The organism is Collimonas sp. PA-H2, assembly GCF_002564105.1.
GTDB lineage: Bacteria > Pseudomonadota > Gammaproteobacteria > Burkholderiales > Burkholderiaceae_D > Collimonas.
Genome location: NZ_PDBX01000001.1, coordinates 2,518,957 through 2,634,299, shown reverse-complemented (window position 1 = coordinate 2,634,299; position 115,343 = coordinate 2,518,957). Strand labels below are relative to the sequence as shown.

The following is a 115,343-nucleotide window of genomic DNA, read 5'->3' as shown; positions in this document are numbered from 1 at the left end:
CGAACGGCGGCTACAACCTGGCGGCGACCGGCAATCCGGCCAGCGCCGTCAACGCCTTGCGGCTGGAGACCTTGCGCCCCGCAGTGTCCAAGCTGAGTTCGCTCGATGCGACGGTTAGCGGCCCGCTGCTGGCCTTGCCCGCGGGCGATCTCGGCTTTGCCGCCGGCGCCCAGTTCCGCAAGGAATCCATCAATTCCGACACCTCCAGCGCCGTCCTCTCCGGCACCGAGCTGCGTCCTGCCATCGACATCATCAACGGCTCGCGCAACGTCACCGCGGCTTATGCGGAAATCAAGATTCCCGTGCTGAAGACCCTGGAAGCGAACGCCGCCGGCCGCGTCGATCACTACAGCGATTTCGGCACGGCGTTCTCGCCCAAGCTCAGCCTGCGCTTCCAGCCGACCGACTGGCTGCTGTTGCGCAGCACCGCCTCGCGCGGCTTCCGCGCGCCGTCGCTGCCTGAGATCACCAGCAGCAACGCGATCAGCTACGGCTCGGCGATCGATCCGCGCGATCCGGTCACACCCGGCAAGAGCGTCGGCTACACCGGCGTCTACCAGGCCAATCCCAAGCTGCAGCCGGAGCGTTCCAAGAACCTCGATTTTGGCGTGGTGCTGTCCCCCGCCAGGAACACCAGCCTGTCGCTCGACTACTATCATATCGAGCAGACCGGCATCATCGGTCCGGACGACGCCAGCTATATCTTGCTGAATGAAGCGCAGTTTCCGGGACGGGTCACGCGCGACGCCCAAGGCAAGCTGCTGACCATCAGCAACCAGTACCAGAATCAGAGCAGCCGCGTCACCTCCGGCCTGGATTTCGATGTGCGGCAGGTGATCCCAACCGCCAGCGCCGGCAAGTTCACCCTGCACGGCGGCTGGACCTACCTGCTCAATTTCCGCCAGCCGCGCGTGGCCGGCCAGCCGGCCATCGACGGCAGCGGCGTCAACACTTTCGGCGCGCTGCCGAAATGGCGCGGCACCACGGAACTGAACTGGGATTACCGCAATGTTTCTAGCACCCTGAGCTGGTACTACACCGGCGGCTACAAGATCGACCAGAACAGCCTGCAGGACGACTTCCCGGCCGCGGTCGCCCATAACAGCACTTTCGACTGGACCTTGAGCTACAAGGGCATCCGCGACCTGACGCTCAGGCTCGGCGTGCAAAACCTGTTCAACCAGAAACCATCATGGGATCCAAGCAGTCCTTACTTCGACATCACGCAGGGCGATCCGCGCGGCCGCTTCTTTACCGTCGGCGCCAATTACAAGTTCTTGTAACGGGTAGGCTGCGCCGATCACCTCAGATCCGGCGCGGCTGGCAACCCTGGCGCTCCCGCGGCTTGGCGCCGCGGGAGTCCCTCGCCTCAGGCACTACCCTCCCTCAAGATCAAGCCGGCATCCGCAAACTGTTCCAGTATTTCTGCCACCCGCGTGGTCGCCACGGTCGTGGTTGCCTCGGCGGCCTGATGACCGCGGAAAGATTTTTTCCGCGCGCTGACCCACTTCAGAACCTGGCGCGCGTCCGGCGCCAGCACGCTGCGCTCCTGCTTGCGGCCAGATTGGATCACCAGCACATCGTCCTGGCCGCTGCGGCCGGCGTCGACGCGGCAGGCGATCTGCGGATTGCGTTCAAACGAGGCAGTCAGGACGCCGCCCCAGTCGGCCAGCAAGTCGTCGGCCGACAGTTGCGCCACCGCCTCGCCGGCGGCTTCGATCAGATGCTGCAGGCGTTGCCGCTTTTGTTCATGGCCGGCAGTCGACGCCAGGCCGAAGGCCAGCTCGCGGCCGTCGTCATGCTTCAGCATCAAGTCCCTGATTTCATCCATCAGCAGATCGGTCCAGGACGGCGGATTGATGGTGAACAGCAGCGAGAGAGAAGGCTCGTGGTTGAGGGTGCAATGCCAGTAACCCGGATGCAGGTACACCAAGGTGCCGGGCCGGGCCTCGAAACGCCGGCAATTGGGCGGCATGCGGGTCGGGAACGGCTGGCGCGCATAGCGCTGCATATGCTCGTTGATCTCGGCGCCGGCCGACCAGCCGACATGCGGATTGACCAGATGCTTGTTTTCAGCGACGCACCATTGCTTGCTGCCGATCAGCTGGATGTTGATGGTGACGTTCGGATCGAAATGAAACCCTGAGCCCGTGCCTTTGGAAATGAAGGCTTCGAAATACACATCATCCTGGCGCAGGCCGAGGTCGCGCTCAAGCTTGCGCGCGATCGGTGCCAGCGCCGGCACGTGGTCCTCGACCTTGCTGAGGTAAAGCGTGTAGCCGCTTTCATAGAATGCCGGCAGTTGCCGCGCGCTGGCGTTGATCAGCGGGTTTTTGGTGTCGCGCGGGGCCCAGGCATCGGCCTCGCCGCGCCAGGCTTCCAGCAGCGCATCGATGCTGGCCAGCTCGGGGATAGCGGCGATTTCGGCAAAGCGCTGCGGCGAGCCGTGGCCAACATAGGGCTTCTTTTGCCAGTAGCGCGCCATGAAAGCATCCAGCGTCAGCGGATGGATCAGATCAGCCATTCCCAGCTTTTTCATCATCACTCCCGTCGATTCAGAGACCAGCCCCGAGCCTGACTGCTTTGCATAAAGACTAGACTTAATATTTCCATATTGCAATATAACTGGAGCGCCTACTGTCAAATTTGACAGTAGGCGCAGATTGGCGCTATCCGCGGCATGGCTTTCCGATAGAATAAATTTCCGCAAAGAAATTAAAAACAAGCTAGCCACACCGGTCCGCTGCCAGCGGCAATCGCTCTCCCACGGCCTCGCGCCACGTTCAGATAAGGATCTCAAGATGTTTATCGACGCTATCAAACATTCCCAGTACGGCCTGTTGACCCGCGCCATTTTCGGCCAGATCGCCACCATCACGCTGCACGACCACAGCCAGGCCACTGAAGCAGCATTGCTCAGCCTGATCCGTTCGCTGGCGCAGGCGGCCAAGGCATCGCCGGCCAAGGCCGGCCTGGTGGCGGCCTTCGATCCCAACTTGTGGGGCGGCTGGCACGACCGTGATATTCCGGTATCGCGCACGGTGCTGAACAACTCGCCCAAGCTGCGCGACAGCGGCGGCGACGTCCTGCTTTACCTGAAAGCCGATAACGCCGCGGCGGCCGCCCAACTGATGGAAAGCGTGCGCCCCGGGCTGGAAGCGCTGGCGGCGCAGATCGAGATCCTGGCGGTCGGCAAACGGCCGGACGGCAAGGTGATGGGCGGACGCTACCTGGACGGCATCACCAATCCAAACGATCCCGTCAGCCTGGCTGCCGACATCCTGGTCGACGGCGAATTCCAAGGCGCCTGCTACGGCTTCACGCAAAAATTCCTGTTCGAATGGAGCAGCATCGGCGACATGCTGCCCGATGCCCAGGACGCCATGCTGGGCCGCGATCCGGCCGGCGCCATCCTGCCGCAGCACGACCACAACGCCCATATCCGCCGTGTGCATGTACTGGACAGCAACGGCGACAATCTCAAGCTGCTGCGCCAGGCCTTGCCGTTCGGGGAACACGCGGGCAGCGCCGCGCGCGAGAAAGGCTTGATGTTCGTCGCCTTCTGCAATGCCCAGCCGCGCTTCGAAACCATCATCAAGCACATGATGGGCGAGCTGCCGGAGCGGCCGGCGGACCGCCTGATGAGCGTGGTGCAGGGTATCGCCGGCAGCTACTGGTATGTGCCGAATGCGCAGGAACTGAACGTGCCGGCGGCCGGCATCGACAATGTCCAGGAAGATCCGCACTGGCAGGTACGCAGCAAGAACGGTTACCTGTTCTACAACGGTCAGGACTATCTGCACCAGATGAGCGAAGGCAAGTACCTTGCCGGCGATCCGCCCAGCCCGCGCCTGCTGACCTTGCTGGGACGCGCGTTTTCACACTGGAACGACGGCTGGCTCAAGCGCAATCCTTTCCCGCGCCTGCCGCATCTGTCGGAACTGGTCAGCGAGGTGGAAGCGCCATCGCTGACTTCTTCAGTAGCGCTGCGCAAGGGGCTGGCCAATCACAAGACGCTGGCCGGACTGCTGTCCAGCCCGCAGTCCGATATCGCCCGCAACAACGGCTTGCTGCGCATCTATCCGGAAGAACTGCTGGTCGGCGTGATTCCCGATTTCACCCTCGGCCGCGGCAAGGAAGTGGTGCCCTACCTGAACCAGGATGAAACCGTGGCGGCCTGGCTCAAGGGTCAGCTCAACGAATGGTCGGCGATGGGCCACGTGGTGCCGCATTACCAGAAACTAGTGAGGCTGGGACTGAGCGGCCTGATCGCCGAGCTGAAGCGGCAGATGGAAGCGACTGCGCTGCTGCAGCAAGACAATCCCGGCGACAGCGCTTTGAAAGACCGGCTGGAATTCTATATTTCAGCCGCGCTGTCGCTGGAAGGCGTGCAGGAATACCTGGGCAACTGGGCTACCCTGGCAGAAACCGCCGCCAACGCCGCACAGCGCTCCGGCACTGAGGAAAACGCCGCCAATATGCGCGCCGTCGCCGCCCGCCTGCGCCGCCTGCGCACTGAGCCGCCGCTCAGTTTCCAGGATGGCGTGCAGCTGGTGTTTTCCTTCCATTGCTGCCTGCACCTGGTGGGCGAGCTGACCTCGCTGGGACGGCTGGACCAGATCCTGTGGCCCTTGCTGGAACGCGACAACATCGCTCCCGAGCGAGCCCAGGAAATCGTCGACTGCCTGTGGCTCAAGATCGGCGAGAATGCCTTCGTCAACCGCGGCCTGGTGACCGACTATGTCAACTACGGCACCACCGCCGTCTGCGGCTACGGCGGCAATTTCCCGCAGGGCGGCGGCATCAACCAGTGGGTGCAGCAGATCACGGTCGGCGGTTATATCGCCAATGACGATGCGACCCCGACCGGCGGCGTCAATCCGGTCACCATGCTGTGCCTGAAGGCAGCGCGACGGATTCCGGTCAACGCGCCGACGCTGTCGCTGCGTGTGTACGACGGCATTCCGGACGAGATCATGGACGAGGCCGCCAAATGCCTGCTGGCCGGCGGCGCCCATCCGATCCTGTACCAGGACGACCGCCTCTGCCAAGCACTGCATGCCTCCGGCAGCCAGGTGACGCTGCGCTGGTCGCGCGACTACGCAGCGGACGGCTGCTACGAGCCGATGCTGGCCGGCGCCACCGGTTTTTCCTTCAACAATGTGACGCCGATGACGGCGCTGGAGCAAACCCTGAATCAGGGCGCCTGCTACGGCGAGGCCGGCCCGGTCTACCTGCGCGGGCTGAAGCAGACCTTCCGCTCGCCGCCGGCAGCCGAGATCACCAGCTTCAAGATGCTGCAAGAGATCTTCCTGCAACAGCTGGAGTGGATCACTATCCAGAGCTATAACGTGATCCTGGGCGGCTTCGGCAATCTGTCCGGCATCTGCCCCAGCCCGCTGCTGTCGGCGCTGATCGAAGGCTGCGCCGAATCCGGGCGCGACCTGACCGCCGGCGGCGCCCGCTTCAACATGATCGCGCCGCTCTGCGTCGGCGTCTCCAACACCATCGATTCGCTGTATGCGATCCAGAAACTGGTGTTCGATCCCGCCACTGCCCTCACTACCTTGCCGGAACTGGTCGACTGCCTGATCAACGACTGGGGTTTCAACATGATCGAGCCCTATCAAAGCCAGCTGCTGGGCCCGGCCGACGCCGCAGAACGCGGCCGCCGCTACCAAGAGCTGCGCAACGCGGCGCTGGCGCTGCCCAAGTGGGGCAGCGGCGATGCCGAGGTCGACGCCCTCGGCGCCTGGGTGATGGACAACACCGTGCGCATCTGCGTCGATGTGATACGCAAGCCGCATCCGGCCTTGCAGCCGGTGCTGGATGGCATTGCCAGCACTTACGGCAGCGCCGAGTTCGTGATCACGCCTGGCATCGGCACCTTCGAAGGCTATGTCGGCGACGGCCTGCCCTGCGGCGCCTCGGCCGACGGCCGCCGCAACGGCATGCCGATCGCCTCCGACCTGTCGCCGGTGCCGGCGCCGCAAGACCTGCCGCCGGCGCCGGCTTTCCGCAACATCTACCAGGCGCTGAAAAGCTGGCGCGTCGACTCCATCGAATATGGCCTGTCGAACGCCTCGCCGGTCGACATGAACATCGAGGAGGATTTCCCGCTGCAACAGCTGCAGCGTTTTGTGAAGGCTTACGCACGCGGCGAAACCGGCTCCAACCTGATCACCCTCACCTGCGCCGACCTGGCGACCTACCAGGCGGCGGCGAACGATCCGGAGCGCTACAACCTGGTGCGGGTGCGCATGGGCGGCTGGACCGAGTTCTATGCCACCATGTTTCCCATGCATCAGGAACAGCATCAGCGCAGGCAGTATTTCACGCCAGGAGAGTAGCCGGCAGCGCAGGGCGGCCGCGCTATACAGCCGGCCGCCCCTGCCGTGCGCTTGCTTCGATACACGCCGAAGCATCTGACCAAGCCAGGCACGTATATTGTTCTCCAGCCCCTTGCCTGGAGAACAGCGATGATAAAGAACACTGGCGCAGTAAATTTTCGCGCCGGCGACGGCCAGCCGGCGCGCAAGATACTGGCTGCGACCAGCATCAGCTACGCCATCGTGCTGCTCGACGCCTCGGTCGTCAATGTCGGCCTGGAGCAGATCGGCGCCACGCTCAACAGCGGCGTCAGCGGGCTGCAATGGATCGTCAACGCCTACACCCTGAGCTTCGCCAGCTTTCTCATGACGGGCGGCACGCTGGGCGACCGCCTCGGCGCAAGAAACATCTACCTGGCCGGCCTCATGCTGTTCACGCTGGCGTCGGCGCTGTGCGGCTTCGCTCCCAGCCTCGGTACGCTGGCCTTGGCACGGGCGCTGCAGGGCATCGGCAGCGCCATGCTGGTGCCCTGCTCGCTGGCGCTGATCAACCAGGCTTATCCCGATCCGGCCCGGCGCGCCGCGGTGATCGGCATGTGGATGGGCTGCGGCGGCATCGCCATGGCTTCAGGCCCGCTGCTGGGCGGCCTGCTGATCCACGGCTTCGGCTGGCGCAGCATCTTTTTCGTCAACCTGCCGCTCGGTCTGACCGGCATCTGGCTGACCTGGCCGCTGCCGCGCGACCGGGCGCCAGGTGCGCGCCACTTCGACGTTGCCGGCCAGCTGGCGGCGATCGTCGCGCTCGGCAGCCTGATTGCGCTGCTAATCGAAGCGCCGGTGCTCGGCTGGCAATCCATGCCCATCGTCGCCGGCATTGCCCTCTGCGGCGTCGCTGGCCTGCTGTTCCTCAGGATCGAAACACGGCAGCCGCAGCCCATGCTGCCGCTATCGTTCTTCCGCAACGGGCTGTTCGCCGCTTCCGCGCTGGTCTCCATGGTCTCCGCCCTGGTCTTTTACGGCATGCTGTTCGCTTTCAGCCTCTACTATCAAAGGGTGTTGGGTTATGCGCCGCTGCAGACTGGCCTGGCGTTCCTGCCGATGACTGTCATGGTGGCGATCGGCGGCCTGGCTTCCAGCCGCCTGACCCGCTTGTCCGGTGCGCGCGCATCGATGTGCGCGGCGTTCTGCCTGTATGCCGTCGGCGCCGCCGGCATGCTTCTGCCTGAACCGGGCTCACCCTATTGGTTCGCCATCCTGCCAATGCTGGCGATCGGTCTGGCTTCCGGCTTCATCTCTCCCGCTGCTACCGCGCCGGCCATGGGCACGGTCGAGCAAAGCTGTGCGGGAATAGCGGCAGCCATGCTGAATTCAGCGCGGCAAACAGGGGCGGCATTGGGGGTAGCGATTTGCGGCGCCTTGCTGGCGACGCTGCAGCCGTTCGCGCATGCGCTGCACATCGTGCTTGGAATGGTCATCGTCATCGCGCTGGCGGCTGCGTTGCTATGGTGGTTTTCCACCAGGCCGTCAGCATGCTTGCCGCGCGTTCAGGCGCGATCGAAAACCGCGGCGCTGCGATAAGTGCGATTGCTCAATGATCGATGCGGGTGCCGGAAGCCGGACCAGCCTGCGCTTCCGGCATGCATCTGTAGCGTCGTTCATCCTGTGCCAGACGGACGACGGCTTGCTGCGGGTATCAAGCGGTATTGCCTACCGCGATGAAGCTAAAGTTGCGGTCGGTATACTTGCCGCCGCCATCGCCGGTCTGGACGCTGGCGCTGCCGCCCGACACCGACGGGAAGATCACATTGTCCAGCGTGCTTTCGCCGCTGCCAAAGCCCCATTGCGCGCCGGTGATGGCAGGATTGTTGGTGAACTGGCTCTTGAACAGAATCGAATAATTGCCGGTGCTTTCACGCTTCACGCTGAAACCGCCCGAGCTGCTGACGATCGTTCCATCTTTTTCAATACTGCCCCACAGTAGAAGTTGTGCCATCGCTATTACTCCTTTGAGATAAGTAGTTTTCCAATTGATCGGGAAACGAGAAATGCAGCACCGGCTCCGGCTTGAAATAATCATGGCGCTATTTGCAGCGCCACTATTTTGCGTCCCTGGGCCAGTCAGTTCAGACTAGTCTGCGCTACTCGTATCCGCAGCTGTGAATAGTGACAGGTGAAAAAGACAACATGGTTCTCAACACAGTCCCCGCCAAAATCTAAAAGCACATGCGCCTCGAATGAAACAATGATTTTTATCGGCTGCGACACATTTTCTTATGCGCTTTCAACAGTTATATAGTTGAAATGAATCTATCCCGGAAAGCGCGATTCCACTGCCGCCGACGGCAAGTCAGACGCCGCGGAACAACGGCTGACGGCGTTCGCTGAACGCTTCCAGTCCCTCGCTGAAATCGGCGCTGGCGCAAGCCTGCCGCCGCAGTTCCGCGATCTGTTCCATTGCCTGCACCGGCAGCGGCTGCATGTCTTCCATGATGCGTAACTGCTCCTTCACCGCGCGCACCGCCAGCGGCGCCTTGGCGGCGATGCCGTGCGCCATTTCCAGCGCCGTGGCTTGCAGCATAGTGCTGTCGGCCATGCGGTTGATGACGCCGAACTGCAGCGCGCGCTCGGCTGTCAACGGCAGCGCGCAAAAGAACATCTCCTTGAGCACATGGATGGGCAGGTTGTGGAAAAAGCGCAGCAGCCCGCTGGTGGTGTAAGGCAAGCCGATATTCGCCGGCGTCATGGAAAAGCGCGCGCTGCGGTCCGCCACCACCAGGTCGCAGCTCATCGCCAGGTCTACCGCGCCGCCCCACACCGAGCCCGACACCATGGCGATCACGACTCCCGGATAGGCGCGTATCGCGCGCAAGACGCGCTCCAGCGGCTTGCCGTAGGCGACAGGATCGCGGTCCAGCGCCAGTTCGCCGAGATCGTGGCCGGCGCTCCAGACTTCGCCTCCGACGCCGCTGCCCAGCAGCAGCACCGGCACGCGCTGTTCGGCCAGTTGCAGCAGGCGCTGTTCCAGCGCGTCCAGCAGATCGGCGCTGAGTGCGTGGCGGCGCGCCGGATTGCTGAAGACGATATGGCCGATCCGTTCTTCGATGATGCGGCTGGTGACCGTGACTGCGTTATCAGAAGGATTCATCACGCCACCTCCGCCAGCGCTTCCGAGGTCGCCGGCGCCGCCTCCTGATGCGCCGCCTTGGAGGCCAGCAGCGCGTCGATCGCAGCCTGCTCGAAGCCGGCTTCCCGCAGCACCTCCACGGTGTGCTGGCCGAGAGCGGGCGGCGGCCGCCGGCTGAGCGCAGGGCCTGCATCGGCGCCGTAGCTGGTCACCGGCGTCGCCACCTGCCGCAGCTCACCCAGGATTGGATGCTGCGTGCTTGCGACTAGCCGGCAATGCAATACCTGCGGATCGGCGAACACCTCGGCCAAGGTATTGATTGGTCCTGCCGGCAAGCCGGCGGCGGCGAACAACTCGCTCCATGCACGTTTGCTGCGCGTTTTCAGGCGCGTTTCGAGCAAGACCTTCAACTCGTCGCGATGGGCGACCCGCAGCTCGTTGCTGGCGAAGCGCGGATCGTCCGGCAGCGCCGGCAGTTCCAGCAGCTGGCACAGGCGCAGCCACATGTCGGCGGTGATCGGCGCCAGGTTGAGCGGGCCGTCGGCGGTTTCGAAGACGCCGTAGGGTGCAATCACGGAGTGGGCGTTGCCGCTGCGTTGCGGGATTTCACCCAGGCTAAGATAGCGCTGGCCATGCACGCTCAGCAAGCCGACCAGGCTGGCCAGCAGCGAGCTGCCGACATGCTGGCCGCGTCCTGTGCGCTGACGCTCCAGCAGCGCCGCCAGGATCGCCATGGCCAGCCACATGCCGGAGCTCATGTCGCCGATGGCGGTGCCGGTGCGGGTCGGATCGCCGTCGGCAAAGCCGGTCAGGCTCATCATGCCGGAATAGCCCTGGGCGATCTGGTCGAAGCCGGGCCAGCCGCTCAGCGGACCGTCGACGCCGAAGGCGTTGATGCTGCCCATCACCAGCCGCGAGTTGCGCGCGCTCAGCACTTCGTAGCCGAGCCCCATGGCGGCCATCGTGCCCGGCTTGAAATTCTCGATGACGACGTCGGCGCCATCGATCAGCCGCTGCAGCGCCGCCATCCCCTGCGCATTGCGCAGGTCGAGGCAGATGCCGCGCTTGTTGGCGTTGCAGGACAGATAGTAAGTGCTGACGCCGCGGTCGAACGGCCCCCAGCTGCGGCTCATGTCGCCGCACGGTCCCGACTCCACCTTGATCACGTCGGCGCCCATGTCGGCCAGCGCCATGGAACAGAATGGCCCTGACAGCGCACGGCTGAGGTCGACGATCTTGATACCTTGTAGTGCTTGCATCTGTTTCTCCAGTCAAGTAATGACAGCTATGACGGTTATTGCGGCAGGTGCTGGTCGCGGGTTTCCACCGCAAACGGCAGGATCAGCAAGCCGGCCACGAAAGCCGCCGCGGTCCAGGCCACCGGCAGGCCGAGCGAACCCTGCCACTGGATCGCCGCCGCCAGCAGGAAGTTGACGCCGGCGCCGAGGAAGCGGCCGATGGAAGCGTTGAAAGCAAACGCGGTGGCCCGTATCCGGGTCGGATACTGTTCCGGCAGCCACAATGAAAAGATCGCAAAATTGCCGCCGAAAAAACCCAGGAACAGCAGCGACACCATGAACAGCTTGAGACCGTCCGCCAGGTAAAACACCCAGCCGAAGGCGAATACGATGGAGAACGCCATGCCGGCGAAATAGATGCCCAGCGCCATCCGGCGGCCCAGCCGCTCGGCCAGCCAGGGCGCCGCCAGGCAGCCAAGTATGGTGGCGAACGACAGGATCGCCGCGCCGATCGAGGCCAGGTGCACGGAGCCGATATGATCGACGCCGGCGCGCGTCGCCAGCGTGACCACTGCGCTGGCTTCGTACACCGAGCCGGCCCACAAGCCGATCACCGCCACGCCGACCAGCGAAGCGCTGGTGATGGTGCGGCGCCGGAAGGCCGGCGCAAACAGCTCGCGGAAAGAACTGCGCACCACGCTCGCGCTGGCGGCCACCTTGCCATGCGCGGCCTTGCGCCATTGGCCCGGCTCTTTCACCCGCAGTACCGTGAAGATCGCCAGCAGCGCCGGCGCCAGGCCGCACAGGAACATGGCGCGCCAGCCGTAGGTGGCGCCTATCGTATAGTTGAGCCAGGCGGCGATGAAGAAGCCGACGTAGTAGCCGGTCTGCAGATAGCCGGCGCCCATCTTGCGGCGGTCCTCCGGCCAGCTTTCGGCGACATAGGTGCCGGCCAGCGCCCACTCGCCGCCGACGCCGATGCCAGCGATCAGGCGGAAGGCCGCCAGCTCCCAGACATTGTGGGCAAAGGCGGCGGCGCCGGTGAATACCGAATAGATCAGGATGCTGGCGGCGAGCGTCTTGACGCGGCCGAAGCGGTCGGCCAGCGGTCCCCAGATGAAAGACAAACCCCAACCGATCAGGAACAGCGCGAACAGGATGGAACCGTACATGCCGAGATTACCAGGGGTGGCGGCGATGCCCGAGGCCGGCAGCAGCTCGGTCAGCGCCGGGATCAGCACCAGCGCATAGATCACCGAATCGACGCCGTCCAGCACCCATCCTGAATATACCGCCCAGAAGCCGCCGATCTGCTCGCGGCTGAGAGGCGTGCGCCGCGGCTTGACGCCGGGCGCGGTTAATCCGATTGCCTTGTCCATGCTTGTCTCCTTGTCGGCCTGTAGCGGCCGTGGTGTTGCGGCTAAGACTGGTCGCCGTGCCGCTGGTTTTGTGGGACAAGTATAGAAAAACGGTCGATAATTTAAAAATATGTTATTCCGCTTGCTTCATAGGATTAACGTATAGGATGACGCTACAAGATCAACAGGCTGGAGGAGCTGGACATGGATTTGCGTCAATTGCGGTATTTCGTCAAAGTGGTTGAATGCGGCAACGTCACGCACGCCAGCGAGGCGCTGCATATCGCCCAGCCGGCGGTCAGCCAGCAGATGCGCAACCTGGAGCGCGACCTTGGCATGCAGCTATTGGAACGCAGCGTGCACGGCGTGGCGCCGACCGCCGCCGGCCTCACCCTTTACCGCCATGCGACCGGGCTGCTGCGGCAAGCCGACGGCACGCGCGAACTGCTGCGCCAGGATGCCGAATTCCCGCAAGGGAAAGTATCGGTGGGCATGCCGTCCAGCACCTCGCGGGTGCTGGCGATCCCGCTGGCGCGCATGGTGCGCGAACGCTTTCCCGGCATCGTGCTGGAATTGATCGAAGCCCCCAGCGCCGACCTCGGCGGCCTGATCGGCGGCGGCCGGGTCGAGCTGGCGGTGGTGGCCGACGCGGCCGAAACGCGCGGCGTGGCGGCGCAGCGGCTGATCAGCGAAGCCTTGCACCTGATCGCCTGGCCGGATTTCCCGCTGCCGGCGGCGCCGGTGCAGCTGGCTGATCTGGCGCGCATGCCGCTGATCTTGCCGAGCGCGCCGAACTCGATCCGCAGCCGCGTCGACTGGGCTTTGAGCGAGGCGGGTCTGGCGTCCGAAGTGCGTTTCGAGGCTAGTTCCACCGCGCTGCTGTTCGCTGCGGTCATCGCTCGCCTGGGCGTCACCATCCTGCCCTGGTCGGCCGCCCATGTCGAACTGGATGAGCACAAGTTGAAGCTGGCCGCGGTCGACCACCGGCTGTTTTCGCGCGAGCTGTCGCTGTGCTGGCACGATACCGAATTGCTCAGCAACGCCGTGCAAAAGGTCAAGGCCATCATTGTGGAATTGTTCGCCGTGCTGGGACAGCGCCGCGAGTGGCTGGCGGCCGGCCACGGCGGCTGAAGGCGCCGGCTTCACGCCGGCACAGGGTTTTATTCGAAGTCGGTCGCCGCCACGAACACCGCCAACAAGGCTTGCAGGCCCTGCAGGTCTTGCGGCCGGAAACGGTTCAGGCTGGGGCTGTCGATGTCGAACACGCCGTACAGTTTGCCATCCTTGATCACCGGAATCACGATCTCGGCATTCGACGCCGCATCGCAGGCAATATGCCCGGGGAAGGCATGCACATCCGGCACCAGCACCGCTTCACGGCTGACGGCTGCGGCGCCGCAGACGCCGCGGCCGAACTGGATGCGCGCACAGGCAACCTTGCCCTGGAACGGCCCGACCAGCAATTCCTGCTCGTCGCCGTGGCTGCTCGCCGCGCCGCGCGGCCGCACCCAGTAAAACCCGACCCAGTTCAGATCGGCGACGGTCTGGTAGACCAAGGCGGAGAACTGCGCCGCATTGGAGTTCTGGTCGCGTTCCTGGTCGAGGATGCTGGCGGCCTGACGCGCCAGTAGTGCGTAATCGACATCGATTTCTGCAGTGGTGGAAGTGAACATGGATATCCCGGAAAAATGTGCTGCAAGTTTACATGCAAACGGACATTTTCTTTTGCAGCGGCATAAACGCAAAACTTGCGTCGAACAGTATGCGATAAATATTGCCGCATAGACATTTTTTGCAAATATCAAGCTGGCAATAATGACAGCTTTATTTTTTTTGCGGCTCGCTATACTGGACAAACACTTAATATGTTGCCAATTTGTTCCAACCTGGACATTTTTGCTCAACATTTGCGCTCGAATATGCCGGCTGCAGCTTGTAGTCCGAATCAGATTGGGGAGTAGATCAAGTCATGGCAAGACAGGCTTACCCGGTTATCGAAGATACGCCGTCGAGACATGCAGCCGCTCTCGCACAGGCAATATCCAGCTTCATGGAAGATTGCGTCGCCGCGGCGATGCGCTGGGGATAGTCCCCATCTGACAACGCTGCCGGCGCCGCGCGATTACCCTGCAGCGCACCCGCTCTCAGCCCAGCCTGAGAGTCAGCAATCCTGATTATTCACCCTGTTGCAAGCGCTACGAATCCGTTCCGGCGCCGGGGCCCTGTTTTCTTTTTTTTCCGGAGAATTCCATGAGCAAGAGTTATCGAGTGGTGTGGAGCAAATCGCAGGGTGCGCTGGTGGTGGTGTCGGAGCTGGCCAAGTCCAACGGCAAGGGATCTGCCAGCCAGCTGGTATCCAGCGGGCCTGCGCTTGGCGCCGGAGCGCCGCAACGCTCGCGCCTGCCGGCGTTGCTGGGACTCGCCGCCGGCAGCCTGCTGGCCCTGCATGGCTCGGCAGCCTGGGCCACCTGCACGCCGGCCAACCCTGCCAACGGCGCCACGGTCACCTGCAGCGGCGCCGCGAATCTGCTGGCGCCCTCGTTCAGCAGCGCCGCCAATAACCTGACCGTCAATGTAAATAGCGGCGCCAGCTCAGGCGTACTGCTGGGCCTGCTGGGCACCGCGATGAACCTGACCGGCAACAACGTCACCTTGAATAACGGCGGCACCATCGACCCTTCGCTGCTCGGCGTCGGCAGCCTGCTCTCGACCGGCACCGTGATCGGCAACGCCGCCGCCAGCACCGTCAGCGTCAACAACAGCGGCACCATGAAAGGAACCGCCGGCCTGCTTGGCGTCAGCCTGCCAAACCTGAACGGCGTCGCCCTGGCGGTGCAGAACGGCACCGGCGGCGTCAGCAATCTTTCCAACAGCGGCAACATCGGCAGCACTCCTTTGCTAGGGGTCTCGGTGCTGTCGTCGGACGCGCCGGTGGTGGCCGCCTATGGCGGCGGCCAGGTCAATTTCGTCAATACCAGCAGCGGCGCCATCAACGGCCGCGTTGCGTTCGAGGCTTCTGGCACGCCCGGGACCGGCAACACCTTCATCAATGCCGGCGCCATCAACGGCAGCGTCTCGATGGGCGCCAGCAGTACGAATACCTTTACCGCGGTGACCGGTTCAACGGTCAGCGCAGGCGGCAGCCTCGGCCTCAATCTGCTCAGCGTCGTCGGCTTCAATCTCGGCTTCGCGGCGACCGGCACCATCGACGGCGGCGCCGGCGGCAACAACACCTTGCTGCTGCAAAATTCCGCCAGCGGCGCCGGCAGCGGCACTGGCGGCTCAGGCACGATCACCAGCGGCACCTATATCAACTTCCAGCACCTGGGCATGAACAGCGGCAGCTGGACCCTGAGCGGCGCGCAAACCTTCCAGGACGCCACCCTGAACGGCGGCCTGGCCATTTTCGACAACGCCGCATCTTTCGGCGCCGGTGCGATCTCGGCCAACGGCGGCGCCATCCAGGCCAGCGCCGGCGGACTCAATGTCGGCAACAGCATCGGTCTGCAGGCCGGCGGCCTGACCGTCCAGGGAGCCAACGGCCTCACCCTGTCGGGCCTCATCAGCGGCGCCGGCGGACTGACCAAGAACGATGCCGGCATATTGACGCTGAGCGGCGCCAATACCTATAGCGGCAACACCAGCCTGAACGGCGGCGGGTTGGTGCTGGGCAATGCCACGGCGCTCGGCAGCGGCACGCTGGCGGTGGGCGGCTCGGCGACACTGGACAGCAGCACCGGCCTGACTATCGGCAACAGCATTACGCTGGCCAGCGGCGCCAACCTGAGCCTGAGCGGCAGCAATAACCTGGGCTTGGGCGGCGCGATCTCCGGCGCCGGCGGCCTGGTGAAGAACGGCGCCGCGACCACTACCCTGACAGCAGCGAATACTTATACCGGCGGCACCTCGATCAACGCCGGCACGCTGGCCCTGGGCGCAGGCGGCAGCCTGGCAGCTACCGGCGCAGTCAATATCGCGGGCGCCGGCGCCGGTTTCGACATCTCCGCCGGCGGCAACCAGACCATCGGTTCGCTGGCCGGCGTGGCAGGCAGCACGGTGGCCTTGGGCGGCAACACACTGACTTTCGGCGATGCCGGCAACCAGACCTTTGGCGGCGTCATCGGCGGCAGCGGCGGCCTGGTCAAGCAAGGCACGGGCACTGAAACCCTGACCGGCGCCAATACCTTCACCGGCGGCGCGACCATCAATGCCGGCACGCTGGCCCTGGGCGCGGGCGGCAGCCTGGCGGCAACCGCGGCGGTGAATGTCGCCGGCGCCGGCGCCGGTTTTGACATCTCGGCCGCCGGCAATCAAACCATCGGCTCCCTCTCTGGCGTGGCAGGCAGTACGGTAGCGTTGGGCGCAAATACGTTGACCTTCGGCGACGCCGCCAATCATACTTTTGGCGGCGCCGTCGGCGGCAGCGGCGGCCTGGTCAAGCAAGGCACCGGCACTGAAACCCTGAGCGGCGCCAGCACCTTTAGCGGCGGCGCCACCATCAATGCCGGCACCTTGGCCCTGGGCGCAGGCGGCAGCCTGGCGCCGACGGTGGCGCTGAATGTCGCCGGCAGCGGCGCCGGCTTTGACATCTCCGCCGCAGGCAATCAAACCATCGGCTCCCTGGCCGGCGTGGCCGGCAGTAATGTCGCGTTGGGCGCGAACACGCTGACCTTTGGTGACGCGACCAATCAAACCTTTGGCGGCGCCGTCGGCGGCAGCGGCGGACTGGTCAAGCAAGGCGCTGGCACCGAAACCCTGAGCGGCGCCAACACCTTTACCGGCGGCGCCACCATCAATGCCGGCACACTGGCCCTGGGCGCAGGCGGCAGCCTGGCGCCGACCGTGGCGGTGAATGTCGCCGGAGCCGGAGCCGGCTTCAACATCTCCGCCGCAGGCAACCAGACCATCGGTTCGCTGGCCGGCGTGGCCGGTAGCACGGTGGCGCTGGGCGCAAACACATTGACCTTCGGCGACGCGACTAATCAAACCTTTGGCGGCGTGGTTGGCGGCAGCGGCGGCCTGGTCAAGCAAGGCACCGGCACTGAAACCCTGAGCGGCGCCAACACTTTCAGCGGCGGCGCCACCATCAATGCCGGTACCTTGGCTTTAGGCGCGGGCGGCAGCATGGCGCCAACGGTGGCGGTAAATGTCGCCGGCGCCGGCGCGGGATTTAACATCTCTGCCGGCGGCAACCAGACCATCGGTTCGCTGGCCGGCGTGGCAGGCAGCACGGTAGCGCTAGGCGCGAACACGCTGACCTTCGGCGACGCGAGCAATCAAACCTTTGGCGGCGCCGTCGGCGGCAGCGGTGGGCTGGTCAAGCAAGGCGCAGGCACCGAAACCCTGAGCGGCGCCAACACCTTTAGCGGCGGCGCCACCATCAATGCCGGCACCTTGGCCCTGGGCGCAGGCGGCAGCCTGGCAGCCAGCGGCGCGGTGAATATCGCCGGCGTCGGCGCCAGCTTTGACATCTCCGCCGGCGGCAATCAAACCATCGGCTCCCTGGCCGGCGTGGCCGGCAGCACGGTAGCACTAGGCGCGAACACATTGACCTTCGGCGACGCGACTAATCAAACATTTAGCGGCGTGGTTGGCGGCAGCGGCGGCCTGGTCAAGCAAGGCGCTGGCACCGAAACCCTGAGTGGCGCCAACACCTTTACCGGCGGCGCCACCATCAATGCTGGCAAGCTGGTGCTGGGTGCGGGCGGCAGCCTGGCGGCCAGCGGCGCAGTGAATGTTGCCGGCGCAGGCGCTGGTTTTGACATCTCTGCCGCAGGCAACCAGACCATCGGTTCGCTGACCGGCGTGGCCGGCAGCACGGTGGCGCTGGGCGCAAACACACTGACCTTCGGCGACGCGACTAATCAAACCTTCGGCGGCGTGGTCGGCGGCAGCGGTGGGCTGGTCAAGCAAGGCGCAGGCACCGAAACCCTGAGCGGCGCCAACACCTTTAGCGGCGGCGCTACAATCAATGCCGGCACCTTGGCTTTGGGCGCAGGCGGCAGCCTGGCAGCCAGCGGCGCGGTGAATATCGCCGGCCTCGGCGCCAGCTTTGACATCTCCGCCGGCGGCAATCAAACCATCGGCTCCCTGGCCGGCGTGGCCGGCAGCACGGTAGCGCTGGGCGCGAATGCATTGACCTTCGGCGACGCGACTAATCAAACCTTTGGCGGCGTGGTCGGCGGCAGCGGCGGCCTGGTCAAGCAAGGCACGGGAACGGAAACCCTGAGCGGCGCCAATACCTTCACCGGCGGCGCCACCATCAATGCCGGCCAGCTGGTGCTGGGCGCCGGCGGCAGCCTGGCAGCCAGCGGCGCAGTGAATCTTGCTGGCGCCAGAGCCGGCTTTGATATCTCCGCCGCAGGCAACCAGACCATAGGTTCGCTGGCCGGCGTGGCCGGCAGCACGGTGGCGCTGGGCGCGAACACATTGACCTTTGGCGACGCGACTAATCAAACCTTTGGCGGCGTGGTCGGCGGCAGCGGCGGCCTGGTCAAGCAAGGCACGGGCACCGAAACCTTGACCGGCGCCAGCACCTATAGCGGCGGCACGGCCCTCAACGCCGGCGCACTGGTGCTCGGCAACAACAGCGCCATCGGCAGCGGCGCCCTGACTGTCGGCGGCGCAGCGACGCTGGACAATAGCGTGCCGCTTACCTTGAACAATGCCGTAGTGCTAAATGCCGGCCTCACCATCGCCGGCAGCAACGACCTGACCCTGGGCAATGTCGTCTCTGGCAGCGGCAGCCTGACCAAGGATGGCGCCGCCAGCCTGACCCTGGCCAACGCCAACACCTACAGCGGCGGCACCATCCTCAACGGCGGCAGCATCATTGTCGGCAACAATGCGGCGCTGGGCAGCGGCAGCCTGGCGCTGAACGGCGGCTCGCTCAACCTGAACGGCTTCCAGGTGACCGTACCCGGCCTGAACGGCAACGGCAATATCGACCTCGGCAGCGGCGGCCTGACGGTGAACGGCGGCGGCGTCTATGGCGGCGTGATGTCGGACAGCGGCTCGCTGACCAAGGGCGGCAGCGATACCTTGACCCTGACCGGCGCCAACAACTATGGCGGCGGCACCACCATCAACGGCGGCACCCTGCAGATCGGCAATGGCGGCAGCACCGGCAGCCTGAGCGGCAATGTGATCGACAACGGCACCCTGAGCTTCAACCGTTCCGACGACACCACATTCGCCGGCGTCATCAGCGGCAGCGGCGGCGTCGTCAAGCTCGGTGCTGGCGTACTGGGACTGAGCAGCGTCAGCAGCTACAGCGGACCTACCGCGGTAAATAGCGGCACGCTAGCAGTCTCCGGCTCGATCGCCAATTCGACGGTGACCGTCAACAGCGGCGCCACGGTTCAGGGTCCGGGCACGATAGGCGGACTGGTGGTCAACAGCGGCGGCACCGCAGCCATCGCCAGCGTCGGCCAGCCTATCGGCAGCCTGACGGTGGCCGGCAACGCCGCTTTCAATCCGGGATCGACCTACCGGGTGCAGGCGACTGCGCAACAGGCCGACCTGATCAGCGTTGCCGGCAGCGCGAATCTGAGCGGCGGCACGGTGCAGGTTCTTGCCGCCACCGGCGACTACAAGCCGACCAACAACTACACCATCCTGACTGCCACCGGCGGCCTCAGCGGCAACTTTGCCGGCACCACCACCAACCTGGTGTTCCTGACGCCGAGCTTGCGCTACGACGCCAACAATGTGTTCCTGCAGCTGGCGCGCAACCAGGTCCAGTTCCCGCAGGTTGCCAACACGCCGAATCAGTTCAACGCGGCCGGCGCCGTCACCACGCTGGGCGGCGGCAACACGATCTATGACACCATCACCTCGCTCGACCCGGCCTCGGCGCGAGCGGCCTTCGACAGCCTGTCGGGCGAGATCTACGCCAGCGCCAATAGCGTCCTGATGGAAGACAGCCGCTATCTGCGCGATGCGGTGACGGCGCGCGCACGGCAGGGATCGGCGCCCCGTTCCGGCGTGCTGTCGGCGCTGGCTGGCGGCGGCGTGGCTAACTGCATCGCGGATAGCGCCACCCAGCCGAACAGCCAGCTGAATACCCAGGATGCCTGCAAGGACGAGCGCCGCAATGCCCAGGTGGTGTGGGGCCAGCTGTATGGCGCCAAGAGCAAGCTTGACGGCAAGGACGGCAGCGCCGATGTCGACCGCAGCGGCGGCGGCTTCATCATCGGCGCCGACACCCCCTTGAACGATCAATGGCGCGTCGGCGTGGCCGGCGGCATCGGCCACTCGTCGTTCGACACCAGCCGCGCCAACGGCTCGGCCTCGGTCGACAGCTACCACCTGGCGCTGTATGCCGGCGCGCAGTTCGGCGCGGTCGGGGTGCGCATGGGCGGGGCCTATACCCGCAACAAGGTCGACGCCGACCGCAGCATCGTGTTCCCGAGCTTTGCCGACAGCACCAAGGCCAGCTATCACGCCGACACCACCCAGGTGTTCGGCGAGGTCGGCTACGGTATCGCCGCCGGCCAGGTGGCGCTGGAACCGTTCGCCGGCCTGGCTTATGTCAACGTGCATGGCGACAGCTTCAGCGAAAGCGGTGGCCCGGCAGCACTGACCAGCAGCAGCCAAAGCCAGAAGGTGACATTCTCCACACTCGGATTGCGGGCCGGCAGCCGCCTTGGCGCCGCCAGCTCGACCGCGGCGGTATACGGCACGGTCGGCTGGCGCCATGCCTTCGGCGACGTTACGCCTGTCACACGGCTGGCTTTCAGCAGCAATGGCGCGACGGCGTTCAACGTCAGCGGCGTGCCGGTGGCGCGCGACAGCTTGCTGCTGGAGGCCGGAGTCGACGCCGATGTCAGTAAAAGCGTGACGCTGGGCCTGGGCTATTCCGGCCAGTTCGGCAACAAGGCAAGGGACAACGCCATCAAGGCTAACATCCTGTGGCGTTTCTGATCCGCCGCCGATAAGGCGCAGCTGCGACGCCAAGCCGCTACGGGCCGCGGCTCGCAGCGAGGCGGCAGACGCCGAATCGACAGCAGGAACCGCCCGACCGACACGCCCGGCGCCGCCATGGTCCGGGCGTTTTCCTTTCCATCTCGCACCAAGGAGTCCGTCACTCCCTGCCGCGCGAGACTGCACAGTACTGTCCGTTCATGCCGTCGCCGCACTTTTCTGCGAAAATGCCGCTCGGCTTAACTGGACCAGCTGTAAAAAAATACAGAATTTGCTGCAGCTCTTAAAGACACTCACGCGTAAGGTTGTAAATGTTGAAATATTTGTTTGTGCTTTCCTGCGCGCTCGGCCTGAGCGTATCCCATGCCACCGATATCAACGGCGCCGGCTCGACGGCAGCAGCTCCGCTCTACCTCAAATGGGACGCCGCCTACAACAAGAAAACCGGCAACAAGCTGGCCTATGAATTGATCGGCTCCTCCGCCGGCATCAAGAAAATTAAAGAAGGAACAACAGATTTCGGCGCCAGCGACGCACCGATGTCGGTGGCCGATTTAAAGAAATTCAACTTGCTGGATTTCCCCACCGTGATCTCGGGCGTAGTGCCGATCATTAACCTGCCAGGCGTCAAGGACGGCGAGCTGCGCCTGAGCGCGGAGGCGATCACGGGTATCTATCTGGGCAAGATAGATAAATGGAACGACGCCGTCATCGCCAGGGACAATCCGAAACTGACGCTGCCCAGCTTGCACATCGTGCCGCTGGCGCGCGCCGACGGTTCCGGCACCACCTATACCCTGACCGACTATTTCAGCGCCGTCAGTCCGGAATGGAAGCAGCAGTTCGGCCGCAATTTCAGCATCGCATGGCAGGCCGACATCAAGGCCGTGAAGGGCAGCAACGACTTGGTCGCCGCCTTGAAAAAGACGCCGGGCGCGATCGGTTACGCCGAATTTTCCTATGTCATCGAAAACAATCTCAACTATGCCCAGATGAAAAACCGCGACGGCCAATACGTGCGGCCGGACGCCAATTCCTTCAGCAGCGCGCTGGCCAACAGCAACTGGAAAACCACCGGCAACTTTGAAGAAATGCTGACCGACAAGCCGGGCTCAGGCAGCTGGCCGATCACCGGCGCCACCTATGTCTATGTCCCACGTGTCACCAGCAAACCGGAACAGACCAAGGCCGTGATCCAGTTCTTTACCTGGGCCTTCATGGAAGGCGACACGCTTGCCAGCAGCCTGGACTACGTGCGGCTGCCGGACAATGTGCAGGCGCGGGTGGTGCATGAAATGGCTAACGTGGTCGACGCCAAGGGCAAGCAGCTGTCCATGCCGGTGTTCCTGAAATAATCTGGCTGGCCGGCTGCACGCCAGGCCGCGCACGTTCACGATGAACGGTGCGCCGCGATGGCGATCCCGAGGCCGGTCAGGATTGCGCCGCCGGCCCGGTTGATGCGGCGCATGACCGCGGCGCGCCGGATCAGGTGGCGTAGCCGTATCGCGCAGGCCGCATACAGGCTATCGTTGATCAGGCCGATCACAGCCATGGTCGGTATCAGGATCAGCATCTGCGGCACATAGGGCGCATGCTTGTCGATGAACATCGGCAGGAACAGGACAAAAAAACCGATGCCCTTCGGATTGAGCCCGGTCACCACGAAGGCATGGCAAAATGCTTTCAGCGGGCTGACCTGCGCAGCCGACTGCGCGTCAGCCAGGCTTGCGGCATCCTGCCGCCACATGCGGATTCCCAGATAGATGAAGTAAGCGGCGCCGAGCAGCTTGAGGCCGCTGAAAACGACGGTCGAGGCAGTCAGCAGCACGCCCAGGCCGGCCATCGCCAGCGCCATGGCGCTCGCTCCACCCAAGGCGGAACCCAGCACCATGGCTGCCGCGATGCGCGGACCGAAACTGACGGCATGGGTAGCAATTAAAACAACGGTCGGTCCCGGAATCGCAATGACCAGCGCGGAAGCGGCGACGAAAGAAAGCCAGAGCGAAAGCGACATGACGATCCCCAAGGTTTGAACGGGCGGTGCAGCCGATTATAAGGCAATCCGGCGCGCCAGCTGCCTGTCTGAACAGCTATCGGGTGCGGCCGGCAGCCGCCAGGATCAGGTTGGCGATTTCCTCGGGATGCGACACCAGCGACAGGTGGCTGGAATCCAGCTCGACCGTGGTCGCATGCATGCGCTTTGCCAGGAAGCGTTCCAGATCGGGGGAGGTAGTCTGATCCTGCCTGGAAACGGCGTACCAGGATGGCTTTGTATGCCAGGCGGCGACGGTGGTGCGGCCGTTGAACAAGGTAGCAGCGATCGGCTGCTGGGTGGCATACAGCGCCAGCGCCTGTTCGCGCGGCAGGTCGCCGCCGAAGTATTTGAGGTAGGCGTCCTCGGTCAGGCTCACATAGCCGTCGTGGTCCTTGGCGCCGGCGCGCACCGGCATGGTCGGATATTTGGCGGCCAGGGCGCCGAAATCCTCGCCGGCGTCGGGCGCGCGCGCCGCCACGTACACCAGGGCGCTGACCTTCGGATCGTCGCCGGCCTCGCTGATCACGGTGCCGGCCCAGGAATGACCGACCAGCACGGTTGGCCCCTGCTGCAGGGCCAGCGCGCGGCGCGTCGCCGCCACGTCGTCGGCCAGCGAAGTCAGCGGATTCTGCACTGAGGTGACATTGAGGCCGGTAGCCTGCAGCCGCGGAATGACCTTGGCCCAGCTGGAGCCGTCGGCCCAGGCGCCGTGCACCAGCACCACGTTGACGGCAGGAAGCGGCGCCAGCGCTTGCGCCAGCGCCGGCGCGGACGCGAATATCCCCGCAGCCATGCCGAAGGCGATCAGGGTGAGCTTGAGATGGGTTTTCATTGGTTGGCCTTTGCAAGACTGGTCTTTACAGCACACCGGATGATGTCCTGGAATTTTGACGTCGGGCGAAGTCGCGGTTCGACTTCGCTGAACGCAAGTCTAGAACTGCAGCCGGGGCGATCGCGTGACACTCGCATGACAAATTCGTCATCAAGCAGCACCCGTCGCTCGGTCAGGGAAAACCAGATGGCGCCAAATTCAAGCCGGTTCCAGCATGCCGAATACCGACACCAGCGCCAGTATTGCCATGCCGAGGCAGATTTCGATCAGAGTGGAACGCCGGATCGAGGCGATGGCGGCTGGCGCAGCGCTCTTCATGCGCGGCACGAATACATAACGGTTCAGGATTGCCAGCCCCACCATCGCCGCCGTCAGCAGGATTTTCAGCGACAGCAGCAGCTGGTAAGGCGAGGACCAGTCGGTCGGCCAGCGGCCCAGCACCAGCATGGTGTTGATGGCGCCGCTAAGCAGGACGCCGGCGACCGCGACATGGCCGGCGTTGGAGAAGCGCCGCAGGGTAAGGCTGGCATCGCCGCGGGCGACAGGATCGGCCAGCAGCCGCAGACATAGCAGGACAGGCAGCAGCGAGCCGAGCCAGGCGCCGCCGCACAGCAGATGCACGGCATGATTCGCGCCGTGCAGGAAGCCGCGCATGCCCTGGTCCATGGCGGCATGTCCGCTCAGCGCCAGGCTGGCGAGCAGCACGCCGGAGCCGATGACGACGCCGCGCAGCCTGCCGGGCTGCCGCAGCATGCTGAGCGCCAGCAGCAGCAAAGCCGGCAACATGCGGAACAGCCAGGTCTGGCCGATAGCGGTGCGCAGCAGTTTCTGCAGCACGGCCGGATCGACGGCGGCTTGCCAGCTGCCGACGATCTCGCTGGCTTGCAGGGGCAGTCCGGCCAGTGCCGTCAGCAGCGCCAGCAGCGCCGCCACGCGCGTTATCAATGTCAGGCGGCGGTCGGTCTGCACACGCAGCCCGGGCGCCGCGATTTTCCACAGGAAGACACTGCTGCCGAAGACCAGCATCAGCGCCAGATAATGCAGCAGCCGGTTGCCTGCGACTACAGCATCCAGTGTCATCCAGGGCGGACCGTGAAACTGTAGCTGCCCTTGCTCTTGTGGCCGTCGCGCGAGAGCGCATGCCATGTCACCGTATAGACGCCGGGCGCCAGGCGGCTGCCGAGCGGGACTAGCAAGACCATATTGCTGTCCGACGCCAGCGTGGCGGCGCCGGTGGCGATGCTTTTGCCGGCGGCGTCGCTCACAGCCGCGCCGCTGAATGCAAGTTCAAGCGCTTCGGAAAACTCCAGCCTGAGCGAGCTCGGCGCGGTGGCGACGATGGCATCGTGCGCCGGCATTTCGGCCTTCAGGTGGGCGTGCGCAAAAGCGCTCTGCGCCATGGAAAAACTGAGGAGCGCTGCGATGGCAGCGCTCTTGCACGCGGAAGAAATAACTGACATAGACCACATCCTTGAAATAAAACATTGAAGGCGCCCGGCTATCCGCACGCATAGATGATCGCCGAACCAGCCGGAATATCCACGAATGATGCCAGTAATGACGCCAATAAGCGGATATTTACGCTGCCGTGCGTTCGTACTCCCAAATCGAATGTTAACAGACCCTAGAGCAAACCCAGCAGGGAAGCCTTGAGCGTGGCCGCCGCCCGGCTCTTGCATTCCAGCTTGCGGAAAGTGTTTTCCATATGGGTGCGTATGGTCGACGGGCTCACGCCGAGCTTGCGCGCCGCCTCCTTGTTGCTGTCGCCCTGGGCAATGCAGCGCAATACCTCCAGTTCGCGCGGCGACAGGATGCCGCCAGGCGCTTCTATGCTCGCCGCCAGACCCGCGCTCGGCGGCAGCGCGCTGTCCAGCACAGCCAGCACTCTTTGGTCGAAGCGGCCGAGCGCGGTCTGGCGCTGCAGGTGTTCGATGGCGGCGCCGGCGTTCAGCGCCGGACGCCATGGGCGCGGCGCCTGCAAGGCCAGCCAGCTGGCCGCCAGCGGCAGGATCCGGCACTCCAGCGGCGTGCTGGCGGAACGCGCTGCGCGGAAATAACCGGAGCCGTCCAGCCTTTCATAGACGGTGGAGGCAATCTCAGCCTCTTGCGCCAGCGATTTGACCTGGCTTGCCGCGCGCGCGGTCCAGTAGGGGCTCAGCCGCGCCTGTTCCCAGTCAGCCAGCGAGAATGGCGCCGGCCGGTTCCATACGGCATTCGGTATCGCCGCCCGGCCGAGGCCATGCAGCAACCCCGCCCGCCTGACCCTTGCCTGGGCGGCGGGCGTCATCTCCAGGCGTGCCGCCATGGTCGCGGCCAGCTGCGCCACGGCGCGCGAATAGCCGGTCAGCCAGGGCAGCTTGAGATCGATCGCATCGGCCACCAGCGACAGGCTCACTGGCACGGCGTCTGCATCCGCTTGCTCATCGGCGACCGTTTCTTCCTGCGTCTCCAGTTCCCTCAGCCAATCGGCGGCGGCCCGGCATAGCATATCGACCAGACAGCGCGGGTAGCTTGCATTGGCACGTTGCCGCAGCAGATCCAATGCGCCGGCCAAGCCATACTCACGGTTGAAAATCTCCAGGTCGCCGGCGAGCTTCACCAGCAGCACCGGCAACGGTATCGCATCGCCGGCCACGCCGGCGGGGAGGCCGCTGCCGTCCCAGCATTCAAAGATGCCGGCCAGCGCTTCGATCACCATGGGCGCCAGGCCGAGCGTGGCGGCGATCAGCACCGACACTTCGCAATGAATCGCGCTGATCTCGGCGATCCGGCGCTCGACCAGGTTGGGCGAAACCAGCAATTTGATGTCGTCCGGCCGCAAAGCGAGCATGGCGCTGCGGCCGCCGACGTCGTCGCTGATCAAGCGCGCTACTTCGGTGGCGTTGGCGCTGCAGCCGGCCCAGCGCAGCAGGGCGACCTGGCCGGCGCCGCGGCAGAAGGCCTCATCCGCGCCCAATTCCTGCGCCATGCGGCGGCTCAGCCATGCCACCCGTTTCGAATGGTCGACCGGCTGCCCCATGCTGAGGTCGCCCATGAACGCCAACACCTGCAAGGCATCGGCAGTGGCGATTGCGTCGTTGTTCAAATGTACCCCTGTCGCTCAAGCAATTCCGTACTATCCTGTCGCCATGGACGCCGCGCCATCGGATATCTGACCGATGTTCCCGGCACGGCGGGCCGAATATAGTGAAACTTATTCCATCTGCAAAAGGATAACAACATGTTCGGACTCACCACGCTAGGCCTGTTTCATACCGTAATCAGCCTGATTGCCGTCGCCGCCGCCCTGATCGCCTTTTTCAAATACAAAGAAATTTCCTGGAACAACGGACTAGGGAAAATCTACGTCATCGCCACCGTGGTCACCTGCCTGACTGGGTTCGGCATATTCCAGCATGGTGGGTTCGGCAAACCCCATGCGCTAGGAATCATCACCCTGCTGGCCCTGGCCATCGCCGCGCTGGCCGAACAAACCGCGTTGCTTGGACGCCTGGCGCGCTACGTTGCTGTAATCGGCTACTCCGCCACGGTCCTGTTCCATATGATACCGGCCATCACGGAAGCCTCGACCCGATTGCCGCTCGGGCATCCGCTGCTCGCCAATGCGGAAGATCCTGCCCTGAAAACAGCGACAGCGGTATTGCTGGCGCTGTTCCTGATCGGCGCCGCTTTGCAGGTGCGGCGTTTGCGCGCCAGCCGCTAACTTGTTGAATCGGTGGGATCGGCGCCGGCGGCAGGCAGTGCTACTCAAATAGAAGGTGGTGAGATAAAATTCTGCATCCCTTTCTATCTGGACCGCCATGCCGACGCGCCGAAAATTCCTGCAAAAAAGTTTATTCCTGGGCGCCGCCGGGCTGTTTTCCGGCGAACTGGCAATCGCCAAGTCCGCCGCTACCGGCAGCGCCGCGGCCGAGGCGGCCCCGATGGATCCGCCGCCGGACATCTTCGACGCCCAGCTGGTAGACATGGATTTCTGGCTCAAGCCGCGCGTGCTCGAAGTTTCGCGCCCGGCCAGCGGCGAATACGCCAAGCTGCTGTACTGGAAAGACGGTGAAGTGCAGGATTCCGCCTACCAGCAGTTGTGCCATCTGCTGCGCGACGTGCAAGCCAAGAAAACCGAAGCGATCGACCCCAAGCTGCTGGAAACGCTGTGGGGCACACAAGCCTTTATCGCCCGCTACGGCATGCTGCAGCCGCTGGAAATCCTGTCAGGATACCGTACCCCGGCGACCAACCAGGGCCTGATCGAAAGCGGCGTGCCGGCGGCGCGCAAGTCCTTGCATCTGGAAGGACGTGCAGCCGACATCCGCCTGGCGCAGCTCGAGCCTGACGTCCTCGGCGGCCTGATCCGCAGCTTCCGCCAGGGCGGCGTCGGCTTCTACTACCGGCCGGGCAAGCGCGGCGGCTGGATCCATGCCGATACCGGCCTGCAGCGCACCTGGAAGGGCTGATCGCCAAGGGCGGGCAGCTGCTGGCGCAACGCACCCCGGCCTAACGCCCGTCAACCCAGGCGCTTACCAGCCGCCGCCCAGCGCGCGGAAAGTCGCCACCACGGCCCGGCTGCTGCCGGTATGCGCGCGCGCCAGCTGGTCGCGCGCAGCCAGCAGCTGGCGGTCCTGTTCCAGCACTTCTGCCAGGCCGGTGGCGCCGCCCTTGTAGGCTTCTTCCGAAGAATCGCGGGCGCGCACATCGGCCGCCACTTCGCGCAGCACCTCCTGGCGCTCCGCTTCCAGCTCAGTCTGCATCACCAACGCATTCTCTACATCTTCGGTGGCGCGCAGCATTGCTTGCCGGTAGTGCGCGAGCGCTTCGGCGTTAGCGCCTTTGGCGCGCGCCACTTCGGCATCGACCCGGCCAAAATCGAACAAGCGCCAGCGCAGGCCCACCAGCGCCAGCGGCTGGAAGCTGGCGGCCGACGGCGTGGCGCTACTCAAGCTTTCAAACCCCAACAGGGCCGACAAAGAAAATTTCGGATAGTACTCGGCGATGGCGACGCCGATGCGGGCATTCGATGCCGCCAGCCGGCGTTCCGCCGCGATCACGTCGGGCCGGCGCCGCAGCAGCTGCTCCGGCTTGAGGCTTACCGCCAACGGCGGAATGCTAGCCTCCGTCAGCGGCGTGACCAGTTCGGCGGCATAGCTGCCCGGCGGCACGCCCATCAGCACGTCGAGCCGGTTGAGCTGGACCTCGCGCTCGGCCCGTAACGGCGGCAAGGTCGCCTTGACTTGCGCCAGGCGCGCCTCGGCCTGCGCCTGTTCGCGCTCGGTCGCCATGCCTTCCTTCAGGCGCAGCAAGACCAGCTCGAGCAAATCGCTGTCGGCCTTGAGTTCGGCTTCCGCCAATGTCATGCGGGTCTGTGCGCCGCGCACGCGGAAATAGGCGTCGGCTGCTTCCGCCGCGATTGTTACCCGCACTCCCATGTGATCTGCTTCCGCTGCCTGCGCCTCGGCGCTGTCGGCTTCCTGGCCGCGATGCAAGCCGCCGGCCAGGTCGGCCTCCCAGCTGGCTCCCACTCCCCCGCTATATAGGGTGGCGTCGCGCTGATAACCCGGATGCGGGCTGGCCAGCTTGCCCAATTCGCTTTGCAGGGACTGGCGCTGTTCAGCTATCTGCGCGTTGACGCTGCCGATGGGCAGCAGCGCGGCATTCGACAGGCGGGCGGAGGCACGCGCTTGCTCGACCCGCGCCAAGGCAGCGGCAAGGTCCAGATTCTGCGCCAGCACCCGTTCGATGATGTGCGTCAGGACCGGATCGTTGAAATAGGTCCACCAGACTTCCAGCGCCGGCGTCGGCACCGAAGCAGCGGTTGCCGGCGCCGCATGGCGGAAGGCTGGCGGCATGTCGGCTGCCGGCTTTACATAGTCCGGACCGGCGGCGCAAGCGGCCAGCGCCAGCGAGAAAGCCGTCGCCAGTAACGCGCCCGGCCGGCTTGATATCAATGCAACTGACTTGCTTGCCATCTTGTGCTCCTTCTATCTTTTTAAAAAAGCCTTGCGCAGTTACTTGCATAACGATAGTCACTAGTGTAAAGTGACTTTCATTATGAAAGCAAGTAATTTTTAAAAGTAGGAAAAACGCCAGCTGGCAGGCGTTGCAGGACAAAAATCTTTTCAAACTGTCTATGGATGACCTGCAAACGGCGTCTATCAATAAGGAGCAGCAGTCATGACGAATGCGATAAGCGAGCAAACAGGCAGTCCCGCGGCACCGGTAAAACAGCGCAAGCTGAGCGGCAGGACACGGTTGATCACTTGCGTTGCGCTGGTCGCCGGCCTCGGCGCGGCGGCCTATGGCTGGCACTGGTGGAACCATGGCCGCTTCATGGAAGGCACCGACGACGCTTATGTCGGCGGCGACATCACCGTGATCAGCCCCAAGGTGGCCGGCTATATCGTCTCGGCCGCCGTCAGCGACAACCAGGCGGTGCATGCCGGCGACTTGCTGGTCAAGCTGGACGACCGCGACTACCGCGCGGCGCTGGAAAAGGCGGAAGCCGCGGTAGCAGCGCAACAAGCGCTGCTAGCCAACCTGGATGCGACGCGCAACCTGCAGCAAGCGGTGATTGCGCAAACCCGCGCCGGCGTAGCGGCCAGCGGCGCCGAAACTTCGCGTTCGCGCAACGACCAGCAGCGCTACCAGAACCTGTCGGCCAAGGCTGCGGTCTCGCTGCAGAGCGCACAGCGCGCCGACGCCGACTACCAGCAGGCCTTGGCCAACGGCCATAAAGCGCAAGCGGTGCAGGTGGCGGCCGAGCGCGAACTGGATGTCATCGCCAGCCGCCGCCAGCAGGCGCTGGCGGCGCTGGCGCAAGCAACTGCCGAGCGCAACATCGCCAAACTCAATCTCGGCTATACCGAATTGCGCGCGCCTATCGACGGCGTCATCGGCAACCGCTACGCGCGTACCGGCTCTTACGCCGCAGTGGGCACTCACATGATGTCCATCGTGCCGGCCCGCGGCCTGTGGGTGGACGCCAATTTCAAGGAAAGCCAGCTGGCCCGTTTACGCCCCGGCCTGCCGGCTACCATCGAGGCCGATGTGTTGCCAGGCCGGCGCTTGCACGGCCATGTCGCCAGCATGGCGCCGGCTACCGGCGCACAGTTCAGCGTGCTGCCGCCGGAAAATGCGACCGGCAACTTTACCAAGATCGTGCAGCGGGTGCCGGTGCGTATCGTGCTGGATGACGCCGACGGCGTGCTAGGCATGCTGCGGCCAGGCTTGTCGGTGCTGGCCGAAGTCGACTCCCGCGCCACCCGCCGGTAGCAATCATGAACGCCATCACCGCACAGCCCCTCCACACGCCGCTACAGCTGACCCTGCCGGCCGACATGAGCATGACAGCCAAGATGTTCGCCTTCGCCAGCATGTGCGTCGGCATGTTCATCGCCTTGATCGATATCCAGATCGTCTCCGCCTCGCTGCGTGAGATCGGCGGCGGCTTGTCGGCCGGTGCCGACGAGGCGGTCTGGGTGCAGACCAGCTACCTGATCGCCGAGATCATCGTGATTCCCCTGTCAGGCTGGCTGTCGCGCGTGATGTCGACGCGCTGGCTGTTCTGCATCTCGGCCGCCGGCTTCACCCTGGCCAGCCTGCTCTGCGCCGTAGCCTGGAATATCCAGAGCATGATCCTGTTCCGCGCCTTGCAGGGTTTCCTCGGCGGTTCCATGATCCCGCTGGTGTTCACTACCGCATTTGCGTTTTTCAGCGGTTCGCAGCGCGTCATCGCCGCCGCCACCATCGGCGCCATCGCCTCGCTGTCGCCGACGCTGGGGCCGTCGGTCGGCGGCTGGATCACCGACAACTATTCCTGGCACTGGCTGTTCTTCATCAATGTCGTACCCGGCCTGTTCGTCACCCTGGCGGTGCCGGCCCTGGTCAAGATCGACCGCCCCGACTGGTCGCTGCTGCGCAATGCCGATTACCTGGGCATGGCGCTGATGGCCCTGTTCCTCGGCTGCCTGGAATACACGCTGGAAGAAGGACCGCGCCTGGACTGGCTGAGCGACCCGGTGATCTTCACGACCGCCTGGATTTCCGCCATCGCCAGCGTGCTGTTCGTCTGGCGCAGCCTCGCTTATGCCCATCCGGTGGTCGACCTGCGTGCGCTCAAGGACCGCAACTTCGCACTCGGCTGCTTCTTTTCCTTCATCACCGGGGTCGGGATTTTCGCCACCATCTACCTGACCCCGGTATTCCTGGGCCGAGTGCAGGGCTATAGTGCGCTGCAGATCGGCAAGGCGGTATTTTCCACCGGCGTGTTCCAGATCCTCTCGATCCCGCTGTACGCCTTCTGCGCCAACCGCATCGACCTGCGCTGGCTGATGATGTTCGGGCTGGCCTGCTTTACGCTGTCGATGTGGCAGTTCTCGCCGATCACGCACGACTGGAGCGGCGCCGAGCTGCTGCTGCCGCAAGCGCTGCGCGGCATCGGCCAGCAGTTCGCGGTGCCGCCCATCGTCACGCTGACGCTGGGCGGGCTGGCGATGGAGCGGCTGCGGCTGGCCTCCGGCCTGTTCAACCTGATGCGCAACCTGGGCGGCGCCATCGGCATCGCGGTCTGCGCCACCATTCTCAACGATCGCACCAACCTGCATTTCTACCGCCTGGCCGAACATCTGACGCGCAGCAACGACGCCACCAATGCCCTGCTGCAAAGCCCGAACGCTCAGCTGCTGGGCGAGGCCGGGGCGCTGCGGCAGCTGTGGAACTTGACTTACCGGGAAGCGCTGACGCTGACTTTCTCCGATACCTTCCTGGCGATCATGGTCTGTTTCATCATCGCCACCGCGATGGTGCCGCTGATGCGCAAGATAGCGCCGCCCAAGGCGCCGTCCGCCGATGCCCACTGATTTCAATGCTCTATTTGCACCAACCGCTATCCATCTTGCTGTTCATTATTTCAACTGACACAAAGGAAACCATCATGAAAATCAAAGACTCCGTCGCTTTCGTCACCGGCGCCAACCGCGGCCTCGGCCTGGCCCTGGTGCATGAACTACTGGCGCGCGGCGCCGCCAAGGTTTATGCCGGCGTGCGCGATCCGGCCAGCATCAAGCTGCCGGGCGTAGTCGCGGTCAAGCTCGACGTCACCAATGCCGAGCAGGTCGCCGCCGCGGCCGCCCAATGCGGCGACACCACGCTGTTGATCAACAATGCCGGCATCGCCAAGGCCTTCAGCTACCTCGATGCGGACGCCGTCGATCAGGCGCGCGCGATTTTCGAAGCCAATTTCTTCGGCATCATGCGCATGAGCCAAGCGTTCACCCCGTTGCTGGCGAAAAACGGCGGCGGCGCCATCGCCAACATCCTGTCGGTGGCCAGCTGGGTCAATTCGCCGGAGCTGTCGCTGTATGCGGCGTCGAAATCGGCGGCCTGGGGTTTCACCAACGGCTTGCGCACGCATCTGCGCGCGCAGGGAACCCAGGTCACGGGCCTGCACGTCGGCTTCATGGATACCGACATGACCCACGGCTTCGACTTCCCCAAGAGCAGCCCGCAGGATGTGGCGGCGCTGACCGTGGCCGGGATTGAGGCCGGACTGGAAGAGATACTGGCGGACGATATCACCCGCGCCGTCAAGCAAGGCCTGAGCAGCGGCATCTACCTGGCGCCGCTGGAGCGATAGGTAGCATCCCGGAAGTCGGCGCGGACGCCGGCCGTAGTTGCTATCATATTGAAAGTATTAAGCACACGGAGAGGAAAGCCATCATGCAACGCAAGAGTTTCAGCAATATGCAATGTCCCATCGCCCGCAGCCTGGAAAGGGTCGGCGAATGGTGGAGCATCCTGATCCTGCGCGACGCCTTCTATGGACTGACCCGCTTCGACGAATTCCAGAAAAGCCTGGAAATCGCCCCCAACATGCTGACCCGGCGCCTGAACGCGCTGGTGGAAGAAGGCTTGCTGGAACGGCATCTTTACTGCGAAAAACCGCCGCGCCATGAATACCTGCTGACCCAGCGCGGCCGCGATTTCCGTCCGGTGCTGCTGGCCCTGCTGGCCTGGGGCAACAAGCATTTCGCGCCGGAAGGCGAAAGCGTGATGTTGGTCGACGCCGACACCGGCGCCAGGGTCGAGCCGGTGCTGTACGACGGCGCCAGCGGCAAGCCTATCAGCGTGCAGCATGTGATGAGGGCCGGCCCGGCTGCCGGCGAAAGCATCAGGCAACGCGTCGCCCGCAAGACGGTAAAATAAAAAAAACAGCGGATTTGCCGCTTCCAGGATTGCCGCAGCGGCTGCTCGTAGTATATAAAGATGGCAACCAGATTCCATCTTGCGGCGAGGCTGAATGTGAATGCATCCTGTTTTAGTCCGGTTCCCTGTCAATTGCAATACCAGCGCGGCGACCAGCTGATGCCGCGCCATCGGCACGACGCCAGCTACCTGGCGCTGGTCCTCTCCGGCCGCTATGAGGAAGCCGGCGATCGCGGCCGCTTCCTGGTCGGCGCCGGCGACATCGTGGTGCACGGCGCCTTCGAGGCGCACCTGAACCGCTATATTTCCGCCAGCTCCCTGATATTGAATATTCCCTTGCATACCTGGCAGGAACCGGCGGCGCCGCGGATGCAGATCGCCGATCCGGACAGCGCAGCGCGGCTGGCCGAGCGCGACCCGCGCGAAGCGGTCGCATTCGTGCTCGCCAATATGCGCACCGCGTTGCTGCCCATGGCCGACTGGCCAGACCAGCTGGCCGCCGACCTGGCGCAGGATCCGCACCTGCGCCTGCAGAGCTGGGCGCAAGAACGCGGCCTGGCCGACGCCACCGTTTCGCGCGGCTTCCGCAAGGTGTTCGGAATCAGCCCTTCCGCCTATCGCGCCCAGTTGCGCGGACGGCTGGCCTGGCGCCGCATCGTCGCCGGCGAGCAATCCCTGCCCGACATCGCCATCGATTGCGGTTTTGCCGACCAGTCGCACATGACCCGCACGGTATGCGCCGTCACCGGCCGCTCGCCAGGCGCCTGGCGCAACGAGGTCAAATAGATACAAGACAGTTTCTGCGCCGCTGCGACATCATCTGGCCATGAAACCAAAAACTTCTCCGTTGGGACAGGCCCGCCGCCGCCACACCAGCATCAATGCCTTGATGCTGGCGTGCGCCGTGGCTTCAGCGACCTGCACAAGCGCTCTGCAAGCCGCAGAGAATCAGACCGCCCAGCCTGCCGCCTCCGGCGCGCAGCAAACGGCAGACGCCGCCAAGGTGCTGGCCGCCTATCGCAGCGCCGCCGGCGGCGCTGCCTGGCGCGGCAAGGCGACCTTGCAGGCGGTCTACGCCTACAGCGGCAACGACCTCAGCGGCACGGTGACTTCCGTCAGCGACGCCCGCCACGGCTTCTTCATCGACGCCTTCGACACCGATCCGACCAGCGGCGCCAATGGCTACGACGGCCAGCTGCCTTGGATGCGCGACCAATCCGGCGCGGTGACGCCGGAGCAAGGCGGCGACCGCATCCAGCTGGCCGTCAACGAAGCTTATCGGAACGCCAACAAATGGTGGCTGCCGGATCACGGCGGCGCCGCCATCAGCAGCCTTGGCGGCAAGCAGGATGGGGAGCGCAATTACACAGTGCTGAAGATAGTCCCCAAGGGCGGCAAACCGTTCGAGGCATGGTTCGACCAGCAATCGCATCTGCTGGCGCGGATCGTCGAAGTGCAGCTGTTCCTGACCATCACCATCAGCTATGCCGACTATCGCGCGGTCGACGGCGTCATGCTGGCCGGCAGCATCAAGACCGACAGCGGCACCGGCGGCCCGCCCGAGCTGCAGACGCTGACGCAAGCCAGCTTCCTGCCGGCGCGGCCGGCCAGCACGTACTCGCCGCCGTCCTGGTCGCGCAGCAATTTGAGCCTACCCGGCGACAGCACCACGATTCCGTTCGAGCTGCTCAACAACCATGTCTACGCCAAGGTCTTCATCAATGGCAAGGGGCCGTTCCGCTTCATCTTCGACACCGGCGGCCATAATATCCTGACGCCGGCGACCGCGGCGGCGCTAGACCTCCAGCCCAAGGGCGATGCGCAATCCGGCGGCGCCGGCGAAAAGACGGTCAGCACCGGCTATGTCAAGGTCGACAAGATACAGGTCGGCGCCATGACCATGAGCGATACGCCGGCCTTCGTGCTCAATTTCAGTTCGGCGAAAACCGAGGGTTTCGAGGAAGAAGGCATGATCGGCTTTGAAGTGTTCCGCCGCTTCGTCACCACCTTCGACTACGGCGCGCAAACCCTGACACTGACCGATCCCGCCAGCTTCTCGCCGGCCGAAGCAGGCCGGCCGGTGCCGTTCAAGTTTTACGATCACAGCGTACAGGTCATGGGCACGGTCGACGGCGTCCCCGGCCGCTTCAATATCGATACCGGTTCGCGTTCCGAAATCACCCTGACCAAACCCTTTGTCGATAAAAACAAATGGCGCGAAAGCCATCCGCACGGCGCGCTGGCGATCGACGGCTGGGGCGTGGGCGGACCATCGCGCTCGTACGTGGTGCGCGGCAAGGAACTGATTCTGGGCGATGTGCGCCAGGAAAACGTGATCAACAGCTTGGCCTTGCAGGACAAGGGCGCATTTTCCGACACCAACTACGAGGGCAACATCGGCAGCGGCTTCATGAAACGCTTCGTGGTTACCTTCGACTACAGCAATCAGATCATGTATCTGAAACCGCGCGCGGCGCCGGTGGCGGACAGCGCCGTGTTCGACCGTTCCGGCATGTGGATCAACGCCGGCGACCAGGCCTTCGATGTGGTCGACGTCACCCCGGGCGGGCCGGCCGCAGCTGCCGGCCTGCAGGTCGGCGACCGCATCGTCGCCGTCGACGGCGCAGCGGTCGCGTCTGCCGAACTGCCCACCTTCCGCAAGCGCCTGCGCATCGAGCCGGCCGGCAGCACGGTCAAGGTCTCGGTCTTGTCCGGCACGGAAAAGCGCGAACTGCAGATCACCCTGCGCGACCAGCTGTAAATCTGCGCGCCGATAGCGCCGGCAGCGTCACTGCTTCACGCCGGCCACAATCGGCGCTAAAGTGACGCTTTCGCATGTCCGCAAAGGAGCTGGGGATGGAATGGATTTACGAGCAGTCTGCGATCGACTGGAGCGCCTTGTCGCAGCTTTACCGGATCGCGCCGCTGGGCGACAAGGATCCGGCCGATCTGCGGCTGGCCTTCTCCAATAGCCGCTACAAATGCTTTGTCTTTGAACATGGCCAGCTGGTCGGTGTCGGCCGCGCGCTGGCCGACGGCGTCGACTGTTCCTATATCTGCGACGTCGCGGTGCATCCCGATTCCCAGGGAACGGGCCTGGGCAAGGCCATCATCACCCGCCTGCGCGATCTCTCCGCCGGCCACAAGAAGATCATCCTGTACGCGGTTCCCGGCAAGGAAGGCTTCTACAAAAAACTGGGATTCAAGCGCATGAGCACCGCCATGGCGATATTCAGGAACCAGGAAAGTGCGCTCAAGACCGGGCTGTTGAATGAATCGTGAGATGAATCCTGCGCTTGCATCGATTCCACATCAGCGGTTTTGAATGACAAAACCCTGCGCGGCTTTTTCCGGCGCCGAAGTTTTCGCATACTGAAGCCCTCACCACAACTTCCCGCGAGAACCTCATGTACCTGCTCAACATCAGCTATAGCCAGCCGCCCGCCGCCGTCCAGCCGCACATCCCAAGCCACAGCGCCTGGGTCAAACAGCATATCGACGACGGCAGTTTCCTGTTCGCCGGGCCCAAGAGCAGCAGCCTGGGCGGCGTGATACTGGCCAACGCCATGCCCAAGCCGGCCCTGCTGGCGTTGCTGGCCGAAGATTCCTACGTGCAGGCCGACCTAGCCGACTATCAGATCGTCGAGTTCGACTGCAAGATCGCTTCTCAGGAACTGGCAAGCCTGCTGGCGCCAGTGTAACTGTCCACTGGTTGCCGCCGCTGATTTGCGTTATCGTTTCCATTGGTATCGGCTGCAACCAGAACTTACTCCGGGAAACACATGATTCGATGGGCAATAATTGGCAGCGGCGGCATCGCCGAACGTTTCGCCTCTGACTTTCAATACCTACAAGGCGCACAGCTGGCCGGTGTATTTTCACGCCGGCTGGCATCGGCGCAGAATTTTGCGGCGCGCTTTCAGCTGGCGCACAGCTATGCCAGCCTGGATGAATTACTGGCGGCCGGTATCGACGCCGTGTACATCGCCACCCCACACATGGAGCACGCCTCCTACGCGATCGCCTGCCTGCAGGCCGGGTTGGCGGTGCTTTCGGAAAAACCAGCAGCGCCCAATTTACAGCAGCTGGAATCGGTGCTGGCAGTGGCCGAGCGGCAGCAGGTGCTGTTCATGGAAGCGATGAAGCCGGCCTTCTATCCGCTCTACCGGCAGATCAAGGCTCTGCTCGACGATGGCGCGATTGGCGAGGTCAATTTCGTCGACGCCGGTTTCTCTTACCTGTTCCATGACCGCGCGCACAAGGTATTCGACCCGGCCCAGGCCGGTGGCAGCCTGCTGGACGTGGCGATCTATCCTGTCTTCCTGGCCTGCGACCTGCTGGGCGCACCTTCCCAGGTGAAAGCTCTGCTGGACATCGGCGCCAGCGGCGTCGACGAAATGGCAACGCTCAGCTGCCGCCATGCGCGCGGCATGTCCAGCTTGTTTTCCGGCATGCGCAGCGCCAGCGACGGCCGCGCGCTGATCGGCGGCAGCAAGGGACATCTGCTGATCGAAGGCAAATGGTGGAATCCGTCCAGGGCGCTGCTGGTGCGCGAATCCGGCGCCAGCGAGAGACTGTCGGCCGAGTATCTGGGCGATGGCCTGTGCCATGAAGCCCAGCATTTCACCAATCTGCTGCGCGATAAAAAGATACGCAGCGAGATCATGAGCTTTGAACTGTCGCGCGCCATGATCGCGACACTGGACATGGCGCGCGCGGATGCCGGCTTGCGTTTTCCCTTCGAGTAGGAAGGCGTGCCGCCGGCAGCTTTCTCCGATGGGTGGATCAGCTGCCGCTATTGCTTGAAGCGGGCAGCCTCCTCCGAACCCTTGGTGGCATTGCCCGCGCTGTACGAGTGCGCCCCCACCCCAGCCAGTTTGCCATCCTGCACAATCAGATACTCATTGCGGATCGGCCGCCCTTCGAAATAACATTCCAGGATTTCCCGGGTGCCGGCGGCATAGCGCGCCTGCGCTGACAGGCTGGTGCCGGAGATGTGCGGCGTCATGCCGTGATGCGGCATCTTGCGCCAAGGATGGTCGGCCGGCGCCGGCTGCGGGAACCAGACATCGCCGGCATAGCCCGCCAGCTGGCCGCTTTCCAGCGCGGCGGCGATGGCGTCGCGGTCGCACAGCTTGCCGCGTGCGGTGTTGATCAGGTAAGCGCCGCGCTTGAATCCCGCCAGCGTCCTGGCGTTGATCATGTTTTCGGTTTCCGGGTGCAAAGGACAATTCAGGGTCACCACATCGCATACCTTGGTCAGGCTTTCCAGGCTGCCGTGATGTGTCACGTTCAGCTCTTTCTCAACCGACTCCGGCAGGCGGTGCCGGTCCATATAGTGCAGCTTGACGCCGAACGGCTTGAGCAGGCGCAGCACGCGCAGGCCGATGCGGCCGGCAGCGACCGTGCCGACATTCATGCCCTCCAGATCGTAGGAGCGCGCCACGCAATCGGCGATATTCCAGCCTCCCTTGATCACCCAGTTATAGGACTCGATGTAGTTGCGCACCAGCGACAAGGTCATCATCACCACGTGCTCGGCGACGCTGTTGCTGTTGCAATAGGTGACCTCGGCCACGGTGACGCCGCGCTCCATGGCGGCTTGCAGGTCAGTGTGGTCGGAGCCGATGCCGGCGGTGACGATCATCTTCAGCCTGGGCGCCTTGGCGATTCGCTCTGCGGTCATGTAGGCCGGCCAGAACGGCTGCGAAATGATGATTTCGGCGTCATGCAGTTCGCGCTCGAGGACGCTGCCGGCGCCGTCCTTGCTGGACGTGACTACCAACTGATGGCCTTGCGCCTCCAGGTATTTGCGCAAGCCCAGTTCGCCGGAGACACTGCCAAGCAAAGTGCCGGGCTGAAAATCGATCGCTTTCGGCGTCGGCAACGACTGGCCGTCCGGGTAACCATCCAGCTGCGGCAGATCGTCCCGCGCATATTTGCTTGGATAACCGCTTACCGGGTCGTCGTACAGTACACAAACAATCTTGGCCATGATTTTTTCCGTTTCTCTGTGAATTCGCGGCGCACGGTGCGCCGATCCTGGCAGCCGCTCGCTGCCTTGGAACGCAGTATCGAAAATTCACGGGGAGTCGGCTAATCGTTTGATCTGATGGAATGATCAGTTCAAGTTATCAGCGCCGCTCAGCAAATCAGCAATCGAGCAAGGCATCCACCCGCGCCTGCAGGTCGAGACCGCGGAAATTGGCGAGCGCGGCGTTGAGCAGCGGCGTCAAGGGTGTGCGGGCTAGCATGACCAGGCCGATCTCGCGCTGCAGTTCCGGCGTCAGCGGAATCGCGCTCAGTTCCTGGCGCATCTCCAGCAGGGTCAGGACGCTGTGCGGCACGATGCTGTAGAGGCCGGCGCAGCGCACATAGGAGTACAGAGCCATCATCGAATCGGTTTCGACTCGCGGTTGCACCTTCATGCCGGCGGCGGCGAAGGCGGCGTCGATGCCGTGCCGGCATTGCATGTTGCTGGTCAGCAGGCATAGCGGCAAGGCCGCCGCTTCTTCCCACGAGATGGCGCTGCGGCCGGCGAACAGGCTGTCGTCGCGCGCGATCAGCACATAGCGCTCGACGAACATCGGCACGGTGGCGAAATCCCTGAGGCGCTCGTCCTGCAGATAGCTGAGGCCGATATCCAGCTCGAAATTGCTGATCTGGCGCAGGATATCGGCCGCCGCCATGGTGTAGACGGCGTGGCGCATGCGTGGAAACTGCTGCAGGCAGCTCTCGGTCAGCAGCGGCACCAGCGGCAAGGTGGTCGGGATCGCGCCGAAGCGCAGCGTGCCGGCTGGATCGCGCTCGTTGGCGCCGGCTTCCTGGCGCAAGCCTTCGCAATCGGCCAGCACCCGGCGCGCCCAGGCCAGCACCCGCTCGCCATCCGGCGTAAAGCCTTCGAAGCGGCGGCCGCGCTGCACGATCGCCATTCCCAGTTCCTGCTCTATGCTGCGGATGGCGCCGGACAGCGCCGGCTGCGAAACATTGCAGGCCAGCGCGGCGCGGCCGAAATGCTTTTCGCGCTCCAGCGTGACCAGGTAAGTTAATTGGCGGATGAACATGGATTTGACCTGGAATTTCGTTATATACCATTGAATATAATGATATTCGCATAGTCCAGCTCGAAAACCGATGACGGCGGTCAACTATCACGGCAATGACATAGGGATTAGCAGCAGCGCATGAATGCCGTCCCGGCGCACAGGAGTATGATAAAACTCCCCTTTTCCAGGCTCCTGGCCTGGGACCCGATAGACAAACAAGGAGTTTGAAATGCTGACAAGCGCACGCAATGAATTCGCCGGCAAGGTCACCGCCATCCACGCCGGCGCGGTGAACGACGAAGTCGAGATCACGCTCGCCGGCGGCGACCGCATCGTTGCGGTGATCACCCGCGAAAGCACCAAGTACCTGGATCTGAAGAGCGGCTCGGAAGCGCTGGCCTTGGTCAAGGCGCCGTGGATCATCTTGTCGACGGTGGACGCCGGCATCAAGTTCTCCACCCGCAACCGGCTGGAAGGCACCGTCAAGACGGTCAAGCCGGGGGCAGTGAACACCGAAGTAGAAGTCAGCCTGAAGGGCGGCCTGACGCTGGCGGCCATCATCACCCAAGAGAGCGCGCAAAACCTCGGCCTGGCGGCTGGCAAGGCGGTGGTCGCGATTTTCAAGGCATCTCATGTGATCGTCGGCGTCAAGGCCTGATGACATAGGAATACGGCAGGCCGGGCTGGACCCGGCGGCCTTGTTTTTTAGCGGTTCAGGGTTTTGTCTTGCCGGATGACTTCATCGGCATTCCTGTGCGCCAGGCTGCGCTCGATCAGGCAGTACTTCCTGGCGTTTTCTCTTGCGATCGCCACCTTCAGATTATCGGCCTGCAGCGAGCAATCCAGCAGTATCGATTTTTTCCATTCCACGAAATCATCCGCCAGCTTTTGCCTGTCTGCGCCGGCCAATACCTGCGCGGCCGCCTGATGCGCATCGGCTACGGCCTTGTTCTGCGCGTCCAGTTCTGCAGCCAGGCAGGTCGACTTCGACTCATCGCTGCCAGCGGCGGCATAACAGGCTTTGAAACGGCTGGAGAAATCATGGCTGGCCGGCGCCGCGCTCGATAGCGCCGGTATCAGGATCAGTGCTGCAACTATGGCAAGGAAATGGCATTTCATGGCGGCGTCCGCTAGACCTGAAAAATCAAGGATAGCAGCAAACATGGCTGACCATGGGCGGCCCCGGCCGCGGCAGTCAGTTGCTGGCCGGCGCCGGCAGCGCGGTTCGCATTTCCGGGTTGGCCGGCAGCTCCACCGAAACCCGGCTTTCGCCCAGCACTTTGGTCTGCACTAGCTGGCCGCAGCGCAAGGCGACCGAATTGCTGCTCACTTTTTCCAGCAGCAGGTCGCCGTCGAAACTTTGCGCTTCGCTGACGGTGAGCGAACCGCGCCGGCCGTTGTTGAAGACGGCGATGCCGGCTTGCCGGTAGCCGCCCATCTCGACGCTGATCAGGCGCCATGAATCCAGGCGCTGCATGGAACAATTGCTATCGGTCCGGGCTGCGGCAGCGCTTACGGGCGCAGCCGCCACGGAAACCACGGTTTCTGAAGCGGCAGCTGCGCCGCTGGCCGGCAGCAGCGCTATCGGCGCTTGCGAGGACGAAGTAGGCATGGTCAGCCACACCAGCAGTGCGATGAACGCACAGCCGGCCATGCCCAGCCCTATCGCCACTTTTTTTTCATTCATGCTCTGGTCCGCAACTTGTCGCCGCCGTTGCCGCTCCGGCGGCGCCGCTCAAGGCACGGCGCCGGATCGGCTTGCCCTCTACTTTACCAACGCAGCACCGGCGGCCGCGTCAGGCCTTGCTGCCCTTCGGTGTAGCCTACCATCGACTGCATGAAGTTGCTGTCGCCGCCCAGCGTGATCTTCAGGTCGTACCAGCCGTTAGTGGTGCTGAACTGGATTGTCGTGCTCTGCTTCGGCGCCACCGTGATGGTCTGGCTGCTGACGCTGCCTGAGGTGATCCGGTCTAGCAGAGTGAACACCGCCGTATTGCTGGTGCCGCTATTGTCGAACAGGATGCTGACAGTCTGGCCGGCGCCGTTGTTGGTCAGCTGCACCTGCGGTTGCGGCTGACCCTGCCATGCGGTGCCGCTGAGATAGCCCTTGAAGCGGCGGTAGAACTGGTTCGGCGCCAGCATTTCCAGGTCGTAGTAGCCATTGCCGTAGCTGATCACATGCCAGTAGTCGCGCGCAGTGGCGTTGGCCGCCATGGTGTACATCCATGGGTTGTCGGTGCGATAGTTGTCCAGGTTGATCTGCAGCGGCGCAGGCTTGCTGCCGCCGTTGCTCCAGTTGGTCCAGATCTGCTTGTTGGCCAGGTCTTGCGTCAGCCAGCCGTTCAGTTGGTAAGGCTGCACGCGCAAGGCCTTTTGCCCGGCTTCATACGGCGGCATGACCGTGTTGGCTGCCGGCGGCGCCGGTTTCGGCAGGCTTTGCTGGCTGCTGGCCTGGGTTGCCAGCGCGGCGGTATTCGGCAGCACCGGGAAGGCGGCATTACTGGTGGTGAAATCGAAACAGGAAGTCAGGTCGCCGCAGATGTCGCGCCGCCACTGGCTGATGTTGGGACAGGTTACGCCGGTCCATTTTTCCAGGAACTGGATGGTCGAGGTGTGATCGAATACCTCGCTGGCGACCCAGCCGCCGCGGCTCCACGGCGAACAGACAATGGTCGGCACACGCGAACCGAGGCCGATCGGCACGCCGCTGACGAATTCGTTGGCGGTGCCGGTTGGCGGCGTTGGCGTGGTGACGTGATCGTAGAAGCCGCCATTTTCATCATAGGTGTAGATGAAAGCGGTCTTGGCCCACACTGCCGGATTCGAGGCCAGCGCCTGCAGGAACTGATTGACGTAATCGACGCCGACATTCGGCGAGCCGCTCGGATGTTCCGACTTGGCCGCCGGCGCGACGATCCAGGACACCGCCGGCAGGGTGTTGTTGGTGACATCGTTCTGGAAGTCCGCCAGCACCCGGGTCTGCACGCCATTGATATACAGGGGCGAATTGGTCGGCAGGTTCTGGAACTGCTTGAACCAGGCCAGCGCATTGTCGTCGTAGTTGTCGACTTCCTGGTAGGTGCGCCAGCTGATGCCGGCCGCCTGCAGCGCTTCCGGATAGGTCTGCCAGGTCAGCGAGCCGTAGGTGAAGCCGTTGGTGGTGGCCGGGCCGCCGTTCAGTCCCTGCGGGTCGATGGTGCCGCTCATCAGGTACAGGCGGTTCGGGTTGGTCGAGGTGCGCGCCGAGCAGAAATAGTTGTCGCACAGGGTGAAGGCATCCGCCAGCGCATAGTGATACGGCAGGTCGCTGCGCGTCATGTAGGTATGCGCATTCATGCCCTTGTTGGGAATCCACTTGTCGTTGCGGCCCTTGTTCCAGGCAGCGGTGCCGGTATTCAAATCATGCGGCACATCCGACAGCCACTGCGCCGAGGAAGTGCTGGAATTCAGGCGCCACGGCGTGTACAGGGCGCCGGTGCTGTCGGCCTGGCTGAAGACGTTGCGGGAGGTGCCCTGGATGGTAGCGGCGTGATCGTCGTTGAAACCGCGCGCGCCCTTGATGGTGCCGAAGTAATGATCGAAGGAGCGGTTCTCCTGGCAAAAAATGACGACGTGTCCGATCGAACCCAGCGTGCCGCTGACAGCGGGTGCAGCCAGCGCTTGCTGGACAGCCGGCGGCAACATGGTCGCCCCCATCGCTGCCATAGAACCTTTGAGAAATTTTCTACGACTTGAGTGCGCCATGTCATTTCCATATAGAAAGAAAAGCCTGACTCTATAGTCGCTGTATTACCGGCGCATGACCGCCAAGTTACCTGTCGATGACGCTTGATGAGGCAGAAAAAATCCTGGATGTGTACTGGAAATCGCGGCGTCGCGTGCATGACGTGGCCGACATTCGCGGCGCAAAAGCCAGTTCCATTTTTTCAACCGGCGTGTTAGCGCAACCATGATGAATGCGCCAGCTTACGGTTGTAAACGATGTGCCAGCCGGTGCGCGGCCAGATCTTGCTGAATCTTGCTGACTCTTGTTAACGTTCCGCGCCCAAAAAGTGAATTCGATTGTTTCTTGACTCATGATTCTGCCCCGATTAATGTGGAAGAAAGCCTGAATCATCATTGTCAGTATTACACCTGCAGGATCACGGATACGCGAACAAAAACGGATGTGAAGATGCAAAAGCGGAAACCCGGGCAACTGCAGCGGCCGGCGGAACGCACTTCTGGGCGCCGATAGCCAGGTAAGCCAAAGCAAGCGCATGAAGGGCGCAGCAGCGCGGGGAAATCCCCGGTTTAAGCAAGTCTTAAGCAAAGCCAAGTAGAATTACCCGGAATGAACGCTTGCCTCCTATGCCAGTCAAATTGCATAGCACGCCGGGCCTGGCCCGCAGGCGGCCATTATTGATAGCAAGGGCAGGAATATTATTGTTATTACTGTTTCCCGCCGCTCACGTAAGTAAGAACATCGAACTGAAGGTTATATGCGCCTAAAAAATAGTCTGCTTTGTATCTTGTTGGCAATCTCGACCGCAGCCCACGCGCTGGAGTCGGGCCCGCCACCGGTCCTGACGCCGTTGCAGCAGCAAGCGCAGGCGGCCCACCTGAGCGCGCAGTTCCTGACCCGCTTCCACTATAAGCCGGTGAAACTGGACGACGCGCTGGCGGAAAAAATCATCACCCGCTATGTCAAATCGCTGGATCCGGAAAAATTCTTTTTCATCCAAGCAGACATCGACCAGTTCACAGCCCAGACCAGCAAGCTCGACGACGCCATCTACAAAGAAGATCTGAGCATCCCTTTCAGCATTTTCAACCTGTATCAGCAGCGCATCGTCGATCGCCTGACCTATGCGCGTGAATTGCTGAAGCAGGGTTTCGATTTCAGCCAGAAGGAAGACTACGCCTTCGTGCGCGACAAGGAGCCATGGCCGAAAACCGAAGCCGAGAGCCGCGACCTGTGGCGCAAGCGGGTCAAGAACGACTGGCTGCGTCTGAAGCTGGCCGGCAAGAAGGACCCGGCGATACGCGATACGCTCAGCAAGCGCTACGAAAATTCGCTGGCGCGCGCCTATAAGTATAAGAGCGATGACGTGTTCCAGATCTTCATGAACGCATATGCGACATCGATCGAACCGCATACCGATTATCTCGGCACCACTGCGGCGGCGGATTTCGACATCGCCATGAAGCTGTCGCTGGTCGGCATCGGCGCCGTGCTGCAGGAGCGCGATGAGTACACTACTATCCGCGAGTTGGTGCCAGGCGGTCCGGCGCAGTTGTCCGGCAAGATCGCCGTCGGCGACCGCATCGTCGGCGTGGCGCAAGGCCCCCAGGGCGCCATGACCGAAGTGGTCGGCATGCGCATCGACGACGTCGTCAAGCTGATCCGCGGCGCCAAGGATACCGTGGTCAAGCTCGACATCCTGCCGGCCGATGCCGGTCCGGACGCCAAGCACAAGCTGCTGAGCCTGGTGCGCAACAAGATCAGCCTGGAACAGCAAGCCGCCAAGAAAACCATCCTCTCGGTAAAGAATGGCGACAGTACCCGCAAGGTCGGGGTGATCACCCTGCCGGCCTTCTATGAAGACTTCGATGCGCGCGGCAAGGGCGACAAGAATTACCGCAGCGCCAGCCGCGACGTGGCGGCGCTGCTGAACGAGCTGAAGAAGGAAAAGGTCGACAGCGTGCTGGTCGACCTGCGCAACAACGGCGGCGGCTCGCTGACTGAAGCGGTGGACCTGACCGGGCTGTTTGTCGGCAAGGGACCGATCGTGCAGCAACGCAATGCCCGCGGCGAAGTCAATGTCGAAGCCGACGATCGCTCCACGCCGGTGTGGAGCGGCCCGCTGGCGGTGCTGATCAACCGCGGTTCGGCCTCCGCCTCGGAGATTTTTGCGGCGGCGATCCAGGACTACGGGCGCGGCGTGATCATCGGTGAAGGTAGCTTCGGCAAAGGCACCGTGCAAACCATGGTCAACCTCGACCAGCTGGCGCACAACGACAAGCCGAAGTTCGGCGAACTGAAGATGACCATCGCCCAGTTCTTCCGCATCAACGGCGGCACCACGCAGCTGCGCGGCGTCACGCCGGACGTCAGCCTGCCGGGCTTCTCGGATACCGAGAATTTCGGCGAATCGAGCTACGACAATGCGCTGCCATGGTCGGAAGTCAAGGCGGCAGACTATGCCAAGCTGGGCGACATCAAGGACCTTGCGCCGCAGCTCAAGATCCGGCATGACGCCCGGGTCGAGAAAGACAAGGATTACCAGCGCTTCGTGGAAGACGTGACTGAGGTAAACACTCAGCGCAAGAAGCGCTCCATCTCTCTCAATGAAGCCGACCGCCGCGCTGAAATGGCGCAGCAGGAAACCCGCCAGCAAGCTCGCGCCAAGGATAGCGCCAGCGATGCCGCCAAAGGCAAGGACGCCGATGGCGTCGATGCCGACAGCAAGGACGACGGCCTGCAAGCGAATGAGCGCAGCCTGAGCGCCGAACTGGCGGCCGAGAAAAAAGCCAAGGGCGCGAAGGACGTGTTATTGAACGAAGCGGCGCATATCCTTAGCGACGCCTCGGATCTGCAAAAGAACAATCCGAAATTCGCGGTGCAGCCGGTGGCAGCGGCGCCGGCAAAATGATGTATCCGGAAAAGCCGCAGCGCTGAAGCAGGCGTCCGCGGCGCAGCCGAAAGACAGGCAGATGCCTGTAATGCCGTTCAGTTAAGACTGAGCGGCATTTTTATTTGCGGAACTCGTAGGGAGGGCACTCCGTGCCCACGCGGACGGGCCGGCGCGCGTAGCCGGAGCACGAATGTCAGGGACACGAATATCCATGATACTGCGTGGGCACGGAGTGCCCACCCTACGCCATGTCGTTCTGCCCTAACTGAACAGCATTAGGCAGATGCCTGTCTTTTTTTTTCTGGCGACAAGCCAGAAGATGCAGATCTCAGTTTCTGTTGCCGCCTGCTGCAGCGCCGCTGAGCAGGTCCGCCTCGGCGGTTTCATTTGACAAGGTGCGCCGTTGTATCGCATGCAGGATCGCCAGACTATAGGCGCAGGCTTCCAGCCGCAAATCCCTGGCGTGGGCAATCTCCTGGTACAGCGCTTCGATTTCGGCAACGGCGCGCCGGTTGCGCGGCTCGCTGTCGAACACCGACTGCCCTTGCTGCAGCAGGCGGTTATCCTCCAGCCATTCGTGGATCACGGTCTGCGCCAGCGCCGCCGTCAGGACCTTGTCGGAGAAGACGCGGGCATCGCTGCTTCCTTCGGCCCCAGCTGCATCGCCAAAAGCGCTGATAGCTTGCAGCTCGACCACCAGCACCCGCAATGCCGGATTGAACAGGCGCAAGGCTTCGATGCGCTGGATCAGGTTTTCGCGGCGCTTGAGGTCACCGCTGCGCGAACCGACCGGCACCAGCAGCACATCGGTCGCCACCAGCGCCGAATCGGCATTCCAGGAATCGCTGCCGTCGGTGTCGATGACGATATCCTGGAAGTGGCTGCGATAATAGGAAAGCGGATTTTCCAGTTCCGACGGCAAGCCCTCCATGCCGCGCACGGCCAGCTTGATCCTGGCGTCGGCGGCGGCGCGGCGCTCACCCCAGTGCAGGGAATATTTGAGCGAAGTGGCGTCGATCAGCAGGACCTTGCGATGCTGCTGTGCGCAGAAGGTCGCCAGGCTGGCAGCCAGGATGGAGCGTTTGGTGCTGTCGTCTTCGCTGAAAATAGTGATGATCATATTTCCTCCTATGCGTTAATCATGTCAGCGATGCGATGCGCATTTTGAAGTGCGATGCGCTACACATAGCGGCACGGGCATGGATCGCTGTGACAGGATCAGTGTAGTTGGAGGCGTATAAAGATGTCGTAAAAAAACGGCGCCCTGGCATAAACGTCCGCTAAAAATATCGCTCTGAACGGTCTCTGCAAGGGCTGTTGCAAGCATGTTAGGATCAATCCTCATCGACAAATATGGATTCAGGCCAGATACAAACATGATCACCATCAGCAGCTACTCGGATGCCTATCGCGACGGCGTCGCCAACCTGATCCTGCCGATCCAGCAACAGGAATTCGGCCTCGCCATCAGCTTGCAGGACCAGCCAGACTTGCTCGACATTCCCAATTTTTATCAAAGCGGCCACGGCAATTTCTGGCTGGCGCTGGCTGCAAACGAGGTGGTGGGCAGCATCTCGCTGCGCGACATCGGCAACCGCCAGGGCGCGCTGCGCAAGATGTTCGTGCAGGCGCCGTTCCGCGGCCGCGAGCATCAAGTCGCGCAGCGCTTGCTGCAGACGCTGGTCGAATGGTCGCGGGACCAGGGATTGCAGGATGTATTTCTCGGCACGACAGCGGCCTTCCTGGCAGCGCATCGTTTCTATGAAAAGAATGGCTTTATCGAGATTACGCCAGCGGATCTGCCGTCAGCATTCCCGCGCATGGCGCTGGACACCAAATTCTACCGGCTCAGCCTGTAACAACGACGGGCCTAGCCGAGCCGCTGCACCAGGAAATCGACAAAAGTGCGCAACTTGGCGGTCGGCCGCGAATCGCGGGTGCGCACCAGATGGATAGGTCGGGCCGGCAAGCTCCACTTCGGCAATAGCGGCACCAGCTGGCCGGAAGCGATGGCGGCGTCCAGCAGCACATCGGCTTGCACCACCACGCCGATGCCGTTCAGCGCCGCGGTCAACAGCGCCTGGCCGTTATTGCTGACAAAGGAACCGCGCACCGGCACCTCCACAAGCTGCTCGCTGTGGGTGAAGCGCCAGGAGTGATCTTTCCCCCATGACATGAAGCCAAGGCAATTGTGCCCGGCCAGCTCGGCCGGATGCCGCGGCGTGCCGTGGCGTTTCAAATAGGCCGGACTGGCCACCGCAAACATGCGCGACGAGCGCAGCGGGCGGGCGATCAGATTGGCGCCGTCCACCACGCCGGAGCGCAGCGCCACTTCAAAGCCCTCTTCCACCATATCCACCACGCGGTCGTTCAAGACCAGTTCCACCTGCACTTCCGGATACAGCGTCATGTATTCGCCGATCAGCGGCACCAATCGGTGTGCGCCATAAGTGACCGGCGAAGTCATGCGCAGCTTGCCGCGCGGGACGGCGCGCAAGGCTTCGGCGACGTAGTCTGCGGCCTGCACGCTGCTCAGCACGTCGCGGCAGCGCTCCACATATACGCTGCCGATCTCGGTCAGGCTGTGGCGGCGCGTGGTGCGGTCCAGCAGACGTGCGCCGAGATGCGTCTCCAGCGCCCGCACGTGATTGGCGACCATGGTGGTCGACAGCGAAAACTCTTCCGCCACCGCAGCGAAGCTGCCTTTTTCCACCACGCGGACGAATACAGCCATGCTGGTCAATCTATCCATTCGGAAGCCTGAGTGTTGAGTGATGAAAGTATTGCCTAGTTTATCAAACATGGCGCCGGAGTGAGAATGGCCAGGATTAGTCACGAAATGGAGAAAAAATGAAGCCGAATATCTGTTTTCGCAGTCTCAGCTGGTCCGCCGCCTTATTGAGCGCCTTGATTTGCGGACAACAACCAGCACTCGCCGCGGGCGCCGCAGCGACACCAGCGGCGCTGCCGACCCTGACCCTGCCGGCGGACTGGTACCCGGAGAGCCTGGCGACCGGACCGGATGGCTCGTTTTACGTCGGCAGCTGGCGCCAGGGTGCGGTGGCGCGGCTGCGGCCGGATGGCGGCGCGCCGGAAATCCTGGTGCCGCCTGGCTCCAACGGCCTCGCCAATGGCCAGGGTGTGCTGGTCGATGCGGCGCATCAGCTGCTGTGGGTCTGCTCCGACAACTGGGGCTACACCAGCGTGCCGTCTACGCCAAGCGCGCTGAAAAGCTACGACCTCGCCAGCGGCGCGCCGCGCGCCAGCTATGCCATGCCGGACAAAGGCTATTGCAACGACCTGGCGCAGGACAGCCATAGCACGCTATATGTCACCGATTCCTTCCATCCGCGCGTATTGCGCCTGCTGCCGGGAGCGACCGAATTGACGGTCTGGAAGGAAGATCCGAGCATGGGCGCCGGTAGCGATGGCGTTTACCTGAACGGCATTGCATTGGACGGCGACCATAGTCTGTACCTCAGCCTGGTGACCGCCGTGCCTTATGTATTGCACGTGGATGTCGAGGATAACGGCGCAGCCGGCGCGGTGAGCCGCATCGAGATGCCGCGCCTGCTGAAGAACGCCGACGCCATCCGCATCTACGCTCCCGGCCGCATGGCGATCTTCGAGAGCAATGCCTTCGGCAAGAGCGGCCCTTACGGCGGCCAGATCAGCATCGCCAGGATCGACGGCGGCAGCGCGGCGCTCGACACCATCGTCGGCGGACTGAACGATCCTTCGTCGGGAGTCATCGTCGGCAACCGCGTGTACTTCATCGAATCCAAATATTCGCTGCTGTTCCAGCACAAGGAGCATCCGGAAGAGATCCCGACGAATGTGCCATTCGACCTGCAATCGCGTGAGTTGCCGAGATAGCTTTATTTTTTGCGGGCGCGCTGCTTGCGGTCTGCCATCAAGCTACCTTGGTAGTCCGCCACCTGCTGCTTCAGCCAGGCCAGCAGCAGCAACAGCTTGGGCGATTGATGGCTGCGCACCGGCCAGACCAGGAAATAGCGCGATGGATGCGGCGCTTCGATATCGGTGAGCCTGACCAGTTGCCGCCGCTCGATCATGGCGTGGGCGATCGAGCGCCGCGTGAGCGCAACGCCGTAACCCAGCCTGGCGGCTTCCAGCATCATGCTGGAATCGGTGAACTCCAGCGCCGCGCGCGGACGCAAGTGCTCGCAGCCGGCCGCCGACAGCCATACCGGCCAGCTTTCGCTGGCATGCAGCAGCGGCAGCGACATCAGCTGTTCCGGCGTGATGGCCAGGTCGCCGCCGTTGAAAGTGGGTGCGGCGACGATCAGCAGGCTGTCGTCCATCAAGGGTTCGCAATGCAAGTCCGGCCACTGGCCGTGGCCGAAACGGATCGCGCAATCGGGCAGCTCGTTTTCAAAGTCGGCGAACGCCATGCTCGCCGTCAGGCTGATCTGCAGCTCCGGATGGGCCGCGATGAAATCGTGCAGGCGCGGCAGCAGCCAGAAGGTGCCGAAGGACGGCACCACTGAAATCGTCAGTTGGCTATCCCGCGGCCGGCGCTGGATTTTCTCGGTGGCGCCGGCGATCTCGGCCAGTGCCTGGCGCACCTGATAGGCATAGATGCGCCCTTCTTCCGTCAGCGTCAGGGAGCGGCCTGCACGCGTCACCAGCGCCAGGCCGATGTAATCCTCCAGCGCTTTCACCTGATGGCTGACGGCGCTGTGCGTGACATGCAGCTCCTCGGCGGCATCGACCACTTTCCCCAGGCGGGCCAGGGCTTCAAATGCGCGCAATGCGGGCAAAGGCGGCAGTTTCACCGTGAATTTCTTTCGCAAAAAGTGTGAAAAAGAAGCGCTATACATCCGCCGGGGCGGATTTGATAATGCATTGCCTGCCCGACAAGCCGTCGCCGGCCGGTCGCGGCACTTCCATCAACCACCAGGAATGAGAAACCCCATGATACTCAATGAAATCCAAAACATGCTGAAAGATTATTTCGACGTGCTGCAAACCCAGGATCTGGGCAAGTTCGACCAGGTGTTCCATCCTGGCTGCATCTTGTACTCGGCGCAGGACGGCGCCGTCACCGTGCGTCCCTTCCAGGAATACCGCAAGATGGTGCAGGGCCGTGAATCGCCGCAGGCGCGCGGCTTTGCGCGCCTGGACGAAATCATGATGGTGGATGTGATGTCGCCGGAAATGGCGATGGTCAAGGTGCGCCTGCGGCTGTTCGACAACATCATGGTCGACTACCTCAACCTGCTCAAGGTGGAAGGCAGGTGGACCATCGTCGCCAAGCTGTTCCATCGGGCTGAAACGCTCGCTGCCTGAGACGCAACTTCAAGTTGAGCCTCAGGTAATCGGCGCCGGATTGAACAGGGTCAGGGCATTATGCAGCTTGTGATATTCGGCCCAGGTCTGCTTGCGGCCGCTGGCGACGTCCAGCATCAGGCGGAACAATTCCCAGCCGACCTCTTCGATGCTGGCTTCGCCGCTGGCGATGCGGCCGGCATTGACATCCATCAGGTCGTGCCAGCGCCGCGCCAGATCGTTGCGCGTGGCCACCTTGATCACCGGCACCGCGGCCAGGCCGTAGGGCGTGCCGCGCCCGGTGGTGAACACGTGCAGGTTCATGCCGGCAGCCAGCTGCAAGGTGCCGCAGACGAAATCGCTGGCCGGCGTGGCAGCGTAGATCAAGCCTTTTTGTTTGACCTTGTCGCCGGGAGACAGCACGCCGGAAATGGCGCTGCTGCCGGACTTGACGATGGAACCCATGGCTTTTTCGACGATATTCGCCAGGCCGCCTTTTTTGTTGCCAGGCGTAGTGTTGGCGCTGCGGTCGACGCCGCCACGGGTCAGGTAATCGTCGTACCAGGCCATCTCACGTATCATTGCCGCGGCAATCTCCGGGGTTGCGGCACGCGCGGTGAGCTGGTCGATGCCGTCGCGCACTTCCGTGGTTTCAGAAAACATCACAGTGGCGCCGGCCCGCACCAGCAGATCGGTGGCATAACCCACCGCCGGATTGGCGGTGACGCCGGAAAAGGCATCGCTGCCGCCGCATTGCACGCCCACCGTCAATTCCGAGGCCGGACAGGTTTCGCGGCGGCGCCGGTTCAGCTCGCTTAATTGCTCTTCGGCGGTCGTCATGATGGAGACGATCATAGACTCGAAGCCGACATGCTCGGCATCCTGCAGGCAGACCACGCGCAAACCGTCTTCCTTGCCACCAGTGTTCTGGATCGGGATCGCGCCTTGCGGGAACAAACGACCCGGCTGCAGCTTTTCGCAACCCAGGCTGACCACCATCGCCTGACCGCCGAAGTTCGGATTCATGCTGATGTTGCGCAAGGTGCGGATCGGGATTTCGGCGCCCGGCGCATCGATCGCCACGCCGCAACCATAGGTGTGTTCAAGGCCGATGACGTCATCCACATTTGGATACTTGGGCAGCAGCTCAGCCTTGATGCGCTTGACCGCATGCTCCACTACGCCCGACACGCATTGCACCGTGGTGCTGATCGCCAGGATGTTGCGGGTGCCGACCGTACCGTCGGCATTGCGGTAACCTTCGAAGGTATAGCCATCCAGCGGCGCGGCCGCGGCCGGCACCCGGGTGGCGATCGGCAGATTGGTCAGCTCACGCGCAGGCGGCATCCGCACCAGCGATTCTTCTATCCAGCTGCCTTGGGGAATGGCGCGCCGCGCATAGCCGATGGCGACGCCGTAACGGATGATGGCCTCGCCCTCGGCCAGATCGCGCAACGCCAGCTTGTGCCCTTGCGGCACCTTGTCTCGCAGCACCAGGCCGCAGGGAAATACAGTCCCCGCCGGCAGGCCGCCGTCGTTCGCAACGATGGCGACGTTGTCCTCGTCCTGCATGCGGATATATAAAGGCGCGGCAGCGGCACTTGCGGCTGTAGTGCTGGCTATGGTGCTCATCGTGTTTCCACTCCAGATAATTTCTTGTAAGGCGGTTCCGCATCGTCGAGCGGTTTGAGCACCACCCGCTTGATATCCTTGACGATCACCAGGTAGCTGATCACCGCCAGCAAGGCATTGGCGCCGACGTACACCAGCGCCCATTCGAAGTTGCCGGTTTCCTTGATGATATAACCGATCACGATAGGCGCCGTGATTCCGGCGATATTGCCAAATGTATTGAACAGGCTGCCGGTGAGGCCGATGATCTCTTTCGGCGAGGTATCCGCCACCACCGCCCAGCCCAGCGCGCCGACACCCTTGCCGAAAAACGCCAGCGCCATGATGCCGACCACCATCCACTGGGTATCGACGTAGTTGCACAAGACCATGGTCGTCGACAACAGCAGGCCGGCGACGATTGGGATCTTGCGCGCCCAGGTCAGCGAAAAGCCCCGCTTGATCAGACGGTCCGAAATGACGCCGCCCAGCACGCCGCCAAGGAAACCGCAGATCGCCGGCAGCGAAGCCACCATGCCCGCTTTCAGGATCGACATGCCGCGCTCCTGCACCAGATAGATAGGGAACCAGGTCAGGAAAAAATAGGTGATGGTATTGATGCAGTACTGGCCCAGGTAGACGCCGGCCAGCATGCGGTTGCTGAGCAGCTGCTTGAGATAAGCTAGCTTGACGCCGCGATTGACCTGGCTGCCCTTGCCTGCCTCCAGGCCCTGGTCCATATCGACCAGGCCGCCGCCGTCGCGGATGTGCGCCAGTTCGGACTGGGTCATGCGCGGATGGCCTTTCGGGCTATGCATGGCGCGCATCCAGATCATGCTCAGCAGCATGCCGCCGACACCCATGACGACGAAGGTTTGCGACCAGCCGTAAACATGGGTGATCCAGGCCATCAAGGGTGCGAACAGCACCGTGGCGAAATATTGGGCAGAGTTGAAAATCGCCGACGCGGTGCCGCGCTCGGTGGTGGGAAACCAGGCGGCGACAATACGGCCGTTGGCAGGGAAAGAAGGCGCTTCAGCCAGCCCCACCATGAAGCGCAGCATGAACAGTGCCGGCACCGCCCACATGGCGCCGAGAAAATGCACGCCGCCTTGCAGCAGGGTGAACAGCGACCAGATAAATATGCTGGCGGCATACACCCGCTTGGAACCGTAGCGATCCAGCAGCCAGCCGCCCGGCAGTTGCCCCAGCACATAGGCCCAGCTGAAGGCCGAGAAGATGAAACCCATGGTGACGGCGTCGAAACCCAGCTCACTCTTCATGGCCGTGCCGGCAATCGACAAGATGGCGCGGTCGGCGTAGTTGAAAGTAGTTACTGCAAATAACATGAACAAGATCATGTAGCGCACATTGCCGCGCCGGCCCCGCACCGGTGCCGAGGCACCCGTTGTATCGTTATTCAAAACGTCTCCTGTTGCTGCCAGCGTCTGCGCTGGCGGTGGAATAGCTGCCAAGCACTATTTTTATTGTTATTTATCCTAAACTGATGTTATGTTATCAGTCATCCTACAACTAGTTTCGTAGTATAATCAGCGCAAATCAATTTAGCAACCAGAATTACCAACCCGCGGCCACCTACCCATGAATACACCGCTCAATCCCCAGCCCGCCCCCGGCGCACCGCGCAAGAAGCATCGCAACCTGGCGCAGAGCGTGGTCGCCAGCATTGCCGACAGCATTCGCGACGGCAGCAGCAAACCCGGGGATAAATTACCTACCGAGTCGGAATTGATGCGCACCCAGGGCGTCAGCCGCACGGTCATCCGTGAAGCAATTTCGCACCTGCAAGCGTCTGGACTGGTAGAGACGCGGCACGGTATCGGCACTTTCGTATTGGCGGCCAGCAACACCAGCAATTTTGACATCGACCCGGAAACCGTGATCACCATGCGCGACATCCTGGCGATTCTGGAACTGCGCATCAGCCTTGAAGCGGAAGCGGCGGGGCTGGCGGCGGCACGCCGCAATGAAGAGCAGCTGGCGCAGATGCGGTTGGCGCTGGATGCCTTCCAGAAGAGCGCCCACGAGCGCGGCGACTCGGTCGCAGCCGATGTCCAGTTCCACTTGCATATCGCACAAGCCACCGGCAACCGTTACTTCGTCGACATCCTGAGCCACCTCGGCACCACCATCATTCCACGCACCCGCATCAACTCGGCGCGGCTGGCGCATGACGATCCGGCCGCCTATCTTGACCGCGTGCACCGCGAGCACGAAGACATCTACAACGCCATCGTACGCCAGGACGCCGACAGCGCCCGCGCCGCCATGCGCACCCACCTGAGCAACAGCCGCGAGCGCTTGCGCAAGGTGCAGGACAGCATGGGATCCGTGTCGTAATACCAGCACCCTGTCGCCTGGCAATCCGGGCGACAGGCACATATCGCCCGCGCTGACCGCGCCGGCGCGGCGCGCGCTAGCCACCCCAGCTACCCTGCAGCTTAGCGTCCGCCAAACCCTCCTTCCCGATCAAACCGACAACAATTCGGACTTGCGCACTGCAATTCTTTGTTGTACGATGACTGATAACTTAAGTCGAAATGCCAAAACCGTTGCTGTCGCCAGGCATTCCGTTATCAACCGCAGCACTACATATCACCGAGACCATGACTCCTCAAGAACTCAAGCAAATACTTTCCTCCGGCCTGCTGTCCTTCCCGATCACCGACTTCGATGCCCAAGGCGACTTCCGTCCGAGCACCTATGCCGAGCGGCTGGAATGGCTGGCGCCCTACGGTGCGAGCGCCTTGTTCGTGGCGGGCGGCACCGGCGAATTCTTTTCGCTGACGACTTCCGAGTACTCCGATGTAGTGCGGCTGGCAGTGGAAACCTGCCGCGGCAAAGTGCCTATCCTGGCCGGCGCCGGCGGCCCGACCCGCACCGCCATCGCCTTCGCGCAGGAAGCCGAACGCCTCGGCGCGCAAGGCATCCTGCTGATGCCGCACTATCTGACCGAAGCCTCGCAGGACGGCTTGCTGGCGCATGCGGAAGCGGTCTGCAAATCGGTCAAGTTCGGCGTGGTGATCTACAACCGCGGCATCTGCCGCCTGAACGCCGATTCGATGGAGCTGCTGGCTGCGCGCTGCCCGAACCTGATCGGCTTCAAGGACGGCATCGGCGACATCGAACTGATGGTTTCGATCCGCCGCCGCCTGGGCGACCGCCTGACCTATCTGGGCGGCCTGCCAACCGCGGAACTGTTTGCCGCGCCCTACAAGGCGCTGGGCGTACCGGTCTATTCGTCAGCAGTATTCAACTTCCTGCCCAAGTTGGCGATCGACTTCTACACCGCCGTCAAGAACGACGACCACGCCACCACCGGCCGCCTGCTGGACAACTTCTTCCTGCCCTACCTGGCGATCCGCAACAAGAAAGCCGGCTACGCAGTAAGCATAGTAAAAGCCGGCGCCACCATAGTAGGCCACGACGGCGGCCCGGTACGCACGCCGCTGATCGACCTCAACCCGGAAGAACGCGAACAACTGAAAACCCTGATCCTGGCGCAAGGACCACAGTAATCATCCGGACCAGCAACAGCAACGCCGATCGCTAGGAATCTATACGGCGAAAATGCGGGGCTGTTGTTTTTGACGTTGCAGTTGCAGTTGCTTTTGAATTTGACGTTGCAGTTGCCGCTGTTTTTGAAGTCGCCGTTGATTTTGCTTTTGAAGTTGGGGTTGTTTTTGAAGTACCCCGCATTGAGACGTTGCCAAATCCGGCGCGTGTCAGCCGGGAATTGTGGGAGGACATGTTTGAGCCGAAGGCGAGTTGGTCCTCCCACCCGGCTGATACGCGCCGGATTTGGGGACCCGACCGAAGGGAGGGCAACGGCTTTGCGGTCGCCTTTTCTTTGCTTACTTTCTTTTGGCGAAGCAAAAGAAAGTAAGTAGCTGCCGGGCTACCCCCGGCAAGCTTCCACGGAGTAGCTACCGTGTTATCAACACACAGACCGACCGCCCACCGCATGCCACCGCACTTACTCCGTGGCCCGTTAAATGGGGTCAGAGTAATTTTCGCAAAAGGCCTGCGAAAAAAAACTCTGACCCCATTTAACTGCTTTGGGTGGCGCACATAATCGAATTGAGGAAAATACATGAATATCACTGGTGAAATGCTCATCGGCCAAACTGCAGTGCGCGGCACAGAAGGCAGCCTGCGCGCCATCAACCCCGCCACCAACGAAACCATCGCCCCCGACTTCGGCGCCGGCAGCACAGCAGTAGTAGACCGCGCCTGCAAACTGGCGCAACAAGCCTTCGACGCCTACCGCGAAACCACCCCCGAACAACGCGCCCAATTCCTCGAAGAAATCGCCACCGGCATCCTCGCCCTCGGCCCCCAACTGATCGAACGCGCCACCCAGGAATCCGGCCTCCCCACCGCCCGCCTCGAAGGCGAGCGCGGTCGCACCGTAGGCCAGCTGCGCCTGTTCGCCAAAGTCATCCGCGACGGCCACTACCTCAGCGCCACCCTCGATTCGGCACTCCCAGAACGCACACCCCCACGCTCCGACCTGCGCCTGCGCAAGATCGCCATCGGCCCCGTCGCCGTATTCGGCGCCAGCAACTTCCCGCTAGCGTTCTCGGTCGCCGGCGGCGACACCGCCGCAGCCTTCGCCGCCGGCTGCCCGGTAGTCGTCAAGACCCACAACGCCCATCCCGGCACCTCGGAACTGGTCGGCCGCGTCATCCAGCAAGCCGTCGCCGCCTGCAAACTGCCGGAAGGCGTGTTCTCTCTGATCATCGGCAGCGGCAACGAAGTCGGCCAGGCCCTGGTCAGCCATCCCGCCATCAAGGCCGTCGGCTTCACCGGCTCGCGCCAGGGCGGCCTGGCGCTGATGCGCGCCGCCGCCCAGCGGCGCGAACCGATCCCGGTCTACGCCGAAATGAGCAGCATCAACCCCATGTTCCTGCTGCCGCATGCACTCGCAGCGCGAGCAAGCCAAATCGGCAGCGCCTTCGCCGATTCCCTGACCATGGGCGTCGGCCAGTTCTGCACCAATCCCGGCCTGGTGATCGGCCTGGCGGGCGAACATCTGGCGCAGTTCCAGGAAGCCGCATCGAACGCACTGAAAGCCAAGGCAGCCGGGACCATGCTGACCCCCGGCATCCATAGCGCCTACGTCGCCGGCGTCGAACGCATGCAAGCAGCCGACGGCGTCGACACCGTCGGATCAGGCATGGCCGCAACCGCCCCTTGCGCCGCGCAAGCAGCCCTGTTCGCCACCGACGCCGCCACTTTCCTCGCCAGCGAACAGCTGGAAGATGAAATCTTCGGCCCCAGCTCGCTGATCGTCGCCTGCAAGAATGAAGATGAAATGCAAGCGGTAGCGGAACACCTGGCCGGCCAGCTAACCGCCACCCTTCAGCTGGACGCCGCCGACCACGCGCTGGCCAGCAAGCTGCTGCCGACACTGGAACGCAAGGCCGGCCGTATCCTGGTCAACGGCTACCCGACCGGCGTCGAAGTATCCTATGCGATGGTGCACGGCGGGCCGTTCCCAGCCACTTCCGACAGCCGCAGCACCTCGGTCGGCGCCAACGCCATCGAGCGCTTCCTGCGGCCGGTGTGCTACCAGGACTTGCCGGGTGCCTTGCTGCCGGCAGCGCTGCAAGACGGCAATCCGCTTGGCTTGACGCGGCTGGTGGATGGCGCCTTGCTTAGCGCCTAAAGAAAATGGCAATCAAGGGTTTGCGCCCTTGATTGCCATCTAATTCCATCCCAGCAACAAACATATTCCGCAATAACTCACTGCCGCATGCCCGCCCAGCTCACTGCGGATCAAACGGCCCTGTCACGGTAAACAAACCACCCTGAAACTTCCGCATCGGATCGTCCGCCGCCGGCATCGGCTGCGCTTCGATGGCGGCGCGGAACTGTTCTGAACTGTCGCGCGCGACAAAGCCCAGATGCGCGGCATGGCGGTTGTTCCACCAGCTGCCGGCATTGTCGGAGACGCCGTACACCACGGTGTGGCCGACATCCGGCGTGAACAAGGCGCAGCGCAGCAGTTCGGTCAAGTCGTCATAGCTCAGCCAGCTGGCGAGCGAACGGCGGTCCTTGGCTTGCGGGAAGGAATAGCCGATGCGGATGCTGACAGTTTCAATGCCGTAGCGGTCGAAGTGCAGCTGCGCCATGTCTTCGCCGTAGGACTTGGACAAGCCGTAATAACCGTCGGGACGCCGCAGGTCGTGGGCATCGATGATCTGGTCCTGGCGGTAGAAACCGGTGACATGGTTGGAGCTGGCGAAGACGACGCGCTTGACGCCATGGCGGCGCGCCGCTTCGTAGACATGGAATACGCCCTTGATGTTGGCTTCCAGGATTTCTTCGAAGGGCCGTTCCACCGACACCCCGCCCAAATGGACGATGGCGTCGCAGTCCGCCACCAGCGCATCGACGGCAGCGCGGTCGGCCAGGTTGCAAGGCTGGACTTCTTCATGTGCGATGGCGCTATCCTCCAGCACCGCGGCCAGATCGGAAACCCGGACGATGTCGGCAAACGCCGCCACGCGCGGCCGCAACACCCGGCCGAGGCCGCCGCCTGCGCCCGTGAGTAACAAGCGGCCGTATTTCACGCCGTCTCCTGCCTTGTGTTGTGTATCGCTCATATTGCCGGATGTCCCGTATCGATGTGATTGCGAAGGATGCGTCGATGACCGCCTTATTCTCTCGCAAGAGTTATTATTGTGCCTTGTGTTACTGTTATACGTTGTCATACAACTACAGCGATTATGTATCCGACCACACCGCCATGTCAAACTCTAGCTTCATGTGAATAAAATCCTGATCTACCCTGTCAATCATCTAAATATATGTTGTATGATAACTGATGATTAAATCCAAAATACCAACCAGCAGGAGACTTAGATGTTCAAGAAACTGATGTTCTTATGCAGTGCGATGATTTGCTCTATCGTGATCGCGCAGGGAGCGGCCGCTGCTCCGGCGAACGATGAGCAGGTGGTGGCGGATGTCGTCGAACAACTGCGGGCGGCGATGAACCATCCGGGCGATGGCGCGGCGCTGAAGCCGCTGGTGATGGATGAGCTGAGCTACGGTCACTCGAACGGCAAAGTGCAGGACAAGGCCGAATTCATCGAAGCGCTGGTCAGCGGCGCGTCGAACTTCGTCAGCATCGCCCTGTCCGACCAGAGCATCAAGATCGTGCAGGATACCGCCGTGGTGCGGCATACCTTCGTTGCCGTTACCAACGACTCGGGCAAGCCCGGCAACGTGTCGCTGAAAATCCTGATGGTCTGGAAGAAGCACGACGGTCATTGGCGCCTGCTGGCGCGGCAGGCGGTGCGCTTCAACGCGTAACCCGAGGTGAGGCATTACGCATGCCTCACCTGCCTCGCCACAAGCGAATCAGATATTTCCGCGACAGACGCAGATCCACAGCATCATTGAGTAATTTCCAGCGGCGCTTCAACCTGCTTGCGGCGCAAGCGCTGCACCAACCTGTCCATATACAGATACACGACAGGCGTGGTGTATAAAGTCAGCACCTGGGACAGCAACAGCCCGCCAACCATGGCGATGCCGAGCGGCCGCCGCAGCTCGGATCCCGCGCCAGTGCCCAGGGCCAGCGGCAATGCCCCCAGCAGCGCCACCATGGTGGTCATCATGATCGGCCTGAAGCGCATCAGGCAGGCTTTATAAATGGCTTCTTCGGGCGACAGGCCGCCGGCTTCTTCCACGATGGCGACGTCAACCATCATGATGCCGTTTTTCTTCACGATACCGATCAGCAGCATGACGCCAATCAGCGCCACCAGCGAAAAATCATAATGCAGCAGCATCAATGCAAGCAAACCGCCGATCCCGGCTGAAGGCAGGGTCGACATGATCGTGATCGGGTGAATAAAGCTTTCATACAAGATGCCAAGCACAATGAAAATCGCCAGCAGCGCCGCCAGGATCAGGAACGGCTGGTTTGCCAACGATTCCTGGAAGGCTTGCGCGCTGCCTGCAAATATCGAACTCAAGCCGGCAGGCTTGGCGACGGCGCGCTCTTTGGCGTTGATTGCATCGATGGCATCGCCCAGCGCTTGTCCCGGAGCCAGGTTGAACGACAAGGTAGATGCCGGAAACTGGCCATCGTGGTTGACTGTCAGCGGCGCCGTCGAATGTTCGAACTTGCTGATCGCGCTCAGCAACACCGGCACGCCGCTCTTTGAGGGTACGTAAATGCGCGCCAGCGCGCTTTCGTCGAGCTGGAAGCGCGGATCGACTTCCAGGATCACCCGGTATACATTGACCTGGGTATAGAAGCTGGCTACCTGGCGCTGGCCGAAGGCATCATACAAGGTGTCGTCCACCGCCTGGGTGCTGACGCCCAGGCGCGCCATCGCCTCCCGGTCGAGGACGATCTGCAGGCGCGGCGCGGTCGGCTGGCTATCCCCTTCGACATCGCGAATCTGCGGAATCGTCCGCAGCGCCGCCAGCATGCGCGGCGTCCACAGCTGCAGCTCGGCCAGATTGGCGTCGCGCAGCGTGTACTGGAATTGCGTCTTGCTGACGCGCGCGCCAATCTGCAAATCCTGGCGGGCTTGCATATGCAGCGTGATTTCCGGGATATTCCTGACGCGCTTGCCGATGCGGGTTATCACTTCGTATACTGAGGCATGGCGCAGTTCAAACGGCTTGAGGTCGATCAGCAGCCGCCCGACGTTCAGGGACGGATCGCCCTCGATCCAGAAATACACATTCTGGATGTCGGGATCCTGCCTGACCAGGTTCGCCAGGGATTGCATCTGGCGCAGCATCGCGGGATAGGAAATGTCGGGCGACGCTTCGGTGACGCCGGCGATGAGGCCGTTATCCTGCTGCGGAAAAAAGCCTTTCGGAATGTAGACATAGATGCCCAGCGTCGCCACCAGCGTAGCCAGCATCACGCCCAGCGTCAGGCGCTGATGCCGCAACACCGAGCGCAAGCCGCCGGCATAGACCTCGCGCATGCGTTCCAGGAAATGCTCGCAGCGCCGGTGAAACCAGCCGCTGCGGTGCGCCGCATCGATGGTCAGGAAGCGCGCACACAGCACCGGCGTCAAGGTCAGGGAAACCACGCCGGAAATCAGGATGGCGATTGCCGCGGTATCGGCGAATTCGCGGAACAGGCGGCCGACCACGCCACCCATGAACAGCAGCGGTATGAATACCGCCACCAGCGAAATCGTCATTGAAAAAATGGTGAAGCCGATTTCATGCGAGCCCTTGAATGCCGCCTCCCGGGGATCCATCCCCTCTTCGATATGCCGCAGGATATTTTCCAGCATGACGATTGCATCGTCCACCACAAAACCGATCGAAATGGTCAGCGCCATCAGAGATACGTTGTCCAGCGTGTAACCGAGCCCATACATGGCCGCCATGGTGCCGAACAGCGAGAGCGGAATGACGATCGCCGGAATCAGGGTGGCGCGCAGGCTGCCCAGGAAAATATAGACGACGAACACCACCAGCAGGCAAGTCAGGAAAAGCGTGAATTGCACGTCGCTGACGGATGAACGTATGGTCTGGGTGCGGTCGCCCAGCAGCACCAGGTGCAGCGACGGCGGCAGATTGCGTTCAAGCGCAGGCAAGGCTTCTTTTATTTTCGCCACGGTGGCGTTGACGTTGAATCCGATCTGCTTGTGCACATCGATCATTACCGCATGATGCTGCCCCAGCCAGGCGCTCTGCTTGACGTCTTCAACGCTGGTGACAATCACGCCAGCGTCGCGCAGCCTGACCGTGGCGCCGTTACGGGACGTCATTGCAATGGCGCCGTATTCCGCCGCGTCGCTGAGCTGGTCGCTGGTGTCCAGCGTGACCGACTGGCGCTTCCCGCTCAAGGTTCCCTTCGGGCCATTGGCGGTAGCTTCGGCAATCCGCTGGCGCACGTCCTCCAGCGTCAAACCCATGGCTGCAATGCGGTTCGGATCCATTTGAATACGCACCGCGGGCTTCTGCTGGCCGTGGTAATCGATCGCGCCTACCCCGCGCACGCGCGCAATCTCTGGCGTCAGGAAATTCTCGACGTAGTCGTCAACCTTCCCGATCGGCATGTTGTCAGCATAGACAGCGATCGTCATCAGCAGCGCATCCGACGGATTCTTTTTTTCAAAGGTCGGGGGATGCGGGAGATTTTTTGGCAAGTCGCCCAGCGCTGCATTGATTGCGCTCTGCACATCCAGGGCAGCGGCATCCACGCTGCGCGCCAGGTCGAACTGCACGCTGATCGAACTGAAGCCTAGCGAACTGCTGGAAGTCAGGGAAGTGACTCCGGGCAGTATCGCCAGCGCCCGCTCCAGCGGCGATGTAATCGAGGAGGCTACCGTTTCCGCGCTGGCGCCCGGCAAATCGGTATTGACCGAAATCGTCGGGATATCAACCTGTGGCACACCGGCGATCGGCAGCTGCGTATAGCTGGCGACGCCAATGAACAAGAGCCCGAGCATCAGCAGGAAGGTCGCTACCGGGCGCCGGATAAACCATGCGGAAAGGTTCAAGGTCTCAGTCCAGGTCAGCGTGAATATACTTTGTTGGTCTCAGGCGCGGCCAATGCCGGCGCCGCGTCCTTGGGCTCGACCCTGGCGCCGGCCTGCAGCTGGAACTGGCCTTCCACAACGACGCGCTCGCCGCCGGCAAGTCCGGCCAGAACCACGCTACGGTTGTCTGCCACAGGCCCGAGCGTCACTTCCCTCTGCTCGGCGATATTTTTTGATGTGACGACATACACGAAAGAGTGTTGCGCGCCAGCCTGGATAGCGGTCGACGGCACCGATACGGCATCCGGCAAATCGTTCAGCATCACCCGCACCTCGGCGAACGTCCCGGGCCACAGTTTTTCCTGCGCGTTCTTGAAAACCGCCTTGCAGCGGATAGTGCCGGTGGCGGCATCGACCTGGCTGTCGATCAGCGTCAGCTCGCCCTGGTCCAGCACCTCTTTGCGGTCTTCCGCCAGCGCCAGCACACGCAAGGCTGCACGTCCCTGCTGCTGGCGCAACACAGGCAGCAAAACCTGGGGCAGGGAGAACACCATGGCGATCGGCTGTATCTGGCTGACCACCACCAAGCCGTTGGCGTCGCTGGCGTGGACCAGATTGCCGGCATCCACCAGCCTGGCGCCCAGGCGGCCGTCGATAGGCGTGCGGATCGTGGTGTAGCCAAGCTGCAGACTAGCCATGTCGATCTGCGCCTGGTCGCCGTCAAGGGTCGCCCGCAGCTGCTCCACAAGCGCACGCGTGGTGTCGAGAACCTGCATCGTGCCGGATTCGCGCTGCGCCAGATATTCGTAGCGCTGCAGGTCATGCCTGGTATTTGCTAGCTGGGCGCTGTCCTTCTGCTTTTGAGCCTGGGCAGCGCGCAGTTGCACTTCGAAAGGCTGGCGGTCGAGTTCAACCAGGATATCTCCGCGTTTGACGTTCGCGCCTTCCTGGAACAACACTTTGCTGATCTGGGCGTCGACCCGCGCATGCACTGTCACGGTATTGAGGGCCTGGACCGTGGCGGCGCTGTCCAGATAATTCTGCACGTTGCCGCGCTCTGCCAGCACAGTCCTGACTGCAACGGCCTTTTCAGCATCACTGCCTTTCTTGGCAACCTGGCCAAACAAGCCGGACTGGACGGCGGCGATGCACAGGCCGACGGCACCAATTATTACAACGACCAGCCACCGTGATTTTGCCAATTTCATGCTGTATCTTTTTGATATGGGAGATGGGCGCTTTGCAAGGCCGGCGTATCCGAAAGCATGCAAAAGCTGCTGTATTCACAACATACGTTCAGGCCACACGCGGGCACGCGGACAACTCTACGCGATAGCGAAGCTATCAGGCAATACTTAGCCAAAACTTAGCGCATGGAATCCGTTGCGGCATGGCTGCACGCCACGTCGTAGGAGTCCGTCGCGACAGGCTCATTTCGATTGCGGACAATAGTTAGCCGATTAGCCCCTGTCCTTCTCGATACCATATTTTTCCTCAAAATCACGCGACTTTTTGTATTCGACGAATCTCAATAGTCCAGCAATGATAAAAGCCACTGCAATTGCACAAAATAAGATCAGCATACCAACGTAATTGAACTCCACTAGCCAAGCTGTTCGATATGTCACCAGTCCTTCGCCCGAACCAACTTTGGCAATGCCGATTGCGATCATGGCCGCTAAGCCACCAAGAGAAGCCATTCCCATGATCACAAAACCAAAGATCATCCAGCGAGACATAAACGGCTTTTTCGATTCGTTCATTCAGATATTCCGTGCTGGAAAATTGGTGGCGTATGCAGCTATGAAAAAACAACAAAGGCAGCATTATATTGGTCGTATGCGCGAAGGTCCGGAAATGGCGCCGAGTGCGGCCAAGCAAGCGATTTAGCGAAGCCACGCAAAAAATTTGTTTTGGTTAATCTTATAGTTGATAATTGTAGCCATGAACGATATCCAAAACCGCCCCCCACTTCCTGATCGGCTCTCAGTCGATCCTCGTAGCCCTTACTATAATGCCGCCATATTTGAACATGATGTTGGTATTAAACTTAACGATAAAGAGCGCTTCGAAGTTGAGGAATATTGCATCAGCGAGGGATGGATTAAAATCCCGGCCGGAAAGGCGCTAGATCGGAAGGGCAACCCCTTAATGACTAAAGTAAAAGGCACGGTCGAACCTTTCTATCGATAGGTGCTGTTCTTTGATTAGCATTTCTTAATTTCTTTGATTGTCTGCAAGGCCGTGTGCGCTAACATTTTTTTCGATGGCGATTACACGTCCGCTTTTGGCCGGAAATGGCCTTTCAAGTCAGGCCACCACCGATTCAAAACGGTCACAGCCGTTTCCTGAAATCTGACACCCCAACGGGTAGCTGCTTCCGCTTTGTCTGCTTCCATTCCAAAAAAGCCATCTGACAGGAGTCATCACATCGGTAGAATGAGAATAGAAAATTTTTAGCAGCGAGTGATGCGCCGCTCAGACTTCCGGCTCATCCGTCGCGAACAATTCCAACTCCCGCGCAAACCAGAAACAGGCATAGGAAATCAATGCAACGCCAATGGCAATCACATAAGCCAGCCGCTTACCATGCCAGAGGCTCATCAGCCATTGATTGAAACCGGCGATCAGCCTGCCCGAGGTGCCGCCATACATTTCCATGTCGCGCACATAGGCCTTCGACTCACCCGCAGCATAGGCGACCCCGTCCACCACTTGATAGCCGAGTCCGTGGTTGCCGCCGTCGGCCGCATGGTAGTAGACCAGGCCGGCGCTCAGCAAGCCGATCAGCAAGACCAGCACGCTGGCGCGATAAAGATAGCGCTGCAGTTTCGCGTTCTTGCTGTCCATGTTTTCCACGCTATCTACGATCTATTGAGAATTTCATAAACGCGACAAAAACGCAATCTGGCTTTCGTCGTGCTTAACACACGCAGCTAACTGGGGTGGGGGTGCATGCCTCTTCATCCGAAAACAAAGCCATGAGATGCGCTCTGTCTTTCTCCGAATCCGTCATGTGGAGTCAGAGTGAAGTTTCGCGATAAGGCGCCGCGAAAGTTCACTCTGACCCCAGATGACTCTGTCCATTTCCTTTGACAATGTCATCACTAATGAAACTCTCATTAGTCTATCTTCGTACTGCGAAACGGAAACGCCTGCTGCCTGATAAAGCCATCCGGCATGTAATCCCCCACTACGCCGTATTTCTCCGGGAAGGCCTTCTTGGCCTTGACCGCAGTGCCGAGGAAATAATCGATGAAGGCAAAGTGCGCCGCATAGTTCTTGTCGATCGCTTCGTCTTCCGAGGAGTGATGCCAGTGATGGAAATCCGGGGTGACGAAGATGTAGCGCAGCGGGCCCCATGGCAGGTGCACGTTGGAGTGATTGAACACGGCCTGGAAGCCGACGATGATGATGTAGGCGTTGACCACCGACTTGTCGAAGCCGAGCACGAACAGCGGACCCAGCACCAGCACACGGGTGCAGATCAGTTCCAGGATGTGCTGGCGCGAGCCGGCCAGCCAGTCCATGGTCTTGACGCTGTGGTGGACCGAGTGGAAGCGCCACAGCAAAGGCACTTCGTGATAGGCGCGGTGGGCGCCGTATTCCATCAGGTCGGCCACCAGCATGCACAGCAGCAGCTGCGGGATGAAGCTGATGGCGGCCACGGTGTTCTGGAAATCGGCGTGCACCATCCAGCCGAACACGCGGTGGATCATGACGTTGACCACCAGCAGCGCCAGGCCGATGATGAAATGGTTGACCGCGAAATGCACCAGGTCGGTCTGCCATTCGAAGCGGAAGATGGCTTGCTTGCGGTACAGCGGGAACATCTTTTCGATCAGCACGAAGATCAGGGTCGAGCCGAGCAGGTCGATGATGAACCAGTCGAGGCCGATGTACGGCGTGTGATCGGGGAAATCGCCGACCACGACCTTGGAGCCGCCCCAGGCCACTGCCGCCAACACCATCAGCAGCGCGGAAAAATTCAGCGAGCGCTGGCGGCCGAACAGGATGTTGGCCAGCGACAGCACGCCGGCGATCAGCAGCGCGCCGAACAGGATCTGGCGCATCAGGCTGACCGAATACACATGGCGCAGCTCGGGCGTGGTCAGGTATTGCGGATAATGGAAGGCCAGCACGCCGAGCAGGCTGAGGAAACCCAGGCTGAGCGCAATCACGCTGGTGATCAGGCCGGTGCCGGGCTGCAGTTCGCCGCTCTGCTGCAGGATGCTGGCGGTGTCCTCCACCATGGTGGTGGTCAGGCTGCCGATTTTGGAAGACTTGGCGCGGGCTGTGGAGTTCGACGTCGGATCCTGGTCAGGCATGTGCGTCTCGATATGAAAATGGAAAGAAGAGGGAGTATAGCAACGCCCTTGACGTTGTCAGTTGCCAAATCGCAACACCCGGGATAAATATCACGCCTGCCTTGGGGGATAGATAGCGGTGGAATCTGATGCGGCGCATGCCGGCTTATGCGGAAAACCGGATCGGCCCGTTCACAGGCCAATCCGGCGGCGGGCGATCAGCCCGGTACTTTGCCTTCTACGCCTTGCACGTAGAACTTGATGCCATGCAGGAAGCCATCGTCGGCGACCGCATCCTTGGCGACCTGCTCCTTGCCGGTATTATCGACCACAGGGCCTTTCCAGATCGGCGCGCTGCCGTCGACGATGGCTTTCTTGCGCTCGGCCACCAGCGCCTTGACGTCGGCCGGCAGGTCGGCATTGAAGGCGCCGAGATCAATGCCGTCGTCTTTCAGGCCGATCCAGCTGGTGCTGGTTTTCCAGCTGCCGTCCAGCACTTCGCCGACGCGCTTGGTGTAGTACACGCCCCAGTTGATCATCGATGCCGCCTGGTGCGCTTTCGGGCCGAAGCTGGTCATGTCGCTATCCCAGCCGAAGGCGGCCACGCCTTTTTCCTGGGCGGTCTGGACCACGGCGGCGGAGTCGGTGTTCTGCATCAGGACGTCGACGCCCTGGCCGATCAGCGTGGTGGCGGCTTCACGCTCCTTGCCCGGATCGAACCATTTGTTGACCCACACCACGCGGGTGGTGGCTTTCGGATTGACCGAGCGCGCGCCGATGGTGAAGGCGTCGATGTTGCGGATCACTTCAGGAATCGGCACCGAAGCCACCACGCCCAGCTTGCCCGACTTGCTGATCTTACCAGCGACGACACCCGCGAGATAAGCGCCCTCGTAGGTGCGGACATCGTATTGCGCCAGGTTGTCGGCGGTCTTGAAGCCGGTGGCGTGCTCGAATTTGACGTCAGGGAATTCCTTGGCCACTTTCAGCATAGCTTCCATGTAGCCGAAGCTGGTGCCGAAGATCAGCTTGTTGCCATCTACCGCCAGCTGGCGAAACACGCGCTCTGCATCGGCCGCCGATTCCGGCACGTTCTCGACGAAGCTGGTCTTCACCTTGTCGCCGAATTTCTCGTCGACCGCCTTGCGGCCCTTGTCATGGGCAAAGGTCCAGCCGGCGTCGCCGACCGGGCCGATATACACGAACGCCACTTTCAGCGGTTCGGCCTTGGCCGGCGCCGGCGCGGATGCCGGTGCGGCAGCAGGCGCCGCCGCGTCCTCTTTCTTGCCGCAGCCGATGAGTGTGGCGGCGGTCAGTGCGGCCAGCATGGCCAGCGATGCCCTGCGTGATATCTTCATTACTTATCTCCCTCTGTGTTGATGGTTGGTCGGCCTGCTATCTAATTTGCTTTGTTCAGCTGGCGTCCGGCTTGAACGGCTTGCCCAGCGATGCCGGCATGTTGAGCCGGATCCAGTCGGGGTTGCGCGAGATCAGCGCCAGCACCACGATAGTCGCCACGTAGGGCGCCATCGACAATACCTGCGACGGAATATTCACTCCCATGCCTTGCAGGTAAAACTGCAGTATCGTGACGCCGCCGAACAGCAGCGCGCCGAGCAGCACCCGCAGCGGCCGCCAAGTGGCAAACGCGGTCAGCGCCAGCGCGATCCAGCCGCGTCCGGACACCAGGCCCTCGACCCACATCGGCGTATACACTAGCGACAAATAAGCGCCGGCCAGGCCACAGCAGGCGCCGCCGAACAGCAAGGCGGCGAAGCGTATCCAGCGCACCGGGTAGCCCAGCGCATGCGCCGATTCCGGCGATTCGCCGATGGCGCGCAGGATCAGGCCGGCGCGGGTGCGATAGATGAACCAGGCGATGACGCCGCACAGCAGCAGCGCCAGGTAACTCATCCAGTGCTGCTGGAACAGTGCCGGGCCGAGGAAGGGAATATCCTTCAGAAATGGAATGCCGCGCGCCTGCGCCGGCAAGCCCAGTCCGACCAGGCTCTGGCCGAGGAACGCCGACAATCCGGCGCCAAAGATCGACAAGGCCAGCCCGGTCGCCACCTGGTTGGTGGCCAGCACCAGCGCCAGCCAGGAAAACAGCGCCGCCATGAGGACACCACTGAGGGCGCCGGCGAGGAAGCCGAGCATCGGGTTATGGGTGGTGTAGCCAACCGCGAAGCCGGCGATGGCGGCCACCAGCATCATGCCTTCCGCGCCGAGGTTGAGGACACCGGCGCGTTCGTTGATCAGCAGGCCGAGCGCCGCCAGTAGCAAGGGCGTGCCGGCGTTGATCGAAGCCGCGATAAGTGAGGCGAATTGTTCCATCTCAGATCCTCACTTTCCGGCGCAGGCGGTAATTGATCAGGGTATCGCTGGCCAGCAGCAAAAACAGCAGCATGCCCTGGAACACGCCGGTGATAGCCGACGGCAGGCCCAGCCGCGATTGCGCCAGTTCACCGCCCAGGTAGAGCAGCGACATTACCAGTCCGCCCAGCACCGCGCCGACCGGATGCAAACGGCCGATGAAAGCGACGATGATGGCGGCGAAACCATAGCCAGGCGAGACTGAAGGCAGCAGTTGGCCGATCGGCCCGGCGATTTCAAAGGCGCCGGCCAGGCCAGCAAAGCCGCCGGAAATCAGCAGCGAGACCCACAGAGCGCTGCGGCTGGAAAAGCCGGCATAGCGCGCCGCGTGCGGCGCAACGCCGCCGACCATCAGCGAAAAGCCGCGGAAGCTGCGTGTCATGAACACCGTCATCAGCACCGCCAGCAACAGCGTGACGGCGAAGCCGATATGCAGGCGCGTGCCGCTTAACAGCATCGGCAGCATGAATTCACTGGAAAACACTTGCGATTGCGGGAAGTTCATGCCGTTGGGGTCTTTCAGCGGACCGTTCACCGCATACATCAGCAACAGCTGAGCGACATAAGTCAGCATCAGCGACACCAGGATTTCGTTGGCGTTGAAACGATCGCGCAGCAGCGCCGTGATGCTGGCCCAGAAGGCGCCGCCGACGATGCCGGCGAGGACCATCAGCAACAGGCCGAGGCTGCCTGGAATCGCATGATTCGGCACATCGAGGAACACCAGCATGGCGCCGGAAAACAGCGCGCCGACGGTAAACTGGCCTTCGGCGCCGATGTTCCAGATATTGGCGCGGAAGCATACCGCCAGACCCAGCGCGCAGAGTATCAGCGGCACCGATTTCAGCAGCAGCTCGCTGATGGCGCGCTTGCCGTTGAAGGGATCGATCAGGAATACTTTGAGGCCAGCGAGCGGATCCTTGCCCAGCGCGATAAACAATAGCGCGCCCAGCAGCATGGTCAGCACGATCGCGATCAGCGGCGAGCAGTAGGTCATGGCGCGCGAAGGCGTGCCGCGCAGTTCCAGCTTCCAAGGCCACAGATTATGCATGGGCGGCCTCTGCTGCATCCTGCCACAGGCCGCTCATCCACAAGCCGACCTGCTCGCGCGTGGCTTGTTCGATGGCGATAGAGGGCGACAGCCGGCCCTTGGCGATCACGTGCAGGCGATCGCACAGCGCGAACAGCTCATCGAGTTCTTCGGAAATAATCAGCACTGCGCAGCCTTCCTGTTTCAAAGCGAGAATTTCGGCGTGGATCTGGGCGGCGGCGCCAACGTCCACACCCCAGGTCGGCTGGGCGACGATGAAGACGCTCGGCTTGCGCTCCAGCTCGCGGCCGACGATGAATTTTTGCAGGTTGCCGCCGGACAGGCTCTTGGCCAGCGCCCCCGGGCCGCTGGCCTTGACCTTGAAGCGTTCGATGATGGAGGCCGCGCTCTTGCGCGCATAGGCAAAATCGATCATGCCGCGTTTGACGTAGGGTGGCTTCTGGTGCGACAGCAGCATGTTGGACGCCAGGTCCAGGGTCGGCACGGCGCCGCGCCCGAGCCGCTCTTCCGGCACCAGCCCGAGTCCGAGCGCGCGGCGCGGGTTGGGCGCCAGCTGCCCGGCGGCGCGGCCGACCAGCATCACCATATTCGGCGCGGCGCGCCGGTCTTCGCCGGAGAGCGCCGCCAGCAACTCTTGCTGGCCGTTGCCGGAAACGCCGGCGATGCCGACGATTTCACCGGCGCGCACCTCGCATTCGATATCCGTGAGTTCGGTGGCGAACAGGTGCGCCTTCGGCAGGCACAGGCGGTTGATGTGCAGCTTGCGCTCGCTGCGCATGGAGTCGGGATTGCGTTCGCGCTGCAGGCGCACCAGTTCGTCGCCGATCATCATGCGCGACAGGCCGGCGCTGGTTTCCTGGCGCGGATCGCAGATACCCGTGACCCTGCCGCCGCGCATCACGGTGGCGCTATGGCAGAGCGCGCGGATCTCATCCAGCTTGTGGCTGATGTAGAGGATGCTGCAGCCTTCGGCGGCCAGCTTGCGCAGGGTGACGAACAGCTTGTCGACCGCCTGCGGCGTCAGCACCGAGGTCGGCTCATCCAGGATCAGCAGTTGCGGATTGGTCAACAGGGCGCGGACGATTTCCACGCGCTGGCGCTCGCCCACCGAAAGGGTATGCACGTGGCGGTGCGGCTCCAGCTCCAGCCCGTACTTGTCGCCGGTCTGGCGGATCTGCGCCACCAGCTCCGGCATGCTGACATCGGAAGCCAGCCCGAGTGCGATGTTTTCCGCGACGGTGAGGGTATCGAACAGGGAGAAATGCTGGAACACCATGGCGATGCCGAGCTGGCGCGCGACGTGCGGATTGGCGATGTGCGCCAGTGCGCCGTTCCAGAAGATTTCGCCGGCGTCCGGCTTGACCGTGCCGAAAATGATTTTCATCAGGGTAGACTTGCCGGCGCCGTTCTCACCCAGCACGGCATGGATTTCACCAGGCGCGACCGAGAGATTGATATCGTCGTTGGCCAGCACGCCCGGATAGGCTTTGCGGATATGGGCGATTTGCAGACGCGGTATGGTTGAAGTCACTTCTTCTGCCTGTGTCAATGAAAGACCGTTGCAAAATGAATCCAGCACGATTGCGCTTGCCGGTCGCGACGCACCGGACCGCGAAACAAGCAACATGCTACATCACTCAGCTGCTTATCGGCGAATTGCATTGCAATCTTTTGCCGACATAAAGCTACTGCAAAAGCAAACTGCATGCCAGTCTGTCGCCGCTTGCTTCAGGCGCGTCTGGCGCGATTCCTGCGTAAGCCAGCCGGGCCCGCCCCATGCCTGGCGGCGCCGATTTGCGGTAGCATGACGGCAGACTGGTAACCACAAAATGAAAACAGAGCGCATGAAAAAAAAGTCCGGCGACGCCGCTCCCGCTACAACCAGGCCCGCCTCGACGCGGGGCAGCGGCGTGGTCGATCAAAAAATCTACGATTCGGTGCTGAAGGCGGTCATGAGCCAGCGCCTGCCGCCGGGCACCAAGCTGACCGAAGCCAGCCTGTGCGAACTGTTCGCGGTCAGCCGCACCATCGTGCGCAAGGCCATCCAGCGCCTGGCGCACGACCATATCCTGGAATTGCGGCCGAACCGCGGCGCCATCATTGCGCAGCCGACGCCACAGGAGACGCGTGAGATTTTCGCGGCGCGGCGCGCCATCGAAGCCATCATCGTGCCGCTGGCGGCGCAGCATGCAACGCGCGCCCAGATCGCCCGGCTGCGCCAAATCGTCAAAGAAGAACATGCGTCCTTTCATAGCGGCGACCACGCCAAGTGGATACGCCTCGGCGGCGAATTCCACATCCTGTTATCCGAGACAGCCGGCAATCCGGTACTGACCCGCTTCCTGCGCGAACTGGTCTCGCGCTGCTCGCTCATCATCGCCCTATACCAGGCGCCCAACAAGACTGCCTGTCCCAACCACGAGCATGAACACCTGATCGACGCCATCGCCGCCGGCGAGGTCGAAGCGGCGATCCGCATGATGGACCAGCATCTGCTCGACATCGAACAAGCCCTCCGTCTCAGCGACGACGAACACGAAGTCAACCTGGCTGAAATCCTCGACCTGGCCTAGGGCAGCGTGTTTTCCAGGGCTATCTTAGGACACATTCGCGCCTCGGCCAGCTGTCATAAAGTGTATACAAGTTATTTCAAAATGTCGCCATTTTGGCGCGCCGGCGCGCACTAATCCGGTTCTTGCAACACTTTCGCCAGCCCTGTTTTGGCGCACCCCTCCCCAATAGAAGGCGTTATTTTTTGCCAGATGCAGCTGCTTGTGCGGCAACTGGACTTATCACTCCTGCAATTTGTTTACGTTCAAATTTCGCTTTCCCGTATGTATACAATATATTTTCGATACAAATCGTAATACCGATTTCTCCATTCTTCCTGCCGGGAAAAATTCTGGCACGGTCTTTGCGTTGAGTGAATCCGTTCTGGTCCGGCACGCGCATTTTCAAACGCCGGCCTGCACGCAGCACACATAACTAAAACAAGTAAATCCGGTTTATCAACGTCGATCACTGAGGGATGGAAAATGGGAAAAAAAGCGAGGGCACGCGCCCGCCTGCGTTGCGCAGGGAAGATGGTGCTGACATTAGGAGTCGCCTTGCCGCTCGGCGCGGCGCTGGCGCAGACGGCAGGCACTGCGGCGCCCGCAGCCTCTAGCCCGGCGGCGCAGGACGGTTCCTCATTGCAGCTGGAAACCATGACTGTCACTGCGCAGCGCAAGGTCGAAAAGATCAAGGACGTGCCGATCTCGGTGACCCTGCTCAAGGGCGAGACCCTCGACGTGCTCAACTCCGGCGGCCAGGATATCCGCGTGCTGGCGGCCAAGGTGCCGAGCCTGAATATCGAATCGTCGAACGGCCGCACCTTCCCGCGCTTCTATATCCGCGGCTACGGCAATACCGACTTCTCTACCTTCGCCTCGCAGCCGGTATCCCTGATATTCGATGACGTGGTACAGGAAAACGCTGCCCTCAAAGGCTTCCCGATGTTCGACCTGGCCGGAGTGGAAGTGCTGCGTGGCCCGCAGGGCACACTGTTCGGCCGCAACACGCCGGCCGGCGTGGTCAAGTTCGATTCGGCCAAACCGAACCTGGACAAGGTCTCCGGCTACTACAGCGTCTCCGACGGCACCCACAATACCGCCAATGTCGAAGCAGCGGTCAACGTGCCATTGAGCGACCAATGGGCGATGCGCTTTTCGACGCTGGTCGAACATCGCGACAACTGGGTCAAGAATGACGGCGGCGGCACCCCCAACCTGGAAGGCTACGACGAACGCGCCGGCCGCCTGCAATTCCTGTACAAGCCGGACGGCACCTTCAACGCCCTGTTCAACATCCACTCGCGCGCCACTACCGGCAGCGCCCGCTTGTTCCGCGCCAATATCCTGGAGAAAGGTTCGGACGGCTTCGTCGCCGGCTTCAGTCCTTCGCAGGTCACCTTCAACGGCTTGAACACCCAGTCCCTGCATACCACCGGCGGCAGCGCCCGGCTGAGCTGGAACCTGGACCAGGTCAAGCTGTACTCGATCACCGGTTATGAAACCATTTCCAGCTATTTCAGCCGCGGCGACATCGACGGCGGCACGCCGACCGGCCCCGGCTTCATTCCATTCCAGGTGCAGACCGGCGGCGGCGTGGCCGATCACAAACAGTTTTCTCAGGAGTTCCGGGTCGAGTCGAAAAACGAAGGACCGCTCAACTGGCAGAGCGGCTTGTACTACTTCTACGAAGATGTAGCAGGCAACAGTTCCAACTTCGACAGCACCACCCAGCTGCAAACCAGCTATCTGCAAAACCGCCAGAAAAACACCGCGTACGCCGCATTCGGCTCGCTCACCTATGACGTCAACGACAGGTTGAAGCTGCGCGGCGGCTTGCGCTATACCGAAGACAAGAAGGATTTTTCCAATGAAGTCGCCAACAACGTGACGTTTACCGGCCCAAGCTCGATCAGCGAAAGCAAATCGAAGGTGAGCTGGGACCTCAGCGCCAACTATGCCTTGACCCAGGACGTCAGCACTTATGCAAGGGTAGCCACCGGCTTCCGCGCGCCGAGTATCGCGGCGCCATCCTCCTCGGTGCCGATCACGGTAGCCAACGCGGAAACCATCACTTCCTATGAAGCAGGGATCAAGGCCGACCTCTTCAACCGCCGTGCCCGCGCCAACTTCAGCATCTACAGTTTCGACGTCAAGAACCAGCAGCTGACGGCAGTCGGCGGCAATTCCAACTCGATCATGCTGGTGAACGCGGCAAAGACGGTGGGCCGCGGCGCCGAGCTGGATCTTGAGGCTAACCTGACCGAGCGCCTGCGCGTTACCGCAGGCGGCAGCTACAACTACACGCAGATTCGCGATCCCAACCTGCTGGTGGCCGGCTGCGCTTCCTGCACCGTGCTCAACACCCAGGTGCGGCCGGGCTTGTATTCGATCGACGGCAATCCCTTGCCGCAAGCGCCGAAATGGATCGCTAACGTGACGGCGCGCTACGGCATCCCGATGGGCAACAACGACGAACTGTTCTTCTATACCGACTGGGCCTACCGCAGCAAGATCAATTTCTTCCTGTACAACTCGACCGAGTTCACCGGCAAACCTTTGCTGGAAGGCGGCTTGCGCGTGGGTTACAAGTGGGATGGCGACAAATATGAAGTCGCAGCGTTCGCCCGCAATATCACCAACAAGATCGTGGCGGTCGGCGGCATCGACTTCGACAATCGAACTGCGTTCATCAATGAACCGCGCATGTTCGGCGTGCAGTTCCGCTCTAACTTCTGAATACGGCAACAAGTAAGATTTGGAAGACATTCGTTAGGTCACGCCGTCATCCCCGCGAACGCGGAGATCCAGGTTGCAGAGTATGGCGACTAACATGGATTCCCGCGTTCGCGGGAACGACTCGGGCGCGTAGCTGGGGTCGTCTAGACGGTATCTACCAACTGCCTTTTTTCTCTGATTTTTATTCAAGGCGAATTATGAAATCGAAGTTCATGCAGCGCCAGCTGCTGTCGGCCCTGTTCATGCTGGGCGTTGCCGTAACTGCCCAGGCCGAAGGCAAGCGCAAGGTGATCATCGACGACGACATCGGCGGCCCGCGCGCGGCGCAGCTGATGGCGATCCAGTCGCCGGATGTGGAAGTGCTGGGGATTACCATCGTCAGCGGCTCGACCTGGCGCGATGAAAATATCGCGCATGCGCTGCGCACCCTGGAAGTGATCGGCCGCAGCGATATCCCGGTGATTCCCGGCTCGGTTTTTCCATTGCTGAACACGCAGGAAACCACGCGCCGCTGGGAAGCCCTGTATGGCAAACTGGTGTACAAGGGCGCCTGGATGGATGAGAAATGGCCGGACGGCACCATCCAGAGCCAGCCCAACTACCACGCCCACGATTTCGTGCCGCAACTGCCGGAAGGCATGCCGCATACCAAGCCGTCGGCTGAAATCGCCGCCAATTTCATGATCAGGAAGGTCCATGAATTCCCGGGTCAGGTAACGATCCTGGCGACCGGGCCGATGACCAATGTGGCGCTGGCGATCAGCCTCGATCCCAGCTTTGCCGCCACTGCCAAGGAAATCGTCTACATGGGCGGCAGCCTGAATCCGCACCAGATGCTGTCATCCAAATCGGCCGAGCAGTTTGCGCGCGAATACATCAACACGCCACGCCTGGAATTCAATTTCCGCTGGGATCCGGAAGCCGCCAAGATCGCCTTGCGCGCGCCATGGAAGCATATCGTGATGGTGCCGGCCGATCCGTCAACGGCGACCGAGCTGAGCGCCAGGCTGCTGAACGACATGACCAGGTCCGGCACGCCGCTGGCGCAAATGGTGAAGAAGGTCACCGAGACCGGCTTCCCGCTTTGGGATGAACTGGCCACCGCGGTCTGGCTGGATCCGGCGCTGATCAGCAAGTCCGACCAGTTGTATGTCAGCATCGATACCGACTTCGGCGCCGGCTACGGCAATACCTTGTCCTGGCCCGCCGCTTACGCACCGCCAGGCCTGATCGCCAGTCCGACCACGGTGGTGCGCGAAGTCAACGTGCCGGCTTTCGAAAAGCTGATGATCAAGCTGATGAACCTGCCGACGCCGCCGGCGCCGACAACAACTGCCCCATAAGCGGAGCGCAGCCGCCATGCTTGCCTGGACCAGGAACATCCTGAACGCAAGCCTGCCGGCCCTGGCAGTAACGCTAGCGTTACTGCTGCCCGCGCAAGCGGCACATGCGGCAGCAGCCGAGCAAGTCATCGTCGATACCGACATCGGCGACGATATCGACGATGCGTTTGCCGTGGCGTTGCTTCTCAACAGTCCCGGATTCGAGATCCTGGGTTTTACTACAGCCTGGGGCGATACCGGATTGCGCGCGCAGCTGCTGGAACGTCTGCTGCGCGAAACCGGCCACGGCGAGATTCCAGTGGCGCGAGGTATCGCCACCACCAGCATGACCCCTTTCACCCAGGCGCGCTGGGCGCAGCGCGGCAGCTCGCCGGCGCAGGCGCCGCCGGCAGTAGACTTCCTGCTGCAGCAGATCCGCCTGCATCCGGGTCAGATCACTTTGATCGCCCTGGGTCCCTTGACCAATATCGGCGCGGCGATCACGCGCGATCCGGCGACCTTTCGCCAACTCAAACGCGTGGTGCTGATGGGTGGATCGGTCCGGGCCGGTTACAGGAAATCCGAATACGTTGCGCCGCGTCCGCCAGACAAGGAATACAACATCGCGGCCGACATTCCTGCCGCGCAAAAACTGTTTACCTCAGGTGCGCCTATCGTGATGATGCCGCTCGATTCCACTCAGGTCAGGCTGGACGAAGCCGAACGCAACGCCTTGTTCGGGCATGGCTCGCCGCTGACCGATGCGCTGACGCTGCTTTACCACCAATGGACCGACAGTTATCAGCCATGGGCCAGCAATACGCCGACGCTGTTCGACGTAGTGCCGGTCGCCTACCTCGCCGACCGGCGTATCTGCCCGACCACGGCCATGCATATCGTGGTGGATCGGGAGGGCTACACCAGGGAGGAGGCAGGCGCCGCCAACGCCGAAGTCTGTCTGGCGCCCGACAAGCCGCTGTTCTTCGACTTGTTCATGCAGCGCCTGTTGCAGTAATCCTGCCGCCGCTAGTGTCGTGTCATGCCTTCGCTGTCGGTATATCGCGCCGGCCTTGGCCCGTAGCGCTAGGCGTGTCGAGGAGACATAGCGGGGCTATGGCGACGAGGCGCAACGACGCGATACGGGTCAAGGACAAGCGAGATGCCGACAGCGGAGACATGACACGACACTGTGGTTACTGGGCCGTCTTGTCCGATGGATAAAGCAGGGAATCGCGCAGCAGGTATCCCATGGGCATGCCCATGTTGATCTTCTTCGATCCGTGCGGCTGGGTGAACCAGAAACTGTAGATCTTCTGGAAATCGCCCTCGTTGATCATGCGCACCATCTCCTTGTCGACCAGCTGCTTGAAGGCTGGATCGTCCTTGCGGAACATCAGGGAATACTGCTCGATCGAGAGCGGATCGCCCAGCACGGTGAAGTCGGACGGCGTCTTGGCGGTGGCGCGCAAGCTGTACAGCAGCACATCGTCCATGGCGTAGGCATCGGCCTTGCCCTGCTCGACGAAGCTGAACGATTCGGCATCGTCCTTGGCTTCCACTACCTTGATATTCAGCGAGCGTACATTGCTGCGGTCGTTGACCAGGTCGATGGTGGTGGTGCTCTTGGTGATGACGATAGTCTTGCCGCGCAGGTCCGACCAGTTCTTGATGTCGCTGCCCTTCTTGACGATCATGCGCACGCTGGAAAAGAAGTTCGGCACGGTGAAGCCGACGCGTGTGCGGCGTTCGGCGTTATTGGTGGTGGAACCGCATTCCATGTCGGTCTTGCCCTCGATGATGCTGGAAAAGCGCGTGGTCGAATCGACCGGCACATAGGCCACCTTGAGGTTCGGCAGCTTCAGTTCGCGCTTCACCGCATCGGCGATCTTCAGGCACATGTCAATCGAATAACCGACGATCTGCTTGTTTTCATCGGTGTAGGAAAACGGTGCGGTTTCGCGATAGGCGAAGGTGATGGTCTGGCTGTCGCGGATCTTGCTAAGGGTGTCGCCGGCGCTGGCGGCTAGTGGTGTCAGAATACATAAGAAGGTCAAACCATGCTTGATCACACCACGCATACAGAAAACTCCGATAAGTCGCAAACGGCCGCCAGAGGCGGCCGGACAATTGATTGAGGGTGTTCATTTCCTCGCGACAATATAGCAGTACTTGATGCGCTTGCGGAGGCTGTTACAAATTGGATACATGATTTTACATGTGATTTTTACATGCGCTTTTTACATGTGATCAAAGCGCCAATTGCAGCCGCCGCTTGTGCTGCCGTGCCTTACGATTTGGCGGAATAGAAACGATAGACCGCCTGGTAAGGCACACGCGTCTGCTGGCCCAGCCGGGCCTGGTCGCAGCCGTCCGCCGGCGCCGCGCCGCCCAGGGTCTGCAGGCGCTGGATGCTTTGCGTCTGGCTGAAGATGCCGCTGCCGGAAGTGGATTTTGCACTCAGCAGCAGCCACGCGATGGCGTCCGCATCTGGCGCCTTGCTCTGCGCCTGGACGGCGCCGACTACCTTGCTGCCGTCATTCGATTCCCAGGTCGGGCCGGCGTAGTGCTTGCCGATCTTGTTGTCGTGCAGATCATACAGCTCGGCTTGCGGCGCCACGAAATGCCATTCGAACTTCGATGCGTCCGCAGTCGCCGCCGCACATTGGTAGATTTGCACGCCGGTGGCCTTTGCCTCCAGCGTCAGCACCTGGGTTGATGCGACCTGCAGCTTGTCCGGCACCGTGATCGGCGCCAGCGCCGGGGTGCTCGCGCAGCCGGCAAGAAACGGCGCGCAGCCCGCCAGTAGCGCAGCGCTTAATACTTTTTTCAACATGTTGTTTTCTCCGCAATAAGGTTGGCACAGGCACATGGTTGCCTGAAAGCATCGCTATTGTAAGCGCTGCGCCCCTACTCCGCTGGCGCGGCCGGAGCCCTGGCCTTGAACCACGCCGCGGTAGCCGCATCGGCCGGGAAAAATGATTCGATCCGCAACTCATGCACGGTGACGTCATGCGGCGTGCCCATGGTGGCGATCGAGGTAAACAGGTTGAGCTCAACGCCGTCCTTGCGAATCGTCATCGGCAGGAAAGGCAGCACCCGTGTATCGAGGTTAGGCATCTGCGTCGCCGCCTTGATGCCAGGTAGCGCTACCAGCTGCTCCAGCAACGCGATGGCTTCGCTGCCGGGGCCGTCGCTCATGGCTTCGCGCTGGATCCAGTGCAGCAGGTCGGCGCTGACATCCTGCCAGTTGAGCAAGTGCTTGCGGATCGCCTGCGGGTCCAGCATCAGCTTGAGGACGTTGACGCCTTCGCGCGGCAGCGGCTGCGTTTCAGGCAGATCCAGCAGCCAGCGGATCATCATGGCGGCCGGGCCGTTGCTCATCACTAGGTTCCACAGCCGGTCCACCACCAGCGCCGGATACGGCGCCTGCTGCGCCAGCATGAAATCCAGCGCCTGCTTGACCGCGGCCAGTTCGGGATCGGACAATTTGCGCTCCTGGTAGGCTGGCGCGAAACCCGCCGCCAGCAGCATCACGTTGCGCTGGCGCAGCGGGATGTCGAGCGCCGTACCCAGCTTCAGGATCAGCTCCCGGCTCGGCTGCGAGCGGCCGCTCTCCAGGAAGCTGATGTGGCGCTGCGAGATATGGCTCTCGGCAGACAAGCGCAGCTGGCTATAGCCGCGCTTGTCGCGCCAGTAGCGCAATGCCGCTGCAAAGTCGTTGAAGTAGCGGTGCCGCGCGCCCTGCTCTGAACCGGCGCCGCTGTCCGGTTCCGCCACCATTTGTGCTGCACCCATGAGCTGCCTCCGAAGAATTATGCGCAGTGTAGCGCGCTATCCGCGGCTATGCCGGCACCGTCATCGCATCCAGGAAACCGGTGACGCTGCGGATGCGGCCGTCGGCCGCCACCACCGCGATGTCGGTGCCGTAGGCCACCGGCTCGGCACCGTCGGCGCCCAGAGTCCAGGAAAAGCGCACGACATCGTTGTGGCCGTCCTGCTTGCCGTGCAGGCGGAAGCGGAGGCCGGCGAACTGCTGCTGCACCGCGCCTATCATGGCGTCCAGGCCGTCGTGGCCGGCGCTGCGCGCCATCGGATCGAGATACACCGCATCTGGCGTAAACACCTTGGCGATCAGGGCGCGGCGGCGCACCGCATCGGCTTCGCTCCAGGCCGCGATGTAACGGCTGGCGATGGCATTGGCTTGATCGGCGATAGTGGCAGTGTGGTTGATGTCAGTCATGATCGTGCTCCTTCAAGGTTTCAGTGGTTTGGGGAGAATGCGTTGTCGTTGTCGACAGAAACATTCTCCGCCTGCCAGAGAGCACGGTCGATTACCTCCCAGGTAATCAAATCAAGGAGTGCCGGCTAGGGCTGGGTCAGCGTCCCGGCGGCCAGCGGCTTCATGACGCCCGCCATGGAAAACAGCGCCAGTTGCGCCGGCTCCGGCCCGGGTGTTTTCAGCAGCGCGGTGAGAGGAGCATCGCCGGCGCCTTGGCGCGCTGTGAAATGGCGGCCGCCATCGCTGCTGAACAACAGCGCGCCGCCCATGCCGCCCACCACCAGCTCCTGCGCGGACAGCCGGGCGACATCGGTCAGCGACTGCGTGGTGCCGGAGGCCACCGCCTGCCAGCTCTTGCCGTCGTCATTGCTGCGGACGATGTGGCCGCGCATGCCGGCCGCCACCACGCTGCTCTGGCCATTATCGGAAAACGCCAGCGCGCTCCACAGCGAGCCCTTGGCGCCGCTGTCGATCACGTCCCAATGCTTGCCGCCGTCTTCCGAGCGGAATACCGTACCGGCTTCCGCCATGACCAATAGCGTGCCGCTCGGCGTGGGGAGGATGCGGTACAGGTGGCGGTCGGCGGCATCGCCGCTGGCCAGTTTCAGCTCGCTCCAGCTGGCGCCGCCGTCGCTGCTGCTCAAGGCCATGCCGAACAAACCCACGGCGATGCCGTTGCTGGCGTCGCCGAACCAGATCGACAGGATCGGCTGTTCCTGGCCGTACTGCTGGCGCAGCAGTTGCCAGTTTTCGCCGCCGTCGGTGGTTTTCAGGACCACGCCGTCATGGCCTGCGGCCCAGCCGGTATTACGGTCGATGAAGCACACCGTGGTCAGCATGGTGCGGGTCGGTACGCTGCGCGCCTGGCGGTATGTGCTGCCATCGTCGGACAGCAGGATGACGCCGTGCTCGCCTACCGCCACTATCCTGCTGCCCGCTCCTAAGCCGGCGGTGGCGGCAGCCAGCAAAGGACTGCTGCTCGCCTGCGGACGGATTAGGGCGGGCCGCCTGGTCGGCCAGTCGGATGCGGCCTGGTCAGCCGCACGTGTACTCGGGCTAAGCACCGCCAGTGTGAATAAACCGGCCATCAGCAAGCCGCCCAAACGGACTGTCTTTTGATATGGAACTGTTGACGCTGCAAACATGGATATCCTCAATGAGCCGCATAAGACGGTGTGCGCAGCATGCCGGCGCGGCGCGGGAACAGGCCCTCCAGCACCACGGCGAAGGCCGGCAGCAAGGTCACCGCCATCACCATGTTGACCAGGAACATGAAGGTCAGCAGCTTGCCCATGTCGGCCTGGAACTGCAGCGGCGAGAACGACCAGGTGGCGACCCCGATCGATAGCGTCAGCGCGGTAAACACTGTCGCCACGCCGGTTTCGTGCAAGGTGCGTTCGAGCGCGCTGCTGATATCGAGGCCGGCGCCCAAATGCAGCTGCAGGCGGTTATAGATATAGAAGGCATAGTCGACGCCGATGCCGGTGGCCAGCACCATCACCGGCAAGGTCGCTACCGTCAGGCCGATATTCAGGTCCTTCATGAACCAGTAGCCCAGCCAGGTGGCGACCGTCAAAGGCAGACAGCAAGCCAGCATTGCGCGCCAGTCGCGGTAGGCCAGTAGCACCAGCAGCAGGATGGCGCCGTAGACATACAGCATCATCGGCAGTTCGCTGCGCTCCAGCACCTCGTTGGTGGCGGCCTGGACGCCAGCATTGCCGCTGGCCAGGCGGATCTTCACACCGCTCAATTGATTGGCGCGGCGGAATTCCTCGACCGCGGCGACCACGCTCTTGATGGTGACGGCCTTGTGATCGCTCAGGTACAGGTTGACGCCTTGGGCCCGGCAATCGGATGAAGAGAAGCCGTGCAGCTGGTTGTTGGCGCTGCCGAACTGCGAGCCGAGGCCGCGGGCGTCGCGGGTGATGGTGTTCATTTTCGGATTTCCTTCGTTGAGGCCGGCATTGACGCCCTTCAGCACATCGGCCACCGAGCGCACCGACAGCACGCCGGGTACGCCGCTCATCTGCTGTGCAAAATCATCCATGAACAACTGGGCATCGGGGCGGGCACAGGCGTCCAGCTGGCCTGCCGGCGCTACTTCAAACACGACGGTCAGCCAATCCAGCCCGACATCGAAACGCGTCGTGATGTCGGCGGCATCGCGGTTGAAGCGCGCCTCCGGCCGCAGCTCGGCGGCGCCGGCCTGCAGGCTGCCGACATGGCGGCCCTGGCTTTGCCAGACAGCGACGCCGAGCAATGCTGTTCCCAGCGCCACCACGATCCAGGCGTTGCGCGGCCGCGCCACCAGCGCCAGGCCGCTGAGCCAACGGCTGTGCTGCTCACGGCGGCCGATGGCGCGCTGCGCGTATTCACGCGAAAAACTGAAATAGGAAGCGGCAAGCGGCAGCATCACCAGGTTGGTGACGATCTTGTAGCCCACCCCTATCGATGCCGCGATGGCCAGCTCACGTATCATCGGAATCGGAATCAAGGTCAGCGTAATGAAGCTGATGAAGGCCGTTACGAGCGCCAGCGTGCCGGGTATCAAGAGTCCGGTGAAACTGTGCCGTGCCGCCAGTTCGGTACTCTTGCCGTCGGCGATTTCACGGACGATGAAATTGATCTGCTGCACGCCATGCGAAACGCCGATGGCGAACACCAGGAAGGGCACCAGGATGGCTAGCGGATCGAGGCCGAAACCCAGCAGCCTGAGGGTGCCGAACTGCCACACCAGCGAACTGAGCGAGCACACCAGCGGCAGCAAGGTCAGGCGCAGCGAACGGCAGTACCAGTACACCGACAGGCCGGTCAGCAGCAAGGCGATACCGAAGAACAGCATGACCTTGCTGGCTTCTTCGCCGATATCGCCGATGGCCTTGGCGAAGCCGATGATCTGGATTTCCACATCGGCGTTTTCAAACTGTTTGCGCACCTTGTCTTCCAGCAGCTGGTTGAAAGTGCGGTAGTCGAGCGGCTGGCTGGTTTGCGGATCGCTGTCCTGGAGCTCGGCCAGCACCATGGCGCTGCTCTGGTCGCGCGACACCAGGTTGCCGAGATAGCCGCCGGCGGCGACGCGCTCGCGGATGTCGGCGATCACCTGCGGATTGAGCTTTTCCGGAATGATCTCGCCGCCGGTGATCGGCAACGCCTTGAAACCCTCTTCCGTGATTTCAGTGAAGAAAACGTTGGGAGTCCAGAGCGACATGACGCTGCTGCGATCCACTCCCTGCAGATAATTCACGGCCTCGGTCACGCCCAGCAGCTGGCGCAGCACCGGCGGATTCCAGATCGTGCCGTGGCGCGCATGCACCACCACGATCAGGCGGTTGGCGCCGAACAGCGCCTCGCGGTACTGGTTGAAGGTCTTGATGTATTCATGCTGCTGCGGCAGGGTCTTTTCAAACCCGGCCGACATGCGCAAGCCCAGCGCCAGCACCGCCATGCACGCGGTGAACGCGGCAAAGGCCAGCAGCACCGGCAGGCGCCGCCTGAAGAGGACAGATTCCAGCCGGGCCACCATGCGCAGCAGCCGGCTGTCCTGCGGAAGATGTTGCGTTGAACCGCTCATGCTTGCATCCAATCCCTGGTCAGAACGAAGTCGTGAAACTGAAAGTGGCGAAGTCGCGGTCGCGCATCAGGTTGGACTGGCCGCCACCGTAATTGTGGGTGTAGTCGACCCGCATCTTGGTAGCCGGCTTGGTCTTGAAATCGACGGTCAGGCCAACCACCACGGCGCCCGCTCCCTGGATGAAACCAGGCAAGGCGCTGGCCGACACGCCGGACATGCCATACGACAGCGACAGGTCTGGCGCATAAGAAGCCTGGCCGCCGAACGCGGCTGGATAGTTGACGCCGATCTGCGCCACCAGGCCGCTGGACAGCTTGGTCGGCACCCGGTAATCGGAGGTGACCGAATACGGAATTCCCTGGTTGAGATCGAGATCTGGATAGTAGGCCGCCGCCACCTCGGAAGTGAACGAGCCCTCGGTCGCGCCTAGCGCCCGCAGCAGGCCACCGAAACTGCCGCCCGGGGTGAAGATATTCAGGGCGGTCAGGTGGAACTGGTACTTCTTCTGGTCGACCGCGCCGCGGCAGACATAGCCGGTAGGACGGTAATTGACCGGATTGAGGTCGGCGTTGCAGTAATACGGATTGGCCGGATTGGCGACGATGGTCGGATCGATCGGAATGCTTTCCTTCGGCCGGAACGACAGTTCCGTGCCAAAAGCCCAGTCGCCGGCGCGGGTGTTGTAGGAGACGCCGAACAGGTTGCGGTCTTCAGCGTAGTCCAGATAGATATCCTGCCAGCCGAAGGGATTGGCGCTAGTGCCCTGGTTGACGCGGATGCTGGCGAACGGGATCTTGTCGTGATAGCGCACGTAGTACAAGGCCAGCTCGTCGCCGCTGTCGGGAAAGGTGTAGCGCGTGGACAGGCCGAACTGGCCGCTGTTCCTCGGATTATGATCGATGCCGCGCGGGATCACGCTGCCGCTGTGGACCAACGGGCCATACAGCGGATTGAGATTGGGATCGGCCAGCTCGCCCGCTGTCAACTGACGGTTGAACGGCAGTCCGGTGCTCGGATTGACGCCGATGATGCGGGTGCCGGTATCGCCGACCGTGCCCGGCGGCGCCGGCGGTAGACCGAGCGGACCGGTGACGGAATTGACCAGCGAGGTCGGCAGGAAGGCGCCGCTGGAGCCGCGTCCGACGATATCGCTGGTGGAAAAGAAGGTGCCAACCGGATCGAATTCATAGCCGTTCCAGCGGGTCTGATAATAGCCTTCCACGCTCAAGCCTTTTGCCACTTCGGCGTTGAGCGAGAGGATAGGCGCCGGCCGGAATATTTCCTTGAGCTGGACGCCCGGACTGTGTGCGCGCCGGACGTCGATGGAGTTGATCGAATTGATCCCGCCGGGAATAAAAATGTCTTCGCCCCAGCTGATCACCTGGTTGCCGACCCGCACCCGCACCGGATGCTGGTCGATCTCGAATTCCTTGTTGACATAGGCATCCAGCAGGCGGATGTCGTGCACTGCATGGCTACGGGCGTCCGGTTCCAGATCGGCGTAACCGGTGCGGTCGGCGGCGAAGTCGTAGGACCAGGCGGCGCGCATCAGGCCGCTCCAGCCGTCCGGCGCCTTCAGGTACAGATCGTGCACACCGCGCAGGGCAGCCGAAAACACCTGCCCGCTTTTATAGTTGAGGTTGCCGTTGTCCTGGTTGAGCCGGGTCAGGTCGTAGGACTGGTTGAAATTGAGCGGATCGCGGCGCGCGATGTCGACCTGGCCGCTGCTGGCGCAGCCGCCGTTGTCCTGGCCGATGAAGCTGCAGTTGGGACTGGAGGTGCGTACGCCGACGCCGAAGGAAACCGAAGAATCGAAACTGCCGCTCAAGCCGTTGCCGAGATCAAACTGCTCCGCCCTGGCCGCATGGCTGAACACCGTCGAACTGCCCCAAACCAAAGCCACTGCCATGCCAGGCCGGAAACTGCACAAGCGGCCCTTCTTCCTGTTCGCCATCTTCTTCATTCCTGTCTCTCCCCGGGATCCGAACAAACTGCGCGATTTTTATTGGCGGCGGCCAGCCGTGCGGCTACCGCCATGGCTGTCAGCGAGTAGCGAAGCGGCGCAGGCCGTCAGGCTCGAACATCGATTCCTTGACCCGGCCATCGCGGCCGGCCAGCCAGTCGGACTGCTTTTGCCCGGCCGGGATCCGTTCGGCGATGTAGCGTCCCAGCGCCAGGTCATGGCTGGCATAGGCTTCCTGCACGCAAGCCGGCAGCTCGGTCGCCATCACCACCCCGCTTTCCATCACGCGCTGGACCTTGCCCTGGCCGTCGTACAGATCCTGCACCAGGATTTGCCAGGAATCTTCATCCAGATAAAAGGTCCGCTTGGGGAAGGTATGGCGCGCGCCCTGCTTGACGGTGGCTTCGATTTCCCACACGCGGTGGGTTTCGTAGCGCGCCAGGTCGCGGCTGAGGAAAGTCGGCTGCACGACGTCGCCGATCTTAGCCTGCACCGAATTGAGCTTGTTCCAGTTGTAGGGAACGATCATTTCCTTCTTGCCGGCCAGCTTGTAGTCGTAGCGGTCCAGCGGGCCGTTGTACATGGTGTACTGATCGATGGTTTCCAGGTTTTCATCGTTGAGGATGGGAGCATCGTAGGAATAGGTCGGCGCGCGCCGCACCCGGCGCTGGCTGGCGAAGTACAGCCAGATATCATTCGGTTTGCCGATATAGGCGTGCGACAAGGTGACGTCGCCGGCAAACTGGGCCGGTGCGATATACGGACTGAGGTAGAGCGACTCGACCCCCTTTGCGCCGGCGATATTATTGTTCTTCGGCTCCGACAGCGGGAACATGATGTAGTCCTCCTGCACCAGCGGCTGGCCGATGTCGCTGCCGCCTTTCGGCGGCACCACCGTGGAGTAGGCCCAGGTCAGGCCCTCGCCCTGGTAGCGCATCTTGAAGTTCCACATGGCTTCGACGCCGCTGGCCGGCATCGGGAACGGGTAGCCGGCGGTCTTGGCTTCCGCCAGTTCGTAGCCGTTGGCGGCCAGCTTGGCGAAACCGACATTTTCCTTGCTGCGCTGGTAGACCACCTCCGGATAGCCGCAGGAACGATGCGTCGGATACACATCCACGCGATAGCCCTTGATGCTCTTGATCAGCTGCACCTGGCCGGGCGACAGCTTGGCGGCATATTTATCGACATTGGCGGCATTGATCGAATACAGCGTCTTGTCGGCCGCATACGGATCGGGCCGCGGCTGGCCGGCCTTGTAGCCACCTTGCGGATTGACGTCACCGCCGCTCCAGGCCGGGATCACGCCATCCTTGCTGCCGGCTTTTTCGGCGCCTACCGGGGTCAGCTCGGCGCCCAGTTTCGAAGCTTGCTGCGCCCATACCAGCGGCGCCAGCAGGCAGGCGATGGAGAGCATTAGCAGCGAAGCTTTCGGTTTGATCGGGTGCATTTTCATTTTTATATCTCCTCGCAGGTCAAAGCACAAAAATTTAGAAAGCGCAGTTCACTTGGCGGCGGCGGTGCGGCGGGTGGCTGGGGCAAAGGCGATCGCCACCAGCGGAATGCCCAGCAGCACCACGGCTCCCAGCACCATGCCGAAGCGCTCGGCGCCGAGGGCGCTCAGCAGCCAGCCGGCCGCGGTGGTGCCGAACGCCACGCCGGCCAGCGTCACTACCACGGTACGCGACACCAGCGAGCCGTCGCTGTCGATCTCGGACAGCAGGCCGGTAAGGAAGGGAGTCAGCGCGTAGAAGCCGATATTCAGCAGCAGCTGGCTGCTGAAATAAGCGGCGCCGCTGCGGGCCGAGAAGAACCACATCACCGACACCATCATCAGCAGCAGCGCCGCCACGATAATCACGCGCCGATGCTGGTGGCTGCCGCGCCAGGAAGAGGCGATGCAGCCGAGGAAACCGAGAAAGGAAGAAATCGACAACAGGATGCCGATGGTCGAAGTTGCCAGTCCGGCATGCTGCCCGGCCAGCTCGGTCACCGCCCACTGGCCGGCCTGCACGCCATAGATCAGGATGGTGAGCAGCCAGACGGCGCCTATGCGCAGCCATGGCAAGGCGCCGGCGGATGTCTTTTTTACGGCGCGGCCGTCATGGACGATGGCGCGGCCGGCTTGCAGCAGCACTGGCGCGGCGCACAGCGCCAGCATGGCCAGCGCCAGGAACAGCCACTGCGCCGCCCAGCGTTCCGGCAGGTAGGAAATGCCGATCAGCAGCGCGCCGTTGACCAAGCCGGCCACCAGCACGATCACGCCCCAGATGCGCTCGGCGGATGGCTGGTTGGCGACCCTGGCCGCCACCAGCATGAAGAGCATGCCTTCGAACACGCCGGCCATGCCGCGCGCCATGCCGACTGCCTGCGCCGTCGCCAGCAGCGCACTGGCGGCCTGCATCGCCACAGTCCCCAGCATGCCGAGCCAGGCAAAGCGGCTGGCATGCCGTGCTACCAAGTGCGGCAGCAGCATGCAGCTGAGCGCCATGCCCAGCATTTCAAAGCCGGTCATCATGGTGGCCTGGCCCTCATCCAGGCCGAAGCGCAGCATCAGGGTGGCAACGATGAAAGGCGTCAGGATAGTACCGTTGATGGCTACCGCATAGACGATCGCCAGGCGCAGCATTTCGCGCCGCCCCGGCGCTGCCGGCGACAGCGGCTTGCCGGCGGCGGCATGCATGGATGGGGCCTGAACAGTAGCGGGCGCTGCGCTTGAAGCCATGTCGTCATCTCCCTTGGACGGGTGTTTTATATTGGTACAGCGGGATAGCTCATCCTGCGTCGGCGACCATCCGTCTATCGCGGAATTCGGCCTCCTTGGTTTTCTGGTGCTACCTTTTGACTGCTACCAGCGCACCACCTGGCTGGTCAGGCCGCGCTCTTCCAGATAGCGCTTGCGGCCGGCCTGGCCCTTCTTTTCAAACCAGTTGATGATCTTGCCGATCCGGTTCGGAAACAGCATCGCCAGCCTGACCAGCATGGCGTCGGACATTTTCGGGTAACGCTCGTAGCGCGGATCCAGCAGCATCCGCAGCATCTCGTCCGCCACGTGCGAGGGGCTTTGCGGCGGATCGATGAAGTTGAGCGCGCTGCCGCCGGTCAAGGCTTCATGCCGCAGCTGCGCGGTATCCACCGAAGAAGGCAGGATACCGCCGACCTTGATGCCCTTCTTTTCAAAATCCACCGCAATCGACAAGGTGGCGCCGCGCAATCCGAACTTGCTGGCACTGTACAACGGACTCTCCGGCATCGGCAAGACGCCGCCCAGCGAAATCGTGTTGATGATGCGCGGATCGGGCGCGAGTTTCAGCAGCGGCACCATGATGCGCGCCAGCAGCAGCGGCGTGATCAGGTTGATCTGCAAATCGCTTTCGATATGGTCCAGCGCATATTCGTCGAAACGGTCGGTGCGCACCACGGCGGCGTTGTTGAGCAGGATATCCAGGTGGCCGAACTGTTCCTCGACTTGCTGGCGGATCTGTTCCAGCAAGTCGCGCCGGCACAGGTCGCCAGCAATCAGCAGCGGCTTGCCCTTGAGGCCGGCGGCCAGTTCGTCGAGGCCGGCCTGGTTCAAATCGCACAGGACCAGCCGCAGGCCGGCATCGTCCAGGCGCTTGGCGATCTCGCGGCCGATGCCGCCGGCGGCGCCGGTCAGCAGGGCGACCCGGCCGGCAAATTCCGGACCGAGCTTCATGCCGCCTCCTTCAGTGCATTTTTCTGGAGTTGCGGTGTTTGTTCCGGCTGCGGCTTGAGCATCTGCGCGTAGTCGCCATCCCGCAATGCCGGCCAGCCGATGCGCTTGTGCAGTTTCTTCAGGTAGCGCTTGAGCGCATGCACTTCCAGGTAGACGGTATGGCGCTGCGACTTGATGAACTTGATGCCGCCGGAAAGATCGGGATCGTCATGCGCGATCAGTTCATCGAAGGCGCGCACTCGTTCCGGTCCGGCGCCTTCGACGAACTGATCGCGCAGATAGCTGGCGATCAAGTGAGCTTGTGCGTCGAACAACTTGAAGGCGCTGGAATTGGTTTCGATATAGCCGATGCCGAACAGGTTGTGGTGCACGCGGTTGAACACCGACAGATACATCTGCGGCCGTCCGCCCTGCCATTCGAAATAGCTGCCGGCGTAAGGCGCGCTCCATTTATAACCGGTGGCGTACAGCACCAGGTCCAGCTGCTCGCGGCTGCCATCCTTGAACACCACCTCGTCGCCATCGTAGCGTTCGACATCCGGCCGCACGGCGATATTGCCATGCTGCAGATGATGCAGCAGCTGGGTATTCATCAGCGGATGGCTTTCAAACAGCTTGTGGTCCGGCTTCGGCAGGCCGAAGCGGGTGAGATCGCCGGTGATCATCTTGAGGATGCCGCTGAACACCGGGCGCTCCAGCCACATCGGCAGCTGCGGACCCTTTTCGGCAAACTCGTCGGACGGCACGCCGAACAGGTGCTTGGGGATGAAGTGGTAGCCGCGCCGCATGCTGATGAATGCGGTATCGGCATAGGTGGCGGCATCACAGGAAATGTCAGCGCCCGAATTGCCGGCGCCGACCACCATCACGCGCTTGCCCTTGAATTCCTCGCCGCGCTTGTAAGTGACGGAATGGCGGATCTCGCCGTTGAACTGGCCCTTGATTTCCGGCAGGCTGGGATCCCAGTTGCAACCGGTGGCGCAGATCACCGCGCCATAACGGCGCTGCTCGCCGTTCTCCAGCGTCACTTGCCAGCGGCCGTCCGCCAGCTTGTCTATGCTGCGCACCGAAACACCGAAGCGGATGTTGTCGTACAGGCCAAAGGCGCGCGCGAACGATCTTACATAGCTGACAATCTGCTGGTTGGTCGGGTAGTCGGGATAGTCTTTTGGCATCGGGAAGTCGGCGTAGCCGGACTGGTCGCGCGATGAAATGAAATGGGCCGATTCGTACATCGGGCTGCCCGGGTTGTCCATGTCCCAGATGCCGCCGACATCGCTGTGGCGCTCGAACTGCTCGTAGCTGACGCCCTGCCGCTTCAGCGCGCGGGCGGCGCTGAGGCCGCCGGGGCCGCCGCCGATGATGCACACTGTCGCGTTATTGCTGGAAACGGATGAAGCACTCATAGACTCTCTCCTGAACACAAGCTGGTGATTGAATTCTTTTGCGTGCCTCAAATGTATCCAAGTCAGCGGCGCGGAGTGAGGGCCGAAACGGACGGCGTAAGGGTCTTAAACGGACAGAATATTGTCCGGCATGTGCATCTCCTCTGGACAGGCTGTGTTCTTGTGATCACAATGAAAAGCATGAAACCGACCGCCAAACCGGAACGCCTCGACCCGCGCTATTCCACCGCATCGATCAATCCGCTGACGCCGCGCTACCTATCGATCGTGGCGCACGAGCGCGGCTACGACAGCGATTCGCTGTGCCGCGGCCTCGGCTTCAGCGTCGACGACCTGAACCAGCCCAACTTCAAGATTTCCTATCGCCAGGGCAGCATGATGATACGCCGCGGCCAGAAGCTGATCGGCGATACCGGGCTGGGGCTGGCGGTGGGCAGCCGGCAGACGCTGGTGTCGTGGGGGCTGGTGGGCTTCGGCATGATGACCTGCGCCACCTTGGGCGAAGCCAGCGAGATGGGCATCCATTACCAGAAAGGCGCCGGTTCGCTGATCCATATCGCCATGGAATTGCAGGGCCAGCAAGTGGCGATCCTGGCCGATCCGCAGTTCTACGATCCGGATATCGAAATGTTCCTGATCGAGGAAGCGTTTTCCAGCATGGTCAACATCGTGCGCCACCTGGTCGGCCCGCAGTTCACGCCGAGTGCGATCGAACTGGTGTACCAGGCGCCGCCGCATGCCGCCATCTACGATACGATTTTCCGTTGCCCGGTACGCTTCGGCTGCTCGCGCAACCGCCTGATCACCGACGTCAACTGGATGAATTATCCGCTGCCGACTTATGACGCGCTGGTAGCCAAGACGGCCATTAAACTGATCGAAGAGAACCTGGCGGTAGAACAGGAAAAGATCGATCTGTCGACCACCATTGAACGCGCGATCCGCGACAACCTGAAGGATTTGCCGAGCTTGCAAAGCATCGCTTCGACCCTGAATATCGGCGAACGGACTTTGCGCCGGCGCCTCAACGACGCCGGCTTCTCCTATCAGAGCCTGCTGGAATCGGTGCGCAAATCGCGGGCGCTGGAACTGCTCTCGCATTCGAAGTTTTCAGTGGCCGATGTGGCGGCGGAAACCGGCTTCAAGGACGTGCGTAATTTCCGGCGCGCATTCAAGCGCTGGACCGGCGTGGCGCCGACCGAGATCCGGGAGTAATATCGCAATTCATCGTTAAACAAAAGACAACATGACTACTTCATTTTCCTTATGTCTCGCCGGCGCGCTGCTGAGCACATCCCTTGCCGCCGCTGCCGCACCGGCAGCACCAGCGGCAACAGCGGCTGCAGCAACGGCCGCAGCGGCCTACGGCCAGGAACTGCAAGGCTTCGCCTATCCCCACGAAATAAAGCACTTTGCCTTTGAATCGCAAGGCGAGCACTTGCAGATGGCGTATATGGATGTGGCCGCGGCCGGCGCGGCCAACGGCCGCACCGTGGTGCTGCTGCACGGGAAGAATTTCTGCGGCGCGACCTGGGAGCAGACCATCAGCGCCTTGAGCACGGCCGGCTACCGCGTCATCGCGCCCGACCAGATCGGCTTTTGCGCCTCCAGCAAACCCGAGCATTATCAATATACCTTCCAGCAGCTGGCCATCAACACCCATGCGCTGCTGGAACATCTGGATATTCACAAGGCGACCGTCATCGGCCACTCCACCGGCGGCATGCTGGCCACGCGCTACGCCTTGCTGTATCCCGAGCAGGTTGCGCAGATGGTGATGGTCAATCCGATCGGCCTGGAAGACTGGAAGGCGCTCGGAGTGCCGCACCGTTCGGTGGACCAGTGGTACCAGCGGGAATTGAATTTCAAGGCGGACGATCTGCGCAAGTATGAATTCAACACCTATTACGTCGGCCACTGGAAGCCGGAATACGAGCGCTGGGTAGACATGCTGGCCGGCCTCTACCAGGGCCCCGGCCGCAAGCTGGTGGCGTGGAACTCGGCGTTGATCTATGACATGATCTTTACCCAGCCTGTGGTCTATGAATTCAAGGATCTCAAGGTGCCTACCCTGCTGCTGATAGGCGATGCCGATACGACTGCGATCAGCGGCGACATCGCGCCGCCGGATGTGAAGGCAAGGATCGGAAAATACAATGTGCTCGGCAAGCAGGCCGCCAAGCTGATTCCGCAATCCACCCTGATCGAATTCGCCGGCCTGGGCCACGCGCCGCAGATGGAAAAGCCGGAGGAGTTTCATAAAGCCTTGCTGGGCTGGCTTGCCAAGCAATAGAACAACAGGCCGTCCCGGGCGCTGCATGAGCCGATCTGCGTTACGGCGTGGGCGATCTATGGATTCAAGCTTGCCAGCGACTGCCCTGAACTGAACAGGCCGGCGATTTCCTTTTTCGTCAGCACCCGGTTCCAGATCGCCAGGTCATTGAAATCCATCTTGCCCTTGTCGCCGTAACCGCGGCTGAAATAGCTTCCGGTTGCGTCCTCGTTCAAACCGAAACGGCGCAAGCCAGCCAGCTTGCCGACATCCAGGCCAGCAAGGTTGACGCTGCCCTGCTGCAAACCTCTCACACTGTCGCCGACATACACTTGCGCGGTGCGGCTGGCGCCGTCGACGGCAAGCGCCAGATATACCCATTGGTCCGGAGTGAAGCCCAGCCCATCCAGATCGGCGCGCGCAATACCGTCGCCAAAATTGAAACGGATGCTGTTGCCCCACTGGGCAATGGCAATGCCGGAAAACTTGCCGTTGGCATAATCCTTGTTGGCAAGTATCGGTGTGTCGCTTTGCTGGCCGCCGGACCGGAACCAGAAGCCGATGGAAAACTGCGGGCTGGCGGAAAGCACCGTATCTTCCAGCCGGTAGCCACTGATGGCCGAGTCGCTGTACAGCGCCAGGCCGCCCAGTCCGTCGCTGCCAAAGCTCGCCGCAACGCCGTTCTCCCAGGGAGCGATGGGCGGGCCGGCGCGACGGTCGAGCAAATCGTTCTCCATCAGGTGGAGGTGCGCCAGTCCATCCAGCAACGCCGGACTGAGCGGCGTCGGCCGGCCAAGATCGGCGCGCGCCAGATAGGCCACCGGAACCTGGTTGAGCACCACGCTGTAATTGATGTCGACCACCTCGTCTTCAAATCCCTGCAAATCGCTGTCGGTGTATTCGTTCACGCTATCGCTGAGCTGCGCTATCTGTTTGCCGTCGCGATAAATCGTCAACGGCTTGCCGGATGGCGCAGACGAGACGCGCCACTGCAGCGTGACGCTGCGCGCCTGCTTGTCGGCCTGCGCCGTCAGCTGCCGCACACCCAGCTCGCCGATCAAGGGAACGCCGTCGATCCGATAGCTGTCCGGATTGCGCCTGATGCCCATATGGGCCATGACGCTGGGTACGATATCGGCCTGCGTGGCATTGCCGTACAAACCGTTGAAGCCCTTGTCGGCCGGATCGGAGAACGGCGCGCTGAACTGGGCATTGGCGGCCTTGTTGATGGCGATGAAGGTGGTTTTTTCACTTAAGGTCTGATTGCCATGGTTATGACCATCCGGCAAGGCGCGGCCGTGATCCGGAGTGACGATCACCAGCCAGTCTTCATCCGCATGATCTTGCTGGCGCTGCTGCAGCGCTGTCAGCAACTGGCCGACCTGGGCGTCGACCGTCTCGATCGCCGCCTGGTAAGCAGGCGTAAAGCCGACCTCGTGGCCGGTCAGGTCGGGTTCGTCAAAATGGGCGAAGATGAAATCGAAATCACCGAAGCGCAGCGCGCCGCTGACCTTGTCCGCCACGCATTGGTCGTCTTCGCTGCACTTCTCGGCGCGATCGATATAGCCGAGGGCAATGTCGCGCGCGAAGTTGTCGTTGATAGTGTCCCAGCTGACGATGCTGGCGGTACGGCGCCTGACGTCGGCATTCTTGACCAGCTGGAAAATGCTTTCGGCCTGGCTGCGCAGCTTGCTATCGTTGGACGTCACCTTGTGGCGGTTGACCCAGCCGCCCGTGAGGATGGTGGTCCAGCCCGGGCCGCTATAAGTCGCCTGTTCCGTGACACTGCCGGCCACCCCGCCGATATAGCTCTTGGCGATGCCGAAACTGGCGATATTCGGCGCCCGACCGTTGGCAACGGCTTCCAGCAGTTTCTCGTACTGCATGCCGTCGACGCCGATCACCAGCGCCTTGTGCTTGCTGTAATCAATCACGACCGGCTGCGAGCCGGCATTCAATTCTCCGCCGCCGCAGGCGTTCAGCAGAACCACGGCCAGCGTCGCCAGGACCAGGCCCCGATATTTCACGCGACTATTTCTTGTAAGCATGCTTTCCTCGGTATCAAAATCTTGGAATTAATAAACAATCAAGATTGTTAAAAAGCCTACATTGTTATTGCCAAATATGTCCGCGACGTGACCTGCGCATGACCTGAAGATGACAAAACTTATGCAAGCTTCTGCAGCTCAACCGGGACCGAGGATCTTCTTCGTTTCGACAATCAGCAAGCCGATGCAGGCTGCGATCAGCAGGAGCAGCGATTTGCAGAAATGCATTGGCCAGGTTCGGACGGAGGTCCGCAGTCTGACAGGGCATTACATGATGCTCTTCCCATGCTTCAACGGCGAACCTGCCACGTTTCCGAAGCGGTCCGACGCCTGTTATCAGTAAAAATCCAAGCCTGGCTACAGGCCATGGTGCTTCACGACGCTGGCAAAAACCGTGGTCTTGCCATCAGGTGTATTCGCCGTCACGCTGTAGGCAGGGAAGCGCTGTCCATTGAAAACCTGCTGCTTGCCGGAGAAATTCGCCACCTGCCAGGTGCCGTCGGCAAAACGGGTTTCCTGCAACTGGCGATCGGCTGAGAGCCAGCGGAATCCTGTCAGGGCCTGATACGCCAGCCGTTCATGCATGGGACGGAAGAATGCATCCTGGCGCTGCATCTGCGGCAGGCGCGCGGCCAGGGCGCCTGCGCTCAGATGGAACAGCGGAGGGACGTTGTACAGCAGTTGCGCCAGTTCATTTTCGCGGCCGACATTGTTCAGCTTGAGGTTGTCGAAGCCCCAGTGATGGGTGGTGATGACGGAATCATGGAATACCGCCTGATACAGAGGCAGGCGCGCAGCCGGATCGAAATAGATGCTGCGATACAGCGCTTTCAAGGGCGCGGCCTTGAACATATTGCTCGGTTCTTCGGGCGGATAATAATTGCCGAGGTAGTAAGGAGAATTCTTGTCCTTGTACATCTCCTTGTCGCCCCAGCCTATCACCGGCGTCTGCATGCCATGGGCAAAGAATATGCCTTGCGCCGTCACCGCGTTGCCGTCTTCCGAACCGGCCGGCATCTGCCTGTTTTCAGAAATCCAGCGCGTGCTGGCGGCGTTGGCTTCGGCATTCCTTGCCATGGTCATCGGTGCAGTCTGCCGATAATCGTCAAACAGCATGCCGGCTGCATAGGCATCCAGGAACCAGCTGTTAAATCCTGTTTTTTCTTGTAAAGCCGCCACTCGGGCCTCCATCAGAGGCTGCATGCAGACCGGATTGGTGTAATGGCCGGATTGATTGAAGCCTGATTTGAGCTTCCCATCCTTGAGCACAATGGCGCACTCGCGATAGGCCTTTCCGCCCAGATGCGCGGTGGCCCAGTCAGGATTGAAACCAAGCGGCAAAGCCGTTTCATAGGAATCGTAGGGGCCGATCAGATAGCCAGCCTTGACCCCGGCGGCAATCGCCTCCGGATGCCACAAACCGCCTTCCCAGCCCTCGCCGAGACCAATCCACAGGCGCGACAGCCCCGCTTGGCGCAACTGTTCCATGGTGGCGATGGAGACACCGCCACCCCAGTTTGCGGGATCGGCAGTCAGCGCCCGCGCAAACACCTGCGTCGCTTCCAGCCGCAATTCGCCATAGCGGTTCGCCAGCCGCTGGACATCGAGAGCCTCGGTCTGCCAGGCTTCACGGGCGATGGCGTCAAGCGCGGCATTGAAAGCGCGGATCAATGCCGTTTCCTGGTATTTGCCGAGGTTCGCGCCAGCTTCGGCCAAGACCTTCCTGCTGTCGGCATCGAAGTGCTTGCGCAGATTGATTGCCAGCGCTTCCTTACCGCGCAAAATCGCCAGAAAAGCCGGCCAGCTGCTGACATCCTTGGCAGCAATCAGTCCAGCACCCCACAGATAGGCATGCGAGGCGCCGATCAGCTTGACCGCACTCGGGCTTTTGCCGATCTTCTCCTTTAACGATTCAAAGCGGCCCGCCGTCATCAGCCATGTGCGATAACGCTTGGCGCCGGCAAGCAGATCGGCCCCTCCCAAATGCAGGGTGAGCGTCATCGGGGTGTCCGGCGACAGGGAAGTGAATTCATGGCTGAGCTTGAGCCCCAATCCACTGCCGTCCTGATCGGCATTGAAATCAAGCCGATTATTAAAAGGATTCGTCATCATCCAGTGCAATGAAAAATCACCGTGGTCCAGCCCCCACAGCGGCAGACTAAGATCTTGCGTGGTGTTCAGGCTGGCCATTTGCTGCAGGAGGAAATCGCGCCAGATCTTGCTGTCGCGGGCGACATAGTGGCCTTCGGCCAACGGCAGGATCAGACCGCGGCCGATGGCCGTTGCAGGCTGCCTGAGCAGCATCAGTTCGCCGGCGGTGCTGGCGTGTATGGTCAAATTCAGGTCGCCGTCGTCGAGTTCGGCGGCGATCCGGTAGGCGCCGTCATTCCATTCCCAACTGGCCGTGGCGGCCGTGCTTTGCAAGTCGGAGACCCGGTGCCTGCCGACGCCGGAGGAGACCGGCACGGCCGGCCCCTTGGCCGGGGTGACCTCGATCTCCAGCGTGGCGGGATCGAGCGCCACCCGCCAGCGCGGATTCTCCAGCATGGTGAGCGTGCCCGCCTGGGCGTAACAGGCGGCCAGCATCAATGCCGTGCTCAATAGCAGGCGCCGATAAAACGAGGGATTTTTCATCAAGGTCAAATCATTTAAGCCGTGGAAACTTAGTATCCACGCATTACATTCTTTGATTGTCAGAGGAATGTAAAAATACAGCGGCCATGTTGAAGACTTAATTTCCTTTGTCCTGCAGCGGGCCACCCAGCCGGTGTGTCACCCGTACCGTCAGGCCACCGCGCGCTTCGGCGCGGATCACGGAAATATCTGTCCACAAGGACTCGGCATCGCTTCGGTGCGGCCATTGCAGCTGGTCCGGCTTATTGGCGCGCTGCCACCACACCATGTTGAAATCCGGCCGGTGCAGCAGCATCTGTTCCACCCACGGTATCGGACAGGCAGTCTCATGTTCCGGCAAGCGCAGCTTGACGACGCCGCTTTCGCGGCTGATCCAGTTGAGCGCGCTGCTGCCCGGCAGCGCCAGCGGCTGACGCCAGGTTGTGCCGCCCGAGCTGATACTGAGCTGATACACGCCAGGCGGCAAAGGCTCGCCCAGTTCCTTGCTTTCCAGCCTGAACTCGTCGTCAGCCTCATAGTTGGCCGGCGCCTCCGTCAACAGCGCTTCGCCGTCGGGCATGAGCAAGGAGACGCGCAAGTCGCGGCGGCTGCTCTTGCCGCTCAGCTGGACCAGATAGATACGATTGAGCGGGATGTCGCGCTGGACCATCGCCAGGATCGGACTATCCAGCCAGGCCGGCACGACGACCGGGATATCGTTGCCGCACTGGCGCGAAATCAGCGCGCCCAGGCCGGCTTTCCAGGCGGCGCGCTGGGTCTCGCTGTTGAGCCTCGGCCAGCGTGCTATCAACTGCTGCCATGCGGCTGGCGCATTGTCGCTCAGCAAAGCGTGATAGACCGGTTCCAGCAGCGTGTCCGGCAGTTCGGCGCGCGCCGCGCCGGCGCTGAAACATAGCAGCAGGCTCAGTACGGCCAGGCGGCAGGAACCTGGTCTCATGCCAGCCTTTCCAGGCGATAACCGACGCCGCGCACGGTTTCGATAGGAACGCCGGGGAGCTTCTGGCGTAACTGCAAGATATGCGTATCGACCGTGCGGGTCGATGGAAAGTGCTGGTAGCCCCAGACCTGGTTGAGCAGTTCGTCGCGCGTGAAGACGCGGCCGGCCATGCGCACCAGCATCGCCAGCAGCGCGAACTCGGTGTTGGTCAAGCTGACTTCCCGCTGCTGCCACAGAACGGCATGGCGCGCCGGGAACAATTGCAAGGCGCCCGATTCCAGCTGGCCCTCGCCCAGCGGCCGCAGCTGGGCCCGGATCCGCGCCAGCAATTCGACATGGGAAAACGGCTTGCTGAGGTAATCGCGGGCGCCGGCTTCCAGTCCGGCGACGCGGTCGCTGACGGCAATCCGCGCCGTCAGGACAATTACCGGCAAGGCCTTCTGCGCCAGCCATTGCGGCAGGAAACGCAGGCTGTCGCCATCGGTCAGCTGACGGTCCAGGATCACCAGGTCAGCCTGGCGCCAGCGGGTCGCAACCGTAGCGGCATCGCGCAGCCAGACGCAGGTGAAACCCTGTTGTTGCAGAAATTGCTGCAAACCCGCGCCCAGGGCAGGGTCATCTTCGATCAACAGCAGCGATGCGTTAGGATTGTGACTCACACGGCAACTCCAAAGTGAATGTGGTGGGAGGGCCGCTCAGGCGGATTTTTCCTTTGAGCCGCTTCATTACGCGACGGACGATGGCCAGGCCGAGCCCCATGCCGGGACCGGACAGGTCGCTGCGCTGCATGCGCGCCAGCCGGTATTCTGCCAGCACGCCGCCGTCGCTCACACTCAGGCGCAAGCAGCCTTTGCTCCAGCTGGCGCAGAGACGCACCGGCGCCGCGCCGTAACGATAGGCATTGTCCAGCACATTATCCAGGCACAGGTTGATCCAGTACAGCGGCAACGCCAGCTGGCGATCCTGCGCCATGCAGAGCTGCAAGCCCTGGCGCTGCCCGGCGACCGCACCCAGCCATTCGCTCAGCGACACCCAGGTGGGCGCCTCCAGGATCTCACGCTGGTCGTCGGCATTGAGATAATGGCGGCTGGCGTCGGCCAGCTGGCGCATGCGCTGCACACCGTCGGCAAGCCGGCCGAAGCCGGTTTGCGCACGCTCCGGCAGGGCATCGAAATCGTGGCGGAATGCTTCGACGATATTACCCAGGTTGGCTATCGGCGTCCGCAATTCGTGGGTCAGCATCTGCAAGATGAATTGCTCGCGCTGGCGCCGCCGGCGGCGTTGCCACCACATATTGCCAGGCGCGAAAACGATCATCACTGCGGCCGCCATCAAGATCCAGACCCGCCATCTGTCGATCGCGGAAACGCTATTGGCGCAAATGGCGCCCAGCACCAGATCGCAGCGCTGGCCGGCCGCCTGCAGCTGCAGATCGGCCTGGCGCGCCAGCGGCTGCCATACATCGGCGTCATAGCGCCGCCATACCTGATCGTGCTCCCACCAAAGCACATTGCGTTGCAACAACCAACGCTGGCCGCTGACCACCGCATCGAGGTTGTCGTCCGACAAGCGGCCGAGCCCGGCAAAAGCGTCGAGGCGTTCGCGCACATGCAAATAGCGCTGCAACATGGGCGCCGCTTGCGGATGGCGCGTCAGGTAATGCCAGGCGTAGCTGCCACCCAGCGGATGAATCGCATGAGTGGCGAACCAGCTTTCCGGCAGTGTGGTCTGGTCGCACACCGCTTGTTCGAATTCGCGCGTTGCCGCCGGCACGCCTTCGAGCGTGCCGCTGCATTGCCGGCGAAAACGGTAGATCTGGGACAAGACCGGCAGCGCAAAGCGGCCGAAGGCGGGATACAGCGAGGCTGGCTGGATCAGGGCCACATTCAGCTGCTGCAGCTCAAGGAATTCCAGCTCGCCGCTAGGGGTAGTGTGTTCGAGCGATGCGGTAAAGCGATCCAGCGCTTGCTCGACCGCAGCAAGCGCAAGAGGGGACAGCAGCGCCGTCAGCAGGAAAACCGCAAGCTGCCTGCGGCGCCCGCGGGGGCGCATGTTGGTTCTACTATCCCCGCTGGTCAAATTTCCTCCATTGCCGATAGCGCAACTCAGCTATCGTTCTGTTTCGCCTTTCCCATCTGCCACAACAGGAAACTGTAGATATCCGCGGACAGCGCATAACGCTGGGTGGCGGTGCTGCCTATGCCATGGCCGGCTTGCATGTCGAGCCGCAGCAAGACCGGTTTGCCGCTGCTGGTGGCGGCCTGCAAGCGCGCCGCGGTCTTGGCGCTGTGCCAGACATCGACGCGCGGATCGTTCATCCCGTGCACCAGCATGACGGCAGGATAAGCGGTATTGTCCTTGATATTATGATAAGTGCTCATTTCCAGCAAGGCTGGAAATTCCGCCGGATTGCGGGCGCTGCCGAATTCGGAAATATTGGTGATGCCGTTGGCGCTGTCTTCGGCGCGCACGGTATCCATGATCCCGACATTGAAAATGGCGGCCGCAAACAGCTCCGGCGCGCTGGTCACGGTGCGGCCGACGAAGATGCCGCCGGCGCTGGTGCCCATCACGCCCAGCGTCTTGGGCGTGGCGTAGCCTTCGGCGATCAGGTACTTGGCGCAGGCGATGCCGTCTTTCCAGGTATTCGGCTTGGTCGACTTGAAGCCGGCCCGGTACCAGTCGTCGCCGTAGACGCCGCTGCCGCGCACATTGGCATACGCCAGCACACCGCCGCGTTCGATCCAGGCCATGCTGGCGGGCGAGAAGTAGGCGGTCTGCGAAAAGCCATAGGCGGCATAGCCGTCCAGCAGCGTCGGATTGCTGCCGTCGCGCTTCAGGCCTTTCTTGTACAGCAGGGTCATCGGGATCATGGCGCCGTCGTAGCCAGGCACCTTGACGTCGACCACTTCCACTTGCGGCAGGCTAGGCATGGGTGGATTGACGCGCAGGCCGGGGTCGCTGGAGACCTTGCCCTTCAACAGCAGGGTGCGCGGCAATTCGGTCCAGCCATTCAGGGTGTACAGCACATCGCTGTAGGCATGGGCCGGATCGTGCTGCAGGCTGGCGGCGCCCTTGAACGGCGCTGGAATGCTCTGCCCCTTGACGTCGCCGGCCGCATAGCGGCGCAGCACGATCGAGGTGCCCTCGCGTATTTCCGCGATCAGGGCGTCACGCGTCAGCGCAAATTTTTCCAGCACGGCGTCGGCCGGTGCGGCGGCGACTTCGCGCGCCAGCTTCAGCTCTGGATGGCGCAGATCCAGCTTCAGCACGCGGTTGCGCGGCGCGCCGGCGTGGGTCAGCAGGTATAAGTCATTGCCCTTGAGGTCGACGTCGGTGATCTTGTCGTCGAAGCCGGAGATTTTTTTCCACGTGACTGTCGGCTTGCTGAGGTCGGCGACATCGGCGACGAACAGATAGCCCTCAGGCAAGGTGGTGTCGGTGGTGCGCGCAATCATCCAGCGGCTGCCCGGATTGAAGATGATGGTGCCGACGTCGAGACGAGCCAGGCCAAGATCGGTAGTAACAGTCGGGCCGAACACCGGCTTGGCTTGCGCTTCCGCAGCGCCGACTTTCAGCCACATGACCTTGCTATCGAGATAAGTCTCGGAATCGGCATCGCCCGGCTTCAGCGTCTTGAGCTGGTTGTAGGTGAGCGACTTGCTGTCCGGCAGCCAGCCGATCAGGGCTTCGTGCACGCGCGGAATCGGCTCGCCCACCGTTTTGCCGCTTTGCACGTCGAGAATGTACAGCGAAGCGTCTTCCGAGCCGCCGGCGGACACGCCGTAGGCGACATGCTTGCCATCCCAGGCCGGCACGAAGTAATTGATCGCATGCGGCACACCGGTGCGCTTGGCTTCCAGTTCAGGATCCACCAGCACCCGTTCCGCGCCCTGCAGGCCGTCGCGCGTCATCAGCTTGAACTGCTTTTCGCCGCGGCCGCGCTTCAGGTAGTAGATGTGATCGCCGGGCATGCGCGTCACCGAGCGGATATCGTCGCCGGTGGCGGCCGAAATCTCGGCGATGCGCTGTTCCATCAGGCTGCGCAGCCCGATGCGGTCGAGTTCCTTGCGGCTGCTGTCGCCCTGCTCTTTCAGCCAGGACTGGACCTTGGGATCTTTGACATTTTCGAAATAGCGGTACGGATCTTTTACCGTGACGCCATGCAAGATGTCGCTGACGTCCTGCACCGGCGCAGCGGTGACGGCGTGCGCGGCGACAGGTGCGGCCAGGATGGCGGCGGCAATCAGCAGCGAGGGAAATTTGAGTGGTCGCTTAACCAGTGTATGCAATGACATGAATAATCCTGCGTGAGTTAATCAAAGTAGAGCTTTCTTCTTGTAAAAAAACGCCTATTTCTTGCCGGACGGGGTGATGCCCCATTGCGACAACATCCACGCCATCTCGAATGATCTCTCCTTGATGGCGTCATAACGCCCCGAGGCGCCACCGTGGCCGGCGCCCATGTTAACTTTCAGCAGCAGGGTGTTGTGATCGGTTTTCATGGCGCGCAGCTTGGCGGTGTACTTGGCCGGTTCCCAGTACATGACCTGGCTGTCGTTGAGGCCGGTAGTGACCAGCATCGCCGGATAATCCTTGCGCGCGATATTGTCGTAGGGCGAGTAGCTGCGCATGTAGTCGTAGGCAGCTTTCTCGTTGGGATTGCCCCACTCCAGGTATTCGCCGGTGGTCAGCGGCAGGCTGGCGTCCATCATGGTGTTCATGACGTCGACGAACGGCACCGCCGCATGCACCGCATGGAACAACTCGGGACGCATGTTGGCGACCGCGCCCATCAGCAGGCCGCCGGCGCTGCCGCCTTCGATGATCAGGCGCTGCCGGCTGGTCCAGCCTTGCTCGACCAGGTATTCGGCGCTGTCGATGAAATCGTTGAAGGTATTCTTCTTGTTCATCAGCATGCCGTCATCATGCCAGTGCTCGCCCATGTCGTTGCCGCCGCGGATATGCGCCTCGGCGAACACCACGCCGCGGTCCAGCAGGCTGACGCGGCTGTTGGAAAAAGCGGCCTCGGCCGGAATGCCGTAGGAACCGTAGGCGTACAGCAGCAGGGGCGCCGAGCCGTCCAGCTTGATGTCCTTTTTGGCGACGGTCCAGAGCGGCACCTTGACGCCGTCGCGCGCCTTGGCCCACAGCCGCCTGGTTTCGTACAGCGCCGGATTGTAACCCGGCACTTCCTGCTGCTTCAGCAGCTGCCGCTTGCCGCTTGCCATGTCGACATCGAACACCGTCGGCGGCGTCACGGGCGACTGATACATCAGGCGATACTGGCGCGATGTGAATTCCGGCGTGCCGCCCGCGTGCGAGGTGTAGACCGCCTCATCGAACTGCACTGTCTTCCAGCTGCGGCTGGCGAAATCGTAGATGCGCGAGCGTTCCTGGGCATCGGACTTCTCGCTGACCACCAGGAAATCGCGGAACAGTTCGATCGCTTCCAGCAAGACATCGGGATCGTGCGCGATCAGTTCCTTCCAGTGGGCCTGGTCGGGCGTCGCCAGCGGCGCCGTCACCAGGCGGAAATTTTTGGCGTCCTTGTTGGTCAGGATGAACAGCTCGCCGTCGCGGTGATCGACATGGTAGCGGTGGCCGCTTTCGCGTCCCAACACCGAACGGAAACTGCCTTGCGGCTGGTCCGCCCCCAGCAGGCTGACTTCGGTAGTATCGGTGCTTTGCGCTTCGAGTTCGATGAACTTGCGGTCGCTACTGTTGCCGACGCCGATATTGAACTGCTCCACCGTCTCGCGATAGACCTCGGCCGGCTTGCTGCCGAGCTTGAGGCGTAACAGCAGATCGGAGCGCTTGGTGGTGGCGTCTTCCTGCACCAGGAACAAGGTCTGGCTGTCGGCCGCCCAGGCCACGCTGGTGACGCGTTCGACGCTATCGGCCAGCAGCTTGCCGCTGCTCAGATCTTTGACATGCAGTTGGTATTGACGATAACCGGTGGTATCGGTCGAGTAAGCCAGGTAGCGGTCGTCGGGACTGACGGCGAAGCTCTCGACCTCGAAAAATTTCTTGCCCTTGGCCAGCTGGTTTTCATCCAGCAGCACTTCTTCCGGCGCTGCGGCGTCGTAGGCAAAATCGGCGTCGGCCTTGGCCAAGCGGCGGCAGATGATCGGATACTGCTGGCCGGCTTCGGTGCGGCTGTAATAATAGAACTTGCCGCGCCGGGTCGGCACCGACAGGTCGGTTTCTTTCATGCGACCCTTCATTTCGCCGTACAGCGTCTTCGACAGCGGCGCCAGGTCTTTAGTCATGGCCTGGGTATAGGCATTCTCTGCCTTCAGGTAGGCGATCACCTTGGGATTGGTCTTTTCCCGCAACCAGTGATAGTCGTCGCGGACGATCTCGCCATGGCGGCTTTCCTGCCAGGCCTGTTTGGCGGCGACCGGCGGTGTCGGTGGAGATGCGGCGGAAGTGGAAGTAGTGGTCATCAGAGCCAGTATAAAAACGCCCAGGGCAGGGGCGCGTTGCTGAAGAAAGAACATAGTGTACAGATCCTTGTGTGGACAGACTGCGCGCCCGGGTATGCGCGAGCTTCGGACATCATATGCAACTCTGTTGCATATTGCTAAGTTACCTGCAATCTGCCAAAAAAACAATATGCGCGGCAACATATAGCTGCGGACGCGGCCGGGCATCTAGGGCCTGTTAACACTGTGTTGGGAAGTGTGTTCCAACCAAAACGTGTTAACAGGCCCTAGCGATTCGACCGTACCGGCCGGGGCGGGTAGAATATCTTTCCGCCACTCTCCGCCGCCAGCCAGATGACTATTTCGCCGCCAGACCTGGATCTTGTACGCTCACTAGAAGAACGCGCCCTGAATGCCTGGCCGGCGCTCAAAACAGCGCTATGCGGCGGCTGGCAGCTGCGCCTGGCGGACGGCTACACCAAGCGCTCCAATTCGGCCAATCCCTTGCGCCCGAGCGTGGCGTTCGCTGAAACGCTGCCGCTGGCCGAAAATTTCTACGCCCGCCACAACTTGCCGGCGATCTTCCGCATCACGCCGCTGGCGCCTGCAGATGCCGGGCAAACGCTTGAGAACGCTGGTTATCACATGATCGACCCGACGCAAGTCATGACCGTAGCGCTGGCAGCCAGCGGCCGGCCTGCGCACGATGTATTGATAGAGGCAACTGCCAGCCCCGCCTGGGGCACGGGTTTTGCGCAAGCGAACGGCTTGTCGGCGGCTGTCCAGCCTGCCCATGAGCGCATCCTCGCGGCGATTGCCATGCCGACCGCGTTCGCCACGCTGACGCTGCAAGGCCAGGCTGTCGCCTATGGCCTGGCGGTGGCGGAAGATGGCATGGTCGGCCTGTTCGACATCGTGGTCGCACCGGCGGCGCGCCGCAGCGGGGCCGCGTCCAGGCTGGTGGCAGCGCTGCTGCACTGGGGCCAGGCGCAGGGCGCAAGCAGCGCCTATCTGCAGGTGCATGACAGTAACCAGGCGGCCATCGCGCTCTATCGCAAGCTCGGGTTTACTCCGCAATATCAATATCATTACTGGATCCGGCCTTAAACCATGACGTCTCAGCCAACCCTTGCCGCCGCCATCCTGGCCGAACGCCGCCGCAGCGGCCAGCCGGGTGACCGCCTGCCGCCAGACTTGCGGCCACAGGATGCCGACACTGCCCTGGCAATACAGGCAGGCGTGACGCGGCAGCTGGGCGAACACGTCGCTGCCTGGAAATGCGGCTTGCCATCGGAGGGATGGCCGGTGCTGGCGCCTATCTACGCCGCCAGCGTCCACTGCAGCAGCCCCTGCCTGGCATGGACACGCGGCGGCCAGGTGCGGGTCGAACCGGAACTGGCTTTTGTGCTCGGCCGTGACCTGCCGGCGCGTGCCGCTCCCTACCAGCCAGCAGAGATCGACGCCGCCATCGCCAGCACCCATCTGGCCCTGGAATTGATAGACAGCCGCTATACCGATCCCGCGCAAGCGAGCTTTATTGAGAACCTGGCTGACGGTCTGCTCAACCAGGGACTGTACCTCGGCCCGCAAGTGGATATGGAGCAGGCGCGCAACGCCAGCGAACTGGCGATCAGCATCCATCCCGGCAAGCAGGAAGCCAGGCTGCTGCATGGCCGCCATCCCGCTGTCCAGCCGCGCGCGCCGCTGTACTGGCTGGCCGAATTCCTGCGCAGCCGCGGACAGGGCCTGCAGGCCGGCCAGGCGGTGATCACCGGCTCGTACGCCGGCAGCTTCGAGCTGCCGCTCGCGCAGGACATCGTCATTCAATACGGAGAACTCGGCCGGCTGCAGCTCTCCTTTTCCGCGCGATGAGCGCAGTCGGCCGCTTCCGCCCGCGCCTGAGCTTGCAAACCCTGGGCCGCGGCGACGGCTTGCTGGGCATGCGCCCTTCCGGCCCGTTCGGGCCGCGCGGTCCGAATGTCACGGTGGCGCAGATCACCTGGACCTACGCCACCGACGACGGCTTCCACTGGGAAACCGCCGCGCCCACCACCTTGCTGAATCGCCGCCCGGCCTCATCGCAGACCGTTGAAAACGACAAAGGCCAGCGCCTGCTGGTGCGCGACCTCGGCGCCGAAGCCGACGCCCTCGACCTGGTCTGGGACCTGGGCCTACATCCGCTGCCGAGCGACACCCTGCAATGGCGCAACGAGAAAGCGGAACAGGCTGCCGCCGTGCAGCTGGCCTCGCTATGGACGCTGGTGCAGGAAGATTTTTTCGGCGACTTCTGGGCCGAGCAGTTGCCGGATCTGCAGGCCAAAGGCTGGTCTATCGTGGTGCACCCTGGCTTTGCGCACGAGAGCGTGCCGGTCGACGCCTGGCATCTGACGATCAGCCCCGACACCGGCGAAATCCTGAGCAAGGAAGTCGCCGCCCGCATGCGTGGCCGCGAGCAGACCGTCACGGCCCTCGGCCTGCCGGCCGGCGAAGGTTCCTGGCTGCTGACCCTGGGCATTGAAATCGACGGCGAGATGGTCGACCTGGTGCCGCTGCTGGCGCACCTGCTGCAGCGCGACGGCCGCTGGCTGGACGCCGCCAAGATGGCCCTGATCGACGACCACGCCCTGATCACGCTGCGCGCCCCCGGCGGAAAACGGATAGATGCGCTGGCGGCGCCGCTCAAGGCGATCGTCGGCAGCATGCTGGAATTGCTGAGCGATCCGCTGCGCAAGGAGGGGCCGCTGGCGCTCTCATCCTGGGATGCCTACCGGCTGGAAGCCATGCGCCAAAGCCTGCTCGACACGCAAGCGCAGCGCGCCGGCGCCTATGGCGGCTGGCAGCTGCAAGGCGATGCCGGCTTGCGCGCGCTGGCGCAACGGCTAAGCGGCGCCGGCACGCCGCAGGCGGTAACGGCGCCGGCGGGCCTAGGCATCACCCTGCGCCCCTACCAGCTGCACGGGGTCGCCTGGCTGCAGTACTTGCGTGAACAAAATCTGGCCGGCATCCTGGCCGACGACATGGGACTGGGAAAAACCGCGCAGGCGCTGGCCCATCTGCTGATCGAAAAGCAGACCGGCCGCCTCGACCTGCCGGCGCTGGCGGTGCTGCCGACCTCGCTGATTTTCAACTGGCAGGCGGAAGCGCGGCGCATGGCTCCCAGCCTGCGCGTACTCGCCCTGCAAGGACCGGAACGCCATTGCGATTTCTCCCGCATGGCTGAGTACGATCTGATCCTCACCACCTATCCGCTGCTGTGGCGCGACCGCGCAGCGCTGGAAGCGCAAGTCTTTCACTTGCTGATCCTGGACGAAGCGCAAACCGTCAAGAACGCCACCGCCCGCAGCGCCGGCGCCGTGCGCCGCCTGCGCGCGCGGCATCGTCTGTGCATCACTGGCACGCCGCTGGAAAACCACCTGGGCGAGCTGTGGACCCAGTTCGATTTCCTGATGCCCGGCTTCCTCGGCGACATGCGCAGCTTCACGCGCCTGTGGCGCAAGCCGATCGAGATCGGCGGCCAGACCCTGCGCGCGCAATTGCTGGCGCAGCGCGTGCGGCCCTTCATCCTGCGCCGCCGCAAGGATGAAGTGGCGAGCGAACTGCCGCCACTCAGCGAAACCGTCAAGCGCGTGCAGTTGCAGGGACAACAACGCGACCTCTACGAAAGCGTACGGGTAGCGGCCGACGAACAGATACGCGGCGTACTCAAGCGCAAGGGCTTTGCCGGCGGCCAGATCACCATCCTCGATGCCTTGCTCAAGCTGCGGCAGGTCTGCTGCGATCCCTTCCTGCTGAAACACATGCGGCATGAAGCCGGCATGGAACGCGCCAAGCTGGAGCTGCTGCGCGACATGCTGCCGGCGCTGGTGGCGGAAGGCCGCCGCATCCTGGTGTTTTCCCAGTTCACCGAAATGCTGGACCTGATCGCCGTCGAACTCGAGCAGCTGCAACTGCCCTGGCTGGCCCTGACCGGCAAGACGCCGCCGGCGCAGCGCGGCGACCTGGTCGCGCAATTCCAGAGCAAGACCGTGCCACTGCTGCTGATCAGCCTGAAAGCCGGCGGCGTCGGCCTCAACCTGACTGCCGCCGATACCGTGATCCACATGGATCCGTGGTGGAATCCGGCGGTGCAAGAACAAGCCACGGCGCGCGCCCACCGTATCGGCCAGGAGCAGACGGTGTTCGTGTACAAGATCGTGGTGGAAGGCAGCATCGAAGAACGTATCATCGACCTGCAGGCACGTAAGAGCGCACTGGCGGAAGGTGTGCTAGGCAGCGATGCGGCGCTGCAAACCAAGTTCAGCAGCGAAGATCTGCTGCTGTTGCTAGCGCCCCTGGTCTGAAAGCCAACAGCAATCCATTAATTAGGGTCAGAGTCAAATAAATTACAATAATTCGACTCTGACCCTGATTAAATACGGCGAATTGTTCGTTTGGCGCAAATGGTAAGATGACGACCCTACAAGCTTTACGGCCCGTTGCCATGTCATTTTCCTCTCTGGGCTTGTCCCCTGCCATCCTGCACGCCGTTGCCGAGCGTGGGTATGCCACGCCAACCCCGGTTCAGGTCGCCGCCATTCCGGCAATATTGCGCGGCGCCGATGTCCTGGCCGCGGCGCAGACCGGCTCCGGCAAGACGGCGGCGTTTGCGCTGCCGCTGCTGCAGTTCCTGCAAGACGGCCGTACTGACAAGCCGCGCAAGCTGCGCGTGCTGATCCTGGTGCCGACCCGCGAACTGGCGCAGCAGACCGCGGAATCCATCCGCGCGCTGGCGCAAGCCTGTCCGCATTCCCTGAAGATCGCAGCCTTGTTCGGCGGCGTCTCGATCAATCCGCAAATGATGGACCTGCGCGGCGGCGCCGACCTGGTAGTGGCGACGCCGGGCCGCCTGCTCGACCTGATCGAGCACAACGCACTGAAACTATCGGACGTGGCGTCGCTGGTGCTGGACGAAGCCGACCGCCTGCTGGACATGGGCTTCAGCGACGAAATCACCCGCATCCTGGCGCTGTTGCCGGGGCAACGCCAAAGCCTGTTTTTCTCGGCCACCTTCCCGACTGCGGTGCATGCGTTGGCCGGCCGCATGCTGCACCAGCCGGTGCGCATCGCGGTGCCGGCGCTGGCGCAAAACCAGCCGGATATCGAGCAGCGCGCGATCATGGTCGACGCCGGCCGCCGCACGCAATTGCTGCGCCATCTGTTGAAGGAAAATCAGTGGGGCCGGGTGCTGGTGTTTGTCGCCACCAAGTATTCGGCGGAGCATATCGCCGATAAACTGCATCGCGCCGGCATCAAGGCCGCCGCCTTCCATGGCGAGTTCAGCCAGGGCGCGCGCGATGAAGTGCTGGCGGATTTCAAGGCCAGCAAGCTGCAGGTGCTGGTCGCCACCGACGTCGCCGCACGCGGCATCGACATCGCGCAGCTGCCGGTGGTGCTGAACTACGACCTGCCGCGCTCGGCGGTAGACTACACCCACCGCATCGGCCGCACCGGCCGCGCCGGCAAGAGCGGCATCGCCATCAGCTTCGTCAGCGCCGATACCGAAGCGCACTTCCACCTGATCGAAAAGCGCCATAACCTGAAATGCGAACGTGAACAGATTGCCGGTTTTGAGCCGGTGGATATTGCGACTGCTCCGGCAGCACCGGCCGCTGCCGCCAACGGCGGCATCAAGGGCAAGCGCAAGAGCAAGAAAGACAAACTGCGGGAAGCGGCCGCGCGCGATGAAAACGAATAAATCGCGCTTATAGAAATACCGCGGGAGATACGCCGAAGCGCGCAGCAAGTGCGCGCGCCTGGCGTGCATTGATTTCGCGCTTGCCGCTGAGGATGTCGCTGACCACGGACTGGCCGCCGATTTCAGCGGCCAGGTCGGTCTGCTTCAAGCCATGCTGCTCCATGATGAAACGCAGCACTTCCTGCGGCTTGGCGCCGGGCACGACATAGCGTGTGCTTTCATAGTCGCTGACCAGCTGGCTGACCAGATCGAGAAACTCCATCAGCTCGTGCTCTTCGTCATCGCCCACCACATCCAGCAAGCCATTCATGAAGCCAACTGTCTGATCGTATTGCGCGTCGTCGCGGATGATGCCGATTCTTACCGGCAGCGAATCCTGGAATGTTTTCCAGACAGGCGCAATGGCCGAGGCATCAAGGGTAACTGCATTCATAATCTCTTTCTCCTGAAATTCTTGTTCCAGCAATCGTATTCGGCATGGGTAAGCACTTCCCGGATATACAACTTTTGCCGGTTGTGATGAATCGCGGCGATCAGACGGGAATTGTTGCCGCCGATGTCGAATATCGTAAACGGACAAACATAGTCCGCCGAATTGAACGCATGCCTGATTTCCGTGAAATCCGCAAAGCCGGATGTGCTCACCAATCTGTACCACGCCAGCAAGGATGGCCTGGCCGACGGATGCTTCAAGCAAAAAACTTCAATCGATTTCCCGGAGATGATATGCATGAAGTATTTGAATTATAGCATATTGCTATAATTTGCAATATTGATTGATCAAGGTGTCCATGTAGCGCTGCTCAAGGCGAAGCCCAGCCACATCCTGCATCTTTTACACAATAGAAATATCATTTATGCAATATTTTGAGTACAATCTTAGCCCCGGCCAACGAACTCAATTGAGTTTCACATAGCGATAAATTACACTCACGCCTGCGT

General features: G+C 62.3%; 90 protein-coding genes (1 of these 90 running past the window's edge). 37 read left to right on the top strand and 53 right to left on the bottom strand.

Annotation, left to right across the window (positions count from 1 at the left end):
• On the top strand, positions 1-1,283 hold the 3' portion of the coding sequence (locus BCF11_RS11960; RefSeq protein WP_233212460.1) for a TonB-dependent receptor. It extends 1,333 nt beyond the left edge of the window; only the last 1,283 of its 2,616 coding nucleotides appear in the window; the start codon falls outside the window, past its left edge; it ends in the stop codon at positions 1,281-1,283.
• Between the two features lie 86 nt (positions 1,284-1,369).
• Here BCF11_RS11960 and BCF11_RS11955 read toward each other — a convergent pair whose 3' ends face one another.
• Positions 1,370-2,524 (bottom strand): JmjC domain-containing protein, encoded by a 1,155-nt coding sequence (locus BCF11_RS11955; protein ID WP_158229183.1) that lies wholly within the window; start codon positions 2,522-2,524, stop codon positions 1,370-1,372.
• A gap of 277 nt (positions 2,525-2,801) precedes the next feature.
• Here BCF11_RS11955 and BCF11_RS11950 point away from each other — a divergent pair, with 277 nt between their 5' ends.
• Complete coding sequence (locus BCF11_RS11950; protein WP_098494939.1) at positions 2,802-6,350, top strand: pyruvate formate lyase family protein; 3,549 nt, start codon at positions 2,802-2,804, stop codon at positions 6,348-6,350.
• A 129-nt stretch (positions 6,351-6,479) separates the two neighbouring features.
• Positions 6,480-7,907 carry an MFS transporter gene (locus BCF11_RS11945; RefSeq protein WP_098494938.1) on the top strand — a complete coding sequence of 476 codons (1,428 nt, stop codon included), beginning with the start codon at positions 6,480-6,482 and terminating at the stop codon, positions 7,905-7,907.
• Between the two features lie 115 nt (positions 7,908-8,022).
• On the opposite strand, the gene BCF11_RS11940 is transcribed toward BCF11_RS11945, so the two are convergent.
• The 4 genes from BCF11_RS11940 to BCF11_RS11925 all read right to left on the bottom strand — a co-directional run bounded on the left by BCF11_RS11940 (position 8,023) and on the right by BCF11_RS11925 (position 12,070).
• Positions 8,023-8,322 (bottom strand): hypothetical protein, encoded by a 300-nt coding sequence (locus tag BCF11_RS11940; protein WP_233212459.1) that lies wholly within the window; start codon positions 8,320-8,322, stop codon positions 8,023-8,025.
• 354 nt (positions 8,323-8,676) lie between these two features.
• The gene (gene scpB / locus BCF11_RS11935) at positions 8,677-9,474 is read right to left on the bottom strand and encodes a methylmalonyl-CoA decarboxylase (protein ID WP_098494937.1); all 798 of its coding nucleotides are present in this window, start codon (positions 9,472-9,474) and stop codon (positions 8,677-8,679) included.
• The gene (locus tag BCF11_RS11930) at positions 9,474-10,712 is read right to left on the bottom strand and encodes a CaiB/BaiF CoA-transferase family protein (protein ID WP_098494936.1); all 1,239 of its coding nucleotides are present in this window, start codon (positions 10,710-10,712) and stop codon (positions 9,474-9,476) included. The genes scpB and BCF11_RS11930 overlap by 1 nt, the downstream gene beginning before the upstream one ends.
• Before the next feature lie 35 nt (positions 10,713-10,747).
• Complete coding sequence (locus BCF11_RS11925) at positions 10,748-12,070, bottom strand: MFS transporter (protein ID WP_098494935.1); 1,323 nt, start codon at positions 12,068-12,070, stop codon at positions 10,748-10,750.
• 183 nt (positions 12,071-12,253) lie between these two features.
• Between BCF11_RS11925 and BCF11_RS11920 the strand changes: the two genes are divergently transcribed.
• Positions 12,254-13,180 carry a LysR substrate-binding domain-containing protein gene (locus BCF11_RS11920; protein ID WP_098494934.1) on the top strand — a complete coding sequence of 309 codons (927 nt, stop codon included), beginning with the start codon at positions 12,254-12,256 and terminating at the stop codon, positions 13,178-13,180.
• Between the two features lie 29 nt (positions 13,181-13,209).
• Here the strand turns inward: BCF11_RS11920 and BCF11_RS11915 are convergent, their stop codons facing one another.
• Positions 13,210-13,722 carry a GAF domain-containing protein gene (locus BCF11_RS11915; RefSeq protein ID WP_098494933.1) on the bottom strand — a complete coding sequence of 171 codons (513 nt, stop codon included), beginning with the start codon at positions 13,720-13,722 and terminating at the stop codon, positions 13,210-13,212.
• A 577-nt stretch (positions 13,723-14,299) separates the two neighbouring features.
• Here BCF11_RS11915 and BCF11_RS11910 point away from each other — a divergent pair.
• Both BCF11_RS11910 and pstS read left to right on the top strand, forming a co-directional pair.
• Entirely contained in the window at positions 14,300-20,974 is a 6,675-nt protein-coding gene (locus tag BCF11_RS11910; protein WP_098494932.1) for an autotransporter-associated beta strand repeat-containing protein, read from the top strand.
• A 311-nt stretch (positions 20,975-21,285) separates the two neighbouring features.
• Positions 21,286-22,329, top strand: coding sequence for a phosphate ABC transporter substrate-binding protein PstS (gene pstS, locus BCF11_RS11905; RefSeq protein ID WP_098494931.1), 1,044 nt, complete (start codon positions 21,286-21,288; stop codon positions 22,327-22,329).
• A 35-nt stretch (positions 22,330-22,364) separates the two neighbouring features.
• Here the strand turns inward: pstS and BCF11_RS11900 are convergent, their stop codons facing one another.
• The 5 genes from BCF11_RS11900 to BCF11_RS11880 all read right to left on the bottom strand — a co-directional run bounded on the left by BCF11_RS11900 (position 22,365) and on the right by BCF11_RS11880 (position 26,926).
• Positions 22,365-22,988 (bottom strand): LysE family translocator, encoded by a 624-nt coding sequence (locus BCF11_RS11900; protein WP_098494930.1) that lies wholly within the window; start codon positions 22,986-22,988, stop codon positions 22,365-22,367.
• Between the two features lie 76 nt (positions 22,989-23,064).
• The gene (locus BCF11_RS11895) at positions 23,065-23,841 is read right to left on the bottom strand and encodes an alpha/beta fold hydrolase (RefSeq protein WP_098494929.1); all 777 of its coding nucleotides are present in this window, start codon (positions 23,839-23,841) and stop codon (positions 23,065-23,067) included.
• 198 nt (positions 23,842-24,039) lie between these two features.
• The gene (gene copD, locus BCF11_RS11890; RefSeq protein ID WP_158229182.1) at positions 24,040-24,921 is read right to left on the bottom strand and encodes a copper homeostasis membrane protein CopD; all 882 of its coding nucleotides are present in this window, start codon (positions 24,919-24,921) and stop codon (positions 24,040-24,042) included.
• Complete coding sequence (gene copC / locus BCF11_RS11885) at positions 24,918-25,301, bottom strand: copper homeostasis periplasmic binding protein CopC (RefSeq protein ID WP_098494927.1); 384 nt, start codon at positions 25,299-25,301, stop codon at positions 24,918-24,920. Before copC ends, copD begins: the two co-directional genes overlap by 4 nt.
• A 164-nt stretch (positions 25,302-25,465) precedes the next feature.
• On the bottom strand, positions 25,466-26,926 hold the full coding sequence (locus tag BCF11_RS11880; protein WP_233212458.1) for an HD domain-containing phosphohydrolase: 1,461 nt from the start codon (positions 26,924-26,926) through the stop codon (positions 25,466-25,468).
• A 135-nt stretch (positions 26,927-27,061) separates the two neighbouring features.
• Here BCF11_RS11880 and BCF11_RS11875 point away from each other — a divergent pair, with 135 nt between their 5' ends.
• A complete protein-coding gene (locus BCF11_RS11875; RefSeq protein WP_098494926.1) occupies positions 27,062-27,544 on the top strand; it encodes a hypothetical protein in 483 nt (160 codons plus the stop codon).
• A gap of 97 nt (positions 27,545-27,641) precedes the next feature.
• Positions 27,642-28,292, top strand: coding sequence for a DUF882 domain-containing protein (locus BCF11_RS11870; protein WP_098494925.1), 651 nt, complete (start codon positions 27,642-27,644; stop codon positions 28,290-28,292).
• Between the two features lie 63 nt (positions 28,293-28,355).
• On the opposite strand, the gene BCF11_RS11865 is transcribed toward BCF11_RS11870, so the two are convergent.
• Positions 28,356-29,801, bottom strand: coding sequence for an efflux transporter outer membrane subunit (locus tag BCF11_RS11865; protein WP_098494924.1), 1,446 nt, complete (start codon positions 29,799-29,801; stop codon positions 28,356-28,358).
• A gap of 205 nt (positions 29,802-30,006) precedes the next feature.
• Between BCF11_RS11865 and BCF11_RS11860 the strand changes: the two genes are divergently transcribed.
• The 9 genes from BCF11_RS11860 to BCF11_RS11820 all read left to right on the top strand — a co-directional run bounded on the left by BCF11_RS11860 (position 30,007) and on the right by BCF11_RS11820 (position 38,783).
• On the top strand, positions 30,007-31,104 hold the full coding sequence (locus BCF11_RS11860; RefSeq protein WP_098494923.1) for an HlyD family secretion protein: 1,098 nt from the start codon (positions 30,007-30,009) through the stop codon (positions 31,102-31,104).
• A 5-nt stretch (positions 31,105-31,109) separates the two neighbouring features.
• Positions 31,110-32,690, top strand: coding sequence for a DHA2 family efflux MFS transporter permease subunit (locus BCF11_RS11855; RefSeq protein WP_098494922.1), 1,581 nt, complete (start codon positions 31,110-31,112; stop codon positions 32,688-32,690).
• A gap of 74 nt (positions 32,691-32,764) precedes the next feature.
• Positions 32,765-33,466 (top strand): SDR family oxidoreductase, encoded by a 702-nt coding sequence (locus BCF11_RS11850; protein ID WP_098497466.1) that lies wholly within the window; start codon positions 32,765-32,767, stop codon positions 33,464-33,466.
• A gap of 83 nt (positions 33,467-33,549) precedes the next feature.
• Entirely contained in the window at positions 33,550-34,035 is a 486-nt protein-coding gene (locus tag BCF11_RS11845) for a helix-turn-helix domain-containing protein (protein ID WP_098494921.1), read from the top strand.
• A 60-nt stretch (positions 34,036-34,095) separates the two neighbouring features.
• Positions 34,096-34,821 (top strand): AraC family transcriptional regulator, encoded by a 726-nt coding sequence (locus BCF11_RS11840; RefSeq protein WP_098494920.1) that lies wholly within the window; start codon positions 34,096-34,098, stop codon positions 34,819-34,821.
• Positions 34,822-34,861: 40 nt separating this feature from the next.
• Positions 34,862-36,796: an aspartyl protease family protein gene (locus BCF11_RS11835; protein WP_098494919.1), complete on the top strand. Its 1,935-nt coding sequence runs from the start codon at positions 34,862-34,864 to the stop codon at positions 36,794-36,796.
• Between the two features lie 89 nt (positions 36,797-36,885).
• The gene (locus BCF11_RS11830) at positions 36,886-37,317 is read left to right on the top strand and encodes a GNAT family N-acetyltransferase (RefSeq protein ID WP_369827849.1); all 432 of its coding nucleotides are present in this window, start codon (positions 36,886-36,888) and stop codon (positions 37,315-37,317) included.
• Positions 37,318-37,442: 125 nt separating this feature from the next.
• Positions 37,443-37,736, top strand: coding sequence for a YciI family protein (locus tag BCF11_RS11825; protein WP_098494917.1), 294 nt, complete (start codon positions 37,443-37,445; stop codon positions 37,734-37,736).
• Positions 37,737-37,817: 81 nt separating this feature from the next.
• On the top strand, positions 37,818-38,783 hold the full coding sequence (locus BCF11_RS11820) for a Gfo/Idh/MocA family protein (protein WP_098494916.1): 966 nt from the start codon (positions 37,818-37,820) through the stop codon (positions 38,781-38,783).
• Between the two features lie 47 nt (positions 38,784-38,830).
• Here the strand turns inward: BCF11_RS11820 and BCF11_RS11815 are convergent, their stop codons facing one another.
• Both BCF11_RS11815 and BCF11_RS11810 read right to left on the bottom strand, forming a co-directional pair.
• Positions 38,831-40,030, bottom strand: coding sequence for an NAD-dependent formate dehydrogenase (locus BCF11_RS11815; RefSeq protein ID WP_098494915.1), 1,200 nt, complete (start codon positions 40,028-40,030; stop codon positions 38,831-38,833).
• Positions 40,031-40,187: 157 nt separating this feature from the next.
• Complete coding sequence (locus BCF11_RS11810) at positions 40,188-41,099, bottom strand: LysR family transcriptional regulator (protein ID WP_098494914.1); 912 nt, start codon at positions 41,097-41,099, stop codon at positions 40,188-40,190.
• Between the two features lie 211 nt (positions 41,100-41,310).
• On the opposite strand from BCF11_RS11810, the gene BCF11_RS11805 reads away from it, so the two are divergent.
• The gene (locus BCF11_RS11805) at positions 41,311-41,739 is read left to right on the top strand and encodes a molybdopterin-binding protein (RefSeq protein WP_098494913.1); all 429 of its coding nucleotides are present in this window, start codon (positions 41,311-41,313) and stop codon (positions 41,737-41,739) included.
• A gap of 47 nt (positions 41,740-41,786) precedes the next feature.
• Here BCF11_RS11805 and BCF11_RS11800 read toward each other — a convergent pair whose 3' ends face one another.
• The 3 genes from BCF11_RS11800 to BCF11_RS11790 form a co-directional block, all read right to left on the bottom strand.
• Entirely contained in the window at positions 41,787-42,200 is a 414-nt protein-coding gene (locus BCF11_RS11800) for a hypothetical protein (protein WP_098494912.1), read from the bottom strand.
• 76 nt (positions 42,201-42,276) lie between these two features.
• A complete protein-coding gene (locus BCF11_RS11795) occupies positions 42,277-42,768 on the bottom strand; it encodes a hypothetical protein (RefSeq protein ID WP_098494911.1) in 492 nt (163 codons plus the stop codon).
• An 83-nt stretch (positions 42,769-42,851) separates the two neighbouring features.
• Positions 42,852-44,825: a phosphocholine-specific phospholipase C gene (locus BCF11_RS11790; RefSeq protein WP_098494910.1), complete on the bottom strand. Its 1,974-nt coding sequence runs from the start codon at positions 44,823-44,825 to the stop codon at positions 42,852-42,854.
• A 770-nt stretch (positions 44,826-45,595) separates the two neighbouring features.
• Between BCF11_RS11790 and BCF11_RS11785 the strand changes: the two genes are divergently transcribed.
• Complete coding sequence (locus BCF11_RS11785) at positions 45,596-47,716, top strand: carboxy terminal-processing peptidase (protein WP_369827751.1); 2,121 nt, start codon at positions 45,596-45,598, stop codon at positions 47,714-47,716.
• A gap of 310 nt (positions 47,717-48,026) precedes the next feature.
• Here the strand turns inward: BCF11_RS11785 and BCF11_RS11780 are convergent, their stop codons facing one another.
• Positions 48,027-48,818, bottom strand: coding sequence for a hypothetical protein (locus BCF11_RS11780; RefSeq protein WP_098494908.1), 792 nt, complete (start codon positions 48,816-48,818; stop codon positions 48,027-48,029).
• Between the two features lie 256 nt (positions 48,819-49,074).
• Here BCF11_RS11780 and BCF11_RS11775 point away from each other — a divergent pair, with 256 nt between their 5' ends.
• A complete protein-coding gene (locus BCF11_RS11775) occupies positions 49,075-49,557 on the top strand; it encodes a GNAT family N-acetyltransferase (RefSeq protein WP_098494907.1) in 483 nt (160 codons plus the stop codon).
• A gap of 11 nt (positions 49,558-49,568) precedes the next feature.
• Here the strand turns inward: BCF11_RS11775 and BCF11_RS11770 are convergent, their stop codons facing one another.
• On the bottom strand, positions 49,569-50,450 hold the full coding sequence (locus BCF11_RS11770) for a LysR family transcriptional regulator (RefSeq protein WP_098494906.1): 882 nt from the start codon (positions 50,448-50,450) through the stop codon (positions 49,569-49,571).
• Between the two features lie 98 nt (positions 50,451-50,548).
• Here BCF11_RS11770 and BCF11_RS11765 point away from each other — a divergent pair, with 98 nt between their 5' ends.
• On the top strand, positions 50,549-51,574 hold the full coding sequence (locus BCF11_RS11765; protein ID WP_233212456.1) for an SMP-30/gluconolactonase/LRE family protein: 1,026 nt from the start codon (positions 50,549-50,551) through the stop codon (positions 51,572-51,574).
• Positions 51,575-51,576: 2 nt separating this feature from the next.
• On the opposite strand, the gene gcvA is transcribed toward BCF11_RS11765, so the two are convergent.
• Positions 51,577-52,494 (bottom strand): transcriptional regulator GcvA, encoded by a 918-nt coding sequence (gcvA, locus tag BCF11_RS11760; RefSeq protein ID WP_199110838.1) that lies wholly within the window; start codon positions 52,492-52,494, stop codon positions 51,577-51,579.
• A gap of 139 nt (positions 52,495-52,633) precedes the next feature.
• Here gcvA and BCF11_RS11755 point away from each other — a divergent pair, with 139 nt between their 5' ends.
• A complete protein-coding gene (locus BCF11_RS11755) occupies positions 52,634-53,008 on the top strand; it encodes a nuclear transport factor 2 family protein (protein WP_098494904.1) in 375 nt (124 codons plus the stop codon).
• Between the two features lie 21 nt (positions 53,009-53,029).
• Here BCF11_RS11755 and garD read toward each other — a convergent pair whose 3' ends face one another.
• The gene (garD, locus tag BCF11_RS11750; RefSeq protein WP_199110836.1) at positions 53,030-54,619 is read right to left on the bottom strand and encodes a galactarate dehydratase; all 1,590 of its coding nucleotides are present in this window, start codon (positions 54,617-54,619) and stop codon (positions 53,030-53,032) included.
• On the bottom strand, positions 54,616-55,959 hold the full coding sequence (locus tag BCF11_RS11745) for an MFS transporter (RefSeq protein WP_098497463.1): 1,344 nt from the start codon (positions 55,957-55,959) through the stop codon (positions 54,616-54,618). The genes garD and BCF11_RS11745 overlap by 4 nt, the downstream gene beginning before the upstream one ends.
• Before the next feature lie 241 nt (positions 55,960-56,200).
• On the opposite strand from BCF11_RS11745, the gene BCF11_RS11740 reads away from it, so the two are divergent.
• From BCF11_RS11740 to BCF11_RS11730, 3 genes are all read left to right on the top strand, one after another.
• Positions 56,201-56,959, top strand: coding sequence for a FadR/GntR family transcriptional regulator (locus BCF11_RS11740; RefSeq protein WP_098494903.1), 759 nt, complete (start codon positions 56,201-56,203; stop codon positions 56,957-56,959).
• A 266-nt stretch (positions 56,960-57,225) separates the two neighbouring features.
• Positions 57,226-58,137 carry a 5-dehydro-4-deoxyglucarate dehydratase gene (kdgD, locus tag BCF11_RS11735; protein ID WP_098494902.1) on the top strand — a complete coding sequence of 304 codons (912 nt, stop codon included), beginning with the start codon at positions 57,226-57,228 and terminating at the stop codon, positions 58,135-58,137.
• Between the two features lie 575 nt (positions 58,138-58,712).
• Positions 58,713-60,290 (top strand): aldehyde dehydrogenase (NADP(+)), encoded by a 1,578-nt coding sequence (locus BCF11_RS11730; protein WP_098494901.1) that lies wholly within the window; start codon positions 58,713-58,715, stop codon positions 60,288-60,290.
• Positions 60,291-60,390: 100 nt separating this feature from the next.
• Here the strand turns inward: BCF11_RS11730 and BCF11_RS11725 are convergent, their stop codons facing one another.
• A complete protein-coding gene (locus tag BCF11_RS11725) occupies positions 60,391-61,230 on the bottom strand; it encodes an NAD(P)-dependent oxidoreductase (RefSeq protein ID WP_098494900.1) in 840 nt (279 codons plus the stop codon).
• Between the two features lie 259 nt (positions 61,231-61,489).
• On the opposite strand from BCF11_RS11725, the gene BCF11_RS11720 reads away from it, so the two are divergent.
• Positions 61,490-61,942, top strand: coding sequence for a nuclear transport factor 2 family protein (locus BCF11_RS11720; RefSeq protein ID WP_098494899.1), 453 nt, complete (start codon positions 61,490-61,492; stop codon positions 61,940-61,942).
• 83 nt (positions 61,943-62,025) lie between these two features.
• Here the strand turns inward: BCF11_RS11720 and BCF11_RS11715 are convergent, their stop codons facing one another.
• The 3 genes from BCF11_RS11715 to BCF11_RS11705 all read right to left on the bottom strand — a co-directional run bounded on the left by BCF11_RS11715 (position 62,026) and on the right by BCF11_RS11705 (position 66,857).
• Positions 62,026-65,115 carry an efflux RND transporter permease subunit gene (locus tag BCF11_RS11715; protein ID WP_098494898.1) on the bottom strand — a complete coding sequence of 1,030 codons (3,090 nt, stop codon included), beginning with the start codon at positions 65,113-65,115 and terminating at the stop codon, positions 62,026-62,028.
• A 14-nt stretch (positions 65,116-65,129) separates the two neighbouring features.
• The gene (locus BCF11_RS11710) at positions 65,130-66,302 is read right to left on the bottom strand and encodes an efflux RND transporter periplasmic adaptor subunit (protein WP_098494897.1); all 1,173 of its coding nucleotides are present in this window, start codon (positions 66,300-66,302) and stop codon (positions 65,130-65,132) included.
• Between the two features lie 252 nt (positions 66,303-66,554).
• Positions 66,555-66,857 carry a hypothetical protein gene (locus BCF11_RS11705; RefSeq protein WP_098494896.1) on the bottom strand — a complete coding sequence of 101 codons (303 nt, stop codon included), beginning with the start codon at positions 66,855-66,857 and terminating at the stop codon, positions 66,555-66,557.
• A gap of 181 nt (positions 66,858-67,038) precedes the next feature.
• Here BCF11_RS11705 and BCF11_RS11700 point away from each other — a divergent pair, with 181 nt between their 5' ends.
• Positions 67,039-67,287, top strand: a complete 249-nt coding sequence (locus BCF11_RS11700) for a DUF3297 family protein (protein ID WP_098497462.1) — start codon at positions 67,039-67,041, stop codon at positions 67,285-67,287.
• Positions 67,288-67,572: 285 nt separating this feature from the next.
• Here the strand turns inward: BCF11_RS11700 and BCF11_RS11695 are convergent, their stop codons facing one another.
• The 6 genes from BCF11_RS11695 to BCF11_RS11670 form a co-directional block, all read right to left on the bottom strand.
• A complete protein-coding gene (locus BCF11_RS11695; protein WP_098494895.1) occupies positions 67,573-67,944 on the bottom strand; it encodes a hypothetical protein in 372 nt (123 codons plus the stop codon).
• Positions 67,945-68,216: 272 nt separating this feature from the next.
• Complete coding sequence (locus BCF11_RS11690; RefSeq protein WP_233212672.1) at positions 68,217-69,347, bottom strand: sterol desaturase family protein; 1,131 nt, start codon at positions 69,345-69,347, stop codon at positions 68,217-68,219.
• Positions 69,348-69,619: 272 nt separating this feature from the next.
• Positions 69,620-70,759 carry a BMP family ABC transporter substrate-binding protein gene (locus BCF11_RS11685; protein WP_098494893.1) on the bottom strand — a complete coding sequence of 380 codons (1,140 nt, stop codon included), beginning with the start codon at positions 70,757-70,759 and terminating at the stop codon, positions 69,620-69,622.
• A gap of 55 nt (positions 70,760-70,814) precedes the next feature.
• Positions 70,815-71,735 (bottom strand): ABC transporter permease, encoded by a 921-nt coding sequence (locus BCF11_RS11680; protein WP_098494892.1) that lies wholly within the window; start codon positions 71,733-71,735, stop codon positions 70,815-70,817.
• Position 71,736: 1 nt separating this feature from the next.
• Positions 71,737-72,825, bottom strand: a complete 1,089-nt coding sequence (locus tag BCF11_RS11675; protein WP_233212455.1) for an ABC transporter permease — start codon at positions 72,823-72,825, stop codon at positions 71,737-71,739.
• Positions 72,818-74,356 (bottom strand): ABC transporter ATP-binding protein, encoded by a 1,539-nt coding sequence (locus BCF11_RS11670; protein WP_098497461.1) that lies wholly within the window; start codon positions 74,354-74,356, stop codon positions 72,818-72,820. The genes BCF11_RS11675 and BCF11_RS11670 overlap by 8 nt, the downstream gene beginning before the upstream one ends.
• A 313-nt stretch (positions 74,357-74,669) precedes the next feature.
• Here BCF11_RS11670 and BCF11_RS11665 point away from each other — a divergent pair, with 313 nt between their 5' ends.
• Positions 74,670-75,398, top strand: coding sequence for a GntR family transcriptional regulator (locus BCF11_RS11665; protein WP_233212454.1), 729 nt, complete (start codon positions 74,670-74,672; stop codon positions 75,396-75,398).
• Positions 75,399-75,573: 175 nt separating this feature from the next.
• Here the strand turns inward: BCF11_RS11665 and BCF11_RS27555 are convergent, their stop codons facing one another.
• Positions 75,574-75,783 carry a hypothetical protein gene (locus tag BCF11_RS27555; protein WP_143751311.1) on the bottom strand — a complete coding sequence of 70 codons (210 nt, stop codon included), beginning with the start codon at positions 75,781-75,783 and terminating at the stop codon, positions 75,574-75,576.
• A 77-nt stretch (positions 75,784-75,860) separates the two neighbouring features.
• On the opposite strand from BCF11_RS27555, the gene BCF11_RS11660 reads away from it, so the two are divergent.
• The 3 genes from BCF11_RS11660 to BCF11_RS11650 all read left to right on the top strand — a co-directional run bounded on the left by BCF11_RS11660 (position 75,861) and on the right by BCF11_RS11650 (position 80,450).
• Positions 75,861-78,113, top strand: coding sequence for a TonB-dependent receptor (locus tag BCF11_RS11660; protein ID WP_098494889.1), 2,253 nt, complete (start codon positions 75,861-75,863; stop codon positions 78,111-78,113).
• A 197-nt stretch (positions 78,114-78,310) separates the two neighbouring features.
• Positions 78,311-79,456 carry a nucleoside hydrolase gene (locus tag BCF11_RS11655; RefSeq protein WP_233212453.1) on the top strand — a complete coding sequence of 382 codons (1,146 nt, stop codon included), beginning with the start codon at positions 78,311-78,313 and terminating at the stop codon, positions 79,454-79,456.
• A gap of 16 nt (positions 79,457-79,472) precedes the next feature.
• Positions 79,473-80,450, top strand: coding sequence for a nucleoside hydrolase (locus BCF11_RS11650; RefSeq protein WP_098494888.1), 978 nt, complete (start codon positions 79,473-79,475; stop codon positions 80,448-80,450).
• A gap of 178 nt (positions 80,451-80,628) precedes the next feature.
• Here BCF11_RS11650 and BCF11_RS11645 read toward each other — a convergent pair whose 3' ends face one another.
• The 11 genes from BCF11_RS11645 to BCF11_RS11595 all read right to left on the bottom strand — a co-directional run bounded on the left by BCF11_RS11645 (position 80,629) and on the right by BCF11_RS11595 (position 94,348).
• Positions 80,629-81,513, bottom strand: coding sequence for an amino acid ABC transporter substrate-binding protein (locus tag BCF11_RS11645; protein WP_233212452.1), 885 nt, complete (start codon positions 81,511-81,513; stop codon positions 80,629-80,631).
• Between the two features lie 209 nt (positions 81,514-81,722).
• On the bottom strand, positions 81,723-82,268 hold the full coding sequence (locus BCF11_RS11640; protein WP_098494887.1) for a DUF3455 domain-containing protein: 546 nt from the start codon (positions 82,266-82,268) through the stop codon (positions 81,723-81,725).
• A gap of 74 nt (positions 82,269-82,342) precedes the next feature.
• Positions 82,343-83,230, bottom strand: a complete 888-nt coding sequence (locus BCF11_RS11635) for a helix-turn-helix domain-containing protein (RefSeq protein WP_199110834.1) — start codon at positions 83,228-83,230, stop codon at positions 82,343-82,345.
• A gap of 46 nt (positions 83,231-83,276) precedes the next feature.
• Positions 83,277-83,675: a nuclear transport factor 2 family protein gene (locus tag BCF11_RS11630; protein ID WP_098494886.1), complete on the bottom strand. Its 399-nt coding sequence runs from the start codon at positions 83,673-83,675 to the stop codon at positions 83,277-83,279.
• A gap of 125 nt (positions 83,676-83,800) precedes the next feature.
• On the bottom strand, positions 83,801-84,859 hold the full coding sequence (locus BCF11_RS11625) for a YCF48-related protein (RefSeq protein WP_098494885.1): 1,059 nt from the start codon (positions 84,857-84,859) through the stop codon (positions 83,801-83,803).
• 8 nt (positions 84,860-84,867) lie between these two features.
• Entirely contained in the window at positions 84,868-87,285 is a 2,418-nt protein-coding gene (locus BCF11_RS11620; protein ID WP_098494884.1) for an RND family transporter, read from the bottom strand.
• A gap of 19 nt (positions 87,286-87,304) precedes the next feature.
• Positions 87,305-89,248: a DUF1302 domain-containing protein gene (locus tag BCF11_RS11615; protein WP_098494883.1), complete on the bottom strand. Its 1,944-nt coding sequence runs from the start codon at positions 89,246-89,248 to the stop codon at positions 87,305-87,307.
• A gap of 79 nt (positions 89,249-89,327) precedes the next feature.
• Positions 89,328-90,701, bottom strand: coding sequence for a DUF1329 domain-containing protein (locus BCF11_RS11610; RefSeq protein ID WP_233212451.1), 1,374 nt, complete (start codon positions 90,699-90,701; stop codon positions 89,328-89,330).
• 48 nt (positions 90,702-90,749) lie between these two features.
• Positions 90,750-91,970 carry an MFS transporter gene (locus tag BCF11_RS11605; RefSeq protein WP_143751310.1) on the bottom strand — a complete coding sequence of 407 codons (1,221 nt, stop codon included), beginning with the start codon at positions 91,968-91,970 and terminating at the stop codon, positions 90,750-90,752.
• 123 nt (positions 91,971-92,093) lie between these two features.
• Positions 92,094-92,942, bottom strand: coding sequence for an SDR family oxidoreductase (locus BCF11_RS11600; RefSeq protein ID WP_098494881.1), 849 nt, complete (start codon positions 92,940-92,942; stop codon positions 92,094-92,096).
• Positions 92,939-94,348, bottom strand: a complete 1,410-nt coding sequence (locus BCF11_RS11595; RefSeq protein WP_098494880.1) for an NAD(P)/FAD-dependent oxidoreductase — start codon at positions 94,346-94,348, stop codon at positions 92,939-92,941. The genes BCF11_RS11600 and BCF11_RS11595 overlap by 4 nt, the downstream gene beginning before the upstream one ends.
• Positions 94,349-94,528: 180 nt before the next feature.
• Between BCF11_RS11595 and BCF11_RS11590 the strand changes: the two genes are divergently transcribed.
• Complete coding sequence (locus tag BCF11_RS11590; protein ID WP_158229181.1) at positions 94,529-95,563, top strand: AraC family transcriptional regulator; 1,035 nt, start codon at positions 94,529-94,531, stop codon at positions 95,561-95,563.
• Positions 95,564-95,594: 31 nt separating this feature from the next.
• On the top strand, positions 95,595-96,641 hold the full coding sequence (locus BCF11_RS11585) for an alpha/beta fold hydrolase (protein WP_098494878.1): 1,047 nt from the start codon (positions 95,595-95,597) through the stop codon (positions 96,639-96,641).
• A gap of 56 nt (positions 96,642-96,697) precedes the next feature.
• Here BCF11_RS11585 and BCF11_RS11580 read toward each other — a convergent pair whose 3' ends face one another.
• From BCF11_RS11580 to BCF11_RS11550, 7 genes are all read right to left on the bottom strand, one after another.
• Positions 96,698-98,647, bottom strand: coding sequence for an alkaline phosphatase family protein (locus BCF11_RS11580; protein ID WP_233212450.1), 1,950 nt, complete (start codon positions 98,645-98,647; stop codon positions 96,698-96,700).
• Between the two features lie 378 nt (positions 98,648-99,025).
• A complete protein-coding gene (locus BCF11_RS11575; protein ID WP_098497456.1) occupies positions 99,026-101,302 on the bottom strand; it encodes a glycoside hydrolase in 2,277 nt (758 codons plus the stop codon).
• A 97-nt stretch (positions 101,303-101,399) separates the two neighbouring features.
• A complete protein-coding gene (locus BCF11_RS11570) occupies positions 101,400-102,239 on the bottom strand; it encodes a DUF2861 family protein (RefSeq protein ID WP_098494876.1) in 840 nt (279 codons plus the stop codon).
• Complete coding sequence (locus BCF11_RS11565) at positions 102,236-102,898, bottom strand: response regulator transcription factor (protein ID WP_199110832.1); 663 nt, start codon at positions 102,896-102,898, stop codon at positions 102,236-102,238. Before BCF11_RS11565 ends, BCF11_RS11570 begins: the two co-directional genes overlap by 4 nt.
• A complete protein-coding gene (locus tag BCF11_RS11560) occupies positions 102,882-104,291 on the bottom strand; it encodes a DUF3404 domain-containing protein (RefSeq protein ID WP_098494875.1) in 1,410 nt (469 codons plus the stop codon). The genes BCF11_RS11565 and BCF11_RS11560 overlap by 17 nt, the downstream gene beginning before the upstream one ends.
• 53 nt (positions 104,292-104,344) lie before the next feature.
• Entirely contained in the window at positions 104,345-106,537 is a 2,193-nt protein-coding gene (locus tag BCF11_RS11555; RefSeq protein WP_098494874.1) for a prolyl oligopeptidase family serine peptidase, read from the bottom strand.
• Positions 106,538-106,591: 54 nt separating this feature from the next.
• Entirely contained in the window at positions 106,592-108,688 is a 2,097-nt protein-coding gene (locus BCF11_RS11550; protein WP_098497454.1) for a S9 family peptidase, read from the bottom strand.
• 333 nt (positions 108,689-109,021) lie between these two features.
• On the opposite strand from BCF11_RS11550, the gene BCF11_RS11545 reads away from it, so the two are divergent.
• From BCF11_RS11545 to BCF11_RS11530, 4 genes are all read left to right on the top strand, one after another.
• Positions 109,022-109,774: an N-acetyltransferase gene (locus BCF11_RS11545; protein WP_098494873.1), complete on the top strand. Its 753-nt coding sequence runs from the start codon at positions 109,022-109,024 to the stop codon at positions 109,772-109,774.
• 3 nt (positions 109,775-109,777) lie between these two features.
• Entirely contained in the window at positions 109,778-110,539 is a 762-nt protein-coding gene (locus BCF11_RS11540; protein ID WP_098494872.1) for a 2-keto-4-pentenoate hydratase, read from the top strand.
• Complete coding sequence (locus BCF11_RS11535; protein WP_098494871.1) at positions 110,536-113,007, top strand: DEAD/DEAH box helicase; 2,472 nt, start codon at positions 110,536-110,538, stop codon at positions 113,005-113,007. The genes BCF11_RS11540 and BCF11_RS11535 overlap by 4 nt, the downstream gene beginning before the upstream one ends.
• A gap of 140 nt (positions 113,008-113,147) precedes the next feature.
• Positions 113,148-114,401, top strand: a complete 1,254-nt coding sequence (locus BCF11_RS11530) for a DEAD/DEAH box helicase (protein WP_098494870.1) — start codon at positions 113,148-113,150, stop codon at positions 114,399-114,401.
• 7 nt (positions 114,402-114,408) lie between these two features.
• Here BCF11_RS11530 and BCF11_RS11525 read toward each other — a convergent pair whose 3' ends face one another.
• Together BCF11_RS11525 and BCF11_RS28620 are read right to left on the bottom strand one after the other, a co-directional pair.
• Complete coding sequence (locus BCF11_RS11525) at positions 114,409-114,834, bottom strand: type II toxin-antitoxin system HigA family antitoxin (protein WP_098494869.1); 426 nt, start codon at positions 114,832-114,834, stop codon at positions 114,409-114,411.
• Complete coding sequence (locus BCF11_RS28620; RefSeq protein WP_098494868.1) at positions 114,831-115,133, bottom strand: type II toxin-antitoxin system HigB family toxin; 303 nt, start codon at positions 115,131-115,133, stop codon at positions 114,831-114,833. The genes BCF11_RS11525 and BCF11_RS28620 overlap by 4 nt, the downstream gene beginning before the upstream one ends.
• Positions 115,134-115,343: the final 210 nt, after the last annotated feature.

Bases quoted from the DNA above. Each gene is read 5' to 3' on its own strand.
- BCF11_RS11955 (WP_158229183.1), bottom strand. From the start codon at position 2,524: ATGGCTGATCTGATCCATCCGCTGACGCTGGATGCTTTCATGGCGCGC.
- BCF11_RS11950 (WP_098494939.1), top strand. From the start codon at position 2,802: ATGTTTATCGACGCTATCAAACATTCCCAGTACGGCCTGTTGACCCGC.
- BCF11_RS11945 (WP_098494938.1), top strand. From the start codon at position 6,480: ATGATAAAGAACACTGGCGCAGTAAATTTTCGCGCCGGCGACGGCCAG.
- BCF11_RS11940 (WP_233212459.1), bottom strand. From the start codon at position 8,322: ATGGCACAACTTCTACTGTGGGGCAGTATTGAAAAAGATGGAACGATC.
- scpB (WP_098494937.1), bottom strand. From the start codon at position 9,474: ATGAATCCTTCTGATAACGCAGTCACGGTCACCAGCCGCATCATCGAA.
- BCF11_RS11930 (WP_098494936.1), bottom strand. From the start codon at position 10,712: ATGCAAGCACTACAAGGTATCAAGATCGTCGACCTCAGCCGTGCGCTG.
- BCF11_RS11925 (WP_098494935.1), bottom strand. From the start codon at position 12,070: ATGGACAAGGCAATCGGATTAACCGCGCCCGGCGTCAAGCCGCGGCGC.
- BCF11_RS11920 (WP_098494934.1), top strand. From the start codon at position 12,254: ATGGATTTGCGTCAATTGCGGTATTTCGTCAAAGTGGTTGAATGCGGC.
- BCF11_RS11915 (WP_098494933.1), bottom strand. From the start codon at position 13,722: ATGTTCACTTCCACCACTGCAGAAATCGATGTCGATTACGCACTACTG.
- BCF11_RS11910 (WP_098494932.1), top strand. From the start codon at position 14,300: ATGAGCAAGAGTTATCGAGTGGTGTGGAGCAAATCGCAGGGTGCGCTG.
- pstS (WP_098494931.1), top strand. From the start codon at position 21,286: ATGTTGAAATATTTGTTTGTGCTTTCCTGCGCGCTCGGCCTGAGCGTA.
- BCF11_RS11900 (WP_098494930.1), bottom strand. From the start codon at position 22,988: ATGTCGCTTTCGCTCTGGCTTTCTTTCGTCGCCGCTTCCGCGCTGGTC.
- BCF11_RS11895 (WP_098494929.1), bottom strand. From the start codon at position 23,841: ATGAAAACCCATCTCAAGCTCACCCTGATCGCCTTCGGCATGGCTGCG.
- copD (WP_158229182.1), bottom strand. From the start codon at position 24,921: ATGACACTGGATGCTGTAGTCGCAGGCAACCGGCTGCTGCATTATCTG.
- copC (WP_098494927.1), bottom strand. From the start codon at position 25,301: ATGTCAGTTATTTCTTCCGCGTGCAAGAGCGCTGCCATCGCAGCGCTC.
- BCF11_RS11875 (WP_098494926.1), top strand. From the start codon at position 27,062: ATGTTCGGACTCACCACGCTAGGCCTGTTTCATACCGTAATCAGCCTG.
- BCF11_RS11870 (WP_098494925.1), top strand. From the start codon at position 27,642: ATGCCGACGCGCCGAAAATTCCTGCAAAAAAGTTTATTCCTGGGCGCC.
- BCF11_RS11865 (WP_098494924.1), bottom strand. From the start codon at position 29,801: ATGGCAAGCAAGTCAGTTGCATTGATATCAAGCCGGCCGGGCGCGTTA.
- BCF11_RS11860 (WP_098494923.1), top strand. From the start codon at position 30,007: ATGACGAATGCGATAAGCGAGCAAACAGGCAGTCCCGCGGCACCGGTA.
- BCF11_RS11855 (WP_098494922.1), top strand. From the start codon at position 31,110: ATGAACGCCATCACCGCACAGCCCCTCCACACGCCGCTACAGCTGACC.
- BCF11_RS11850 (WP_098497466.1), top strand. From the start codon at position 32,765: ATGAAAATCAAAGACTCCGTCGCTTTCGTCACCGGCGCCAACCGCGGC.
- BCF11_RS11845 (WP_098494921.1), top strand. From the start codon at position 33,550: ATGCAACGCAAGAGTTTCAGCAATATGCAATGTCCCATCGCCCGCAGC.
- BCF11_RS11840 (WP_098494920.1), top strand. From the start codon at position 34,096: ATGGCAACCAGATTCCATCTTGCGGCGAGGCTGAATGTGAATGCATCC.
- BCF11_RS11835 (WP_098494919.1), top strand. From the start codon at position 34,862: ATGAAACCAAAAACTTCTCCGTTGGGACAGGCCCGCCGCCGCCACACC.
- BCF11_RS11825 (WP_098494917.1), top strand. From the start codon at position 37,443: ATGTACCTGCTCAACATCAGCTATAGCCAGCCGCCCGCCGCCGTCCAG.
- BCF11_RS11820 (WP_098494916.1), top strand. From the start codon at position 37,818: ATGATTCGATGGGCAATAATTGGCAGCGGCGGCATCGCCGAACGTTTC.
- BCF11_RS11815 (WP_098494915.1), bottom strand. From the start codon at position 40,030: ATGGCCAAGATTGTTTGTGTACTGTACGACGACCCGGTAAGCGGTTAT.
- BCF11_RS11810 (WP_098494914.1), bottom strand. From the start codon at position 41,099: ATGTTCATCCGCCAATTAACTTACCTGGTCACGCTGGAGCGCGAAAAG.
- BCF11_RS11805 (WP_098494913.1), top strand. From the start codon at position 41,311: ATGCTGACAAGCGCACGCAATGAATTCGCCGGCAAGGTCACCGCCATC.
- BCF11_RS11800 (WP_098494912.1), bottom strand. From the start codon at position 42,200: ATGAAATGCCATTTCCTTGCCATAGTTGCAGCACTGATCCTGATACCG.
- BCF11_RS11795 (WP_098494911.1), bottom strand. From the start codon at position 42,768: ATGAATGAAAAAAAAGTGGCGATAGGGCTGGGCATGGCCGGCTGTGCG.
- BCF11_RS11790 (WP_098494910.1), bottom strand. From the start codon at position 44,825: ATGGCGCACTCAAGTCGTAGAAAATTTCTCAAAGGTTCTATGGCAGCG.
- BCF11_RS11780 (WP_098494908.1), bottom strand. From the start codon at position 48,818: ATGATCATCACTATTTTCAGCGAAGACGACAGCACCAAACGCTCCATC.
- BCF11_RS11775 (WP_098494907.1), top strand. From the start codon at position 49,075: ATGATCACCATCAGCAGCTACTCGGATGCCTATCGCGACGGCGTCGCC.
- BCF11_RS11770 (WP_098494906.1), bottom strand. From the start codon at position 50,450: ATGGATAGATTGACCAGCATGGCTGTATTCGTCCGCGTGGTGGAAAAA.
- BCF11_RS11765 (WP_233212456.1), top strand. From the start codon at position 50,549: ATGAAGCCGAATATCTGTTTTCGCAGTCTCAGCTGGTCCGCCGCCTTA.
- BCF11_RS11755 (WP_098494904.1), top strand. From the start codon at position 52,634: ATGATACTCAATGAAATCCAAAACATGCTGAAAGATTATTTCGACGTG.
- garD (WP_199110836.1), bottom strand. From the start codon at position 54,619: ATGAGCACCATAGCCAGCACTACAGCCGCAAGTGCCGCTGCCGCGCCT.
- BCF11_RS11745 (WP_098497463.1), bottom strand. From the start codon at position 55,959: ATGATCTTGTTCATGTTATTTGCAGTAACTACTTTCAACTACGCCGAC.
- BCF11_RS11740 (WP_098494903.1), top strand. From the start codon at position 56,201: ATGAATACACCGCTCAATCCCCAGCCCGCCCCCGGCGCACCGCGCAAG.
- kdgD (WP_098494902.1), top strand. From the start codon at position 57,226: ATGACTCCTCAAGAACTCAAGCAAATACTTTCCTCCGGCCTGCTGTCC.
- BCF11_RS11730 (WP_098494901.1), top strand. From the start codon at position 58,713: ATGAATATCACTGGTGAAATGCTCATCGGCCAAACTGCAGTGCGCGGC.
- BCF11_RS11725 (WP_098494900.1), bottom strand. From the start codon at position 61,230: ATGAGCGATACACAACACAAGGCAGGAGACGGCGTGAAATACGGCCGC.
- BCF11_RS11720 (WP_098494899.1), top strand. From the start codon at position 61,490: ATGTTCAAGAAACTGATGTTCTTATGCAGTGCGATGATTTGCTCTATC.
- BCF11_RS11710 (WP_098494897.1), bottom strand. From the start codon at position 66,302: ATGAAATTGGCAAAATCACGGTGGCTGGTCGTTGTAATAATTGGTGCC.
- BCF11_RS11705 (WP_098494896.1), bottom strand. From the start codon at position 66,857: ATGAACGAATCGAAAAAGCCGTTTATGTCTCGCTGGATGATCTTTGGT.
- BCF11_RS11700 (WP_098497462.1), top strand. From the start codon at position 67,039: ATGAACGATATCCAAAACCGCCCCCCACTTCCTGATCGGCTCTCAGTC.
- BCF11_RS11695 (WP_098494895.1), bottom strand. From the start codon at position 67,944: ATGGACAGCAAGAACGCGAAACTGCAGCGCTATCTTTATCGCGCCAGC.
- BCF11_RS11690 (WP_233212672.1), bottom strand. From the start codon at position 69,347: ATGGTGGAGGACACCGCCAGCATCCTGCAGCAGAGCGGCGAACTGCAG.
- BCF11_RS11685 (WP_098494893.1), bottom strand. From the start codon at position 70,759: ATGAAGATATCACGCAGGGCATCGCTGGCCATGCTGGCCGCACTGACC.
- BCF11_RS11680 (WP_098494892.1), bottom strand. From the start codon at position 71,735: ATGGAACAATTCGCCTCACTTATCGCGGCTTCGATCAACGCCGGCACG.
- BCF11_RS11675 (WP_233212455.1), bottom strand. From the start codon at position 72,825: ATGCATAATCTGTGGCCTTGGAAGCTGGAACTGCGCGGCACGCCTTCG.
- BCF11_RS11665 (WP_233212454.1), top strand. From the start codon at position 74,670: ATGAAAAAAAAGTCCGGCGACGCCGCTCCCGCTACAACCAGGCCCGCC.
- BCF11_RS11660 (WP_098494889.1), top strand. From the start codon at position 75,861: ATGGGAAAAAAAGCGAGGGCACGCGCCCGCCTGCGTTGCGCAGGGAAG.
- BCF11_RS11655 (WP_233212453.1), top strand. From the start codon at position 78,311: ATGAAATCGAAGTTCATGCAGCGCCAGCTGCTGTCGGCCCTGTTCATG.
- BCF11_RS11650 (WP_098494888.1), top strand. From the start codon at position 79,473: ATGCTTGCCTGGACCAGGAACATCCTGAACGCAAGCCTGCCGGCCCTG.
- BCF11_RS11645 (WP_233212452.1), bottom strand. From the start codon at position 81,513: ATGCGTGGTGTGATCAAGCATGGTTTGACCTTCTTATGTATTCTGACA.
- BCF11_RS11640 (WP_098494887.1), bottom strand. From the start codon at position 82,268: ATGTTGAAAAAAGTATTAAGCGCTGCGCTACTGGCGGGCTGCGCGCCG.
- BCF11_RS11635 (WP_199110834.1), bottom strand. From the start codon at position 83,230: ATGGGTGCAGCACAAATGGTGGCGGAACCGGACAGCGGCGCCGGTTCA.
- BCF11_RS11630 (WP_098494886.1), bottom strand. From the start codon at position 83,675: ATGACTGACATCAACCACACTGCCACTATCGCCGATCAAGCCAATGCC.
- BCF11_RS11625 (WP_098494885.1), bottom strand. From the start codon at position 84,859: ATGTTTGCAGCGTCAACAGTTCCATATCAAAAGACAGTCCGTTTGGGC.
- BCF11_RS11620 (WP_098494884.1), bottom strand. From the start codon at position 87,285: ATGAGCGGTTCAACGCAACATCTTCCGCAGGACAGCCGGCTGCTGCGC.
- BCF11_RS11615 (WP_098494883.1), bottom strand. From the start codon at position 89,248: ATGAAGAAGATGGCGAACAGGAAGAAGGGCCGCTTGTGCAGTTTCCGG.
- BCF11_RS11610 (WP_233212451.1), bottom strand. From the start codon at position 90,701: ATGAAAATGCACCCGATCAAACCGAAAGCTTCGCTGCTAATGCTCTCC.
- BCF11_RS11605 (WP_143751310.1), bottom strand. From the start codon at position 91,970: ATGGCTTCAAGCGCAGCGCCCGCTACTGTTCAGGCCCCATCCATGCAT.
- BCF11_RS11600 (WP_098494881.1), bottom strand. From the start codon at position 92,942: ATGAAGCTCGGTCCGGAATTTGCCGGCCGGGTCGCCCTGCTGACCGGC.
- BCF11_RS11595 (WP_098494880.1), bottom strand. From the start codon at position 94,348: ATGAGTGCTTCATCCGTTTCCAGCAATAACGCGACAGTGTGCATCATC.
- BCF11_RS11590 (WP_158229181.1), top strand. From the start codon at position 94,529: ATGAAACCGACCGCCAAACCGGAACGCCTCGACCCGCGCTATTCCACC.
- BCF11_RS11585 (WP_098494878.1), top strand. From the start codon at position 95,595: ATGACTACTTCATTTTCCTTATGTCTCGCCGGCGCGCTGCTGAGCACA.
- BCF11_RS11575 (WP_098497456.1), bottom strand. From the start codon at position 101,302: ATGAAAAATCCCTCGTTTTATCGGCGCCTGCTATTGAGCACGGCATTG.
- BCF11_RS11570 (WP_098494876.1), bottom strand. From the start codon at position 102,239: ATGAGACCAGGTTCCTGCCGCCTGGCCGTACTGAGCCTGCTGCTATGT.
- BCF11_RS11560 (WP_098494875.1), bottom strand. From the start codon at position 104,291: ATGCGCCCCCGCGGGCGCCGCAGGCAGCTTGCGGTTTTCCTGCTGACG.
- BCF11_RS11555 (WP_098494874.1), bottom strand. From the start codon at position 106,537: ATGTCATTGCATACACTGGTTAAGCGACCACTCAAATTTCCCTCGCTG.
- BCF11_RS11550 (WP_098497454.1), bottom strand. From the start codon at position 108,688: ATGACCACTACTTCCACTTCCGCCGCATCTCCACCGACACCGCCGGTC.
- BCF11_RS11545 (WP_098494873.1), top strand. From the start codon at position 109,022: ATGACTATTTCGCCGCCAGACCTGGATCTTGTACGCTCACTAGAAGAA.
- BCF11_RS11540 (WP_098494872.1), top strand. From the start codon at position 109,778: ATGACGTCTCAGCCAACCCTTGCCGCCGCCATCCTGGCCGAACGCCGC.
- BCF11_RS11535 (WP_098494871.1), top strand. From the start codon at position 110,536: ATGAGCGCAGTCGGCCGCTTCCGCCCGCGCCTGAGCTTGCAAACCCTG.
- BCF11_RS11530 (WP_098494870.1), top strand. From the start codon at position 113,148: ATGTCATTTTCCTCTCTGGGCTTGTCCCCTGCCATCCTGCACGCCGTT.
- BCF11_RS11525 (WP_098494869.1), bottom strand. From the start codon at position 114,834: ATGAATGCAGTTACCCTTGATGCCTCGGCCATTGCGCCTGTCTGGAAA.
- BCF11_RS28620 (WP_098494868.1), bottom strand. From the start codon at position 115,133: ATGCATATCATCTCCGGGAAATCGATTGAAGTTTTTTGCTTGAAGCAT.